The sequence below is a fragment of the Streptococcus sp. DTU_2020_1000888_1_SI_GRL_NUU_041A genome (genome assembly GCF_032387735.1).
In the GTDB taxonomy this organism is placed as follows: Bacteria; Bacillota; Bacilli; order Lactobacillales; family Streptococcaceae; genus Streptococcus; species Streptococcus sanguinis.
In genome coordinates this window covers 633967-749309 of sequence record NZ_CP135591.1, presented here as the reverse complement: position 1 = coordinate 749309, position 115343 = coordinate 633967, and the positions used below count along the sequence as shown (strand labels likewise).

Sequence of the window (115343 nt, the reverse complement as noted above, 5' to 3'; positions counted from 1 at the left end):
TTTCTAATATTTCCCGCCGAACTGGATCAGCTAGGGCTTTCATGGTTTCACTAATTCCCAATTTTGATACCTCTTAAAATTGATTTCTAGCTAAGGACAAACAAAGCAACTAGCTCTAGATAAGTCATGGCTCCTACAAATGTAAGCAAGGCGCTACTCAAACGGACAAGATTTTCTGCCAGCAATCCTCCTAAAACTATTTAGAGAACTTTCAAATTCTTTTCTCCATTATACTGTTTTTGAGGATAAAAGACAAGGAGGGCTTAGCTAAACACTTGCTTTTTCTTGGCTAGATAGGCGGTGAGAAGAGCAGCCAGCGCCATAACGATGACTGCTATCAGCCCGCCTGATAGAGGTTCGCTTGGCGTTCCTGCTAAGAAACTGTTGGCTTGACTGGTCAAAGTCGTCTGTAAGAAACTACCGTGCTGGAGATTGTTGCCCGTCCCAATCACTCCAAAGACACCTAGATAAATCATGTTATTAGCCGCATGCAGCGCTATGACCAGCCAGAGATTGTCCGTCAGTGCAAAAAGGAGGGAAAGGAAAATCCCGGTCAGAAAGACATTGAGGATATAAAGGACGGGCGTTCCACCTTTAAAAATGTGGATAACCGCAAAGAGCAGGGAGTTGAGCAGGACAGCCGGTAGCAAGTCCAGCTTGGTGCGGAGTTTGTTCATGACAAAGCCGCGGTAAATCATCTCTTCAGCCAGCGCCTGAAAGAAGAAATTGACCAGGAAAAAGAGCCAAATTCCTAGATTGAACTGCTTTTCGACTTGAATGTGGAGCTGTCCGCCGAGCAGATTGAAGCCCACAGCCAGAAGGACTAAGAAGAAACCCAGTGCTGTACCAAGCAGCAGATTGAACCCTAATTTTTCCTTCCAAAGTCCAAAACTGGCAAGGCTGCGCCGCTCCCAAAATTTAGCGACGAAGAGAATGATGAGTAAACTGCTACCTAAAAAGACGGATAAAGAAACGATGCCTATCAGTAAGCGATTGGCGTCCGTCATGCTCGGCAGCAAGAGCCATTGGGACAAAGCTCCGCTGATGAGGCTTCCCGCAGCAATCGCAAGAAAAGCCAGCGGCAGGCTCAGCCACCAATTTTTTGCCCCTGCTTCTTCTTGCAAGATTTCCAGACTAGAGCGATGGGCTGTCTTTTGATAAGTATGTGTCATGTGTGACCTCCTTAAGGTGTATTTTCCCCTACACCCTTATCCTAACAAAAGAAGTACACCAAATCTAGCTCTTTTTGGTAAGCGGTTAGATTGCGCTAGTAAGTGGTAGAAAAATCACCTAAAAAAGATTAAGAAATCCCCTGCTGACTTTCTCTCTCTTCGCGCTTGGTCAGCCAAACGGCAATGACAAGAGCAATGAGAGCGCTAAAAAGTCCAGTTGGACCAGGACCAAGGAATTTAAACGTTTCTACCCCACTAACAGTGAAAACGGTAGTTATCATGGCAACGGCATCAATGACCCCATGTCCAAAGGCTGGCAGCCAAATGGTTTTGCTACGTACATAGTAAATATCAAGGATAATCCCAAAAGAAATAGCCATGATATAATAGGGAATTAAATTTAAGAAACGCTCACCCAGCGTCCCTGCTCCAATCATATTGACAGGAAAATGCCAAATAGCCCAGATGAGACCACCAATGATGCGCCCCTTAGTCCGTCCGTAGCGCTCTTTCAAATAAGGATAGAGAATACCCCGCCAGCCAACTTCCTCGCCCAAGCCAGAAAGACTGATGGCTAGAGTTAAGACCGTAAGAATCATTAAAATTTGAAGGGCGACTTGTGGGTTCAGGGCAAAAGCCAAATGCTGCGGAAAGACAGCAAAATAGACAAGTGCGCCGCCAAGTACAATGCTACAAATGGCTAACCAGCAGGCTAGGTAATCGCGCCATTTACTGGCGAGCTTCAATTTCCAGCCGATAGACTTTACAGGAGCTTTAGCCAAAAAAGCAGCCACCATAGGGGCGAACATTACCACACTTGCGGATAAAATGTTACCGACAAGTTTCTGATTGATCGCATAAAAGTAAGCTATGACTAGCATACCTGGCCAAGCGAGCCCAAACTCCCATGCTAGAAACCTTTTAATGGTTGAAGTTGAAATTGTGTTTTGCATATAAAATGCTCCTTTCTGTCATTTGTAAAATTATAAAGTCCACCATTGGTATAGCGACCAATAGAAAATATTAAAAGCGATGATAAAAGCGACGGAGCTAGTTGCTAGCGTGAGGTACTTATTCCCTTGCTTCAACCTCGCTTTGAAGAAGGGCAGATAGGGAAGAAAAGCACTAATCAGCAAGACCACAGCAAGCAAGGCAAACAGTTGGAAATGCCCCGTCAAACCAGCGAGATCGAAAGAATTTTTCGCGAGAATAATTGAGAAAAATGAGAACAAATTACGAAAAGCCCAAAGAATAAGGAAGCCAGTCAGATAATGCCAACTAGACCAGACAACCGAACCTGTTCCCTTGTTTTTCCTAGTGAGCAAACGATACAATTTTGCCAAAATACCGCTGAGATAGCAAAGGGCGACATACAGTGCGGCAAGCCCAGCGAGTAATAAACTACCATAATCTTTGATAACATCCAACAAGGGCAGCTTTGTCCTATCTGAAATAGGCAGGTTCAGAATATAGTGCCCTCCTCTTTCTCCTGCCGTCCAAAAACCAAAATAGTCTTTGATAGCCGCATTTTCAGAAGGGTTAGTTAGATAGCTAGTCGACTTGAAAACCCTAAATATAGATAGGGGACCTCCACTATAAATACGCGCTTCGCGGTAAAAACCAGCTTGAAAGTCCTTTTGAGCTGCCTTTGAGGCTTCTTTTTTCTTACCGTAAATGAGGTCAGGCATGCTAAGAGCGAAATGAAACTCATTTCTTTGATTGACTGTAACGACTGAGCCAATCCCTGACTTCAAATCAAGCAAGAGGCTGGTCGTAAAGCCTGGTGAGTTTCCCCCGTGCCCAAAAGTTCTGGTGTTTTCAAACTCCGTCACCCAAAGTCCGTGAGCATTGACGGGAATATCTGTACCCGGATAAGTATGGCTAGCGCTGTAAAAATTCTCCCAAGTCTCTGCCCTTTTAAAGAGCTTCTCCTTTTGCAGGAGGGCTTGGGCAAATTTCTTGATGTCGGCAAATGTTCCTGTTGCCCGCCCCGCTGGATATTCTCCAAGAACAAAGGGTTGGTCGCCTTTTAGTAAGTCTCCATTTGTATCATAAGTTTTCTCCTTCTCCCGCTGTTTTTGTACAAATACATTATCTGATAAATCAGGTTTGAGTGCGGTGTGTTTCATACCCAAGGGCTGGAAAATATGCTCGTGGACATAGTCGGCAAAGGATTGCCCGCTAATGCGCTCCACGATATAGCCCGCCAGCGCTGTTCCATAGTTTGAATAGGATGTCACCGTCCCCGGCTCATAAATCTGAGACGGAGTTTTTTTCATCAATGCTCCTAAATCCTTGTCGGAGCCTATATACAAAGGGTAATCTTCAAAGCCCGCTTGGTGGTTCATGAGGTCCAGCATGGTAATGGGCTTGTCGTATTTGAGATTTTTTAGGAGATTTTGGGGCAGATACTCCCTGATGTCCGTTTTCAGGTCAATCTTGCCCTCCTCCCAAAGCTGCATGACGCTGACCCAGACGGTGATTTTGGTGGTTGAACCCCACTCGAAGACCGACTTGTCATCCACCGCTAGCTTCTTTTCCTTGTCCGTATAGCCGAAGTTCTTTTGATAGAGAGTATTGCCGTCTTTGTCAAAGACCGTTGTTGCCAGTCCTGCGCTGGTTTTTTCGTGTTCTTGGTAGTAATTTTCAATCTTCTGACCGATTTGGTCGTAAGACGTGCCTGACGGCAATTTTTGCTGGTCGGCGTAAGCGTGGGCTGCTCCAAAAGCTAGCAAGCCACACGTTACCAGCGCCACAGTACTTTTCAAAAATGATGATTTCATGATGATCTCCAATCATTATTTTCTATATTTCCTTCACTTAAAAAGGAAAAAGAAAGAGCAAACTGAGTAGACCGAGAAGGAGCCAGATCCAGCCAAAGATAAAGAATAAAAGCATTTTAACAAAAGTAAAAATATGAAACATGATTTTCTCCTTTCCTATCACATTACTATTTTAAAAGAGGAAGAGGCTGACCAGAAACAGGATTGAGCCAACTCCTCCGAGGATATAAGCTAAAACGCGTGGAGCCGGCTCTTGGTCTGCCACTATTTTTCTCGTGAGGAAGTAGCTGACAGCATTAAGGATGATTGCAGACATAATCCCATTGACCTTAAATACCGGAAAAGCCGGATTGAGCCCATAAAGAAGAACGCTGATATAAACTACGGCATTGATAAAGGGAACCAGCCAGTAAAGGAAATGGACAAATTGCTTGTCGATAATCTCTTTAATAGTCGTCGTGTAGCAAACAATCAGTTGAATTACACTCAAGAGAACTGGCAGAAACCAGATAAAGACTTGCTTGGGCATGCCTAGACCGCTATAGGGCAAATGCCCTCTGATTAGCTGAGATAGGTCTGCATAGATTGACAAAGCGTAGATAAGCGGTAGCCAAATAACGATTAGGCTTGCCACTAATTCTTTCCATTTTAATTTCATTTTCTTTCCTCCTTTTATAATTCCAGACAGTCATCAAAGCGGTCTAAGAGTGCCCTGCCTTGATTATGAGTAATAACGATAACAATGCGGTCCTTGATGGACAAGATATAGTCCATGACTTCCGCCGCCAAGCTCGGGTCAAGATTACTGGTCGGCTCATCAAAAATCAGCACATCATAATCCTTAACCAAGAAACGCGCCAAATCAATCCGCTGCTTTTCACCATAGGAAACTTCCTGCCGCTCCAAATCCAGCTTCTTGCTCAAGAAAGCCTCATTAAAATGCAGACTTTGGTACAAGAAAGTTTGGTCAGGTGCATTTATATCTCTGTATAGCGCGATATTGTCCGCCACACTTCCCTCGATAAAAAAGTCATTCTTTTGGATAAAGGCGATTTTCTGATAGAGACTGTCGCTTGCTAGCTGGCTGACCGCTTGACCATTGACCATGATTTGACCAGCGTAGTCCTTGCTATCAAAATAATTGAGCAAGAGCTTCATCAAGGTCGACTTGCCCCGACCAGACTCGCCGATAATAGCATAGTGCTTGTCCTTGGCAAACTGATAAGAAAAATCCTGAAAGAGAGCCTTGTCGCCCAACTCCAGACCGAGATGTTCAAAATCAATCCGATCAATCGTTTCGGTCAGATTTTGAGCGGGCTCCGCTTCTTTCTTAGCCAACTTAGCATCAAAATCATTCTCAATATCCTTGACCGTGCTCATGAGATTTTTGTTATTGATAAAAAGCTGCAAAGGAGTGAAGACAAAGTTCAAAAGCTGAACACTGGCAATCAAAGCCCCAATGGTCAGAGACCCTTGGCTGACAAACCAAATCCCCAGAGACATACAAAATATCTGAGACAGAAAGCTAAAGAACATCATCAGAGTCACAGCGCCCTCCTTAGCCGCATTATAGCTTTTTCTGGCTTGCTCAAAGTCGCTGTTGCTGCTAGACAGGTGCTCAACCACCCTTTTTTGGATTTGCAAAAGTTTGATTTGCTCAAAGCCTTCCAAAAAATTGGTGACTTGCTTCAAAAAGTAATTGCTTTTCTGAGTGAAATTCGCTGTCGCCTTGCGCATCAATATCCCTGGAATTTGTGACGCAGCCATGGTCAAAAAAGAAATGAGAATAAAGCCCAGAGCCATGCGCCATTCAATCCAAAAAATAGCCAGTGTACTGATAAAAACTGAAGAAAAGGCAGCCACAATATCACAGCGCGGGGTCAAGTAATTCTCTTGGTAAATATCCATATTCTTGGTCGTTGTGTTGAGATAGCTATTTTCCTGCTCGGAAGCCTTGTCATGCAAATTCTTGTCATAAAAAGAACGGAAAAGCCTCGTTTTGACTTCTTCCAAGACTTGCTTATTATGATTGTTCTTGAACCAAATAGCCAGCAAGCTGCAAAGAGACCAAGCACAAGTGCAAAAAAGGCAGATAAAGAATTGTCCAAGCAAGTTAGAATGAGCCTTCTGCGCACTGTCCACAACAACTCCCAGCTGCAAAGAAAACAAAGTGATAAAAATCGTTGCTCCAATGCTAAAGATAGTCGCACCCAGATAAGAAGCGCGGTATTTCCGTAAAATTTCTTTCAACATTTAATTTTTCCTTCCAATTTTCGTCTATTTTTGAAAACGATCCAAGACGGGATTGCCCAGCAGACGGATAAAACCGTGAGCAAGCCTATAAGCAATAAAAGTAATCCTCTTTTCATCTTTTCTCCTTTATCTATCTATTTAGAAAATTTTCTAAATAAAGAGTACGAAACGAAGCAATCTAATCCTTCTTAGGTATTTCGATTTGTTTCTAAATACTCTGGATTAAAAAATCTAGTCTAGAAAAACTAGATTGCCTATTTTGTATTTAAAAATGTTTTTGATTGGATATTTTTTGCAGGTCGTCCTTATTTTTATAGAGCACCCAGGAAAAAACAGCCAGCCAAATGGATAGACCTGTCACTAGACCTACTACGGTTAGTAGGATTGAGTTTCTTGCTTTCTTCATTTTTCCTCCTTTTTGAGTAGAGAAATTTAGAATTTTTTCTAAATAGCTTTTATAAAAAATTGCTCAGTGACTAATTAAACAGAGCAGAATGAAGTAATTAGAACATCTTCTAAATAGATTGTAACACTTCTCTTTCAAAAAAGCAAGAGGTATTTTGGTTTTTTTCTAAATAGCTATCAAAAAATCTAGCCTGTCTAGACTAGATTGCTCTTAGTTCATATTAACCCGATGCCATTCATTGATGACGTAGGCTAACTGACCAACTTGCTCAATTCCGACACCACTGATCTCATCACTGGCCTCGGTGCTACCACCTAAATAAGCCGTATAGAGAGCTATAATATAGGGCTTCTCTTCCATAACTAATGCATCCACATTGAGCGCCTCACGAACATATCCAGGCTTTTGATAGATGGTAATGTCACGCAGATAGCGCTTATAGTATTCACCTGGGAAGGATTCGCCTATATAATAAAGGATATCCTTGTACTTTTCCTGATTTTTAGACAAATACTCAAGGACCTGAATATAGTAGTCCGTCGTGGTCTTATTATTCTCACGGCTGATCGTCTTAATATCAGCCTTGGACTGACCGTAGCGACTAAACATATCATAGGCCTTTTCCATGCCGCCTAGACGCTCTGCTAAAGCGTAGGCTGGAGTATTTTCAGAATAAACCAAGGAATATTCCTGCATGTCTGATATTCTCATAGCACCGTTGAAAGCACCAACATAGTTATCATGCTCGCCCCTATATTCATAGTTTGTATTGGTAATATCAAACCGCTCGTCCATAGAAAGTTTGCCGGCAGCAACCTCATCTACTACCAGCATATTGAGAGGGAGCTTGTAGGTCGATCCCGCAGTCATAGGCTGGGTATCATTCATTGCAAAGGTCTTGCCAGTCGTCAAATCCTTATATGAAAATGCAACCTGGGAGGGTTCAATTCCCATTTCAGTCATATAAGCCTGAATGACCTGAGTCAAATCCAAATTTGCATAGTCAAATCGCAGCCCCAAAGCATCCATAGTCGGGCCGTCCGCCTCCATGACCTTCTGCTTCTCCTCTGGACTTTTCTCAACAGGCTTCGGCTTTTCTTCAACTAGTTTGGAATCAGGCTTGACTTTCTCTTCTTCCTGTTCTTGCTCGCCAGACTTTGCAAGTTGGGCAGCCTCTTGTGCTTTCTTTTCAATAGCCTTATTTCGTTGGGTTATAAAAAGGAAGATGAAGCCCAGCAGACAAATACAAGAAACTATAGCTACGATAATCGTTACAATTTTTTTACTCAAAACATTTCTCCTAGCATTTGTATTATAAAAAATTATGAGGAAAATAACAAGTGAAATCCAGAAAAAAGGTATTTTAAGCATTAAAAAAGGCAAATCTTTAAACGATTCACCTTTTTATATATTGAAACTGCCTGTTTATTTCGCAGCTGCGTAAAGTTGGTCAACCTTTTTCCAGTTAATAACTGAGAAGAAAGCTTGAATGTAATTCGGACGAAGATTGCGGTATTTCACATAGTAAGCATGTTCCCAAACATCCAGTCCTAAGATTGGAGTTTTACCTTCTGAAATAGGAGTATCCTGATTTGCTGTTGAGGTCACTTCCAACTTGCCTTCTTTATTGACAACCAACCAAGCCCAGCCAGAACCAAAACGAGTTGTAGCCGCTGCAGTGAAAGCCGCTTTAAAGTCTTCAAATGATCCAAAAGTAGCTTCAATATCTGCTGCCAATTCTGCAGATGGTGATGTTTCTGCTGGTGTCATCAATTCCCAGAAAAGAGCGTGGTTAAGATGACCACCACCGTTGTTGATGACTGCCTGACGGATATCAGCTGGGATAGACTCCACATCGGCCAATAATTTTTCCAAGTCTTCACCGATTTCAGGATGTTTTTCAAGCGCAGCATTAACATTCGTTACATAGGTATTGTGGTGCTTGTCATGATGCAAGTGCATTGTTTCTTCATCAATGTAAGGCTCCAAAGCATCGTAAGCGTAAGGAAGATCAGGTAAGATAATTGCCATTTGAAAGACCTCTTTTTCTATATGATTATAAAAATGATAACGCAATCATTAGAATTTTTCAACTATTTTGCTTGTAGTTCACCCGTCGCAATCTTGAGCAGAGCCAAATCAAACAGGTAATCTTTATCATACAGCCCCGACTTAATCTGATAATCTGTTTCGATTAGACAGGCCATAGTCTTTTTAAGAAAGGCTAAACTCAGTGAGCGAGCATCCTTTAAGGCAAACTTGACTTGATAAGGATTGACCTTGCGGCCTAAATAGTCGGACAAATCAGACACAATCTGACTCTCAGCTCTGCCATTTTCCGCTAAAACCTTAACCTGCGTAAAGATACGAAACTGCCCCAGCATAATAGCAATAAGCTTGATTTCATCCTCACCTTGAAGAGTCAAATCTCGTACCAAGCTTCTGGCCTCATCAATCTTCTGCTGCAAAATCAGCTGGGTCAGATCAAAAATATTGTCCTGAAGAGTCTTGGGAATGGCCTCGGCAATGTCTTCTAAACCAATCTGACCAGACTCTTTATATCCTTTCAGAAAGGCTAAATTTTTACTGACTTCACTGAACTGAAAACCTGATTTCAGCAGCAACTGATCGAAAGCTGTCGGAGCAAATTGTAATCCTTCTGCCTGCGCTTCCTTACTGAAATAAGCTCGTATATCTGCTTCCTTGAGTTCTGCAGCCTCAAATATTTTTCCGTCCCGTTTCAGCAGTTTGACCAGACGGCGCTTGCTATCCAATTTGCCTTCTGCAAAGATAACCAGACGAGTCGTATCTGCTGGATTTTCCAGATAATTTTCAAAAGATTTGAGTTCTTCATCAGTCAGATAGCGCTTCTTGGCTGTTGTCAAATCAGCAAAATGGTCCAAAATCACGATTTTTTCATCCGCAAAAAAAGGCAGACTGACCAAGTCCAATTCCACGTCCTGATAGTTTGCTTCTTTCATATCAAAAATAGCAGCGTTCAAATCGCCCGGTTGAAACTGAATCTGGCGGAGAAACTGCTCTTTCAACAACTCAAACTGCCCCAAGTCATCCCCAGCCAAAATGGTCAAAGCAGGAAGATTGCTTGGCGTGATTTTTTTAATTTCCTCAATAGCTAACACAGAAAGTCTCCCCTGCTTTATAGTTCTTGTCAATTTTTTTCATGTATTGATTGTAACAAAAAAGAGTCGGAAAGTCTGCTATTTTCTTTGCAAACAAAATCTAATTTTTGAGTATATCTGCTATATAAATATGAACTGTCAATGGCTTCATTTTTCTTTGTTATGAAAAGCAATCAATGCCTCGTTCTGTTAAAACTTTTCTACGAGCGATAGAACAAAAAGAGCTGGAAAAATTCCAACTCTTCTTTGTTTATTCTTGATTTTCAGTTGCATCATCTACACTGTTTTCAGCTGGTGTAGAAGCTTGCTCCTCTTGAACTGATGAAACAAAAGGATTATCTTGAACAGGTGCTTGAGTTCCAAAATCCTGAGGTGTTGACTGCTCAGGTGTTTCAGCAGTAAATGGATTTTGAACTGATTCTGCTTGCTCCACTGCCTGGCTTTGATTAGAAACAGGTTGTTGTGGCTGTTGGCCAAATGGTTGGCTTTGGACTGGTTGCTGTGGTTGTTGAGCAAACTGTTGTCCTTGGAAATCACCTTGTTGTGGTTGTTGACCAAATGATTGGTTTTGGACTGGTTGCTGTGGTTGTTGACCAAATGATTGGTTTTGAACAGGTTGCTGTGGTTGTTGACCAAATTGCTGACCTTGGAAACCACCTTGCTGTGGCTGTTGACCAAACTGTTGATTTTGAACAGGTTGTTGTGACTGACCAAACTGTTGGCCTTGGAAACCACCTTGCTGTGGCTGTTGACCAAACTGCTGACCTTGGAAACCACCTTGTTGTGGTTGTTTTTCATAGTTCAAACCTTGATTGTAAGGCTGTTGGCCAAACTGTTGACCTTGGAAGTTTTGCTGGCCATATTGCTGACCATATGAATTTCCAACCATTTCAGGCTTAGATCCTTGACAAAGCAAAACAATCAAAGCAATACTACATGGAAGAGATACTATTCCTGCAATAATATTTAGAACTGGAATAAATGATAGTAAAAAAGGACCAACATACAAGAAAAGGAAAGCCCAATGATAACCAGCATCACGTAAACGACGGACAATGATAGCCAAATTAGGTACAAAAGTTGCCAGAGCATATAGAATTAAGATGAAAATAAAGATTACAGCGAATCCTGCTCCAGCCAAGATTGCTGATGGATCTGATTCATATCCATATGTTGAGTCTTGAACTGCGGCTGAAAGAATACTTCCAAAAGCAGATGCCCAAAAAATGATAAACAATGGTACGATGATAATCATGTGACACAAAAACGCCCACCAATAGTCTGACCGACTTGAACGGCCTGAAAAATCAGCATAGTGTGTCCAGAATTTTTTATATGCAGCAAACATAAAATTCTCCTCTATAATTTTTTTATACCCATTATCTTATCACAAATGCATAAATAAATCAATATGACTTCCTGACTGGTATGTGGTAGAATTTTTTAGAAAGCCCATTTCTTGTAATATGAAAGGAGAACTTTGACCGAGGAGTGCAAAAAAAGACTGAACATTTTTCTTGCTCAGTCTTGACAGAATGGACTTTATCCTGTATCATTAGATGAAGACTGAGTAAGAAGGACGAGTTCTTACTCGGTAAGGCGGAAGGTGTTGACGCACCTTTCGTCTTTTTTTATTCGATTTATTTAATAAGTATTATAGCACACAAGTACCCACTATGCAAGTGTTTTCTGTAAAAAAACAGCAGAAAAAACACTTTTTTGAAAAAGCGACTATTATATAACTTATTATATACTTTATTGTATAACTTACTTTTTCCCAAGACGACGTTTAGAAGGATAACGAAAATTAGGCAAGCGATAGCAACGTTTTACCTTATTTTGTTTAACCTTGATTGTCCCTCCAGTTATATCATCAAGTTCTATCATTTCCTCATATTCCTCTCGCCAACAACCAAAGAAAAGCTCACGCAAGCCATCCTCATAATTCAGAATAATCATTTGGCTCATGGTCTGGGCGCCAAGTACCGTCCAGTACATACCACGCTTTTTCATGCGATAGGTGACTTTTCTGTGCTGGCTTTCCATAACCCCAATTCCTGAAGAACTAAGTCCTCTTAAATTAGCTGGTTTGGTGTATTGAAAATTTTGTAGGAGTTTATTTTTAAAGTGTTCAAACTCTTCTTCCTCCTCTTCTGTAGACAGTAAGCCCTCTGTCGTATCAAGGACAGTCCGCAGCTTTTCTTTGTCGTGCTGCTTGATCGCCTGGAAAGCTAAATCCAGGAGTTCTTCTGCATAAGGCCTAAAAGCAAGCTTCAGCTTCTGGTTGACATGGTAAGCGTCCCAGAAGTGCTCATGACGTTTTACCTTTAGGGCTTTGGCTATCTCTTTAAAGATATAGGGTGTATAACCATGACCGCCGTCCGAATTGGTAATCAGGATAGTTTCTTCCTTGATGTCAAAGTGGTTATAGAGGTAGTCTAGCACTTGATCTCTCGTCAATCGATTATCTAAGGAGATAAACTCTTTTTTCCCTTGAAGTTCAAAGCGGTTACTTCCTACCTTTTTGCTTCCCGTGTGAATGACAAAATGAGAGAGATCATAGTTTCGACTAGGATCTTCCTGATCACTCGCTTTCACCATCACCCCATCTCCTTCAATATAAATCACATCGACAGGCTGCTTTTCTTGAGCCTCTTCATCTCCATAAAAGCGATAAGTTGCTTTCTCCTTCAGAAGTTCATCGCAAAGTTTGACAGCCTTCACAACAATCGGCTTGGTGATACGGATATGATAAGTCAACTGAATAACCTGGATGACCTTATCATAAGGCATCATGGTAGAGAGGCAGGCCACCTGGTACATAAACTCCCAGGAGAAGCGAGTGTTCTTAGACAAGCCTAGCTTCTCATCGACAGGCACAACCCACTCACCCCCTTTCTTCCAACGGCGACGTCTGAAGGTTATTTCTCCAAAAGTAAAGGCAACCGTCCGCTCCATTGAGTGAATACAGGTATAACCTCTGGCTTTCATGATGGGAACCATCTCTTCATCGTACTGAACGATGCTCTCATAAACATCTTTCGCATTTTGCGCAAATAATTGATCCTTTAATTCTCTTTCATCAAAAACAGTCATTAACACTCTCCTTGAAAGTTAAATTAAAATCTATTTTAATCAATTTTTACCTCTTTTTTCAACTAATAGACCTTAAATAAAAAAGAGCCTCACTTTGGAATGAAGCTCATTTTCTTATTTTTTCTTCTGGATAGAGTTCACCAGACGTTCAAAGACTGGATAAGCAATCATTGAGCAGGGGATGACTAGGAAAATAGCTACAATGGAGTCTGCTATAAAGGAGAAGTCCCCTGTAAAATGAACCATTATAACAATAATGGCAATAGGAAGAACCAAGACTGGTACAAACTTCAGAGCCAGTAGCCCTACAACCAGCAAGAACAGCATGCTTAAGCCATAGGACTTATAAAAGACAAAGACAGCCACCGCTGCCAGAAAGATGAAGAACAGTCGAACTAAGTTTTTCATATTCAGGATAATCATAAGCTTATCTCCTTACTTTTTAAGCTTTCGCTGCATCCTTTCCCACTCCCGAATGATCAGATTTTCTAAATAATCTGAAGCTGATTTAGCTTGATGGTATTCCACCAACTCCTCCAGCTTGTCATAGCGGACATCATGGTGTAAGGAAAAAGGATAGCGGCCTTTCTTGTTATAGTTAGACGCAGCCTTTTTAGAGTTGCGGGTGCTCTTTTGGTGTGTTGCTCTCACTTTCTCAGGTGAGGGCTTAAAGGTTTCTTTTACCTGGGCAAAACGATTTTCTGTCATACGGTTTCTCCTTCTAATACTCTTAATATATTTTCATAGACATAATCCATATTATCATAAAACTTCCGATGAGCTTCTTTTTGACTTTCTGTCATCTTTTCACGTTGTTCAAAGACGCTTTGGCCAATGACCAAACTTTTAGCCATCAGTTCTTTCTCCTGGATAGAACCTAGGTAAGCCGGATCTTCTTCCACAACTTCTAAAAACTGCTTACAGGTATCTGTCACATTTTGGCCAACGTACTTAATTTTATTGCCAATCAGATAAGGTTCCGCTGTGACATAGCTCTTTTTAGAAATGACCTCGATTGCTTCATTCTTGATAAACTCGACAAATTTCTTCAGAGACAGCCAAGCCCGAAAACCGTTGAGAGAAGCATCGGATACTGCTAAGACCATATCCGAAACTGCAATAAAATTGGCCGTCACCAAACTTTCGTCATTATGGGTATCAATCAGGATCACATCAAACTGAGCGGCCAGCTCCTCATAGTGCTCACTAAACCACATAAAGAGTTGCAAGTATTTATTATTTCGACTGCCAAGATCCAGCTGCTCATCTGTTAGACGCTCATCTCCGCAGATTAAACTGAGATTTTCAGAAATTTGAACAATCTCATACTCTCCAGTCGTAAAAATATCATAAATGGTCTTTTCGCTGGTCACGTCAAAAGTGCGGGTTAGATTGCATTCCCAGGCGCCGTCAATTAGACAAACTCTCAATCCCTTTAGACGTGCCATCCAATCTCCCTCATTAAAAGTATCCGTGGTTTTCCCACCGCCGCCTTTTCCCAGATTTATTGTTTGTATCTTCATCTAAGACTCCTTTGCTTTTCATCATTTTTGATATTGTTCCATGCTTCTATTATACGACTACGGAAAAGATTTGTCAACAAAAAATACACAATAAGTTATATAACTTATTGTGTATTTTATTATATACTTAATTATTTATTTTGTTATCTATATTCTTACGTCAGAACTTAGCCAAATGTCGCTCCGATATTCCCGCCAATGTAGGCTTTCAATTGGATTTGATTGACTGTGGTATTGAAGTTTCCAATAAAATAACAATTTTCTTCATTCTCTTTAGTCAACACCACCAAGAATTGAACCACATCGTCACTCTCTGAAGTGCTGACTTCTAGTTTTGCCTTTTGATAGGTGTATTGATTGACTAAAATTGCCATCGCAAAGGTTTGTATCATAGCGTTATCGGTCATGGAGAGGTGATTTTCAATCGTCCCTTTTGCATCAGCAAGAGTTTTAGACTTTTGAATATCCATCACTGCCTCATCAAAAGCCGCAGCCACTGATTGCGTTTGGACATCATCTGCTTGGCTATAGGGATGTTCCAACTTCAATTTAGCCGTTCGATGGTTCTTTTCATCCACTGTCTCCTCGTCAGACGGAGAAATTGTTTCCTTCTTCTTTGAGGGCTCTGTCTGCTCTGTTTTAGGCTCCTCTTTTAATTTTTCTTTGGTCAAGTATCGGTAGATACCAACACCAGCTAAAGCGATTAAGAGAGCTATTGCAATGATAAATACCATGTTATCTTTAATCCTTTTCTTCATTCTTGTTTCCTTCTATTTTCCAAATTTTGGTGACTTATTATCTGGATAAGCAAAGGTGGTAATCTCTGCCTTTTGTTGGGCGGGACTCCAAATCCGATAATCCCATGTGTAGGGCTTTTGGAAATAGTCCCATCCACTGATTGGCGTGTTTTGTTCAACAATCAGGATAGAACCATCTTCAAAAACATGGCAGACGATACCTGTATGTCCATAGCCGCCTCCTCCGTTTTGAGTAGAGAAGATAGCGCCCTTCTTAGGGGTTGTTTTGACGCTATTTCCGAAGATAGAGGCCCAAGATGACGCCTGGTCTTTCCCGTTCCCTGAGACAGATCCAGAGTGACCCCAAAGATGATTTCCTAAGCTGATAGTTAAGTTTACACACTGGCCATCTAAGCTAGGCCCATAGCCTGTGACATACCAGCCTTGAGAAGAAGCATATTCCATCCCCAAACTCTTTGGATCGATGATGTATTGTTTCAGACTGGCTGGAAGATTATCAGGACTATAGCCCCAGGCTGTTGCATCCCCTGGAACAGTTCCTGTCCCATCAGATACTCCACCTGAACTGTCATCATCGCTGCAATCAGTGTCGCTATCGCTGGAGCTATCCTCAGCTGAAGAAGTGTTGGGAGCTTCTGAAGCAGCTGTCGTTGTACTGCCCTTATAGGGTTTAGTTCCGTGAGCAGCAATAGCTTTGTCATCCAGCCACTTGTACTTCGTACCCAGAGTATCATACATAGCAAGCAGTTTAGTCTTATAAGTGCCATCTGTTGCCCAGCCACCGTCCGCAATCGCAGTTAAGGTACTCTTTCCATCTGTATTATTGATAGCGGCTGTGTAGAGGGTCTGGTGAGCCATGAACTCTGCCTTCCCTACAATCCCTGCATCATAGCTGGAAAACCAAGTATAAGCTCCGCCAGTTCCATCTCCGACGTTGGCACCTGGCTTGGTACCGCTTAAGTCAACACTATCTTCCCCATAAGTCGCAAGCGTGACTGGGAAATTACTTTTACTAGAGGTTTTAACTCCGCCCATATTGTGAGCCATCCAAAAGGAGGTACCGTTTGGATTGGAGAAGTTAAAACCATTTTCTATCATCGTCTGAGTGATAGAAGCAGACGGTAGGAAACCACCTGCTTTCCAGGAGTTGATATAGGCTTCTTCATGCTTCTTAACAAAATCATCAATCGAGCCATCCCCTGAAGGGATTTCACCTGAAGAAGTAACCTGGGTATCAGAGCTAGAGCTACAATCTTTTGAGCTACTGCGAGACACGGCACCAAATACTCCAGCCAATATACTTGTCAGCATCATCACCAAGATGATAAAAGCTCCTAGCGTGAGTCCGATTTTCCATACAAAAAGTTTCTTCACAGACTCCCTCTCTTTCTACCAGAGACCCAGAACTGTTTTTAAAAGCACATAGAAAATTAAAAAGATAATAAAGCCAAGCGCAACCTTCTTGAGACTATTGACAAACTCCTGATCACGAGCTTTCTGAGCCTCTAACCGTTCAGGGTCTGATTCTCCTTCAGAAGCAAAATAATCCCGTTCAGTTTTCATTCTGGTTTTTCTGATCAGCACATACTCATCAAATGCTTTTTTCTTACGTCCAAAAAATCCTAATCCATCGTTTTTACGTGACATTCTTTCTTCCTTTCTGATTACTGAAGTCCACCATAGCGTTCTGTTTCAGGGGCTAACAGCTGCTGGTTAAAGACAATATTTCCTACGCTGGAAATATTCATGAACAGCTGACCTTTCGTCAGTCGTGGTAAAGTTTCCAATTCTGATTGGTTCATAGATCCCGATAGCGCATTGGCCAAAAGCGGTACGCTGGTATCATCCGTTTGAGCAAATACCCGATACTGCATCAAACCAAAAATCCGCTGAACAGCTGTCACGTAAGGATCCTTATATGTAGCACTTCCTGACTCAAAGAGGATGCCTCGAAGGGAATTTACCGACAAGACCACGCCAGCGAAGTTCTCACCCATGGAGTCAATAATATCTGCCAGCAGTTTTACGCTACTTTCATACTTAGGATTTATGAGCGTTTGTGCTTCAGAAATATTAACAATATAGTGAGGCATATCCATCTCGCTTTTCTCAGGTGAAGCCTTTAGGATCTGTTTGCATCGCTTCCCGTGGTTGACAATATCCGCCGAGACAAGAGACAAGACTGAGAAAATCTGCGCATTCAGCAAGTTTGGTATGGCTTTGAGCCCCGACAGGTCAAAGGTCACGACCTGCTCTGTTGAAATATCCTGAAATTCGGTTGTCCCTTCAAACATATCCGCATTGGTCGTCAGCAGCTCATTAAAGGTATTGTAGATACGATTAACAGAGCTCAATTCAATCTTATTGGTGTGCTTTTTACTCTGAAGCTTATCTTGATAGTCCTCTACGTACATCACAAAGTCAGACAAAATAGGGTATTCCTCCGCAACCAATTCGGTTGCCTTTAGCTTTTCAGGGTTCAACGTAGGATTACGAGCCCAAAGACCTTCCTCGATATAAAATTCGTTCAAAATCTGGCCAAGGCTAGTCAAGTCATCGCCAGTAGCTTCATCATTCAGCAATTTGAAGATATTCTTGAGCTTCTCAATATGCAGGTTGTACGATTTCTTCTTGTCTACCTCCGTTCCTTCTTCATTCGTTACAGTCGGAAAGACCTGAAAGATATTGATCCGATTGGCCTCACCTGAGAGATCTAAGATCAGTCCGTGTTGTTTACGGGTCTGATCCAGAAACGTGCCATTGGCATCAAAATTTCGGATGAAATTGCCTTTGGCATACAGGCCATCTGTATGTTTGAGAAGAAAGGAGCGCTGACCCATTTTAGGGTTGCCAGAGATAATCATGAAGGAACGGGTTCGACGTTCATCCCGTTCTAAGAAATTAAAGTTGACGGCTCCTCGGGTTGGCGTCCAACCCATATAGACGCCTCGCTGATCTTCCAATTTGGTATGATTGAAGAAATAGCCACCTGCCAGGTCATGTGCCTTAACAGGGATCCCACGGCGACGGTTAGGAAGGTCAATCTGATACTGAGCTGGTATAAACGGAGCATGGTATTCAAAGTCCAGTTCACCTGAGAGGATGGTTGATTTAAAGTTAGAGGTCTTGTCTTTTATCTCCTCCACCTTGCGGAAAAGCTCTTCCTTAGTCGAAGCGGAAACAAAGATTCTCACATACATTCCCAACATAGAGATGTTTTTCTTTGTTATTTCACGGTTCAGCTCCTGCAAGTCTTGGATTTCATCCAATTCTTGTTGGTTAGCCGTTAACTTACTATTTCCTGTGATACGGGTTGATTTTTCCTCAATGGAGTCTGTAATTTCTTGACGAAGTACCCTGTTGTTTTCTCGATAAGTAGAGAGAAAGGCCCGTGTTCCAGGGATGAGCATGAGATCGGATAACCAAAACTGGTCAAGATCTTCAGATGGATATTGATAAATGTGTAATACGGTATGATAGCCGTCCCCACTCGTCCAACAGCGGTCATTACTAGCAAAATCAATATTTCCTTGGGGTTGGATTTGGCTGAGAAAAACTAAGTCATAGCCATCCGCTTTCAGTTGGCGTTGGCGGCGTTTTGATAATTCTGGCATAAGAACCTCCTATACTTTTTCGTTCATGTTGTTAAATTGCTTTATAATCTGGATTTTCTTTGTCTTTGTCACTTCCTGCGGAACAAAGTCATTATTCCCGTAAGTTTTCGCTTTACGCACTAACTTATCCAGTTCTGATGTCGTTGGAGCAAAAAGCCAAAGTATAAATTCTGTATTATAGATTTCCTGTTGAATATTTTCCTCAGTTTGGATTTGAGAGATTAACCATTCTTCACGGTCTTTCAGCTGCAAATACCGTCTTTCTTCAGGAAGAAACTTCGCTTTCTCTTGGCGAACCAGGCTCAGATGATGCCTAAGATCCATAATCTGCGTATCCGTATTGGTGGGAAGCGTTGTGGTTTCGACCTGAATATCCGTATTAAAATCTGTCAGCCATTTTTCAAAATTATCCAAGGTACGGCGGATTTCATTATAAGAAAGGGAACCTAGGTCTTTACCTGGTATTTCCAGAAACTGTAAATAGCCAAAGTCCACAAGTTCAATATAGGCCTTCTGATTATTGATAATCTTTTTTGTATCCAGAAGCTCGACGCAGGAGTGGAGATCAAAGTATTCCTGTTTAAATTCTTTAGCTTGGCGGATTTGACGCCCCAAAGGGCGTTTCTCCTGAGGGGCTGATGAGTGATGTTTTAGTGCCATTGGTGGTTTTCCTCCTCTTTCTTAGATCGTTGGTAATTGATACTGATATAGCGTTTGCGACGGCGTCTGAAGAAAAGATACATACTCTGCCAGTTTTTCTTCCCGCCGTTGGTCGGCAAAACCAAATACAAGCACATGATAGGCGTTAGAATGATAAAAGCCAACAACTGAGGCCACTGGCTCGTCGGAAATATCTTCGTGCCAATAGAAAGAGCCGCAACCGCTGAACCGCCGACAAAAACAATATCTGCCATGAACAGCCCGATGATTTTAACTTTCGCATTGATGTCCCTAGGGACACCGTACTTTTCATTCATATTTTCTTCTCCTTTATCATTGATAATCCTAGTGTAAAGGATAATTCAAAAGCGTGCTCTAAGGGGACAAGTCACCGCAGCAACCCTTTTCCAGCTGGAAGATAACGGATCTATAATAGCTATAAAGTTATATATCTTTTTATACATTTAATTACACACTGTCTGACAAATAGAACGGCAAAAAAGAGCCTCACTCCTGAGACTCTTTCACGATAGTGAAGAAGGATTCTTCAGATAGAATGGTAATCTCCTGCCCTTCCTCTATTCGCTTCAAAACGGCTTCATATTTCTTAGAGCGGCGATCAGGTTTAAAGAGATCCAGTTGCTTATGTCCCGCTACTAAAATTTGTGTTTGAGCGGACACATACCCTTGAACGGTAGCTCCTCTCTCAGTGAGAAAGGCTACTGCTTCATTTCGGGTCAGTGGCCTCAAGCTTCCTGTGATGACCACCACTTTATCTTTGAGCTCAATCATAGTCACTTACTCCTCTGTTTCGTCAATCTCGGCCCCTCTGATATGACTTTGGCCTTGCATTCGTTGGCCTGCCTGCTGCATCTGTTGGCTCATATAGTTCATCTGGGACATAGACTGCTGGAAGTTGCTTTTCGCAGGTGAAGGGTTTGGAGGAGGTGTTGGATCACTCACTCCCTGAAATGATGCTTCTTCTGATGGAGTTGGAGGTACCGTCGGATCCGTCACTCCGCCACTTGGTGAAGGGGAACTTGCATCATCTGAGAAGAGCGGTTCTCCACCATATTGACCTGAAGGGTTCAAAGTGTAGTCACCATCTCGACTAAATCCTGGTTCAGGGACAACGGCATCATTTTTCAGCCCCTTATAGACTGCATTTTGAGCATTTAAGGCTTTCTGATCAAGATTATCCGTCACTTCTTTAAGCTTGCCAGCTCCCTGTTTGGCCATGGCATCCGCCAAATCTACCGCATTGCTTACACCGCCTTTGGCCGTGTTCCAAAGACCTTGGTCTTTGACGGCATTAGCCATACCTCTTAATCCGCCGCCAGTCGCTGCTAAGCTATTGCCAATCACTTTGCTTCCTGTCGCCACTGCACCTGGAACTTTCTTAGCCATATCTATACCGAATTGACCAGCACCAATGGCTCCATGAGCCAGAGAGCCTGCACCAGTCGCAAAGGCATTCCCCATCATCATGGCTCCGAGAAGCTGTTGGGCGGTATCACTATGACCTGTAGAGACTCCTAGCCAGCGTTCAATCATGCTCACACCTTGCATAGCCGCAAAGAATACTCCGATATAAACAAGACCCGCAGCCAAACACTGTTCCCACATATTCAGGCCGTCAAAAAAGCCGCCTGACAGCTTAGTAATCGCAGAAACAGATAAGGTAGGGAGGTCACGGCAGATCTCTAGCGTCACTCGCATGATAACCACCTCAAAGAAGATACCAGCAAAAGCTCCTCCTATTGTCCGAAGTAACTCTTTATACTTCTTAGAGTTTGAAAGGGATGAATAACCCTGAATTGGTGAAATCATCGCTTCAATAATGATGTCAAACACTGATTTTACAAATTTTATTGACATACTAACCAATAGAACAATCAGAATAATATATTGCATAAACATTCCAATCCAATTTACTTTATAGCGTAGATAAACTGACTCGAAAGCGCTCAGTTGACTGATAAATCTATGCTCAGTGATTGTTTCAACGCCGTTTTGACTGGAATCAAGTTTATGGAGGAGTAGACCTTTGATCCCTTTGTGCTTTTTTTCCATATCATCTAACAATTTAGTATTAGTGGTTCCAAATGTCGCTCCAAAATCAATTCGTGTCGCAAAGTCAGCAGTATCTCTTTTATCTGTACTATCAGTAATCTTATTTACAGGCTTAGAACCCTTCTTTATAGGTTTTATATAACCATACGAATCCATCGGAAATAATTCAGTTGAAAAATCATTATCTATCAACACTTTCAAATCTACCACATTATTTTTCATTGGTTGGATAGATAAAGAAGAGTATTTCTCACTTCCACTCGGAGCCTCACTAGACACAGTTTGAACTGACATAGCATCTTGCGCCACTACTGAAGCAATCGAGGTTAAAGCCATAGGCAAAACAGCCGTTACAAATGTCACCAAAAGAAAATTAGTAATGACTCCCTTATACTTAACGGGCTTTGTAAAGACACCTGTAATAGCCGAAACGACTAAAATTAAGCTGAATATAACGGTACCTAACAGTTGAAACCAATGAAAGAATTGTCCTATAACCGTATTAGTGTCTCCTAAATAACCAAATAATCCAAACAGTTTAAACATATTATTGAAAACATGTTCAAGACTAGCAGAAATCTGATAAAGAGCTTTAGCTATACCTCCTGGGAAATAAGCTAAGAAAGCCATGAAAGCAGGGGTTGGCTCTAAATAGTTACTCCAATAAGAATAAAATGTAGCTAGTTTCTCCGCTTTCTCACCACTCAAATCTCCGTTTATATCTCCGACTACATTCATGAAATCAGAAAAAGTTTTGTATTCCAATAAAAGCACCTACTTTCTTTTTGTTTCCTTTAGTCTAAAGGATAATCAAAAAACATGCTCTAAGAGGACAACTCAGTGTAAAAATAAAAAGCCTCAGAGCACCTGAGACCTTTTTAAAATTATTCAATTTGGCCTTTAAAATCATAATAACCATAATCACGTTGGCTTCTACTGAGCTCAAATATTCTGATCTTTTTCCCGCCATCCGATAAAGCGATTTGATATGCACCTTCTGAATCTTTGACAGTAGGTTTTGGTTTACGTCCAGTTATAATCGTAAAATTATCTGTATCTTTTAAATCACTTTCCAAACTGGTAATAACCCCTTTCATATCAGAAGGAATATCATTTTTTCCCAAAACTGAAAAATAGATCTTCTCACCATTAGAATTAGTAATACTGTTCTCTTTTTTGTTAAATTCTAATACGTCTCCTCCTTGAATAAACATCAAACCTTGATAACTTGAAGACTTAGAATATCCAGTATAACTATCCTTCAATTCTGTTTTCACAATATCTTCAGCAGATTTTTGGCCGCAGGCCACAAGGAGCACAGCCATGAAACCTAGCAACATAACACCAAATATCTTTTTCATTTTCATGAGTACTTCTCCTATCTTTTATTGAGTTTATTATAGCAGATATGTCTTGTTTATGCAAAAGGTATATAACTTATTATACAATTTATTGCACCTCATCTTACATCACATCATCTGCAAACAGATCCTCATATTCATCCATATCCTCATACTGATAGCCGTCATAGAGAATTTCTTCAGCTGCAGCCGCAATCATTTCAGCTGGAGAGGAGAATTGCTGGTTAGGAGACGGCTTCCCTTTTTGATAGCGAGTCGCTAATTTGGCTGTTTCTCCACTGTTTGAGCCAATCCGATTGCTTAGTGCTCTCCGCCAGTCAATGATATTATCAAAGCTCCTCTGAGCTCCTACAGCTATTTCTTGCAGGTCAAGATTGCGGTGCGGACTTTCCACTGGAATATCCGCAAAAGTCATAGACTGGTCAAATTCTTCCTGAAGGAACATGTATCGATACGGAAGACTGGTCTTTTCGTGCAAGAAGATTGGATCTGTTGTCACTTTACGGCCTACATTATCCCGTCCTTTGACTCCACGCAGAATGACCGCTTCTCCCTCTTGGAGTTTGGCTAGCTGGGTTGGCGTCAGCAATTCCTGACGTGGGTTTTCAATCGCCACATTTGGATTGGCTTCATCCAAAATATTGCTAGATCTGCGGCGTTTGGTAATTGTGCGATAGCCAAGCGCTTTACTAAAGGTTGAGTTCGTATCTTCAGACGTAGACTTGATATAAATCTGAAGCGAACAGTTATCCTTGATAGTTTTAGCTGTGTTCTCACCATATTTATCAGTCAGCTGTTCCAAGTTTTGGATCCACAAATAGTATAAAATATTCTGTCCCAAACAGATGGAGATTTTTGTATCCATGTGAGGGATGGCAGGGATATTGGTAAACTCATCCAGAATGTGAAGGATGCGGTTCACACATTTTCTCCCAGCGGACAAAGCCAGCTCATAATTAGCATTAAAGAGCTGGTCAAGAAAGAGCGACACAATACTGTTGTACTCGGTACGATTAGGCGGTGTCACCAGGTAAATGATGGTTGGATTATCAGAGTAAATCAACTCAACATCTTCTTCCTGAAGCAAGTGACCTGCTTGTTTATCAAGCACTGTTACTTTGATAGAGTCCAGAACTGGTTTCTTGGTGTACTCATCCAAATAGATGACATTGCTTTGGTTGCGATAGACCTTTTCAGCTGAGAAACGATAAATCTCCTTTTCAAAACCAAGGCCATTATTCGGATGGTTGAAGTCAATCGTAACGAGAAATTGATCTGGCAATTTAGGCTCAATAACATAGGTCAAATATCCTTCACCATCGACCAGAGCCGCCGCTTCCTTCACGTAGATGCCCTTACCATCCGCTGAAGAGATGGAGACCTTAGCCGTTTGATGCGCAAATTGATTAGAGATGGCGTTAGCTGTACTAGATCGAAACTTTACGGATAAGCGACGTGGGAAACCGATAGACTCCAAATCAATCGAGTTTTTGGAGGTGAGCTTGGCGATATTGTCTTGCAAGAATAGGTTAATCCCTGACATCATGCTTGAGTAAACATTGCCCTTGGTTTCTTCAGCCGCAAAATCGGACGACCTGAAGTTGAGGTCAGCCATTTCCCGAAACTTCGAGAATTGACGTTGATTGATACTTCTCAGATTATCGAAATAAACCGTAATTTTGGATTTTTTTGTCAACTGTTGGTCTTTCATCGGGTTCTCAACTACTTCTCCCATTTCATCCACCAAGACTTCTTCAGATCCTAAGTCCGTCAAAAATTTGGCGATATTTCTAACGGTCACAGTATCCCAGGCATCAGTCTCTCCATTTTTAAAAGTCTCATTAGCTCGATCAATCAAAGCCATCGCAATCGCATTGAAAAGAGAGATAGAAGTGTCTTCCCAATATTTAGCATTTCCGTTCCCCATACCTGGCTTAGTCTTACGGTAAATCGCTTCAGATACTGCATTGACACGAGTTTGAGTTTTTTCATAGTAGCCCTTTTTAGCGGCTGCAACCGCTAAAGCCAAAGGATTATAGGACATTGACCAATCCATGTTCTGAAAAGACAAGACATTGACATCATAGCCACGGCGGCGCATCGTCTTATACGAGGACTGATAGTGCTCTCCTTTTGGATCCCCAAGGATCATTGAGGGTGGAATGGCTGCTCTGCTGTTAATATCCGTAGTTGTTGTAATGGCACTTTCTCCTTTTCCAGAACGGGTTGACCCAATCCCCAATAAATTAATAGGCTTATCCTCGATGTAGTAGTCCCCAGAAGGAGTCGCAAGCATGCCTAACACTCGCTCAGATTTGAGTAAATAACGGCTAAATCTGCGATTTTGCCAAAGCATTTGGGCTCCTAGAGTAAGTCCTGATAAATTTTTTCTAGTTTCATGAAGAACGGGCGCACCACCTTCACCTGGGAAGATTTCTGTCTTGTTCGGCACTTTCTTATATTGTCCGTGGACCTCCTTAACCGTCGCAAAACGATCATCTCCTTCCTCGTTGTTATTGTAACTGCGATATTGCTCGAAATTAACCCAAGCCGATTTCCAGGCAATAATCAAGCCAACAATCAAAAGCGGAAAAGTAAGAATAGGCGCTAGGACAAAGACTCGGACGTTCAGGAGATTTTGGATTAAGAGGCTGTCCGTATCAAATTCAGCCATTTGACTATTGTCTTTTAAGGCCATCACTGCAAAATAAAGATAGCGAATAGCAGCACGCAAAACCGTCACTCCATAATTAGTAGTCATAAAAGCAATCAGACTGAAACCCAGCCCCATGAGGACTAAGCTACGGTAACTATTGAAATACAAGATTGGCTTCATCTCTTTATCAAATCGCTTTCGCTCTTGTTTAACAAAAGGCAAAAGATAGACTATCCGAAAAAGTAAATTTCCAAAGAATAAGAAAGTAAAAGCTGGGATGACCTCCACCAATCGCTTGATAAAAGTCAAGATACTGTTCAAGAACCCTCTCCAGTTAATTTTTTCTTTCCCTGTAACAATTGCTTTGACCTTATTCCATTTTTGGACAATTCTTATCTTGATAGTTGCTCTATTCTGATAGGCTTTTGTGAGTTGCTTCAAAACTCTCCTGATTGATGGTCGCTGCCATTTAAACACCTGGAAAAGAAGATAGCCTAAGAAAGCTACAATAATCAGCAAGTTGAAATAATTGACTTTGACCAGCTGGATGATGGTGTAATAAATCACCTCCAACCAATTATTATTCATTCACTTCACCCCTTTCTATATCATGAACAATCTTTCTGTCATAGAAACTGGAATAAAGAAAGATTTTGAAGCGTAGATCTGGACTGGCTTTTTGGTAGCGATACAAATAATGATGAAGCCAATCTTCCAATCCCAGCTGGATAGTTGCCAGAGAGCAAGTTCTCCCCTGCTTCAGATAATTTTCAGCCTGAAGAGAGTCAGCTATCAAATCATCTGCTATTGGTTCTGTCTGTTGTTTTGCCATAGGCAAAACTCCTTTCTTTTTGATTTACTCCTTTAGTGTAAGGGATAATGAAAAAGCCTGCTCTAACGGGACAAGTCAGAGGAAGCCCCTTCTCCAGGTGAAAAAGGAACGCCCATTAGTAAATAAGTTGTTATATAACTTTTTGTGCAACTTATTATTTAATTTTTTGTTCCATTCAATAAAAATAGCACCTGGCTTTTAAAGCCAAGTGCTGCACTGAACTTTAGAAAGGTTCATCAGCATCCATGGGGATAGGGTAAGCTGAACTTCCTTCAGCTTCTTGATGAGTTGGAGCTGGTTCAGACTGGAAAATATTAGTTCCTGGAACTTGAGCTTGACGACGCTTGACCGCTGCATCTTTACTTTCCAAGAAGGTGATCCCGTCAAACTGTGCAGGAGCAATATACTGATAAGAGCGGCGCTGACCGCCTTTACTGGTATAGCTCCGCTGGATAATTTCTCCCTTCAGCAAAATAGGAGAGCCTTTAGAGAGGCTTTTTGCCATCACTTCTGCTTGTTTTCCGTACATTTGAACGTGGAAGAAGCTAGGCGTTGGCTTGCGGTTCTCATCCAGGAGACTGGAGTCACACACAAAATCAAATTTGAAGCTGACATTCCCATTAGAAGTTTTACCAACTGCATCTTGAGGAATATCAGAGACACGGCCATCAGCTATAAATGTTTGCATAAGCAATTGTCCTTTCTAGGCTTCTTTAGCCTCACGGAGTTTCTTCAAGAAGAAAGTACCTACACCCAGCAACAAGCTTCCAAGGACAGTCAACAGACTTCCTTTATCACCTGTAGATGGAAGAGTGGTCATCTTTCCTGCTTGATCTGTAACTGAAATTGTTTTATCTGAATTAACTGTAGCCCCAACTACTTCAGGGGCCACCGTTTGAGTGGAACCATCCGCAGCCGCAATCACGACTTGGCTATTTTGTGTAGAGACAATTTGATAGCCCGTGTTCGTAAAAATTGGTTCAGCCAGAGACACGTTAGAAACAACTTGACCAGTCACCTGAGAAGTTGTTCCTACCTGATTAGCTCCCACGCTGGCAGCTGTTTGAGCAGAAATAGTAGGGGCATCCTGATTAGGAGGTGTCGCGGGATCTTTTGATTTAGGATCTTCAGCAGTCTGACCTTTTCCATCAGCTGGAAGCGTTTCTGAAGAAGAAGATGTTGTGTTGCCTCCTGGCTTAGTTGGTTTCTCCGTTGAAGTTGGAGGGATGTTCGGGTCACTTGGTGTTATTGTACTTGGAGGGGTACTTGGCTTTGACGGTTCAGATGGCAGCTGAGCTCCTGGGGTAGTCGTTCCATCAACGGGACTTGTTTGATCCGTTGAAGATGGGGTTTCTGTCGGCTGCGTCACACTGGTACCTGGTTCAGCTGAAGGGGCTGGAACTGTTACTGAAGGACTGGAACTGTTGTCTACTGGAGCGACATTCTCAGCAGCAAATACAGCACCTGCCTGACTCAAAATGATTGTAGAGATGGCTAGACTAGCTAAAAGTTGTTTCTTTTTCATAAGATATGTTCCTCTTTCATTTATTTTTTGGGCTTGAGATAATCTGTTTCTTTCGGTTCTGTTATGACCACAAAGCCGTAAGTACTAGATTTATCTTCTTTGACAGAAAAACTCAAGCGGTGATTTGAAGCTTCTTCACCTTGTTTAACAGATAAAACATAGGTTGCTTGATAGCTTTTCTTTTCAGCATCATACGTGATTTTTTCTAAGATGACAGACTGCAAAGTACCCTCTTTAGGAGTGGTGTACTTAGCATCTCCAGCATCTAGGAACGGGGCCAGAGCTTCCTTATTTCCTGAATAATAGTTTGGCAGGAAATAGCGATTGAATACATCTACCTGGTGTTCAGTAGCTACTAAGTGTTGTTCTTGCTTCAACTCCTGGTAAAGATACTGAAGCTGCTCGTTTTGTTTGGTTAGGCGGCTGATAGATAGCATTGACAAGCTCAAAGCTCCTACCGTCAACACCCCTATCACTCCCAGCAGGAAATAAACTTTTTTCAGATTTACGGGCTGAGGTGTCACCTGTTTTGAAGAAGCCATCGCTTGAGGCTCCCGTGGAGTTGTAAAATAGGAACTTTTTACAGGTTCCATCGCTTCACCTTCAGCTGGAAAGAGAGGGAGGGCCGACTCAGGAATACCTAAGCTTTGCCTATAAATAGGATACACTTGATTTTCAAAGTATTCCTTTTTATCTGAATGAGTATAATTTCTAAAAGCTTCATCTGTCATAATCGCCTGGATTAATGGGATAAGCAAATTTTGATAGGTTTTGCCAATCACAAAGGGACTGGCAAATACTTCTCCTTCGGAAACAGCTTCTTTCCCTTCCAGGTGACAAACGGCTACCTTCTGAAAAGCAAATTCTCCATAGGCTTTTTTCAGTTCCTGAAAGAGTAGCTCTGCCGTCAAAAAACTCACATAAGGAAGAGAGTCTTCAACCGAAATCTGTCCTTCTGGCAGATAGCTATTATCTAACCCTTCAATAATGCCAAGCAGCTCGTTGTCATCCTCAGGAGATTTACCTTCCTCCCAGGTAAGCTCTAAAAACAAGTCATCCGTCATCAAGCATTTTTTGTTTTTTTGAAACGGGCTAAATGCCATAGGTTCTGACTCCTTTCTTAGTTTTTCACAAAGTTAAAGCCCCACTCCACGATACTTGGGCCAGCAGCTACTGCGATAATACCAATGGCAATAGCCACCCAATGTTTTTTGATAGCAGCCTTCATTTCGCGACCGCCCAGACCATAGGCAAGCCCAGTCGCTACAATAGCCAGACCAAAGGTGATAATCCCAATTCCCTGGACCTTTGAAATTCCCTGTTGAGCGAGATTTTGAGTTTTTGCGAATGGATCATCTGCATAGACAGGAGAAGCCAACAGCCCAGTCAAGAAGAGAGATAAGGTCAGAAAAAAAGGTTTTGTTTTTTGCTTAACGGTTTGAAGAGTGTTTGTCAATTTTTGTTTCATGTGAAATCCTCCTTAAAATTATTGACATCTTTAGTGTAAGAGATAATGAAAGTTTTCGCTGTAAAGGGACAAGTCACTGTAAAAGAAGTATTTTTTTCAGCTGAAGAGAACTTCCAGGGGCTCTGTCACATCAAAATGAAGTTGGCGCTGATCGACACGGTGACTGCCATCTGGAGCCTCGCCCTCTACCCAAACATGGATATTGTAAGATTGAGTCGTTTTATTGAGGCCTAGGCTTTTAGCAGAAATAGGAGCCAAGACTTTCCGCTTAATCAAACGTTCCAGTGGACGGGCCCCATTTCTAACATCTGTTCCCACGTCAGATAAATAAGCAATCAAGCTAGAGTCATAGGATAGAGTGAGATTTTGGCGTTTCATCCGCAACGCAATCTCTGATAGATTTTTCTCCGCAATTTTTTCAATAACATCACTTTCCAGCAGATTGAAAATCAGTTTATTTTCAATACGATTTAGATATTCAGGTCGGAACTCTCTCTGGAGTACATTTTCCATACTGCGTTCAAACTGTTGGCGTTCCCGATCTGTCAGATTTTTAAAGTTGCCTTTCAGCTCCGCCTTATCAATGATTTTCTTCGCTCCAACGTTTGTCGTCATAATCACAATCGTATTTTTAAAACTCACAAGGCGGCCTGTGGCATCTGTCAGACGGCCATCATCTAAGACCTGCAAGAAGAGATCTAGCACCTCACCATCCGCCTTTTCAATTTCATCCAGCAATAGCACACAGTAAGGTTTCTGTTTGACTCCTTCAGTCAGCTGGCCCTTTGTCCTGGTTCCTCTATTACCAATCAGTTTGGCCACGTCTTCCTTTTGTTTGTATTCAGACATATCAAAGCGCAGCATGGCATCTTCATCATCAAAAAGTGCCTCCGCCACTGCTTTTGATAATTCAGTTTTTCCGACTCCTGTTGGGCCAAGAAAAAGGAAAGATGAAATTGGTTTATTTTCATCCTGAAGCCCTGCTTGAGCAATCGTAACAGCATCTACCACAGCGTCAATAGCTTCATCTTGGCCTTTGACCCGTTTCAATAGCTTTTCTTTAAAGCCAGCTAGGCGTTCATTATCACCTTTTAGAATGGTGGTAATCGGGATCCCCGTCTTATTTTTCAAGACCTGGGCAATTTCTTTTTCAGTGACCAGCTCTTTGTTTTCGGCTGAGGAAATAGTGGCAGCCTCGTCAATCAGATCAAAGGCCTTGTCAGGCAGGAAGCGGTCTGTAATATAACGAACTGAGAGCCTGACTGCCGTTTCTACGGCAGCTCGACTAATTTTGATGCGATGAAAGTCTTCATAGATTACCTTAGCTTGATCAATAATTGTGATCGCTTCAGGAATTGTCGGTTCTTCAACCATAACTTTTTGAACCCGCCGTTCCAAGGCTCGGTCTGTTTCCACGTAGTCGTGAAATTCGTCTAATGTGGTAGCCCCAATTAGCTGGAACTCCCCACGTGCTAGGGCTGGCTTGATAATATTTCCAGCGTCAAGAGACTCCCCGTTTTGGCTTCCCGCCCCAACAATGGTATGAAATTCATCAACGAAAAGAATATTTTGGCCCTTGGTAGCAATCATTTCTTGAATGATATTTTTAAATTTAGGAATAAAACCACCATCGTCATCGCTCATTAGACTGGAGAGCTCCAAAGAGCGGACTGTTAAGCCCTTCAGATCATCTGGCACCTGATCTCTTAAAATGGCTAAAGCAAGCCCTTCTACAATAGCAGTCTTCCCAACGCCCGCTTCTCCAACCAGAATTGGGTTATTTTTAGTGCGCCTGCGAAGAGAAGTAATGACGTTCTGGATTTCCTCATCTCGTCCGTAAACCTCATAATCTGCTTCTTTTTTAGCAATTTTAGCCGATAAGTTATCAGTGTATTTTTCCAAAAATGGAGTTTTCACCATGTATCAGCCCTCCCTTCTTTGGCCTGCTCAATTTGAATTGTTAATTTATCTTTAATTGCATTTACAAAATCACGGGGATTGATCGCTCCCTCGCCAATCTGGGAGAGAAAAAGTTCCCAGCCTCCTGTCGTTTCAGGATTGGAAAATTCATTATCCCATAGATAGTTAATCAGCAAGTACCCCTTATCTGTCGGAAAGAGCTGATCCGTTTTCTTATCCTTTTTCACGTAACCACGGGATTGAATTGTTTGAATAACTGCTCCACGTGTCGCTTGTGTTCCTAGACCATATTTAGGAAAGACTTGGCCAATCAGATGACTCTCCGTCAATCGTTTAGGCGGCTTTGTGACACCGTCTACAATCGTTATCTGGCAAGCTACTGAATCATCCACCCGATAATTTGGCAACTCTACATCTTTCTTGACAGGCAGATCACTCCATTCTATCCAGCCTGGATCTAAGGTTCGTTTGCCTTTTGTTTGAAAGACTTGCCCCTTATTTTCCAGCTGAACCGTTGTCGTTTGATACCGACAGTCAGCCGCAAACATCAAAATAGATCGTTTGACGACTGCCTCATAAATCAATCGTTCATCTGGAGAAAGGCTTAGGAGATTAGGGATATTCTCCGTTGGGATAAGGGCATAGTGGCTGCTTTTAGCCACTTTGGCAGGGTCTACATAAAAATCCCTAGGCTCTAAGAAAACAGGCTCAAAATGGCAATGAATAGTGTTCTGATAGCTGGATAGATACTGCCTTAAATAATTAAATTCATCTTCAGTAATAAACCGACAATCTGTCCGAGGATAGGACAAGTATTTTTTTAAGTACAGGCCTTCAACCAGCCTCTCCGTTTTCGTTGCTTCAAACTTCCAACGTCTAGCCGCATAGCTTTGTAAATCAGAAAGATTGAAGAGTGCTGGAGCAGGCTTTGCCTTCTCTTCCGCTTCAACTGAGGAAACGAAAGCTACATCAGCAAGGCTCCTGGAAAGCTCCAAAACTTCGTCGCTATCGGTAAATTTATCCTTATTAGTAAAGATTACCTCATTTTCTTTATCTTCAAGCTGAAGTTTCCAATAGGTTTGTTGGACAAAGTTTCGGATGGCCAGATCATTCTCGCAGATCAGACGAACGACTGGGGTTTGAACACGGCCAACTGATAAACTGTTTCCCTTTGCTTTAGGGAGCATTCCCTGTTTCTGAAGGTTTAGCGTGGCCATTGGAGATAAATTCATCCCTACCAGCCAATCACTTTGTGCTCTAGCTTCAGCTTCTAAATAGAAGCTGTAGGTTTCTTGAGGATCCCTCATATTCTGAAAGGCTCGCTGTAGAGCTCTTGTTGTCATGGAATTGACCCAGAGACGCTTTTTAATTTTCGCTTTACCTTCAGGAATATGAGATAAAATGGAATAAGCTATTCTCTCCCCTTCACGGTCAGCGTCCGTCCCTATAATCACTTCATCCGCAGCCGTCACCTCTTCATAAATCCGTTTAAACATTTCTTTAGAGGTAGGGTCTTTTTTGAGATATTGCTTGAAAGAGACATCGACCAAGGGGAGCTTGGCTAAATCCCAATTATCTTTTGGAAGGCCATATTCAAACAAGTGGCCTTCAGCGGATACAATATGCACTTCACCTAGAAGAAAGGGCGTTCGTTTGATAATATGCACTTTCTTTCTTGTTGTGAAGTTTCCTAACGCCTCCGCATAATCTAAGGCTTGACTTTCTTTTTCAGCCAGAATAACTGTCAGCATCTTTTTCTCCTTCCTTTGTTTTACTTCTTTAGTGTAAGGGATAATGAAAAAGCTTGCTCTAAGAGGACAAGTCGCTGCACTCAATCTTTTCCAGCTGAGAAAGTCACCTTTTTTATTGTTCACTAAGTTATATAACTTAGTGTGTATCTTCTTGAATAAGAAAAGGCGCTCCGCATAGGAAGCACCTTGACTGTTAAGGCTTCAGCCCTTTAGTTGGGCTTTTGGGAAAATTTGGCGATTGTCCTCTGTTTTTGGGAGGTTCATAAGGTTTTGTGTGGTGTTCAATATGCTTGACCATTTTTGAGACCGTCTGATGGATCCGTTTCATGGACTCTGCCAGCTGCTTATCATCCAACTGTGTTAGATTTTTTGTCCAGCCAGCCATGTAATCGATGGCTGCCTCACTCGTATCTAATCCAAAATGCTTCGATACCAGATGACTGGTCATTTCAGCTTCTAGCTCCTTGCGAGGAGTTGACACATCTTCCTTGTAATAAGCGGTAAATTTGGGATTATGGAGAGTAGCATGCGCCAACTCATGAATAGTTGTCGCAATTTGTTCTCCTGGTAAATTGTTAGGGTTCAGAAGAATTTTTTGTTGTCCTGGATAAAAGGCACCTTTAGCATTGCCTAGCTCATGAACCTCATCCCGTAACAGATGAACTCCTAAAGTCCCTGCATAATCACATAGACCATCTAATACCTCTTTCGTTTTTACCTGATCAGTATCAAACTGGTATTGACGGTTTGGCATAGCCTTTGGATAGCTCTCTGGTTTCAAGGTTGTTTGAGAAAGTTCAAACACCTTGTAAGTGGTGAACTTAGGCAGCCCTGTCTCTTGGTCTCTCTCCTGGAATTGAACCACCCTCAGTTTTCTTTCTTTTAGCAAAGCTTTCTCTTGTGGTGTCGCTTCTGAAATCTTCTTGAATTTCGGATTGCCTTTACTGTTCTTAACCTGGTTTCCCTGGTCATCCAGGACGGGGATCATTCTTGCCATGAGAGGACGGAACAGAGTAATCTGTGCCTTTTCACCCGATTTCACAGACAAGCCCTGGTGAACAACTTCTTTAGTCTCACCTGTCCGCTTATTGGTGTAGGTGTTTCTGGTCTCAATGACATCTTCAGGTCTAATTCCAAGCGTTTTTCCTAGCGCCTGCCACTGATTATAAGTCGCCACTGCATTGGCTCCTTGCCATTGGTCTTGGATTAGCGCTACGTTTCTTGGAGAGAGTTGAGGAAATTTACTCATAAAATCCATATACTCAGCCAAAGCTTCAGGAGAACGGGTAAACTCCCTGATTTTTTGAAAGGCTATTTCACTCAGTTCATGAGGTGTGACCTGGCTGTAATCAATTTCTCCTGGAGACTCTTTAGCTAGAGCCACTTCTTCAGCTTCTTTTTGATTATCTGCTAATATTTCATTCACCCGTTGATCCAGTTGACCCTTTGTTTCCTGCTTAGGAGAGCGAAATTCTCTTTCTTCAGAAAGGGAGGCTGTCAGATCTGTTTCTGGAGCAGTGAGTGAATTTTGAGGATTGTCAGCCTCTTGAGAAATTTCTTGATTAAGGGCCCGATTTTCCAGCTGAGAAAGGACATTCTCATCAATGTTAGCTAGTATCGGTTGACCTTTTAGACGACGATAGCCCAATCCTAACATTTGTGAAATTGGCTTAGTTTCATCACCAATATTATATCGAACCCCCTCTTTAATCACCTCACCCCCTGGAGCATAAATATCAAACTTGATTTTAGGAATATTAGTTTCATTATTGTTTGTGTTTTCTTGATTAGCCTTGTATAGCTCTCTAGAAAAGTCTTGATAAGAGACTAGGCTATGTTCTTCAAATGGTAAGTTAAGATTATTCACCTGTTCTTCTAACCACTGAAAACGTACATGATAATTATTATTATAAATATGTTCTAGGCGCCATTCTTGATAAAAACTAGAATTTTTATCAAGAAAACCTAATTCTTCTGCTTTGAGAACAATTGTATTAAAATCTCCTGAAGACATATCTGATAGCTCTATATATTTAGCCCAAGCTTCCTTAGCCTCTTCTGGTACAGTAACGCCGAGTTCTATAAAGTTGCCTATATTGCGTACGTCATCTAGTACTTGTGTGAAAATAGCTGCATCAATAGTTTTTTCAACTGGAGATAATGTGGGGGTTTGTTCTTGACTTGGTTCATTTAAAGAGGACAGTTGATTCTTTAGATTATCTAACATTTCTTTTCCACCATCAGCAATGAACTCTTCATTAATTGATAGCTGTTCAATTTGATTATCCCGCTCCCGATAAACACCAAGAATAACCTTTTCATCCAGCGATTTTACATTAGCTGCAAGCTCTCCCTTGAGTTTCATGAGAGAGGCAGGGATTTTTTCACCTTCAGCGCCTTTAAACAACAACAAGAAATCTTCATCTTTTGCTTTGATAGCTTCCCTCATGTTGAGATTGTGCAGTTTCTCAACACTGCTTAAATCATCCAAAACAAAGGACTGTGGCTCTAAAATATCCTGGAGCATCGGAAGCACCTGCAATTTATCTTTAATCGCATTACTGATCAGCATACTATCATAATGACCTTGACCAGCCGCAAAATCTTCTAAGAAGTCCGCTGCTCTCTTTCCTTCTTCAAATGGTCTAATACCTGAGAGATGAATAAAGTTTTCCTTTTGGAAACTCACCTGAAGAACATTTTCCTCTCCATGATCCGCATAAACAAAACTAATTCTACTTCCAGCTAGTTCATTTAAGTACCAGGATGCTGTACTTTGAATTGACGGCGCATATTGATTTATGCGCCTTAAATCAGCAGGTGTAATTGGGTGATAATTTCCTACTCGCCGTTGCACTTTATCATAATTTGTGCTAAAATGAAGGTAAGGATAGGATGATGTCGGGTGACTGGTAACAGTTTGCTCAAAGGTGCTTGTTTCAGGTACAGGTGTGGGACTGCCTTCAGCATTTAGCTGTAAAGACCCCGTGCCACCACTGGTCCTATCAATCAAGCGCTCCTGACTTTGTTCAGGGGCTTTTTTAACGTCTTTGACCGCCTCTTCTGAACTTCTGACATAAAGAACTGTTGCTTGTTCGTCAATATTATTAGGATAAACACTGATAATACTTTGACCGTTTACATATACATCAAAATCTCCGACCAAAGCACTGTCTATTGTCATCAATATATCAGTTGGGGTCCCTCTACCAACTTCAGCAAGTTCTTGTTCTAAAATCTTACGTTCAGTCTCTGATAGCTTTTGTTTTACAAAATCCAACAAACCCGAAACGCTATCAAAATCCTCTTGTAAATCTCCATTTTTTACTGAGTAGGTTTTGATTGGTTCTAAAACAGTAAGAGCTTGCCAAGGCTCAACAACTGGAACTTCATCTACTAATCCATTATTCTTAGCTAGAGTGATAAAAGAATCTACTGTTAAGTCTTTTCCTGCTCCATTTCTAAAGAAATTATTCCAAGCATCTGAAAAAACAGCAAACTCTTCATAATCTGAAAAAATAGCAAACTCTTCATAATCTAAGTCGTAATTTGGATCTATATACTGTCTGATAAAGTCATCCAACGGTTTATAATCAAATCCCTCAAGATCAATCTGTAAAGCTTCTAAACGCTGATCGTCACCCTGATAGATAGGCGGCCTACTAAGCACCTCTTCAACGCTGTATTTTTGCATAAGCTCCAATCCTTTGATGAAGTTTTCCTTATCAAAGGATTGATTAACACCTTCAGTCAAACGGCTATTCTCCGCCGTTTTCTCATTCTGGTTTTTCAAGGCATCATTCCAGTCAGCTTTATCTTGTCCTGACCTCAGTTCAGGCAAATCTACCGTAACTGCTGCTCCTTTAGCTTTCAGTTCCTCAATGAATGTTCTTCCTGCGGTGTCATTATCCACCGCAAGAGTAATCATATCAGAATGTTTCCCATCTGCAAAATACTGACTCTCAATCGCCGTTTGGAGACCCTTAGCTAGTTGTTCAGGCGTCCAATTTAGCGGACGGCCTGATAATTCTGATTGAAGCTGGGCCAGATGACGACCAATCGTAGCTTCTTTAAGACCATCCATAGATACAAGCCGAACGTCTTGTAAAGTATCCTTATTGATCTCATAATAGGACATTAAATCAATTGAGCTTTCAGTGAAGATGAGCCGATTAGGCTTTCCAATATCCACATGCAAGCCATCCATTCCATCAGAATTTCTGATAATATTTTTGGCAAAGCCACGACCCGGCCATTTATCCCGATTTTCTTCAATGCCTTGTAGGGTAGCTCCTGTAATTTCACCTGAAGAAGTCAAGGTTTTAAAAACAACCACAGGCTCCACGCTGTTATTCAGCATCGCATTAGCCTGGGCTAGAACACCTTTTTCTAAAAAGAAGTCAATCGTTTCATCAGAGAGACCACGATTTACTTTTAAATAATTTCTGGCTTCTACAAAGTCCTGCTCATACGGTTGAAGATGATAACGAAATGGCTCTTTTTCCCTCTCTACAGCGGTAAATTCTTTAAAGGTACCATCATTGAGATAGTCAATCGCTTGATTGAAATTGATCTCTCTAATAGTCTCTACAAGAGCAATCACATCCCCGCCTTGATGACGGGAAAACCAATTCCACTTGTTCTTATCAGGTGAAATCACCAGAGAGTCGTGTTCTTTCCAGCGATAGTCTTTCCCATCTCGTACCAATTCCATATTCAATTCATTAGCGACATCCAGAATATCTCTGGAACGAGCAATTTCTACCCTCTCTCGACGGCTGCGGCCACGATTTCCTTGAGGTTGATGTGTTTCTTCTGGCATAGTAGCTCCTTTCTTATATTAAAAAGGTTCACAAATTGGCTGGAAAGGTTCTTCTTCAGCCTCTAAAAACAGTTCTTTTGGCAGCTGAACAAGCTCCCCGATTGAAAGTTCTTCAAAATCCTTGGGATTGGCCTGATAATCAATCGTCATTTCAAGTTCGGCATTTTTACCTTGACCTTCAAAAAGGACTCGGTGAGTCTCACTATCCAGCGCTTTGACAAGCCAATCAGCTTCAAAGTCAAAGTCTTCTATTGTCACACTTGGAAAACATAACTTCATGATGTTTTCTCCTTTCTTTTGTTCTATTCTTTTAGTCTAAGTAATAATTTAAAAGCGTGCTCTAAATGGACAAGTCAATGTTAAAAAAGCCATTGGCACCCAATGACTTTTAACGACGATTTTCACGGCGTTCTTCCTGTTCTTCTCGCTCATCACTCCTAGCTCTTTCCATAAGGGCTTTTTGACTGCTCCTTTGAGCTTGTTTGAGAGAAGCTGTCAGATTTCTCATAAAGTTAGTATCAACCTTCAGGCTGCCCTGTGTTTGTTGGATGGTGCTGCGTCTGATTTGTTTTTGAGACTGGATTTGTTTTTGTACCGTCTGAAGAAGAGCCTCTTTTTGTCGCTCTTCTTCAGGTCGTAATTTACCATACAATTCTTTCAGTTTCGAAAACTCTTTTGCATTGAATTGTTTATAGGCTTTGATTTGAGCTTCATCCGTGGTTTGAGCTATCTTCTGATTGGTTTTATAAATCCCATGTTTCACCTGGAAAATGGAGATCTGTGTCTCCAACTCTTCCTTGTAATCCTGCTTGGAAATAGGATAACCTTTCAGCAACATTAGGATCCCCTCGTCCTGGAGTGGTTTCAACGATTCCAGCTCTGATTGTAGGTGTCGGATAGGAAGTTGGATAGTGCCCCTATCTGCTTTAGAAATAGGGAGATTGATGCTCTCTACAAACTGACGGCTCAGTGATTGTTTTAATTCCAATTCAGACTTAGACAAGCGATAGTTTGGTGTCAGCTGTAGTTCAACTAGCTTAAGTTCTGTAGCCAGCCTTTCTTGTTTTAACTTGAGAAACGGCTGGTCAGACCGTAAAGGCTGCACCTGGTGAAGCAATTTTTGACTGACTAGCAAGGCCTTTTGACGCTCTTCTAACTTACTTAATTTTAGAGCATAGCGAAAAGTTCCTAGCTCCTGCCTTTCTTTCTCCGTCTGATTTTCTTTCTTCTTGGCCGCATCAACAAGCTCCTGTAGTTCAGCTGAAGAAAAGAGAGACAATTCTTTCAAAGACAGCCTTTTAGTCAGGATATTTTCTTCCATCTGTTTGATGTCGTAAACATAACTCGTCTCAAAACTCATTTCTCCGATCCCGTTTCCGTTTTTATCATACTGTTCATAAACGGGCTTTATAATTTCAATCGGCTGCATCCCTTCCTTGGGACTGTAGCCTTTTTTCTCCCAGTCAGCTAAGGACTTTAAGTAGCTGGCTTCTGGAAACTGCTGGAGAATTCGATTTTGGTTGCCTTTGGAAAAATCTGGCAAATTTTTTTCCAGCTGAACGTCTTCAATCTGCAGGGCCACTTCTTTAAAAGAGCGTAGAATACGATTTCCTAGCCGTTCTCTTAATTCCAGTTCCCGTCGATGAAACATACCTTCTAAGTCATAGCCTTTGGCCTGCTTTTCTGATCGCACCGTTTGGCCATTTACCTTTCGGACACGTTCATACGTTTGTTTTTTTCCAGCTGAATAAGCACTATCATAAAGCCCCAAGAAGTTTCTGGTCTCTTCTACAAACTTCTGGTAAAGCTCTTTCCCTTCATTCTGCAAGTAAGAGTCAATATATTTATCCAGGAAAAATTTACTGACCGCAAAATCTTTAGCATTCGAGCCATAGCGCCAATTTTTTTGGAGCGGCAAATGATTATATGCCTGCTCCAGAAAATTTTTCTCAGCTGAAGAAGTTACCTGTTGATTATGAAAAACTTGGTCAACTAGATTGGCTTTTAGGTTCGCTAAAATCTGTTCTTTTCGGATGATACGGTTACGGGTCTGATCATTGAGCAACCCATGAAACACATCACTTTTCAGTTTTGAAATAGTCTTCTGCGAAAAGTTGCCTTTGTATTCCATCCGCCCTCTTGGTTGATAAAAGATTTTTTCACGGGCACTTTGAAGTTCAGACAAGCCAAAATGAACGTGAATATTCTCCGTATTCAAGTGAATGTTGGCCCACCAAAATGAAGAGTCTGACAAACCTTCTTTAGCAATCACTTTCGGCAAAGCATCTCTGATCACTGTTTTGATAGCTTGCTGGTCAACCTGCCCCGTCTCAATATCGTATAGGCCTTGTTGGGCCAAAAAGGCATTATCAAAAGAGATTACTCCCTGCCAAAGAAGGGAGCCGTTTTGATAAGCCGTTTCAAGATTTTCCTTTAGCTCATTGACCTTGCTTCTTTGAAGATAATTCGCATCTGCTGTAAAGATAGCAGTGAGCTCCTCTGTTTGATTTTCCGTCGCATAAGAACGATTCATATAACTCAGGTAGTCTCTAAAATTGAGATTGAGTTCAGGAACTGATGCCTGCATAGCCAAAACTTGTTCTTCAGTCAATCCTTCAATTTCTTGACGATGGGTTTCAAGTGCTAATTCTTGATCCTGTTTGACTGCTTCAGAACGGTTTGTGTAATCTACAAAACCACTATTGGCCTCCGTGTACTGCAACATAAATGTCACGGCTGGACTATTCATTTCCATAGGCATTTATAGCTCCTTAATGAGAATGTTTAATCGTTTGGCCCCTGGCCACATCTTCTTGAATGACATCATCAATTCTTGCCATTAGTTCATGCTGGTTAGGATCCATGCGTGAGTGAATAGACTCTAAATCTTGCACATCAAAATCTTGACCTTTCGTAACGGCATGAAAATTAGTCAGTTCCAAATACTGCAATCTATTGAGCTGATTTTTAACCACTTTCAAATCCTGCTCTATATTTTCCAGCTGGTTATTTTTGACCCCTTGAAGCTCAGCTAATCGTTGGATATAAGGTTGAGGACGGTCAATATCTAGGAACAGTTTATAGAAAGCATCCAAGGCTAATTGAATTGTTTCTGACTTATTCAATTCTGGCCCTTGTGGTGATCCCTGATCTTGTAAATAATCAATAATGGCTGTAAATTTTTCAGCGCCTTCATCTCCTAAGTAAAGGCTGAAACGACGGGTATTTGATTTTTTTCTTGGCATGAGTTCTCCTTTTTTGGTTCATCAAGAGGCAACTTTTTGAGAGTTTCCGGTTAAATAATTGAGTTCATATCCTGGCTGGATATTGAAAATATACACGTCAAAAGAGATGGTATCATCTTCTACACTTTGGGCCTCCAAGCGGATGCCCCGACACACCAATTCCACATTTTTAAAAATTGGTGTAACCCTGTAGCGGACATGATGACCTGTTTCTTTGATATAGTCTGAGATAAGATTTTCATAGTAGAGCATAGAAGATTTTTCATCTTCAAAGTTTGCATTCAGGGCCCGTGTCCCCGTGAATAGATTTTGCGGATTATCATTCTCACCACTCAACTGAAAAGCAATCAGGTGAGAACGATTATAGAGATAATCTGATTGGCCATTAAAATTGATTTTTTTATTTTTCCAACCTGTCGGTGTGACAGTTGAAATATCTTCTCTCTCTTTTTTAGGAAGTAGGTCTTGACCCAACATGGCTTCAGCCACTCCTACACGATTAAGAAAATCAAGATTGGAAAATTTTTTCCAGGTGCCCTGCTCTAAACTTAATTCTTCACTCGTAAATTGAGCTTTAGAATGCACTTCAATGACCTGACTTTTTCCATCATAGGTTCGTGATTTCAGTTCGCTATTTTTGGAGTGATAGGTGGATGAAATATCAGAATTTTTTTCTCCAGGTGAACCCGTGATATTGAGCTGACTTTTCAAATCATTTTGTGTAAAAGTTGAGACGACCGCTTGGAAATTTTGAGGCTGTACCAGAAGGATAGCTAAAAAAATTAGAGCGACAAAAGCAAATTTATTTTTCTTCATCAGTGATCACCTGCTCGTTCAGAAGTCACTGCTTTTTCATCATCCATAAAACGCAGCCAGTCAATCGTCAGCTGTTCCACCATTTCTTGTTTTGCACTATAGCCTGATAATTTGATTTCATTCTTCAGCAGCAACTCTAAAATCTGACTTTGTTGTTTTTTGATTTCAGCCAAAGTCTCCGCAAAACGATTCTCATATAAATCTAGTCCGTCGTTCATCACGACAGATTCACATTGAGAGAGCATAAATTCATTGAATGATGGATACTGATATTTGTCCGCTATCGTGTGCAGCTGCTCAAACGTATGATCTGGAATGTTTCTGATTTTGATTTCCTTAGTCATCTCTTTCCACCTCCCCCTCGTATTCCAACCAGCGAGAAATATGATCAGCGTAGCGGGCCATTTTCGTTTCAAAATCTCGTAAAATGTCGGACTGTTTTTCTGTCAAAAGCAAAACATGGTCAGACGTCAATTTGATATTTTCAAGATGGGCGACATACAAATCTTCTGCCCGATTAAATTTCCCTTTTTCGATTTTTTCATGGCACATCCTCAGCAAAAATTCATTAAATGATTTTGCCTTAGTATCTTTTGCAAGAGCTTTTAGATAATTCACCTCTTGTTGTGAAAGTCCTCGGATTTTAATTTCAACAGTTTGATTTTTGGTCGGCATTTCATTTCTCCTTTCTTCAAAAAAATGAGCGCCCTTCTTTTTTCTTTTTACGAGGAAAAAGCAAAAAGAAGCAAAAAAGAAAACCCAAACCTCGCAACGTCACGAACCGAAACGGTTCTACTTTTGCGGTTTTTCGGCACACCAGCACCCACCTGCAAGGCTAAGGCCTTTTAGGGTCTTGGTGCTTGAAAAGAGCATAAGGGAAACTGTCCCCACGTCCCGTGTGGAGTTGATAGTATCAACGTTTCCTTTGTCCCCAATTTTCTCGGCTACGCCTACCTAAGCACACTGCTCTAACACACCTATACTTACTCTTATTTCTAATCAGCATACTTTCAGCCACTGAACTTTTAAGAGCAAAATCAGGTTATTTAGTGCTCATTCAGCTGGAGAAAATCGGTCTGTTTTTTTAAGAAACCTGTTCACTTTCTTCAGTAGCTTTTTGAGCAGCCTGACGACGTTCTTTTTCTTCTTCTTTGAGAAGAGCGAGTTCTGTTTTTAGGTCATCATGAATTTGTTCATACGACAAATTTTTATCTTTTTTGAGCTGCACCTGGACGTACAATTTACCAATATTTTTTTGAAGCTTTTCTTCTGCTTCTTTACGAACTGACTCTAAAGCAGCAACTTTTTTCTTTGCTTCTTCCAATTCTAAATCAATTTTTTTAAGATCTTTTTTTGCCATCTTATAGCCTCCTTTTTAAAATTAAAATCAGTATAAGGGATAAAAATTTTTTGTGCTGTAAAGGGACAAGTCACCGCAAAAAGAAAACTCCCCAATCTATGATTAGGGAGAAAAAGTTCATGAAGGATTAGTTCATTTCGATGGTTTCAATCGGATTAGAAAATTCAAATGTCCCATCTTTCACGGCTGCTTTTTTCTTGTTCAAGGTCTCAATCTTACCTTTTAGTTTTTCGATATTCTCTGTAGCTGTTTCAATCGAACGGTTCTTTGTTTCGATGTTACTATCAATGACAGAAATATCTTTTTGGTTGGCTTCCAGGTCATCACCTGTAAGATATTTTGCTTCAGTATTCAATCCGTCTTTGCGAGACTCATCATCTTCAATAGAGGTTTTCAACTTAGAAATAGACTCATTCAATTTTTTGATTTGTCCTTCCTGATAGCTGATTTCAGCCTCGATTTCAGTCAGTGTAAACTCTTCACGAGACACCGCATCGATTGTCTTTTGTTTGAGATTTTTATTTTGAGTTGTTACAAAGAATTGGACTGTTCTTTCTGCTTCCTCCTCTTTCGGGGACAAGGATTTTGAAGTGGAACTATCGTCACTTGATGGCGATGTAATGTCAATATCAACTGAACTAGTTGAGACAGTTGTATTGATGACATCAATCGCAAAAGCGCCAAAATCTTCAGGTACTCCACGGATAATCACTGAGATTTTATTATCTACGATTGGAACAACTTCCATGCTCGTTTTAGCTGATTTATTTTGTGAATAAAGCTTCCATTTTAGACGCTTTGCATCAATTCCACGGTCAACGGATGAGGTCGCATCCCTGGTCTCAAACTGAAGAACAATGATGCCTGTTGTAGGAGAATAGGTCTGACTGGTCAGCTTAATTTCTCCCGTTCCATTGACAAATGTTTGCTTAGTTTTGAGCTGATCATCTGTGTAAATTTGACGTTCTGGAGAATAGAGTGCTCCTGCCAAAAGACTGATCCAGGCCACAAATAAAACGGAAAAAATGACTAATTTTCGTTTGATTACATTCTCCTGAAACCAATTTTTCACGGCCAGAAATGGTTTGACAACGGAGCTGGATTTTACTTTTTCCATCCAGCGTTTAAGTGTTTCTATCATGTCTAACAAATCCTTTCTAATTTTCTTTTCCCCACTTCACCTGACTATTAGGCCAGAACATTTTCAACAACATCATCAAGACGACAGACGCTCTCATTTGCTTTTTCTCATTCTCATATTTATCTCTGATTGTCACAGAACAAATAGGAAGAAACCAAGCGCATAGCAAGCCAGCCAAGATAATAAAATGACTGATAAAGTTCAATAAGCTATTCATGGAAAACCTCCTAGATACAAGACATTTTTTCCGGTGCAAGTTCGAGAGTCAGCCATAGGGCTTCACTCTCTGAGACATAAGTAAGACGCCCGCCATCGTCATGGAAACAGTGAAGATAGTAAGGCTTTTCTCCAATATGTCGGCCTAAAGCAACCATACCTTCAGGCGTCTTAGCACGCCACAATTCATTGTCAAAACGAAACAAAGCTTCCGTCTTTTTGCTTACCTTTTTAGTCATTTCATTGCCTCCTTAATAGCAGACTCATCAGCCTTGATTTTGCCTTTACTGTCCTTAGTCGCATAGAGAGAAAGCTGCTGTTTTCCATCTCTCAGTGTAACAATCGTCGCCGCTTTTTTTACCTGGTATTTCTTTACCAAGACCTGGCCTTTTTCCGACTCAACATTGATATAAAAAGTCGGATAAGCACTCTTTTCAGCAGCAGAAATAACCGCTTGTTTTCCTGCCTGGCAATAGGGACAGCCTGACTTGTAAAAGACCAGGTTTGCATTCTGATCAACTACCGCAGCCGTATATTCGTTTTGGGTCAGATGGCTGTCATAATCTTTGAAAACAACCTCTTGCCAAACTGTCTTTACTCCAATAGCAGCAAAACTCAAAAGCATGATAAAAAGAACAATGCCAAAACCCAATTTGATTGCTTTCAAATCTTTCATAGAGAGTCCTCCTTGTCCAGAAAATCAAAGAGATTGCCCTGGATCACTTGGAGTTTAGCCAGCCGTTTCATGTCTTGCTTTAGCTCCTGAAAGCTGGTCATAATCTTATTCAAAACAAGCGGATCAAAATCATCATAAATCGCCACAATCGGCAACATAGGCAGATGATCTTTTTTCTCACTTTGGAGAAATTCATTGACCTGTCTTTCAGCTACAATGACCCCATCAACTCGTACCAAAGCTGGTAAACTTGTGATAGTTTCTCCATTTTGATAAAAGGTCAGGGCTACATCTCCAGGAGCAATCGTTTCAAAGTCTGCATCACTGTCAGACACTTTGAAGTAATAAGCTGAGGGCTCTTGTCCTAGTCCTGTCAGATAAGTCCCTCGTACAATCTTAAACTTTTTTGTCATCTTCCCTCTCCTCCTCATCATCAAACCTAAATATCACCATTTTATTTCTTGATGACATCTCCATTGCAATTTCTTTCCATTCTCGCTTGGTCTTTGTCGTTTTCCATAATGGAATAATATCAAACAGATAAAGTCTTCCAGTATAAAAAACATCATCTTCATTTTTCACCATTAAAACCTCCCTTCTAACAAACCTTATGAAATCTAAATGGAGCCTGATAGTAATTCGGATACTGAATAATTCTCTTTGTCCTCGTTACTGGTACGGGCTTGTGATACCATTTTTGAAGATATTGAGAAGCCATCCCCTGAGTCTCAAAAACTAGAAGGTTCTTCTTCTCATCACGCAGATAATCTCCAATCTCAAAACTAAAAATAGCAATCATTTGACTTCCTCACTTTCTTGATCTTCCAAGTTCTTGACTAGCTAGTTTTTCCCCCGCCTCTGAATTGCCTCACAGTATCCTAGATATAATGTAAAGGCACTTGACGGGTTTTATTTTTTATCCAATGTCAAGCTCAAATAAAGAGAGTTGTGATACTTGTTTAAGGTCATTTTTAACTCCTTCTATCACTCGCCGAGTGAGACTCAAGCTTTCTTCAAAGAAAGCAGCAATATAACCAACATACGCTTCCTGGCGTTCCTTTTTCACCTGGAGAAGGGACAGGAAGATAGCCTTGACGGAAGCAATACGGATCCCGCCGCCACGGCCAGATTTAATCGTGAAGAAGATCTTCTGATCTGCCTTTAGTGCTTTCAGTACTCTGTCTAAAGAGCGTTCAGGGATACTGAGAGCTTCTCTCAGCGCCTTTTTCGTTGTCTGAATAAATGGATCTTCTGACTGGTAAAAGTCCTCTAAATAGGCCATCACATCGGCTTTCCATTCATACAGATGACTGTTCTTGCGATCAGCCCGCTTCTTCTTGAATTTGTACCACCGCTGCTTGGTAAAGAGATCCGCAGCCTTCAAATCCTTATTGACCCAGGCCCGACACAGCAGCATGATATAATCTCTGCTGGCTGCCTCATATTTGCCTGAATAAGCACTGGCAATAATCTTTAAGAGTTCGCTTGTAGTGACTGGTTCGTCCAGTCGTAGGCTAAATTCGTTTAACACGACCTCACAATCGCCTTGTGAGACACCGCTGGAGAAATTAGCCAAGGCTAAAGTGAACAATACAGAATTTCGACCCATTAAGTCCTTAGTACCTTTGATGTTTGACTCATTCATCAACATCTTATACCAGGGCTCATCGGTCTGTTTTGCCCCTTCTGTTCCTGAAATAACCGTTAGGTTCGGTTTCTTACTTGGGAAAGGCAAGTCTGATTGTTTCATCGACCAATTCAGCCACTCCTGGAAAGAATAGGTGTACTCTTCGTCAAAGAATTCGATATTATCTGTACGGGGTATTCTGCAAATACCAAAGTGATTACAGGTCATATCAACAGGTAAAGTCTGACCAAAGTAACTTCTCAAGTTTTGAGAGATCGCCTTGGCCACCTTTACCACCTTGAACTGTGAATGGGCGGTCACATAGGCTGGCTCAGACAGAACAAAGTAAGCCTGGTATCCTTTATCTGACTTTAGAATTAACGTTGGCATGAAGCCTAAATCAAGAGCAGCCGTCAGGATGTCTCCTGATGTCATTACATCATCTGAGGACAGGTCAAAATCAATCACAAAGGTATTGATCTGACGCAAGTTCTCTTCAGCATGGCCACGTGTAATTTGTCGTCGGCTGTCACTGTATGATCCGAAGCGATAAACGTTCGGCGTCCAGTGAGTGAAGCCATCTTGATTTTCTTTAATAGCTTCCATTGAGGTTAGAACAAGTCCACGGGCCTTGATCATGTGAGCTTTGGAACGGTAAGTGAATATAGCTCCTCGCTTACCTTCCTCAACTGAAGAAACAGGTTTCAAATGACTGTTTCTAAATTTATAATTCCTTAATCCATCTTTGAGAATTAAAGGATAGATTGTATTCAAATTCATATTGAAATATTCCTAATTTTTTCCATTACTGAGCTAGCTGTTTAACAATTCATCAGTCATTAGCTTTGTTTCTTTTGCATGTTCAAGTCCTACAGAATAAGCTTCCATGTCTACTTTTTGAATTGGAATTTTGGTAGATCTCTCATTGAGTTTTCCCATTCGTTTATACTGTTCTTCCAATACTTCAGCAGGAACTTGAACCATCAAAGCAAATTCTTCTGAGGATTGAGTTTGTTTCTCAAAACGCTCATTCAACCCTGTAAGAAATCCAAACAAGTAAGACTTCTTGTAGTCTTTCCAGCGAGCTTTTGTAATTGTAGGGAAGAGACGTTTTAATCGATATTCCAGATATAAAACAGCACCTTCATAAACTTTGGTGCAAAATTCAGCATCACTATCATAGCCAAAGAAAATCATTTTCGTAATTCCTTCATCAACTTTCCTTTGTCTAATGACTTTACACCTGAAGTTTGCACCAAGAATACCAGCCAATTTCTCTTTCCACCAAACCATTCTATATTCTGAGGCTGCAACAGTCTCTCCAATATTATTCTTGTGGATCTTTTGAATATCACTCATGGCTAAATTGTGTTTTACCATCAACTTCTGGGCCATGAGAAGCGCTGACTGCCCTTCTTCATCATTTGGAGCGTCATAGGCTAATTCAAGCAAATTTTGAACTTTTAGAATGATTTTATCACTCATTTTAAATTCCTCTGTACTTTCTAGGTAGATGACGGGCATAATGGTCAGCTTCATTTACCATAGCATTGTAGAAAATCATATTTTTAGAAATAATCTCTTGCCATTTTGGAATATCCTCTCGATAAATACGATCTAATCCATAAAAATGTTTAGCAAGAAATCTCACTGCACTGATATGGTTTCCTAATTTAACAACACAAAGAACATCATGCTTTGTATCCATAACCCAATGACTTTTAGGGTTGTTTAACACCTTTTTGGCGAACTCTTCATCACGTTCTAACCAGTCATGACCTGGTCTATAATAAACTTTCATCCTCTACCCCTCCATATCCAATTTCCAGAAACAATGGCTGCAAATTGTTTCTTCTTCATCTATCCACCAACAAGCCCCCTTGTCTGGAGTGTAGCAAGCATTGTTCCAAGTGCAGCCACAGATACAACATTTTCCCTGTTCTTTTGAACTCATGTCAACCTCTCTTAGTTCTCTTTCATACTCTTAGGAGGAGCAGCAACCGAAAAGAAGTAGCCGTCCTTTAACTCCTCTTTACTGTAAAACTCAGTCTCTGCGGTCGTTACATAATCGCACCGACTCCAGTCACTCCGTAGCTTTTTGTAGGACAGTGATACTCTTTTTTCAATTTCTCTAAAGCGAAAACCTAGCTTCAAATACGTGGTCACGATTTCTTTAATATGTTCTTGCGTTTCTGGAACCTTGACCCTGGTTTGGATATTCTCTTTCTTGTCTTCTTCACGTAGGCTTAGCTGATATTGAATATAGAGTAATCGCATTTCCTCAATTTTCTCTTGCCAGTAAGGATTATAAGGCTGACCTGAATACTTGTTCGTTAAGCTGCGGACAGGTTTTCTGAATTTCATCTGAACCTTGTCAAACTCTCCTAGATCTGTCAGCGGATCAATAAATCCTAACGGCTCACTATTGAGTAACTTTTCATATAAATTTAAACTGTTTGTCATCATCGTTTGTCTCCTCTGATACAGTTCTTTACAATCTCCCCTAGGATGTGTTCTGACAGCTCATGCTTTCAAATAAATCAAGTTGAAAGGCACCTGGAGAAGCTTCAGAATCTTCTAGCGGTAATTTCTCTGACTGATTTTCTTTATCGTGATCAATCACTTCATAAACTTCCAATGTGTCAATATTCATGACAATCTCCAATCCTCGCATGATGATCTCCTTTCTCTTTAAATTTAAAACGAACAAAAAAGGAGAACAGATTTCTCCGTTCTCCTTCCTATACAAGATATTCAATTTATACTTTTCTAAAAACTCTTACCACTTACTCCTGACTGAAGCTAAGCAGTCTACAAAGTATGAGTTGACATCTTTAGAGCGGCTATCAGTGAACCGTTTCAATCCTCCAGGAATTCCAACCAGTCAACCGAATGGCCCCCTGCTGGTCAGTTCGATAGATGGCTGTATTAAACTTCTCAAATCTTTGCAAAGTTTCCTGATGCGGATGTTGATAACGATTATTCTGACCGGCTGATATCAAGGCCAGTTTCGGCTGAATTTGCTCTAAAAACTCTGGACTGGAAGAGCCTTTAGAGCCATGATGCCCTGCTTTTAAGACATCTGCTTTCAGCTGAGGAAATCGCTGCAGCAGTTCAGTTTCTCCTTGCTTTTCCAAATCACCTGTAAACAAAAATTTTGTCTGAAAGAACTCCCCGTAGAGTACAATCGAATCATCATTTCCACCGTCGCCTGTTCCACTAGGATAGAGAACCTGCAAAGCTGAGTCAAATACCGGAATCTCATCTCCTACTTCTACGACATGGACAGAAGTTTCTATCTGCTCCAGCTTTTGAACAAAATCAGGCTGAGTCAGACTTCCTTTGGAAACGTAGATTTCCTTGATAGAAAAATGCTTGGCCACCTCTAGCATATCGCCCATGTGGTCGGTATCGGTATGAGTCAAGACCAATACATCCAGACTAGCAACACCACGACTTTTGAGATAGGGAATTACGGTCTTTTCTGCATTGGATGAAGTCTGTCGCTCCTGCCAAGCCTCTTTCTTTCCTATCTCGACTCGCCCTCCTACATCAATCAAAACCGTCCTGCCTCGCCAGTCCCTGAGAAAAATGCTATCACCTTGACCAATATCCACTACTGTAATCTCATTTTGCAGCGGATGCTTTGTTAGAAAAAATAAAAGAAGAATAAGCAAACTAAAAGATAAAAGCCAGCTTTTCTTTCTCCGAAAGTCATAGATTAAAGCCAAAACTAAAAGCAGAGCGAACAGTAACCAGAGGTTGGGCTTTCCAAAAATCAAAGGTCGCGGAGCAAAGTCAGCTACCCAGCGAATCACATCTTCAAGTAACTCAAAGAAAAAATTGACTTGAGTGATTTTTAAAAGTGGTGACAAAATAAAAATGAGGGTTAACCCTGGCAGCATCAGCAAGTCAAAGAGTAGTGAAAATAGAAAAGTTAAAATCACGGACCAGGGCTGAAATTCTGCAAAGTAGTAGATCAGTATAGGCAAAATCCCCAATGAAATAGTCAGACTTTCCGCTAAAAGCTTCCGAATCGGCGGCAACTTTTCAAAATCCATCATAGAAATCAAAAAGGCATAGGTGCAGGACAAGACACCGCCTGCTGTCAGAAGAAAATTGGGCATGATGATAAAGAGAATCATCAGTGTCAGAGCAAAATTATCTAATCTGGTCAATCCTTGCTGGGCCAACAACTTCTGAACTAAGCTTCTGACGACAGAAACAGAAAAGCCTGTCAGTCCAGCATAGATAAATGAAAAAGGCAGCTGCAAAGCATTTACTGTCTCCCTCTTCATCCCCAAACGTAGAAGAATCCTGCGAAAACCATCCAAAAAGAAACCTACCTGCATACCAGACAAGGCAAACAAATGGATGATACCCAAGCTAGAATAGAGATTGCTCATTTCCGCAAACTCCGTATCCAAGTCACCAAACAAGAGTCCAGTCATATAATGACTCATCGGGCTGGGAAAATTACTTCGAATATAGACCAGCGCTTTTCTCCGCCAAACAGACAGCCAATCCAGTGGATTCAGGCTGGAAATTGGTCTTAGTGACTGAATCTTATTGATTTTTAAGGTACGATAAATCCCCTGACTCTTTAAATAAGCCTGATAGTCAAAGCCCGAAAAATTTCGTTGTTGCTGGGCATGTTCAAACTCTCCTTCAAAATCAAGGACGACCAAATCTGTCAAATGCTGAAAAGCTTTCTTTTCACTGGCTGATTTGATCTTGTAGAAGACCTGATAAAGCCGACCGTCCGTTCGCCCTCGAAAGGATAGGGAATCTCCATTGACTTTGATCGTATCCGGCAAGACCTGAACCGAGCTAGCTGAAGGAGGTTCCTGCCTAAAGGCCTGCTCTGCCATTTCCCGACGAAGCAAGAAAAAGAGGACAAAAAGGGACAGGAATGCCAAGGCAGCTAGACTTTTTTTGGGGGGATAGCTGAAAAAGAGACGAAGCAGAAGGACACCCAGCCCTAAATAAGCCAAGGAACTGCCAGAATAGACTGCAAAATAGGCCCATACAAGTATGAAAGCCAGATAGATAGGGGCGAGGGGTAGCTTTTTAATCCACTGTGACATATTCTTTCAGCTTTTCTAAGGTCTTATCTCCAATCCCTGACACCTTTTTCAGATCATCTACTGACTTGAAGCGGCCGTTGCTTTCGCGGTAGGCTATGATGTCAGAAGCTCGCTTCTGTCCGATGCCTGAAATGGTCTGTAATTCAGCCTCTGTCGCCGTATTTAGATTGACCTTGTCCGACTGTCCACCACTGGAACCAGCAGAATCAGAAGCTCCTGCTTGATGCTGGCCAGTCTGTGTGACATCAGCTCCTTCTTCACCAATCTTTGCCACATAGATTACTGCTTCATCCGTTAATTTTTGCGCCTGATTGATGGACTTAGCTTCGGCATCTGCTGTCAATCCGCCAGCTTTTTGGATGGCTTCATGGACTCTCGCTCCCGCTCTCAGCTCATAGACACCAGGATTCTTAACTGCGCCTTTAATATCCACAGTGACCTGATCGCTTTCCTCTTCGTCCGCCTTAGCCTTAGAAAGAACTTTTTCACTCTCTTCATCAGCTGAGCTGGATGAGGAAGTTATTTCTTGACTCAAGGCGGCCACCTGATTTTGCGGTTGATGATTTCCTTTGATGAGGAAAAAACCACCTAGCACAGCGCCAACTACTGCCAGACCGACAAAGAGCTTGTATTCTTTTAGCTTTTCAATGATTTCTTCAAGCATATTTTTCTCCTTTGTCTTTTTATTCGTAAAATATTGCAAAAAAATAAAACAAGCCGAGAGAATTTTCAGCTTGTCATATTTTAAAATCTTTATTTTACAAGTAATCGTATAGATAGAAGGGGCATTGATGAAAATAGGAGCTATAATATCAATCTACTTTGCTTATCCTGTATATCCAAGCTTCTAACTTTTGAGCTCTGCTATGTAAAAAAGCCAGATTTGCCAAAAGAAAAGCCATGACTAACACGCTTAGAATCAGAAGCAGCGACCAAGAAACTGACTGCTGACATAGATAAAGGATGAAGACTAAGATGAGTATAGGAAAAGTCGTCAAAGCTGTGAAGCCGCCCGGTACCCAGCGACGAAAGCGAAACACTTGCATGATATGGCCCAGCAGATGGAGGGTATGACAGAAGCCAATAGCCAAAGCTAGCTCGGGAATGCGAAATAGAATGGCAAGCAACAAAAGGATAAAGGCCAGCAGAAATTCCTCCGCAATCATCAGAGCTATACTTTCAGCAGAAAGATAACTTCCTCTTCTGGCAATAAACATCTCCTTTTGATAGTCTTGATGTTCTTGATTCTGAGAAATCCAAGGCCGAATCAGGATAATCTCATCAAACTCGTGCAGCATAAACAGTGATAAGGTTACAAAAGATAAAAAAGTAAGAGACATAGCATCCTCCTTATAAAACATACAAACATTATAGCTCACTCGCTAAAAAAATCAGCTCCCAAGCAAGATTGCCCAGCAAGCTGATTAGTCTCTTATTTTCTGTGCTTATCTGGATCCCAGACAAAGCTAGCAAAAAAGCTGAAAATGATGGTCAAAATTCCAATCAAAATAGCAGGAATAAAGACAAAGGCACGTAAAATCCGTAAGAAGATATTGCCTTTCTTTTGTGTCTGGTAAGGGGCCACTTCAGCATCCAAACGGTCAAACTCCGCATGAATACGGCGAGCTACTTCCTCAACTCCTTCATCATTCATCTTCTTAATGTCTGAAATATCAATTGGATTACCAAAATTCATGTCCACGCGCTCTCCAGCTGCCAAGCCTTTGAGGCTCATGGGACCAGCATAGACTACTGGCATGATACGGACCTTAGCCATCTTAGCAATCACTGCTACTCCTCCCTTGACATCCGTAGAATGGCGGCTGCCGCTTGGGAACATAATCAGAGAACGATTGCTCTTTTTCAGCATATTGACAGGGTACTTGATAGCTGACGGGCCAGGATTTTCCCGGTCGATAGGAAAGGCGCCACACATGCGGATCCACCAACCAAACACCCGATTTTCAAAGAGTTGTTTCTTGGCCATGAAAATGAACTGCTTGGGCTTGGTCGCAAAAGCCATGTAAACTGGATCCCACCATGTCCGGTGAGGGGCAACCAAGATATAATTTTCATCTTTTGAAGGAATCTTTTCTTTATTGTGGTAATGCGCATTGCCGTTTAAGGTCCACAGGATAAAAATCACTAAACCTCGCAAATAAGTATAAAACATAAACTCTCCTTATTTCAAACTGTGATTGTACTTGAAATTGATTACATCCTTTCCCATTATACCCTATACCCTTATAGTCTGCAATATTTTTCCAAACTTTGGCTGTAACAGCTGATTCTGATAGCCATTTCCATAAAAAAATGGTATCATTAATCTCATGAACAAGAAAGAATTAATCGGTTTAAACCAAACCCAAGTAGATGAAAAGATTTCGCAGGGCTTGACCAACGATTTTACAAGTGACACCAGTACTAGTAACTGGCAAATCGTTAAGCGGAATGTTTTCACCCTTTTTAATGCCCTTAACTTTGTTATTGCTCTAGCCTTGGTCTCTGTCCAAGCCTGGAGCAATCTGGTCTTCTTCGCTGTAATCAGCTTTAACGCCGTTACTGGTATTATTACAGAGCTGCGAGCCAAACACATGATTGACAAGCTCAATCTAGTCAGCCGAGAGCTGGTCACAGTCATCCGCGACGGCCAGGAAGTCAAAATTCAGCCAGAAGAAATTGTACTGGGTGACCTGATCAAGCTGTCAGCTGGCGAGCAAATTCCCAGTGATGCCCGTGTAGTAGAGGGTGTTGCCGAGGCCAATGAAGCCATGCTGACAGGGGAGAGTGACTTGGTTCTCAAGGAAGAAGGCGCTGAGCTGCTGTCTGGTAGCTTTCTGGCCAGTGGGCAGATCTATGCTGAGGTGCACCATGTCGGCGCAGACAACTATGCTAACAAGCTCATGACTGAGGCTAAAACACTCAAGCCTATCAACTCGCGCATTCTATACAATCTTGCGAAAATTTCCCGCTTTACTGGAAAAATCATCATTCCTTTCGGATTGGCTCTCTTCTTTGAAGCCCTGATGATAAAAGGACTGCCTGTCAAAAACTCTGTCATTACCAGCTCGACAGCTCTTTTGGGTATGCTGCCTAAGGGAATCGCCCTGCTAACAGTCACATCACTCCTGACAGCTGTCATCAAGCTAGGCATGCGCAAGGTTCTTGTTCAGGAAATGTATTCTGTTGAAACTCTGGCTCGGGTGGATACTCTCTGCCTGGACAAGACCGGGACAATTACCCAAGGCAAGATGACAGTTGAAGCCTTGCATAGTCTGTCAGATAAGTTTTCTGATGAGACAGTCGGTCAAATCTTAGCAGCCTACATCCAAACCAGCGAGGATAATAACCCAACTGCTCAGGCTATCCGCAAGGGATACGGCCACCTAGAGCACACCTATACTAGCGACAATGTCATCCCATTTTCTAGTGACCGAAAATGGGGCGCTATGCATTTATCCAGTATCGGAACCATTTTTCTAGGAGCGCCCGAAATGCTGCTGGACAGCAATCCTGTAGCGGTTGGAGAAGCCCAAAAACGCGGTTCACGGGTTTTAGTACTAGCCCACAGCGACCAAGTGCTAGACAAACACAGCATCCAACTGCCTGAAGATATGACTGCTCTGGCTGTTCTGGAAATCACTGATCCTATTCGTGAGGGAGCGGCTGAGACCTTGGACTACCTACGCTCTCAGGATGTTGATCTGAAAATCATCTCTGGTGACAATCCTGTGACCGTTTCCCATATTGCGAGCCAGGCTGGATTTGCCAACTACGACAGCTACATCGACTGCTCTAAAATCAGCGATCAAGAACTAGTTGAGCAAGCTGAAGAAACAGCTATCTTCGGCCGTGTTTCTCCCCATCAGAAGAAGCTACTCATCCAGACTCTTAAAGCCGCTGGTCGGACAACAGCTATGACCGGAGATGGGGTTAATGATATCTTGGCCTTGCGTGAAGCTGACTGCTCCATCGTTATGGCGGAGGGCGACCCCGCAACTCGGCAAATTGCCAACTTGGTTCTTCTTAACTCCGACTTTAACGATGTCCCTGAGATTCTTTTTGAAGGCCGCCGAGTCGTTAACAATATCGGCCGGATTGCTCCGATTTTCTTCATCAAGACCATTTATTCCTTTATCCTGGCTATTATCTGTATCGCCAGTATTCTGCTCGGAAAACCTGAATACCTCTTGATTTTCCCATTCATACCGATTCAGATCACCTTGATTGACCAGTTTGTCGAAGGTTTCCCACCCTTTGTCCTCACCTTTGAGCGCAATATTAAGCCGGTTGAAAAGCACTTCCTCAAACGCTCTCTGCAGCTAGCTCTGCCAAGCTCCCTCATGATTGTCTTCAGCGTGCTATTTGTTCGCATCTGGGGCAGCAGCCATGGCTGGAGTGACATAGAAATGTCCACCCTGACCTACTACTTGCTAGGCAGCATCAGCTTCCTGTCCGTCATTAGGGCCTGTCTGCCACTCAACATCTGGCGCAGCCTGCTCATTATCTTTTCTGTCTTTGGCTTCTATCTATCAGCCTTTGTCCTGCAGCACCTTTTGGAAATTGCAACGCTGACAGCCGCAACTTTGCCAGTCTATCTGATTCTCATGGTCATTTTCGGACTTGTCTTTGTTGCCTGCACCATCAAGCAGAAATACAGATTTGATTAAGGGCTAGCTAAAATAGAATCAGCATTTAAGCTCATGGAAACATGCGAGAATCCTCGCATGTTTTTTTGATTGTGCAAAAACTTCCCATATCCCTTTGGAATCCTTGCTAAATCATGCTATAATTGACTTATGAACGAAGCAAAACTAAAAGACGGAGAACGAGTCAACCAGCTCTTTTCGACGGATGTCAAGATTATTCAAAATAGTGAGGTCTTCAGCTATTCGGTAGACAGCGTGCTGCTTTCCCGCTTTCCCAAGCTGCCCCAGCGGGGTCTAATCGTTGATCTCTGTGCTGGAAATGGCGCTGTTGGACTTTTTGCCAGCACTCGCACCAAGGCCAAGATTCTAGCAGTCGAGATCCAAGAACGTCTGGCTGATATGGCCGAGCGCTCCATTGAGCTCAATGATTTGACTCAGCAAATGCAGGTCATTCAGGACGATCTGAAAAACCTAGGCCAATATATCACTGGCAGCAAGGTTGATATGATTCTCTGCAATCCGCCATATTTCAAGGTTGATAAGCAATCCAATCTAAACGAAAGCCAGCACTACCTTTTAGCCCGCCATGAAATTTCAACCAATCTGGAAGAGATTTGCAAGATTGCCCAGCGAGTCCTCAAATCCAACGGTCGTCTTGCTATGGTCCATCGACCAGAACGCTTTTTAGATATTTTAGATACCATGCAAGCCCATAACCTGGCTCCCAAGCGCATCCAGTTTGTCTATCCAAAGCTGGGCAAAGAGGCCAATATGCTGCTTATCGAAGCAATTAAAGATGGTTCCAGCGACGGTCTAAAAATCCTGCCCCCTCTCTTTATTCACAATCAGGACGGCAGCTACACTCCGGAGATTCACGAGATTTACTATGGAAAATAAAGCATATATGTACGTGCTTGAATGCGGGGACGGCTCCCTCTACACCGGCTACACAACGGATGTCCAAGCCCGACTCAAAAAACATCAAGCTGGCAAAGGAGCCAAGTACACCCGTGCTCGCCTGCCAGTTGCCTTACTTTACCAAGAGGAACACCCTAATAAGCCGGCTGCCATGTCGGCTGAAGCCCTCTTTAAAAAGAAAACTAGACAAGCCAAACTGGCTTACATCAAAGAAAGGACTCAAAATGCCTGAAATCCAGTTTAAAGGCGACTTTCATCATATCGAAATTTCCCCAGACAGCCAGCTTGATATCGGTCAAGATGTCATTTTCCAATCTTTTACCAGCCTCAATGTAGCCAGCGGCGCACAACTCAAGCTAGGAACCCGGGCTTTCTTTAACGACCATTGTACTGTCCGCTGTCAGCACTCTATCGAAATCGGCAAGGACACCATGTTTGGTGATGGGGTCCGCATTTTTGACCATAATCATCAGTATTCTAATTATCACATTGAGAAGATTGATTTTACTGTTGCGCCAGTCAAGATTGGAGCTAACTGCTGGATTGGGGCCAATACTGTGATTCTCAAAGGTGTGACCATTGGCGATAATGTCATCATTGGAGCCAACAGCTTGATTTTCCAGGATATTCCCAGCAACTCTATCGCTATGAGCAAGGAAGAACTTATCATTAAGGAGCGTCCACAGGGCAATTTCCATGCCTTTACGCTGACAGCTTCTGATACCTTGGAACAATTGGCTTATTTAGCAGAAAATCTGCCAGAATTAGAATTTCACATAGCTGCTAAGACCAATATTTCTCCTTACTTAGCCAGCTTTAATGACTATCCCAATATCAACCTCTACACCAATATCCACCAGGATGACTTTATAGAAGATTTGCTTGATAGGGCGGATATTTACTTGGATATCAATCACTGGGGAGAGGTCGACCAAATTGTCCAAAGGGCTATCAGCAAGGGGAAACCAGTTTTAGCTTTCAGCCAAACTGCCCACCAGCCTGAAGCAAATTCTTTACTTTTCGAAGCGGACCAACACCAGCAAATGGCTGATGAAATACGAAAATTAATGCAAGAAAAGGCTAGGACATAAACATCCTAGCCTTTCTTTTGCAGTCGATATGCATTTTATTAACTTTATTCACCAGCAATGCCATTTGGAATGATAACTTCCTTGAGCAACTGCTCTTCTTCCTTGATACGGACATAGAGGGTGATACAGTAAATCGGGAAGAGGATGAAAAGAGCAAAGTAGGCATGACTGAGCAGGGCCAAGCCCACCAATTCTGGTACAACATTCAGGAAATAATTAGGATGTTTGACATTGCGAAAGAGCCAGTGGTCAACAAACTTATGATCCTTAACCAGCATTAGCTTGATGGTCCAAACTGGTCCCAAGAGCTTAGCAACAAGGTAGAGCATAAACATAGAAAAGAGCAACAAGACAGCGCCCAATAGACTCACAAAGTCAAAAGCTGGCTTTTTCAGCAGCAATTCCAGAAAGCAGACCGCATAAAAAAGCATGTGCAGGTACTTCATGATATTTGAATTTTTCACCCCATACTCCATGCCACCCTTGGCCAGAATATCCTGCTCATTCTGAGAGGATTTCCTCAAAAACACCAAACGAAAAAGCGACACAGCTGCAAAAATCACTATAATGATTGTCATAAGACCTCCTAAAATTTAGTAATACATTTTATTATATAAGGAATTCTGCAGCAAAGTCAAGACTGTTGTTTACAAAAATCGACCAAGATATAAAAAAGCTGCGACTAGAATTTCTAGACAAAATCCCAGTCACAACCTCTATAAAATATTTATTTGAAGCAAGTTTCTCTCACCGGTCAGACATCACAAAATTTCAATATAGGTGCTGTATTTTTCCTTGACTTTCGGAGCGATATTGTCGTCCGTCACAACTGCACTGAGGCTGTCCAGCCGGTAAAAAGAATAGAAAGAATAGCTGTCAAACTTGCTGTTATCGGCTACAATATATTTGCTGATGGCATTGTTAAGGATAATCGCGTCGCCGTTGCCTTCCTCTTCATTGCTGGTCGTAACATTATGACCGTCAATGCCATTCGCTCCAATAAAGGCCTTAGAAACCTTGATTTCTTTCAAAAGATTATTGGCAAACTGACCGACAAAGGTTTGAGTCTTAGCACGATAACGTCCTCCAATCAGAATTAAATCTAAATTGGACCTTTCTTTTAACTTTTCAAAAATCGGCAGCGAATTGGTGACAATGCTGATATTTTTGCCATCCAAATAGTCTCCTATAAAATCGGTTGTGGTGCCTGACCCAATAAAGACCGTATCCCCGTCAGCAATCAAATCCACACATTTACGGGCAATCTGCTTCTTCTCCTCAACATTCAGCATTTGCTTTTCTGAGTGGGAAATCTCATTGAGAGCATTTTTTACCTTCTTATGGGCTCCGCCATGAACACGGGTCAGCATGCCCTGCTTCTCCAAATCAATCAAATCTCGACGGATAGTCATATCCGTAACGCCCAGCATTTCTTTGAGATTTTTAACAGCAACCACACCTGTTTGATCCAGTTCTTGCAGAATGATTCTATGTCTACTTTCTTTCATTTTACATTCTCCTTTTGCTCCTGAATTTCTTACAGACTCACCTTCACCTTATTATACAACAGTTCCAGCATATAAACAAAGATTTGTGAATTTTTTTATTTTAAATAGCTGATATGTTGAATTTAATTATGTAAATTAGTGCTATTTAATCTGTTCTATAACAAGAAAACTAGACTTTATCTATATCAGCCTAGTTTTCTTCGCTTTACTATTTGTTTTTATGGCTTACTTTATACCTCATTCTAGCAACAAGCTTTTATTTTTCCTTTGCAGCGTAGGCTTCGTTACGTTTGATCATTTGTTTTCTGTACCAAGCAAAGATTCCTACATAAGCTCCCAAGAAGATAACTGCGCCGATGATTGCTTTGATATCACCAGTTGTAGTATTACCGATAGTCCAGCCCAGTAGCTTCTCAATCGGTCCTTCTAGCGTAGAGTGAGTGATTAATTGCGATTTGCTGACTCCTTCAGGGAAGGCACCAACACCTTTAGCAAGTTCTGTTGCGAATGGTGCAATCAGAGTCCCTGACAACAGGAAGAGCGGAAGCAAAAGACTTCCAAACACAATCATACGTAAAAGTTTGCCACGTGTAACTACCAAGAGCGCTGGAGTTACACCCATTGCAATGATCCCAGCCAGCGGTAGGATACCATTCCCTACTTTAGAAAGAAGAACTGCTTCAATCAGCATAATTGGTGCAAGTACGTTGGCACAAGCCCAGATTTCAGCACGACCTGCAATAAAAGGCCAGTCCAAACCGATATTGAATTTACGTCCTTGCAAACGTTTTGTAGCAACGTTTGTAATACCTTGTGAAAGTGGTTCTACAGCTGCAATGAACCATGAACCAATCAATGAGAATAATTCCAAGCAGACACCAGCAGTCAAACCTAGAGTCAGCCAACCTTTAATGACTAATTGCCAAGTATTTGCATCTTCTGCACCTGCTACAGGGTGTGGAGTTCCCATAAAACCAATGACCACCCCGAGAAGGAAACCGATAAAGAACTTAGAGCCCCAGAAACCAATCTTTTTATTTAGTGCCGCAGCATCAAAGTCATACTTATCTAGCCAAGGGAAAAACTTATCAAAAATCTTATCCAAAACCATGATGACAGGATTCATCATATAGTTCATGTGAGTAGATGTCATCGGAGATGAACTTGGCGCATTCAAAAGATCATCAAATGTTGGCTTCATCAAGTCTGAGTTGATGATTTTCAAAACACCAACTAGGACAACTGCTGCAGTCGCAATCAGTAGTGATACAGCCGGACTCACATGATTGTTATCCGCATACCACTTAATTAGTAGTCCAGTGATGGATAAGTGCCAAATATCAAAGATGTCAACATCCAGTGTATCGGTCTTTTTCATAACCAGCATAACGACATTGACAATCAGCATGATAAGCAAGAAGTACAAGGTCCATGGAGAACCCCAAGTAATCGTTGCTAAAGGAGCCCAGCCGACATCTGTGATGTTAAGCTGAATGCCTGTATTTTCAACGAATTTTGCAAGTGAAGCTGAGAACGCTCCATTCAGCATACCGATGATGGCCCCGATACCCGTCAAAGCGATGGCTAGCTTAATACCACCCTCCAAAGCTTTGGAAAATTTTACACCAAACAACAGAGCCAAGACAGTCAAGATAATCAGCATGACTATCGGGCCGCCCATTTTTATAATGGGATCAAAGAACTTATTCGCTATATCAATAATAGCATTCATAACAAAACCTCCTGGTTTAACCTTTTATAACCTAACTTAGACCATGCTCTTTAATGGCCGCTTCAATATTGTCATACACCGGAGCACTCATAGCTGGGATACGGAAGAGAATCGGTCCTGCTTCAATAACAGGAATTTCTGGTGTGAAGCCCAAATCTGTTGCTGCAATCGGTGTAAAGATATCGTATCCTTGAATTAAATCTTCATTGACATCCTTGACCATTACTGCATCACAATGAACATCATAACCACGGTTTGACAATTCTTCCTCAAGGGCACTTTTGATTTGGTGACTGGAATTCACACCAGCTCCACAGGCTGCTAAAATTTTAATCATGGTAAAATCCTCCATTTAATTTATTTGATGACTGTTGAAATATAGTGAAACAAATCTTCATCAGTGTTGCACTTAGCTAACTCAGCTAAATTGCCTTGGCTAGTGAAGAAGTCCATAAGCTGCGCCAAAATGTTAGTTTGACTTGAGCTAGAATGGTTAATAATAAAGAATAAAAGAGAGACTGAAACTGTCTGTGCAGGTGCAATCATATTGTGGAAAGTCACAGGCTGTTCCAACTTAACCACAACCACATTCTCTGTTAAGTTGTGCTCAATGTCTGTATGGGGAATGGCTACATTTGGCAAGTCTTTGCCTAAAAACTCCATATCCAATCCAGTTGGAAAAGATTGCTCTCTTTTTATCAGAGCCTCTTTATAAGAAGGATTGACAATTTTTCTCTCTTCCAGTAAGTCAGCTACCTGATAAAATAACTCTTCTTGACTTTTTGCAGTTAGACAAAAAACTAACTCTTTATCAAACAATTTAGAAAGCTCCATTATTACCTCACCTTGTTTCTTTTTGTTTGTAAATTCATTATATCATTATGATATAATATAGTCAATAGCTTATTATATCTTTTTTATAAATTGTTTGTTTACAATAATTAATAAATCGTGTACTATTTTGTTTGATTTGATAACCAAGTAGCTAAATTACACTTTATATACTTTTTGCTTATAAGATTTCTCACAAAAAAACGCCACAAGATTGTAGCGCCCTTTATCATAAAATACTTTAATATTCCGTTCAATTTTTTACAAAAGATTAGTATAGAGACTATATTTCTCTCGAACTTTATTAGAAAGATTTTCATCGGTTATCACCGCAATAATATTGTCCAAGCTATAGAAAGTATAAAAAGAATAGCTATCAAACTTACTGTTATCAGCAACGGTATATTTCTCAATTGCGTTATCGAGTATAGTAGCATTAATATCTCATCAAAAGAAAAAACTCCGATACATATTTGATGTATCAGAGTTCTTGTTTTTTATTTATCACCCTTGTTACGGATAACAAAGCCGGTTTTCTTCTCGCTAGAAGTATTGCGAGGTTTCTTGTGGTCCTTGCGGTAGCGATTTTCTTTGTCAAAACGCTCGTCTTTGCGACCTTTCTTAAATTGATCGCGACGGCCACCTCGGTCACGGCGGTTATCATTATTGCGACGGTTGCTATTTCCGCCACGACTGCCCTTGCCTTTTCCGCCAAAGCCACCGCCAGACGGTTTAAATGGCAGTGGTTTTTCACGGGCAATTTCTACTTCAGGAAGGGCATCTGGATCCTGCACCGTCAAACTGAGGATATACATAGCCAGCTCTTCTGGGCTGAATTCTGCTGCCAGCTTGCGGGCATCCTTGCCAAATTTCTCAAAGTTAGAGCGGATGCTTTCGTCAGCAAAATCGCGTTCAATCTTCTTAAGGGCAACTTTTTTCTTAGCTTGGAAAGCTTCTTCTGCAGTAGCAGGCTTGAGGCCTTTCATGCGCTTCTTGGTCAGATTTTCGATAATCTGCAAATAGCCCATTTCATTTGGCGCTACGAAAGTAATAGACTGACCTGACTTACCAGCACGACCAGTCCGACCAATCCGGTGAACATAGCTTTCTGGATCCTGCGGAATGTCATAGTTGTAGACGTGGGTCACACCAGAAATGTCCAATCCACGCGCAGCCACATCTGTCGCCACCAAAACATCCAAATTGCCGTTTTTAAAGTCGCGCAGAACGCGAAGACGCTTGCCTTGATCCAAATCACCATGGATACCCTCTGCTCGGAAACCGCGGATTTTCAGGCCACGAGTCAGCTCATCCACCCGGCGCTTGGTCCGGCCAAAGACGATAGACAGCTCAGGCTGCTCCACATCCATCAGGCGGGTCATGGTATCAAATTTTTCATTTTCTTTGACACGGATATAATACTGGTCTACAAGCTCCGTCGTCAGCTCTTTAGCAGCAATCTTGACATGCTCAGGCTCCTTCATAAACTTGACACCGATGCGCTTGATAGCATCCGGCATGGTCGCTGAAAAGAGCAAGGTCTGACGCTCTTCTGGCACACGGGAAATGATAGACTCAATGTCTTCCAAAAAGCCCATGTTAAGCATTTCGTCCGCTTCGTCCAAGATTAAGGTTTCAATCTGATTCAGCTTAAGAGCCTTGCGTTTGATTAAATCCAAGAGACGACCAGGTGTTCCTACGACGATATGAGCACCAGACTTGAGAGCCTTGATTTGCTTTTCGATGCTGGAGCCACCGTAGACAGAACGCACCTTGACACCCTTGCTGCGGCCAAAACGGAAAAGCTCTTCCTGACTCTGCACAGCCAATTCACGGGTTGGAGCAATAATCAAAGCCTGCACAGCAGGATTATCTGTATCAATCTTCTCCAGAGTTGGGAAGCCAAAGGCCGCTGTCTTTCCTGTCCCTGTCTGGGCCTGACCAATGACATCCTTACCTGCCATAGCAAGTGGAATTGTCTGCTCTTGAATAGGGCTTGCTTCTACAAAGCCAGCTTTTTCAATCTCTGCTAGTAATTCAGTAGATAAATGTAATTCATTAAATTTCAATGTTCTTCTTCTTTCTAAAGGCGGTGCGAAGCCACCTTATAAGGCTTTTGATACTCAACTATCGAAACATAGCAAGTGCTTTTCCCTTGCTAAATCTCGATTTTCTGAGAGTATTCGCTCTTCTCTTCATAAATATGGTCTCTCAAGTCTAGGCACTAAAAAAGCGCCGACTCGGTCGCTAGTTCCCACTGAATAGAAAAACTGTATTTCTGCAACTAATCTAGTATACCACAAAAGTACCTAAAAAGATAGGACTTGCCTGTAAAATATTTTATTAGAGATTTCTTTTGTAAAAAATGAAAACTTGAAAATCATTTTCAAAAACATTATAATCTACAAAGAAGAAAGGAGACAGGTATGAATAAATTTTTACGAGTGATTTTCATTTTACTAATCTTAGCTATGCTGGGCGCAGCTACAATCCAGATTTTCCAGCCCCAGCTCTTGGGCAATGAGTCCATCTATGGTCTAGCTCCCTACTGGCAGCGGGAAATTGGTTTCTGGAATCTGGCTATTCTGCCTTTAGTCATTGCCGCCAACATAAAGTATGATTGGTTCTATCTGCGTATGACCTTGCTAGCACTGATTCTGGGTGGGCTGGGCTTTGGCACCAACCATCTGCTAGGCTATCTGGAAAAGGCGAATCAAGCCAACCTACTGGGATGGATTGAAAATTATCTGCTAGTCTTCTGCTGGATCATCGGCTGGGGACTGGAATATCGAAAAAGACAAAAAAGTGATGAAGAGACCGTCTAGATAGGCAGTTTCCTCATCGCTTTTTTCTTCATTATGGACACTTTTCTATATTAGCTACTAGCTCCTCAGCAAATTGACTAGTGGTCAAGGCTGGCACTCCTTCCAGCTGACTGGCAAAATCGCCTGTCACTTTTTGCTCAAAGAGAGCCTTCTCAATAGCCTTAGTCAGGAGATGAGATGCCTCCGACCAACCAATGTAATCAAAGAGCATGACCCCTGATAAGATAAGAGAACATGGATTAGCCTTATTTTGACCCGCTATATCTGGCGCCGTTCCATGAGTTGCTTCAAACATAGCATGACCAGTCTCGTAATTGATATTGGCTCCTGGCGCAATACCGATTCCGCCCACCTGAGCAGCCAAGGCATCGCTGGCATAGTCACCATTTAGATTGGTCAAAGCGACAACGTCGAATTTCTCTGGATAGAGCAGAATCTGCTGCAGAAAATTATCCGCTATGACGTCCTGAATGACTAATTTTCCAGCAGCAAGCTCGTTCGCATACTCTCTTTGAGCTAGTTCATAGCCCCATTTCCGAAAACCGCCCTCTGTAAATTTCTGGATATTGCCCTTGTGAACCAGAGTGACACGCCTTAGTCCTTTGGCTAGTGCATAGTCAATAGCTGCCCGTATCAGCCGCTCACTGCCCTGCTTAGAGATAGGCTTGATCCCAATAGCAGAGCTTTCTGGGAAGCGAATCTTGTCAACCTGCATATCCTTCTGCAGGAAATCGATAACCTTTTTGACGGCAACCGTTCCACTCTCCCACTCGATCCCCGCATAGATGTCTTCTGTATTCTCCCGAAAAATCGTGATATCAGTCTTCTCTGGGTGCTTGAGCGGACTGGGAACTCCCTTGAAATAACGAACCGGTCGCAGGCAGGCGTAAAGGTCTAATTCTTGTCTCAGTGCCACATTCAAGGAACGAATCCCTTCTCCGACTGGAGTTTCTAAGGGCCCCTTTATAGCTACCAGACAATCCTTAATCGTTGCCAGCGTTTCATCCGGCAGCCAGTCACCCGTCAGGTCTGCTGCTTTTTTCCCAGCCAGAACTTCCTTCCAAACAACCTTTCTCTGTCCGCCATAAGCCTTTTCCACTGCCTTATCAAAGACCAGCTGGGCATTTTCCCAGATATCCACTCCAATCCCGTCACCTTGGATGTAAGGAATAATAGGAGCATCCGGCACCTGCAACCGCCCTTTCTCAAACAAAATCTTATCTGCCATTTTATCTCCTTCCAATGGGAAGATACTCCAAATCTTGAGCACCAATATAGTTAGAACGCGGCCGAATCAACTTATTGTTCTTGCGCTGTTCCTGAATATGGGCAATCCAACCAGCCACCCGACTCATGGCAAAAATCAGGGTGTAGATACTGCTGTCAATGCCCAGTACATGGTAAACCGTAGCCGAATAAAAATCGACATTCGGTATCAGGTGCTTGGTATGCTTCATATAAGCTTCAATCTCCTCTGAAAGCTGGTACCAGACCTCGTCCTTGGTTCCCTGTGTCAAGTCCTTGGCCATTTGACGCAGGTATTTTTCACGTGGATCCTGTGTCTTGTAAACTCGATGACCAAAGCCCATAATCTTCTCGTGAGAGGCCAGCTTGCGGTCTAGGTAGGCCTGACAATCTCCTTCCTCTCTGATCTCTTTCAGCATATCAAAGACACATTCATTAGCGCCGCCATGAAGAGAACCCTTGAGCGCTCCGACAGCTGCTGTCACACAGGAATAAATATCGGTCAAGGTTGAGGCGCAGACTCGAGCTGCAAAAGTTGAAGCATTGAGCTCATGGTCGGCATGGAGCACTAAGGCACAGTTAAAGGCTTTGACTTCAAGCTCACTCGCCTCTTGTCCTTTGAGCATATAAAGGAAATTAGCCGCAAATCCCAAATCCTCCCGCGGCTCTATCGGGGTCTGGCCCAACCTCAGTCTGGCAAAAGCCGCAATAATGGTCGGCATCTTTGCCATAAGTTGGATGCTCTGCTCATAGGTTGCTTCAAGAGACGCTTCCTCAGCATGGACATTATAAACGCCCAAAAGACTGACTGTTGAGCGCAAGACACTCATGGGATGAAGGTGCTTGCGGGACTGGATAAGGATGCACTGCTCCACCGCATCACTAATAGCATAATTAGCTCGCAGATCTTCCTCAAAATGCTTGAGCTCAATCTGAGTCGGTAAATGCAAATGCCACAGCAGATAAATCACCTCTTCAAAACTCGCATGGTGCTCTACCAATTCAGAAATATTGTAGCCTGCATAAGACAAGGAATCATCCACAATCTGGCTAATCCTGGTATCACAGGCAATGGTATCTTTCAAACCGTCCGTCTGACTCATGCTCACACCTCCTCTAATTTCTTTCTAACGACCATGGGCAAAATTCCTCCGTTTTCATAGTAACGGATATCCGCTTCTGCATCAAAGCGCAGCCGAGCTTGAAAAGCTATTTCTTCAGTACCCTTACGAGCTACCACGTCAACTAGCTGGCCAACTTGCGGGTTCTGTGGCAGATTGATGTCGAAAGTCTCCTTACCTGTTAAGCCCAGACTAGCCGCACTCTCTCCCTCTAGATACTGCAAAGGAAGAATCCCCATCATGACCAGATTAGACCGGTGGATACGCTCAAAACTCTCTGCCAGCACCACCTTGACACCCAAAAGATTAGCCCCCTTGGCTGCCCAATCACGACTGGAACCCATACCATAGTCTTTACCAGCTAGGACAATGGTGTCAATTTGCTCTTTTTTGTAGCGCATGGCCGCCTCATAAATGGATAGCAACTCTCCTCTATAATCTGTGTAACCACCAATTTTCCCATCCGCCAGTTCATTTTTTATCCGAATATTAGCAAAAGTCCCCCGCATCATGACCTCATGATTGCCCCGACGGCTGCCATAGGAATTAAACTCTTGGTAATCCACTCCGTGCTCCATCAAATAGGAAGCTGCAGGGCTGTTTCTGGCAATATTTCCTGCTGGGGAGATATGGTCTGTCGTCACCGTATCCCCAAATTTTGCCAGCACTGCAAGATTTTTCAGAGGCTGAATGGCTAAATCATCAGCCAAGCTATCAAAGTAAGGTGGATTTTGAATATAGGTCGAAGCCTGATTCCACTGATAATTTTGAGAAGAGGATGTCGGAATCTGATTCCATTTTTCATTGTCATCAAACACATGGGCATATTCTTTTTCAAAAAGCTGGCGTGTCACATATTTTTGAACATAGTCAGCAATCAAGTCGTGCTCCGGCATCAAATCCATCAAATAAACTGGCTGCCCTTTTTGATCATAGCCCAACGGCTCGCTGGTCAGATCGATATTGGTATTTCCAGCCAGAGCATAGGCAACTACCAAGGGCGGACTAGCTAAGAAATTGGCCTTAACCAGTGGATTGATCCGTCCTTCAAAATTCCGATTTCCTGAAAGAACAGCACTAGCCAGCAAGTCAGTATCCGTAATTGCCTGAGCCACTTCCGGTCGGAGATTTCCTGAATTTCCAATACAAGTGGTGCAGCCATAGCCGACAAGATTGAAACCAAGCTGATCCAGATAAGTTTGCAGACCACTCTTCTTGAGATAGCCTGTGACCACCTTGCTGCCAGGAGCCAAAGAAGTCTTGACAGCCTTTGAAACCCGTAAGCCTTTTTCTACTGCTTTCTTGGCCAAAAGCCCTGCCGCCATCAGCACATAGGGATTGGATGTATTGGTACAGCTTGTAATGGCTGCGATAGCCACATGGCCTGTCTTAATCGTCTCCTCATGGTCAGAAAATTGAACCACTGCTGACTTTTCCAGCTCGCTCTCATCTAGCCCAAAGCCTCGGACCCCCGCTTCTCTGACTAGACTAGCTTGAAACTCTTTTTTAGCAGCTGTTAATTCAATCAAATCTTGGGGCCGCTTGGGGCCTGAAATACTCGGAACAATGCTGGACAAATCAATTTCGACTACCTTGGTATAGTTCGGCTCAACCTTTTCATCATAGAAGAGGTGATTTTTTTGAGCATAGAGACGGGTCAGCTCGATATGATCTTCTGACCGATTGGTCAGACGCATGTAATTGAGCGTTTCCTCATCTATCGGAAAATACCCACAGGTAGCCCCGTATTCCGGCGCCATATTGGCCACTGTTGCCCGATCAGCCAGACTTAGGTTAGACAAGCCAGGTCCAAAGAGCTCGACAAATTTACCAACAACATTTTCCTGTCGCAAGATTTGCGTGACCTTTAAAGCCAAATCCGTCGCTGTCGCAATCTTAGGCAACTTGCCCAAGAGACGAACACCAATCACCTCAGGTACTGGGAAATAAGAAGCCTCACCTAACATAGCGGCCTCGGCCTCAATCCCACCAACACCCCAGCCCAGAACACCGATCCCATTAATCATGGTCGTATGACTGTCCGTCCCAAACATACTATCTGGATAGAGTAGGCCATCCTTTTCAATGATGACATCACTGAGAAACTCGATATTGACCTGATGGATAATCCCCGTAGCAGGGGGAACTGCTCGATAATTATCAAATGATTTTTCTGCCCACTTGAGAAATTCGTAGCGCTCATTGTTGCGGACAAATTCCTGGGTCATATTGGCCTCCAGAGCTGTATCACAGCCATAAAAGTCCACCTGAACACTGTGGTCAATAACTAAATCAACCGGAATCTCTGGATTAATCTGATCGGCTTGACCTCCCTGCCCGACAATAGCATCGCGCATACTAGCCAAATCCACCACAACAGGAACACCTGTAAAATCCTGGAGAATGACTCGACTAGGCTTAAAAGGAACTTCTCCGCTTGGTGATTTAGCTTGATAATGCATCAAAGAGCTAATGTTATCTTTTGTTACGTCAACCCCATCTTCCTTACGAAGAACACTTTCTAATAATATTCGTATAGAATAAGGAAGTCCTTCTATATCCCCTCCTAGTAGAGCTGAGGCTTTTCCAAGGTCTGTATATTGGTATGATTTGCCTTTATAATTTAAATTGCTTAGGTATTCTGCCATATTTCTACCCCTCACTTATTTTAAATTGTTTTATATTATACTTTATTATGAAAATTTATGCAATAAAAATTATAATTTTTATGTTATATTTTCTAACACAAAATAACAGTTTTTTTAATATAGACCAACTGTACTAATCATTTTCTTTCCAAAGCAAAAAAACAAGCACCATCTCGGTGCTTGTTTTAGGGAAAATAATTTCAAATGCTTACTTCTTATTGGCCAGCCATTTAAGAAGCTTGGTCAGAAGTCCCCAGATAATCAGACTAATGACAACAATATAAATCCAGGCATTTTTATCATTAGACAAGGGCAGAGGAACATTCATACCAAAGAAACCCGTGATAACTGCAAGTACTGCCAGAAGGACCGAAATAATGGTCAAGACCGTCAAATTGTCATTCAGATTGTTATTCAGGATATTATTGTAGGAGCCAGAGAGCTGGCTGAGAACTTGAGCAATCAGATCAGTCATCGAAACGAGCTGACGAGCCTCAATCATAGCATCCTCAAACTGCTCGGTTTCTAATTCATCAAAACGTCGGTAAATGCCATGACTTTTGATATGCTCTAGGAGCATGCGATTCTGCTTAGCTGCAGCAACTAGATAGACCATAGAAGTTTCCAAGTCTGACAGGGCAAATAGGTGTTTTTTGGTAGTGGTCTGACGCAGGAGAGCATTAATCTCATCCTTGCGCTTGTCCATCCGCTCAACAACCGGATAGTAAGAATTGGAAATTAACTCTAGACTAGCAAAGAGAAACTTATAGACCGATACTGGCTCATGACGCTCAGTATAAGCCTTCATCATATCCACAACATAGGCATTGTCCTGGTTGCTGATCGTAATGAGCCGCCCCTGCTGCACCACAAAGGTCATAGGAATCGTCTCATAATATTCCTTGTCTGTCGCTAGATTAAGGACATTGTAGATAAAGACAACCGTTCCATTCTCACGATTGTAGTCCATGTGAGCCCGCTCGTTCTTATCCAGTGCATACTCGATGGTCTCTTTATCAATTTCATAATCCTGATAAATCCTGGCATTCTTTTTGAAGCTATCTGAGTCAATGTTGATCCAGACAGACTGATCTTTTAGTTTTCTTTCCAGAAACATGGAGCTCCTTTCTATGAGGTAGAATGATTCTCTAATAAACTAGCGCTCAACTTCATAAACTCTTCCTGCAAGCAAATATGCAATGTCAAAGCACAAAACCAAGCAAATCAACTTTAATGCCTGATGAGATTAGTCAAGTGGTTAGCAAGGGGCCAACTGAACTCGACCTTAGTAACTTTAGTTTGTTATACAATCATAACAATCCCATTCACTACGACACGGAGTTTGGCAAATCGATTTTATTTGCCAAACGCAGTTAGTAAGGTACTTAGCCATGGTCCCATAGGACATGGCGTAGATTGCTTAGACTACTATGTAGCAAAGCAATCTTAGTACGTTACATCTTCTCTTCCAGTTTAACATCTGGATACTTGTCAGCGAACCAGCGCAAGGCAAAGTCGTTTTCAAAGAGGAAGACTGGCTGGTCAAAGCGGTCTTTGGCTAGAATGTTACGGCTAGAAGACATGCGCTCGTCCAAGTCATCTGGTGAAATCCAGCGGACAGTCTTTTTACCCATAGGATTCATAACTACTTCAGCATTGTATTCATTTTCCATGCGGTGCTTGAAGACTTCAAACTGAAGCTGACCGACAGCGCCTAGCATGTACTCGCCCGTCTGGTAGTTGGTATAAAGCTGGATGGCTCCCTCTTGCACCAGCTGCTCAATCCCCTTATGGAAGGATTTTTGCTTCATGACATTCTTAGCCGAAACCTTCATAAAGATCTCTGGAGTAAAGGTTGGCAGAGGCTCAAATTCAAATTTATTTTTTCCAACGGTCAGGGTATCACCAACCTGATAAGTCCCTGTATCGTAAACCCCGATAATATCTCCAGCTACGGCATTGGTCACATTCTCCCGACTCTCAGCCATAAACTGGGTGACATTAGACAGTTTAGCAGACTTGCCAGTGCGAGGCAAATTGACACTCATACCGCGCTCGAACTCGCCAGAAACGATACGGACAAAGGCGATACGGTCGCGGTGGCGCGGATCCATATTGGCCTGAATTTTAAAAACAAAACCAGAAAAATCTGGACTAAGCGGCTCAACTACCTCGCCATCTGTCTTCTTGTGGCCATGCGGTTCCGGAGCAAACTTGAGGAAGGTTTCCAGGAAAGTCTGGACGCCAAAGTTGGTCAGGGCTGAGCCGAAGAAAACAGGTGTCAGCTTGCCAGCCAAAATTGCTTCTTCTGAGAATTCATTTCCAGCTTCGCTCAAGAGCTCAATATCTTCTTTGACCTGCTCATAAAAAGGATTGGAGGCAAACAGTTGGTCGCCTTCTGTCAGAGTCGCAAAGCGCTCCTCACCCTTATAAAGCTCCAGCCGCTCATTGTAGAGATCATAAAGGCCTTCAAAACTCTTCCCCATGCCAATTGGCCAATTCATCGGGTAGCTGGCAATACCCAAAATCTCTTCCAATTCTTCCAACAAGTCCAAGGGCTCGCGACCGTCACGATCCAGCTTGTTCATAAAGGTAAAGACTGGAATACCACGATGCTTAACAACCTCAAAGAGCTTCTTGGTCTGGGCCTCAATACCCTTAGCCGAGTCAATAACCATGACCGCAGCATCCACCGCCATCAAGGTCCGATAAGTATCTTCTGAGAAGTCCTCATGCCCCGGCGTATCCAGGATATTGACCCGCTTGCCATCGTAGTCAAACTGCATGACAGAGGAAGTCACTGAAATCCCCCGCTGTTTCTCGATATCCATCCAGTCAGACTTGGCAAAATTACCCGTCTTTTTCCCCTTGACTGTCCCAGCTTCACGAATCTCACCCCCGAAGTAGAGCAACTGCTCCGTGATGGTCGTTTTCCCCGCGTCCGGGTGGGAGATAATGGCAAAGGTCCGGCGTTTCTTAATTTCTTCTTGTAAAGTCATCTTCTTCTCTTTCTTTTATTTAGGATAATGGTGAATCTTAGTATTTTTTATTTTACATCGGAATAGTCTAATCCTTTCAACCTACCTATTATAGCGGATTTAGCGTTTTTTTTCAATTATCTAAAGAAGATAAAAATCGCTCTTTCGAGCGATTCTATTCTCCTAAGTCTAAGTCAATGAAATTTCCTTTAAAATCTTACAATGACACTGTTAAAGAGGAAAATTGTAAAGATGAAGATTAAACCCAGTAAATAGAGCAGGCGTTTTTCTGATTTCCAGCTCTTCCTTTTCTTCAGCTGTCACAGAAGCGTCTAGCTCGACCAGCTTAAAGAGTTGATAGACAAACAGTCCATTTGTTACTAGAAGCAAAGCAAGTCATGATAAAACTATCTAATTAAGAAAATTCCTGCGACATTAACTTGACAGGAGCTATAAATTTAAAGTGAATTAACTTTGGACCAGACTTAACTGCTTTTTCCACCGTATCTTAAACAATATATCAAAGAGAACCAGAGCCAGAGAAAGAATGACTGACACAAGAAGGTATTTTATCCATAAGGGAGCGTTAGGGATAAAAGGCGGACTTTTTAGCAGACCGTAATTACCTCCGGTCACTTGATTAACGCCGACTAGGAAAAGATTGAGTCCAAAGGTGTAAGCTACAATCATGTATTTCTTGAGCAGGGTCTTGTCGTAGTGATTCATCAGATAAATCAAGGAATTAACCAAGAGAGCATAGTGACCAATCAGGAAAGAGAAGCTGGTAATATGCGGGAAATCATAGGGGTCAAAGACTGGGTAGCCCAAGGCAAAGACCGCTCCGCTGGCTCCTAATAGAGCAAAATACTGCTTGCTGCGCCATTTATCTGGCAGAAAGACCACCGCAAACATAGCCAGACGGCAATGATAAAAGGGTAGACTATTGGTAAAGGGAATCCGAAAAACAAAATACCAGCTATAAAGCATCAGCAGTTGAGCAATCTGAATCCACTTAAAAGCCTTGACAAAACGCGGATTATCATGGTATTTGAGCGAGCTCCAAATAGACAGCAAAACCAGAGCAATCATCACAGCATACCATAAAATCGAGATAGGCGGTGCTACCGTTTTTGTCGTAGTTAAAAAATCTTTCATAAATCCTCCGTTAGATGATTAGGTTAGGGTGACTGTCTTGGTCTGCTCCACGCGCTTAAAAATTTCAGAAACCAAGCAGACTGCTGCACTTAAGACGATTGAGACAAGCAGATAATTGAGCAGGAGTCCGTGATTGCCAACAAGCGGCGGATCTGTGAGAAATCCATAAGAACCCTTTGTCAACATATTGATAACAAGCAAAAACGCATTCATCAGAAAGGTCGTCCACACCACTCGCTGCCAGCTCATAGAGAAAGTATGATAATATCTGAAAAGATAAATCAAACAATTTCCCAAGAGCGCTAGATGACCGATGATAAAGGACAAAATAGTGATATGGGGAAAAGGGTAAGGATCAAAAATCGGATAAATAAAGGCTACAATCGATCCAAAAGTCCCCAAAAGTGCAAAATAATATTTATACACTGAGCGATTAGGCAGAAACATCAAGGCAAACATGGCCATCCTGCAATGATAAAAAGGCAGACTTTCAGACAGTGGGGCAGCAGTCAGCATATACCAAGAGTAGAGGCCTATCAGCTGGCAAGCTTGCATCCCGACAAATAGCTGCTGGTAAGGCTTCCGATTGTAGTAGCGATAGGAAAGCCAGATAATCGCAAAGACCAGCCCCAAAAGAACAAAATACCAAAGTCCCAGTTGAGGCGGTTCGGTTTTATAGGTTGTAAACATATCTCTTATTCCCATCTCCTAGGTTTCCATTCTAATATAAGGTTTGAACAAGGTTGAGTTTGCCTGTTGTTGCAATAATTTCTAGCTTTTTCAGACAAAAAGCATTCCAGAAACTTACTTAACTAATCCAAATACTGTTCTCTATCTCCTTGATAAATCTCCCAAAGGATTTCCAACTGTTCTTTTGTCGTCCGCTTAGAAGATAATTCTGGTAAAGATTGGATATCAAAGAAAGCTAAGTCTTCTATTTCTGTATTAGGCTGAAAATCTCCATCCTCTATCTGACACTCAAAGACCAGTTTAGCATATTGCTTACTCTGAAATTGAAATTTATTAGTATCAAATATTGCAAGCAGACGCGAAACTGAAACATTAAATCCCGTTTCTTCTTGGACTTCCTTGACGATATTTTCCTTAGGAGATAGTCCGACTTCACAAAAGCCGCCAGGTAAAGCCCAAGTTTTCTCATTTTTACCCTTGACTAAACAGACTTTTCCGTCTCGAACCAGTAAGGCGCGGACATCAATCAAGGGAGTGGCATAAAAATCCGTTGGGCGCAACAACTCTGCCAATTCTTTCCCATCCAAATCTGACCAATCAGCCAGGAGGTGTCCCAAAAGCTGACGGAGTTCTAAGTAACGCTCTCGATCAAATTCATCACGACTAAATGCCAATCCTGTCTCTGTAATAGAAAGGAGACGTTGAATGGTTTTTGCAGTTTCTTTAGTTTCCATCTTCCAAGTCCTCTACCAGCTTAGCCAGATTCATGGAATTGCTGCCTTTTAGAAGAATTTGGTCGGCAGGAGTCAGCTTCTCTCTGACAGCTTTGGTCAGCTGTTCAAACTGGTCTTTCTCGTCATTTTTGATAAAGTAATGGACCTTGCCTGGCGGGTAAATCTCCTTGGCATAGTCATAGAGGGCTTCCATGTCCTGTCCATAGAGGAAAAGGTCGGTCACAATTTCTGGATTGAGACTGGTAATCATTGAGCCATGCATGGACTTAGCGTCCGCTCCCAGCTCTTTCATATCCGCTAGCACTGCCAATTTTCTTCCGCCTGGATTGGCCGGAATGGTCGAGAAGGTCTCAAGAATCAAGCGCATGGCTGTTGGATTTGCATTGTAGACATCCGATAGGATATCTGCGCCATTACCAGCTTTCTTCCACTCCGTTCGATTGCGGGTCAGCTCTAGCTCAGAAAAGGCTTGAGCAATATCCGCCTCAGATACACCCTCTTGCAAAGCTGCATAGGCTGCAATCATGGCGTTGGTCGCATTGTACTTACCGGTCACAGGCAGGTCAATCTTTTGCTCTAAAAAGTTGCAGTCAAAGCTCAAGCTGTCCTTGCGCTCTTCCAGACGCGTCAGGAAGATATCCGCATCAGGACCAAAGCGAACCAGTTTGCAGTCTGCTGGCAGAAATTCATTGACAATCTTATCCGCCGGAACGATCAAGAGACCATCTTTTCTCAAACCGTCCGCAATCTGCATCTTGCCTTGGGCAATTTCAGTTCGGCTGCCGAAAAATTCCAGATGGGCTTCTCCGACCAGAGTTACAATGCCCGTCTTAGGTTTGGCAAGTTCAGACAGGAGATGGATATCGCCCAAGTGGTCCTGTCCCATTTCTAAGACAAGTTTCTCTGTATCCTCAGGCATGTGAAGAACCGTGTAAGGCAGGCCGATTTCATTGTTGTAATTGCCCTGTGTCTTATAGGTCTTGTAAGTGGTTGCTAGTAGCTGAGCCAGCATATCCTTGGTCGTCGTTTTACCATTGGAACCTGTCACCGCCAGCACATCCACCTGCATCTTTTCCAGATAATACTGGGCCAAGCGCTGGAAGGCCGTCAGCACATCATCGACCAAGATATAAGCCCCCTCTGCCACTGGACGCTCAGATAGGGTGGCAGCAGCTCCCTGAGTAAAGGCTGTCGCAATAAAGTCATGGCCATCACGCGCTCCCTTAAGCGGCACAAAAAGGCCACCCGGCTCAATCAAGCGGCTGTCAAACTCAGCATTTCTAAGAGGGACGTTTTCAAACTGAGTCACATCATTTTTCGCAGATAGGACTTCTGCGATTTCATATAAATATAATTTCATACTTCTTCCTCGTTTTTCGGTTTGCTCGCAAAAAGAAAGGACCGAAAATTTTCAGCCCCTCTATTATATCATATTTTAGAGAAGATGCGCCTCTCTCTTGGCAAATGCCTCTTCAGCTAGGCCAACTAGTTTCTCAATCAAGTCAGGATAGGCCAGCCCCATATTTTCCCAAAGCAATGGATACATAGACCACTGGGTAAAACCTGGCATGGTATTGAGTTCATTAAGGAAGACCTGACCATCTTCTGCATAGAAGAAATCACAGCGGGACAGCCCCAGACCACCCAGAGCACGAAAAGCTGTCTCGGCATTTTGACGCATAGTATTCACAACACCTTCAGGAAGCTGAGCTGGGATTGCCATGGTGATTTTATTGTCAATGTATTTGGCTTGATAGTCATAGAAAGCCACGTCCTTAACAACTTCCCCTGGAAGACTACTTTTGACATCCACATTGCCCAGAAGCCCAACCTCAATCTCCCGAGCTGTCACTCCCTGCTCAACCAGTACCCGGCTGTCATATTTGAAAGCCAGGTCCAGAGAAGCACGCAGTTCTGCTTGGTTCTCCGATTTAGAAATGCCGACACTGGAGCCCATATTAGAAGGTTTGGTGAAGACGGGATAGGACAATTTCTCTTCGATTTCCTGGATTTTTTGCTCTAGATCCTCACCATCAACCACCGCTACATAAGGTACTTGAGCAATACCTGCTGATTCCAGAACTCGCTTGGTCGTGATTTTATCCATGGCCAGGCTAGAAGATAGAATATTACAGCCGACATAAGGCATTTTGAGTACTTCTAGGAAGCCTTGAATTGAGCCATCTTCGCCCATGGGACCATGCAGGACTGGAAAGACCACTGCTCCAGCTTCGTAAATATCGCTAGGCTTAATCTTCCGAGACATGTCCACTGTGGCATTGGTCATCAGCTTTTCATCAGCTACTGGCTTTGCTTCAAATTCCTGAGTCTTGATAAAGTCGCCCTCTTTCGTGATGAAGTATGTTTTTACAGAAAATAGATCATAATTGATAGCCCGCATAACGCTTTCTGCCGACAAGACTGATACTTCCCGCTCTGCACTACGACCACCGTACAACAAAATTAAACTTTTCTTTGCCATCTCGTCTATCCTATTCTTTAAAGATTTTATACTTGAGATTGATTCTCTTTAGACCGTTTTAGTATATCATAATTCCGATTTTTTTTGAATAGAAAAAAGATTCTTCAAGAATAGAAGAATCCTTATTTTTATAATTCTGTACGATTTTCGATAGCGCGAATCAGCGTAACCTCATCCGCATACTCAATGTCGGAGCCAACTGCTAAACCACGCGCTAGTCGAGTCACCTTAATACCAGCAGGTTTCAAGACCCTTGAGATATACATAGAGGTTGCCTCTCCGTCTGCTGTCGCATTGGTCGCAACAATAACTTCTGTCACCTCACTATCCATCAGACGAGTAATCAAGCTTTTAAGATTGATATCATCCGGTCCAATACCGTTCATAGGTGAAATCAAGCCATGCAGGACATGATAAAGTCCGTGGTATTCTTGAATATTTTCCATGGCTGAGACATCTCTACTATCCTCAACAATTAAGATTGTAGATTGATCACGCGATTCGTCTCGACAAATAGCGCAGGGATCTTCATCCGTCAGATTACCACAAATTGAGCAGTAACTTAGTTCACGCTTAGCTGCCAAAAGATTTTTAGCAAATTCGTTGACATCATCATCACTCATTCCAATGGTGTAAAAGGCTAAACGTGTAGCTGTCTTGATACCGATACCAGGCAGTTTTGAGAAACTATCAATCAGCTTGGCAATAGGGGTTGGGTAAAGCATAAAATCCTTTCTCTATTCTCAAAAAATCTCCTCAAACCAGATTGCTCTACTTGAGCACTGACTGCATTAGCTTTCTATGTTTGCTGATGATTTTCATTGAGCACTAATTCATAGGGTGTTGTTGATTGTATAGATTGATAATATCACGAGTGATACTGTGGCTGACAGTAGAAGATAGGTCCGTATTGTGAGGGAACACCACCGCCACCGCAATCTGCGGTTTCTCACTTGGTGCATAGGACACGACATTGGTATTGATGGCTTCTTTCTTGCCCTTGTCCACAAAGGTCTCAGCCGTACCAGTCTTGGCACTGATTGGCACGCTCTCTCCCTGGGAAATGGTTCGACCAGTCGTAAAGCCACTGCTGCCATGAACCACTTGATAGAAGCCTTGCTTGATAATGCTCATATCCTCGTCAGAGATATTGACCTGGTTCAGCTCCTTGGTATCAATTTTCTGCACCAAATCACCGAGTCCTCCTTGGTCACTGTTGCCGTAAATGCCTTCAACGATATGCGGAGCCACACGCTTGCCATTATTAGCTACTGTTGAGGCATACTGGGCCAGCTGAAGCGTTGTATAGTTGTCAAACTGGCCGAAAGAATTGGTCAGATAGTTGGCAAAGGTAAACTTATCTGGAAGATAACCTGTGGACTCATTTGGCAAATCAATCCCTGTCGAAGTGCCCAGACCATACTCCGCAAAAGTCGACCGCAGCTTTTTCATGGACGGATCCAGCTCATCAAAATCCAGCTTCATATCCGCTGAGTAAGGCGTCCCCATCATCTTCAGCGCTACCTGCACCATATAGGTATTGGAAGAGTATTCCAAGGCCTCTTGGGCTGTGATAGCACGTGAACCATACTGGGTAAACCAAGAAGTGATACTGTCCGTACCGCCAAAGCTAATCGGCTGGTCTGTCAGGACTTGGTTGCCGCTAATGGCATTATTCTCCCAGCCCGAGGTCAGAGTTGCAGCCTTGACAACAGATCCCGGAACAAAGACATTAGTCATGGTCCCCAGAGCATCGACCGAGCTTTCTCCCGTTTCCAGATCGTGCCGGATGCCTGCCATAGCTAAAACGGCGCCGGTATTTGGATCCATAGCTACGGCGTAGACACCCTCAGAGTAAGTCGCATTGCCACTAGCCAACTCTGCATTAAAGGCATTTTTGAGAATGTCCTCCACTCCCTGCTGGAAGTTCAAGTCCACCGTCAGCTTGAGATTGTCTCCCTTGCTGCCGTCAGAGATATTTTCCACACTCTCCATATTACCATTTTTGTCCAGATGAATCTCCTTCTCAGCTCGCTTGCCTTGCAAGACTGACTCATACTGCTTTTCTAGATAGGAGGTCCCCACCCGGTCATTGAGGGAGTAGCCTTTTTTCAGGTAATCATCCACTTCTTCAGCCGGAAGTCCAGTCTTTTCCGTCGAGATATTACCCACGATGGAAGCCAGCGAGGTATCCAAGACCTTACGGTCCCAGCCCGTTGAGACACTGATACCTGGCAGCTCCTTGCTGCTAGAAGCCAGTACAGCTACCTGCTCTGTTGTCAGCGGATCTGTCTGGATGGTCCCCGTCGCAAAGTTGGAAATGGCATTCATCTGACTAAAGAGAACAATGGCCTTCTTTTCCTCATCCGTATAGCCCAGCTGCTTAGGATCAATGCTCTCAGCTGCCGCCTTATAGATTTTGGACTCAGGCAAACGGTTGCCGTCAGTATCAAATTTCTTGTCCTTGGGCAGCTTTTCCACCACTTCCTGATAGACTGCGCTGTCCGCCAAATAATAATCCACCTCTTGGCGGTCTGTCACCTCTGTATCGCTGACACTGACATAGGTCAAAAGCTTTTGAGCTGTCGCCCGAATCTCCCCAGCAGTCAGCCGGTTATCCCGTGTATAGGTCACCACCTGCTTGGTCGTATTTTCCACCAAGGGCTTGCCAGTAGCATCATAAATCTGCCCACGCACTGAGCTAGTGGTAATCTTGGTCTTGCTGGCCTTAGCTAACTTATCCGTGTAAAAGTCCTGATTGACCACCTGCATATAGCCCAGACGAGCAATCAAGGCTAAAAACAAAAGCATCACGATTCCAAACAGCAGATAAAGCCTTCTGGTGATGGAATGACTGTCAAATTTTCTCTTCTTCCTTGCCATCTTCTCTCTCATTCTAGTAAAAGTTCTGACCTTTATTTTACCATAAATCCAGCTCGATGAATGTTTCAAAACTGATAGAAAATCTGAAAATGTGGACGAGTTAAGAGGAAGTCCGTCAAACCACTGAACAGACAAGACTTGCTAGCTAGGCTTCTAACAATCCTTGTCCTTCCTCTCTGGAAAAGCAAAGAACCTGAGAATAATCTCAGATTCCTTTAAGCTTATTTTCCAAGGTAGTATTCTTTTACTACATTCAATTTTTCGTCAAATTCGAATACCAATGGTGGGAAGTTTGGAATTTCCACATCCATGATTTCATCGTCAGACAATTGTTTGATGTGCTTCACAAGAGCACGGATAGAGTTACCGTGTGCACCTACAAAGACATTTTTGCCATCTTTCAAAGCTGGAGCAATCTTGTCTTCCCAGAATGGAAGGGCACGCTCAAGTGTCACTTTCAAGTTTTCAGCATCTGGAATTACTGAGTCGTCAAGTGAAGCATAACGACGGTCAGTGTGTGCTGAGTACTCATCATCACGTGGCATTGCTGGAGGCAATACATCGTATGAACGACGCCAGATATGCACTTGTTCATCACCAAATTGCTCAGCTGCTTCTGCCTTGTTTTTACCAGTCAGACCGCCATAGTGACGCTCATTCAAGCGCCATGATTTTTCAACTGGTACCCAAAGCTGATCAGCCGCTTCCAAAGCAAGGTTAGTTGTCTTAATCGCACGCTTCAAAACTGAAGTGTAAGCTTGGTCAAACTCGATACCAGCTTCTTTAATCAGTTTACCAGCGTCGATTGCTTGCTGTGTACCTTTGTCAGACAAGTCAACATCAGCCCAACCAGTGAAAAGGTTAGCTTTGTTCCATTCAGACTCACCGTGGCGAGCAAAAACTAATTTTACCATTAGATGGATTCTCCTTTTATTTTCCGAGGCAGTCCCCGTTTATCTATTCTATTTTACAAAATTTTCGCCTAAAAAGCTAGCCTATTTCGTCAAATCAGACGTTTTTCAGCAAGAAAGCGCTTTTGTATTTCCTAGCAGAAACCTTTGCCTTAACACCCGCCAGACAGATAAACCTCGTTGGCTTCCTTGAGCCACCAAGTCCGCCGCCTGTCTATCAGTTGATGAATGGCCAACAAGCCTGCTACTATCCAGTTACAAAGCATATTGACAAAGACAAAGAGCTCTACTCCCTTAGTCTGCTGAGCGGGAGTTAGCTGAATTTGCTTGACAATCAACGATTCTCCTTCCATTTCATAAAACTTAGGCATATAAGCACTTAATAAGATGATAACAAAGATAAAGAGAGTAAGCTGAACAGGCCAAGAATAAAGAATTTTATGAAAATGCTCAATCCTCAAAGAGAAGGTGAAAAATCGCTTAACACGCTCTCTTGCTACAAAAAGGATAAATAAGGGAATGTAGCCAAAAAGTGTCACACTAAATAAGGTGGGATTATGAGAACTAGAAGGAATAAATCTACTAAATCCATAGTCGCCTGTCCATAGAAACCAGCCACCTATAACCTGTGGCAACCAATAAGATAGAATGATAATAAGCAGTGTTGAAGTAATCCCAATTTTGACACTCCATACTCGCTTCACTTTTTGATAAATCAGAAAAAGACGTGAGCGATCCACACTGTTTTGAGGAAGATTTTCCTTTATTAGCTTGCCACAGGAAGGACAAATAGGATAGTCCGATTCCCCTTCAAAAAGAAGATGACGGCATTCCAAAAAAGGCGATTCTCTGCTTCCTGATATCTCTTCCTCCCAATCTCTTCTCCAGAACATAAAGCCTCCTAAAAATCTAACCCACCCACAAAGTAATACCCCTTAAAGATTTCGATACTACAGACTTATGACGAATTTACCTATATTGTAAATCCTTCAGAACTCTTTGAATCTCTTTGTACAAGGCTTTATTCTGCTTTCATTATATCAAAAGAGAATTGGCCTGTAAAATAATAGCATAAGTATATAAGGGGTTGTCCTTAAAATATCTGATCTTGCTAAGTGCTGTACTTGACTAGGTACCAACGTCTCTAAGCTCAGATGATATCCTGCGAACATGCCTTGCTAAAACACATAGAAAAAGGCTAAGAGACATAAGTTCTAGCCTTGCTTTTTATTAGAAATAGAATCTTGGCGCAATAGCTGATTGCTCAAGTACTGATTTGAAGTTGAAAATTGAATTTGCGAAGCTAGTCAGAACTTTGTTCGTCTTTAGGCTCCAAAAAGCTCCTAATCACCCTCGCTGTCACACCGCCTCCTGCTGGCATTGGGGGCATAGGCCATAGACAGTCGTTTGGCTTTGGGTGATGTGGTAGCCAGTCTGCACTTCAGCCTCATGCTTCACATCCGGAAGTTCCAGCTCCATATCAGCGATACGGCCGCATTTTTCACAGATAACATTGAGATGTTGATGACCCATAAAGTCAAAGTAGGTTGTCGTATCATTGCGAACCTTGAGCTCAGCGACAAAGCCCTCATCAATCAGAACCTTGAGATTATTATAGACTGTTGCCAGACTCATATTAGGGAAATTGGGCTTCAAGTCCTGATATATCATTTCAGCGCTAGGATGGTCGTGACTTTGGATAATATAGTCAATTACCGCCTTCCGCGTTTCTGTAATACGCACGCCCTTGGCGCGTAAATGGCCAATTACTTGGTCAAAGTCATGCTGATGTTCTTGTTTCATTATTTACTCCGTTATAGCCTCTCATCTAAGTCATTACCATTATACCATGACTAGGCTTACTTGGCTATTAAGAATGATTGTAAATAAGCTAAAAAGAAAAAAGCAGGACAGAACTAACCAAAGTTCATCATCCTGCTTCTGCATGATTGCTTATCCATTTAAGGCAATGCAAGCTTTAAACTAGTATTTTTTCAATCCTCGCTCTATGCTTGGAATCTCTTCAAGCTTGCTAAATAAAGGGAACCGCCTATGATAGAAAGAATAGCACCAATCCAGCCCAAGAAGTTATTAAAGGTAAAAATTCCACCTACAATCATCAAGATAGAGCCTGCTGGTCCCACACGATTGTCATCCTTATAGTAGACAATACCAGCAATTCCCAAAGCTAGGATTGCAATTTTCAGGATGTCAAATACACCTAGCATAAAATAAATAACCCAAATGAAGAATGGCCACAAAAGTAGAATAATACCACCAATAAGTCCAACAAGTCCATTTACGATTGCTAATGTTTTTGTCTTCATCAACAGTCTCCTTTGTATAATTTTTTACTAAAATAATTTACCATACTTACTAGAAAAATACAAGCTTATTTTTAATTTTATGAAAAATTCAAGCATTTGACTGCTTATAATGCTTATCTTTCCCTGAAAAATAAAAAGCCTGTTATTCCCAACAAAAGTTGAGACAACAGACTTTTCATATATTCTAGATTTTCAAAGCTTTTTACTGAAGCTTAATCTTAGTCACGCTGACGTTTGGTCAAGCCAACTGCTCCTCCAAAAGTCAAGAATCCAAGAATCAGCATCCAGACAGATGTATCTTGGCCGGTCTTAGGCAGAATTCGTTTCTTGCCAATCTCTTTAACTTGAGCATCTACAAGCAAGCGATTGGTTACATTCATACCTTCAGCTTGATTGCTGTAGCCTTCCACTTCGTCCTCGCGGACACTATAGACGATTTCTTTTCCATCCTTGAAGCGAGGCAGGTTTTCAAAGCTGTATTTCCAGCCCATCGCCTCATCAACAGTTACGCTGATGCCTGTATCATGTCCATCTGCAAGTAAGTGAACAAGGACACTCTGTGGTCGGAGACCTGCACCGTTATCATTGTCAATCCAGATCACACTGCCAGTAAGCGTAGTCGAGTCAGCTGCAAAAGTCCAAGTACCGACAAAGTGAACATCTGCACCATTAATAGTTGCTTCGTTCTTGTCATATGACTGGAAGCTCCAGCTGCCATCTGCTGTCTTCACTTCCGTCTTGACTGGTTGTGTTGGAGTGGTCTTAGTGCCGTCTGACAAATCAGATTTATCTCTTGGAAGCAAAGCTTTCACTTCTTGTGGAAGTTCCTTACCTGCTGTGCCACTGACAAATTCATGTGTAGCCTTGTAAGTTGGTGCTGGGCTAGGCTTCGCTGCAAACGTCCAAGTTCCAACAAATTTAGCGTCTGCACCATTAATGGTTGCTTCGTTCTTGTCATATGACTGGAAGCTCCAGGTGCCATCAGATGTTTCAACTTCTGTCTTGACTGGCTGGGTTGGAGTGGTCTTGCTACCGTCTTCCAAATCAGATTTATCTCTTGGAAGCAAAGCTTTCACTTCTTGTGGCAATTCTTTACCTGCTGTGCCACTGACGAACTCATGAGTAGCTTTGTAGGTTAGTGCTGGACTAGGCTTCGCCACAAATGTCCAAGTTCCAACAAATTTAGCATCTGCTCCATTAATAGTTGCTTCGTTCTTGTCATATGACTGGAAGCTCCAGGTGCCATCAGATGTTTCAACTTCTGCCTTCACTGGCTGCGTTGGAGTGGTCTTAGTGCCGTCTGCCAAATCAGATTTATCAGTTGGAAGGAAAGCTTTCACTTCTTGCGGTAATTCCTTACCTGCTGTGCCGCTGACAAATTCATATGTAGCCTTGTAAGTTGATGACGGAGTTGCTGTGAATTCCCATGTACCAACAAAGTGAGCGTCCGCTCCGTTGATAGTCTCTTCTGTCTTGTCGTAAGACTTAAAGGTCCATGTACCGTCGGCGGTTTTCACTTCTGTACTAGATGGCTGGGTTGGAGTTGCCTTAGTGCCATTTGCCAAATCAGGCTTATCGGCTGGAAGTAAATCCCTCACTGCTTGTGGCAGTTCTTTACCTGCTGTGCCACTAACGAATTCGTGAGTAGCCTTATAGGTTGGCGCTGGAGTAAAGTCCCAAGTGCCGACGAACTCCACATCTGCTCCATTGATGGTCTCTTCCGCTTTATCGTAAGACTTAAAGGTCCAAGTGCCATCAGCGGTCTTCACTTCTGTCTTCACTGGCTGCGTTGAAGTAGCTCTCGTACCGTCGGCCAAATCAGGCTTGTCGGATGGAAGCAAATCCTTCACTGCTTGTGGTAAGTCTTTACCAGCTGTACCGCTAACAAACTCATGCACAGCTTTATAAGTTGATGATGGAGTCACTGTGAATTCCCAGGTACCAACAAAATGCGCATCTGCTCCATTAATGGTCTCTTCTGTCTTATCATACGACTTAAAGGTCCAAGTGCCGTCGGCGGTTTTCACTTCTGTACTAGATGGCTGGGTTGGAGTTGCCTTAGTGCCATCTGCCAAGTCAGGCTTGTCGGCTGGAAGCAAGTCTTTCACTGCTTGTGGAAGTTCTTTACCTGCTGTGCCACTAACGAACTCGTGAGTTGCCTTATAGGTTGGCGCTGGAGTAAAGTCCCAAGTGCCAACAAAGTGCGCATCTGCTCCGGTGATAGTCTCTTCTGCCTTGTCGTAAGACTTGAAGGTCCAAGTGCCATCAGCGGTCTGCACTTCCGTTTTAGCCGGTTGTGTCGGGGTGGTCTTAGTACCATTCTCCAGATTCTTTTCTGTTTCTGGTGTTAGGTCTTTGATTTCCTGCGGGAGTTCCTTACCAGCAGTGCCACTGACAAATTCATGTTTCTTTTCATAGAGCAAGTCAGTAGTAACTTGATTAGATGGTGCTGAAAGATTATCTACTTTTAAAGTCACGGTATTTGCAATCGTTGCAGCACCCTTTTCTGCTACCTTTTGATTGGTTGCAGTCTTGTAGGTAATGACTATATCCTGAGAAGAATTTGCTTTAATATACTCCGGTATCATCTTGACCGTAACGGTCTGGCCTTTCTTTTCAATCGTGTAATCACGACCTTCCTGCAAGGCATTACCGCCAGCCTCAACCTTGAGCTCTTTGTAATCCAGACGCTCATCAAAGGTTTCAGTCATTTCAATAGTAGTCGGGGTAGCCAAAATATCCTTACCAGGAACTGGAATCTTGAAGGTTCCCTTATAAGTCACATCTTGACCTTCCTTAGCTGGAATCTTAACTGGATCCACTTCTAAGACTGGCTTGGGATCAACTTTTTCAATATAAAGACCAAAGACTGCCGAGCAAGCTTCTGTTGATAAATAACCGAAATTCAATGTGTTATCTGCAGAACGAACGGCCAAACCAGAGATGTTGTTTTCATTAGCAGCACCGCTAGTTGAAGTCGTCGCTTCCCAAATTGTCCGACCGCTCTGATCTGTTTGATTCAAAGCATTGGCATTGTTCATCAAGCGCTTATCAACAGCATTTTTATAATCATTAATATAGAAAGACTCTTTTAGACCAAAGCCGTCAACTACATCAATGTCTGTCGGTTTCATAACCAACTTCAAATCTGTATCCGAACCATCCGCATAGCGTAGCTCTGCTGTAACATCAGCCTCCACCCAGAAAGCTTTGTTCATAATGTTATTATGGGCAGCATCCACATATGGGATATTCCCAATCTCAAAAGCGCTTCTTTCCCACAACTCTGAAATAGAGAAAAATTCAACTGCATTTTTTTGAGCATCATTCATCTGAGCTTCTGCTGTAGATGAGTTCAGATAGTGGAGTGTTACCTTATTAAAAGTCAGATAGGCATCTACTTGTTTTCCATAAGCCGTTCCAACATTAGAGAACTTAAGAGAAAGCGGCTTATTAAAGACCTGATCTGCTTTCTGAGACTTGTCTACCTTGATGGTAAAATTTTCCATTTCTCCAGGATAAACCGCTCCCAGATACTCATAGTTTGGATTAGTCAGATGAACCTGTTCAATCGCCTCTGACTTAGAAAGAACACTGACATTGTTAACATTCAAGTCAAACTTATGAATATTCAACTTGGACAAATCCGTTCCATCCTTCAGCTCCTCCAAGGCAGACAAGGTCTGAATGGGGAGTAGAAAGATTGAAAAAAGCACGACAAACAATCCCATCAGCAGGCGAAATTTGCTGCCAAAAGGATTAACAGGGCGCAGTGAGCCCTGAAGTGGTTTCCATTTCATTTCTTACCTCCTAAACTTTTTCAATGATCTCACAATCATTACACAAAAAGAAATGCTCCCTTCATTTTATCATAAACACCTATGATTTAAAAGCACTTTTGCTAAAATTTTAAACTTTTTATTTTAAGTCTTTAAAAATGTTTGTCTCTTATCATTTTCTTTTGTATAGAGACAAATTTCTTCACTTTACTGCAAAATAAAAACTCCAAGAAAATTCATCAATCAACTTTCTCGAAGCACCTAAATCTTTTATTGAGCTCAAGAACTGAAAGCAAAAAGAAAAACCTGACATACTCGCCAGAGGCAAGTGTATCAGGCCTTTATTAACCAAAATTATTTTACAGCGTCTTTAAGAGCTTTACCTGCTTTGAAAGCTGGTACTTTAGAAGCTGCGATTTTGATTTCTTTACCAGTTTGTGGGTTGCGGCCTTTACGTGCTGCACGCTCACGAACTTCAAAGTTACCAAAACCGATAAGTTGAACTTTTTCACCTTTTGAAAGGTACTCAGTTACAGCTGCGAATACAGCGTCAACTGCTGCTGCTGAATCTTTTTTAGTCAATTCTGTAGCTTCTGCTACTTTTGCGATCAAATCTTGTTTGTTAGCCATTTAACAAATCCTCCAAATTTTTTCTGGGTTAATAACCCTAACAAATATTATCATATCTAAAAAAAGCATTCAGGTCAAGTACTAAGCCGCTATTTTCTAAATTATTATGGTTTTATTCGTAACGAATCAGCACAGCCCAAGCATTTTCCCCAGTATGTGTCTGAATAATGGACCCTGTTTCCAGCACTGAAATAGGTTTCTTGACATACGGCTGTAAACTTTCCTTCATTTCTAGTGCCAATTCTGGACTGCCTGCATAGGAAATTCCAATTTCAGCCACTTGTTTGTTTTGCAGACTTACTGTCAAATCATCCAGCCATTTCTTAAAGGTCTTAGCGCCCCTTCCCTTGACAATGGGCTCCAGCTGATGGTCCTTCATTTGCATGATGACACGGATATTGAGCAGGGAGCTAATCAGACCAGAAACTCGGCCTATGCGGCCTCCTTTAACCAGATTTTCTAAGGTAGAGAGACCGATATAGAGTTCTGTCTTTTCCTTTACTTCTTCAATTTTAGCTATAATCTCCTCTAGGTCAGCCCCTTCTTTGGCCAGTTTAGCTGCTTCAGTGACTTGGAACTTCATAGCCTGATCAATAAAAGAGCTGTCAACAACCGTCACATCAGCATTAGCCAAAGTCGCTCCCTGACGGGCGGCTTCGACAGTCCCTGACAAGGCATGAGACATGTGAATAGAGATAATCTGTGCTCCATCCTCTGCCAAGCGATCAAAAACATCAGCAAAAACTCCGACAGGCGGCTGGCTGGTTTTAGGAAGATTGCGACTAGACTGCATAAGACGAAGGAACTCACCTTCCTCTAGGTCTGCATCCGAATAGACCACCCCGTCCACCATAACAGAGAGAGGCACAATTGTAATGTCTAATTCCTTAGCAACCTCCGGTTCAATGGTTACGGATGAGTCAGTTACGATTTTTATTTTTGTCATAGATTTCCTACTCTGTATCTAAAATTTAACTTGTTATTACACTACATTATACCAAATTTTTATGGTTTTGTGGGGGAATATTCGCTAAAATCACAGCTCAGGCCAAGCGTTTCCTAAATTTAATCTGCTTGTTTTAGTTTTTTAATCTTTTTGCGCTTCTTTAAAATTAGATGAAAAAGTGTTTACATGCAGCATTTTTAGCTTTGTTGGGGAAAATTTTGGGAAAAAGCTGGTTTTCAGAGAGAAACTCAGCAAAAAAAGATTGGATTTTCCCGATCTTTTTCAGTCTTCGGCTACCAAACCCTCATTTTTTATGGCATACCGCTCTATGATGCCATTATGACCGAAGAGAACTCCGTGGAGTACTCCGCCATAGACAGCTCCGCCATCCATGCCAATCTTGCCATCCTCAGTCATCCATAGCTGATCAGTTCCCGGTGCCTTATGCAAGAGGTAAAATGTCGGTGTATGACCAAAGACAATCGTTTTGCCAGTCTGATTACTGCCTTCGTGAAAAGGAGCGCGAATCCAAACTTTTTGATAATCACTGGTTTCTCGCCAGTCTTTCAGCTCCAAATCTAGACCAGCATGAACAAAAATGTACTGTTCCGTCTCCAATAGGAAAGGCATCTGGCGAATAAAATCTACTAAATTGGCCGCCTCCGTCTTGACACGTTCCGCGTCTGCTACTCCATCTACAGGAGCATTGAGAGGTCGACCTAAAAGCGAATTAATCGTCGTATCTCCGCCATTACGCCGGTAGTGGTCATAAGACTTTTCAGGATTGTCCAGCCAGGTCAGAAACATATACTCATGATTGCCAGACAGACAAACAGCTCCTTTCTGATCTACTAAATTCTTGACCCGCTCCAAAACTGCTCGGCTGTCCTCGCCTCGATCGATCAAGTCGCCTAGAAAGACTAGTTGGCTGCAACCGTCCCAGTGCTGGAGCAGCTCATCTAGCATACTAGCCTTACCATGGACATCACCGATTGTAAAATATTCTGTCATATGCGCCACCTCCTAAAGGAGACCGAAACACTAGTGTCTCAGCCTCGCTTGTTTATTTTTTTAATAATTCTCTGGCTTGAGTCAAAGCAGCCTCCGTCACATCTTCACCAGCCAGCATCTTAGCGACTTCCTGAACACGCTCGTCAGCCGTCAGCAGGCGAACCGTTGAGACGGTCGAATTCTCATCCGAAATCTTCTCAATAAAGAACTGATAATCGGCAATCGCAATGACCTGCGGCAGATGGGAAATGGCCAAGACTTGGCCATTGGAGCCAATCTTGTGAATCTTCTGAGCAATAGCCTGGGCCACTCGGCCAGAAACGCCCGTATCCACTTCGTCAAAGACAATGCTGGTTTTGCCTTCCTTACGAGAAAAGGCAGACTTGATAGCCAACATGAGACGGGAGAGCTCCCCGCCAGACGCAACCTTCACCAAAGGTTTGAAATCCTCGCCTGGATTGGTTGAGATGTAAAACTCTACTTGTTCATTGCCTTCACGGTTAAACTTGCCCTTACTGAACTGCACTTTAAAGCGCGCCTTTTCCATATAGAGGTCCTGCAGCTCTTGCTTGATTTCCGCTTCCAGCTGGGCTGCTAGTCCGTGACGAGCCTGACTAAGCTCTTGGGCCAGCTCTACCAGCTCTCTCTCCAAGGCCTTCAGCTCTCGGTCCATATCCTCTGAGGACAAGTTACTTCCAGTTAAAAGGCTGTATTCTTTGGAAATCTGAGCAAAGTAATCCAGCACATCATCTACTTGGCCGCCGTATTTACGTGTGATGCTGTTAATCAAGTCTAAGCGACTCTCCACCTGCAGCAGCCGATCTCCGTCAAAGTCCAGTCCATCTAAAATGTCCTCTAAGCGCTTGCTGACATCTTCCAAGACATAATAAGTCTCTGACAAGCTGCCTGAAAGCTCCTTGTAGGCTGGATCGTAATCCTCGATAGACTCAAGGTCATTCATAGCTGAGCGGACATTGGTCAAACTGGAAAAATCTTCATTATCCAGCATAGTATAGGCATTCGTCAGCGTATCGGCAATGAACTTGTGGTTGAGCAGGCGGTCTCGTTCCTGATGCAGGGCAGTATCTTCACCGCTTTTGAGGGCTGCGCTCTCAATCTCCGCCATCTGAAACTCCAGCATCTCAATCCTGGCCTTATGCTCCTGCTGATTTTTCTGCAAAATCAGGACTTGCTTGCGCAGGCTTCGATAGCGGTCAAAGGTCTCCTGATATCGGCCTTTGAGATTTAAAAAGTCTGCTGAGCCAAACTCATCTAGCATGGCAATATGAACCTGGGGTCTCATCAGCTCTTCCTGATCATGCTGACCATGGATATCCACCAAGTGCTGGCCGACAGCCTTTAGAACAGACAGATTAACCATCTGACCGTTGATACGGCTGACACTACGGCCGTTTTGCAGAATTTCCCGACGGATAATCAGCTCATCGGTCAGTTCCCAGCCCTGCTCCTCAAAAATCTCTCGCAAAGCTCTGCTATTTTCCAGAGAAAAAAGTCCCTCTATCTCAGCTTTGGGCGCCCCATGACGAATAACATCCGTCGTAGCACGGCTGCCCAGCATCATGTTCATCGCATCAATAATAATAGACTTACCAGCTCCGGTTTCCCCGGTCAACACCGTCATACCTTGCTCAAAATTAAGGGATATCTCCTCAATAATGGCAAAATTTTTAATCGAAATTTCTAATAACATAGGCTTTCCTACCAATGGTGAATGATGGTTGCAACCCTTGCGGCTGCTTCCTCTGTCATCATAACCATCAAAATACTGTCGTTGTCTGCCAAGATACTGAAAATATCCTCAGCAAATTCATTTCTAAGATGGCGCTTGACCAGTGCTGTGCTCCCCGGAACCAGACTGAGATTGATCATATTTCTCAAGACCTGACAGGACAGGATGTTATTTTCGGCCAAGCCCAGACTGCTGGTCATGGTCTTAGGCAGCTCGTAGATATAGGTGTTATCCTTGAGCGGTATCTTGACAATGCCCAGCTCTTTGATATCCCTAGAGACCGTAGCCTGCGTCGCTGTAATCCCAGACTCCCTGAGATGTTCTACAATTTCCTCCTGTGTGCCAATGTCATAGTCACTGACAAAGCGTCTAATCTTTTCTAATCTATCCTTCTTATTCATCCTTAAATTCCTTGTGTGCTGCCTCTACGACAGCTGTCATCATAGCTGAATCAAGAGGTTGCGGCTCTGTGCTCTTTTCTAAATAGGCCAGAAATTCTACATTGCCCTGACCGCCCTGAATAGGCGAAAAATCCAGTCCCCTAACAGAAAATCCAGCCTCCAGCATAAATGCTGTGACCTTTTCCAGAACTGCCAAATGGACCTTTTTATCCTTGACAATCCCTTTTTTACCAATCTGCTCGCGACCTGCTTCAAACTGGGGCTTGATTAAGGCAACCACTTGGCCATCCCGAGCCAAAATCTCATGCAGAGCCGGCAAAATCAAACTCAGCGATATAAAGCTGACGTCAATACTGGCAAAGCTCGGCTCCTGCTCAAAGTCAGTCCTTTGGGCATAGCGAAAATTATACTGCTCCATGCTGACAACCCGCTCATCCTGTCTGAGCTTCCAAGCCAGTTGATTGGTGCCGACATCTACCGCATAGACCAGCTTAGCTCCGTATTGCAGCATGACATCTGTAAAACCGCCGGTTGAAGCTCCGATATCCAAGGTCACTCGGTCAGTGACCGAAATATCAAAGACTTGCAAAGCCTTTTCTAGCTTGAGGCCGCCTCGGCTGACATATCTGAGTTTCTCACCTTTTAAGCGCAGCTCTGTGGCCGTGTCAATCTTTTCACCCGGCTTGTCAAAGCGCTGGCCATTGGCCGCAGCAATGACCAGTCCAGCCATTACACCACGCTTAGCCTGCTCTCTGGTCTCAAAGAGCCCTTGTCTGTAGGCCAGCACATCTACTCTTTCCTTAGTCATTCAATCTCAAACTTTCTATTATCTTTTGAATTTCTCCGCCTGAAAATTCTGTCTTCTCTTCCAAGTCTGTCAGAATGTCCACAGCTTCATTAAGGGTCTGATTGAAAAAGTTCTTAGATCCATCCAGTCCCAGAAAGGCTGGATAAGTCGACTTGGCCGCAGCTAAATCTTTCTGCGGGGTTTTACCCAGCTCTTCAAAGCTGGCTGTCACATCCAAAATATCATCCCGCACTTGAAAGGCCAAGCCCAAGAGCTCTCCAATCCTACGAAGCTTGTCTTGAACAGACTGCTCGACCTGAACAATCAAACCAGCTGCGACAAAAGGATAGGTCAGTAGCTTACCCGTCTTATTGGCATGGATGATTTTTAAATCTTCTAAACTAATTGCTTGGCCTTCGCCTTGCATGTCCAGAACTTGACCAGCAACCATACCAAAGCTCCCTGCTGCCAGAGACAACTCAGAAATCAAGTCCACCTTGACCTGACTAGGCAGCTCGGCCCTTGCCAATAGTCCATAGGGGTCCAAAAAGAGAGAATCGCCCGCTAAAATAGCCATATCCTCTCCAAACTTCTTATGGCTAGTCAAGCGACCGCGACGATAGTCGTCATCATCCATAGCCGGCAAATCATCATGGATAAGGCTGCCAGTGTGAATCATCTCAAGAGCCGCCGCGACCTGATAGTGGGCCTCAGCCAGCTCTAGGCCAAAAGCTTGAATCAACTCCAATAGCAGTAAGGGACGAATCCGCTTGCCGCCAGCCTGGACCGAGTACAAAATAACTTCTGATAAATCCGACGACACTTGCTGAGACCTATAAAAACCTTCAATCGTCAGACCAATTTTTTCCAGTTTCTCGTTTCTTGTCATTCCATTTCCGTTTCTGTGCCGTCTGCCTGCATGACCTTAACTAAGGTCTTTTCTGCCTTGTCCAGACTAGCCTGGAGTTCCTTTGAAAGCTTCATCCCCTTTTGAAATTCCGCAATCGCCTCTTCCAGCGCTACATCACCATTTTCCAGCTTTTGGACAATGACTTCCAAGTCTGCTAAGTTTTCTTCAAATTTCTTTTCTTTGGACATGTTTTACCTCTACTTCCAGCTGCCCATCCCGCATGAGCAGGGTCAGCTCATCTTTTTCTTCAATGCCAGCACTTGACTCGACAACCTTTTGATTCTTTTGGACAATAGCATAGCCACGCGCCACGATTCGACTGGTATCCAGCATAAGCAAGGCCTCGGACAATCTCCTGACTTGAGCTACCTTGTTATCGTAAATGACTGCCATATTGCTACGCAGCAAACGCTCCAGCTGGGCAGTCTGCTCTTGAAGACGCTGAACGCGACTGAACGGATTCAATGCCTCCAAACGATGCTGTATGATTTTGACCCGCTGTTGCTCTTCACTATAATATTCGCGAATTTTTTGCTTCAGTCGCAGGTTGAGCTGGTCTAACTTCTGCAGATGACCATCGTAAAGCCGTTCTGGCTGTCGGAAGATAACTGACTGGGTCAGTTTATTCAGTCTCTCTCGATAATAGGTCAGGCGATTGGAAATCGCTCGTGACATACGGTTTTCCTGCTGCTGCAAATGTCCCAGCAGGTCCAGCTTCGTGACCGGGGTGGCCAGTTCAGCCGCAGCCGTTGGAGTGGCAGCCCTTCGATCTGCTACAAAGTCCGCCAAAGTCGTATCTGTCTCATGGCCAACACTAGAAATAACAGGAATCCGTGACTCAAAAATAGCCCGAACTGTTTCCTCTTCGTTGAAAGACCAGAGATCTTCGATAGAACCACCACCTCGACCAATAATCAGCACATCCAAATCCGACCGCTCATTGGCCAGTCTGATGTGGTCAGCAAGCTGAGCTGCAGCCCCATCTCCCTGCACTTTTGTCGGATAAAGGACAATATCCACTCCCGGAAAGCGACGGCTGACCGTCGTGATAATATCTCGGATGACCGCTCCGCTGGGACTGGTTACGACGCCGATTTTCTTAGGAAATTGGGGCAAGGCTTGCTTGAATTTATCTTGAAAAAGCCCTTCTTCTCCCAGTTTTTTCTTGAGCTGTTCAAACTGGATAGCCAAGGCTCCGATACCATCCGGTTCTGCCTTTTCAATGATGATAGAATAGGAACCGCTCGGCTCATAGAGCTGTACCCTGCCAATGACATTTATTTTCATGCCTTCTTCCAGCTCAAAGCCCAACTTCTGGTAAACACCAGACCAAATCGTGACCTGAATGACAGCCTTCTCATCCTTCAATGAGAAATACTGATGATTGGGACGCCGGCGGAAATTGGACACCTGGCCAGTCAGATAGACCCGCTCCAAATAAGGATCCCGTTCAAACTTCATCTTCAGATACTTGGTCAAGGTCGAAACCGACAAATACTCTGGCATGTCCTTTTCCTTTCTTTTCTAGTTTTTCCGTAACTTTTATTATAACAAAAAACTGCATAAAAAACCGATTACAAAGTCTAAAAATCCCCTAAAAAGCAAGAAAAAACTGGGCTTCCACAAAAGAAACCCAGCTGACTTAAAACCCAAGAAAATGTCTACTGACTCATCTCTTTCATCCACCTTGGAATGGCTTTGCTGATAGCCGTCGGCAGGACGACATAAGCTTCATGACTCAGTTCATCAGCGATAAGGGAATGAAGAAGGGTTGCAGCCGCCACTCGCTCAAAGAGGCTGCTTGACTTGAACTGACCCGCAAATGCGGCAATCATACCAGCCAGCGTATCCCCCATTCCACCAGTTGCCTGATAAGGTCCGCCCACTGTCAGCTCAAAGACCTGCTCTTGACCACTTTGATAGATGGCCGTTCCATGCTTTTTCTGCACAACAATACTGCCCAGAGGCAGTTGATTGACCGCTGCCTGATTGGCTGCCGCTGTCTGATCTGACAAGCTCAAACCCGCTAAGCCTTCCCATTCCTTTTGGTGAGGGGTAAAAACTGTCTGAGCTTTTGGAAATGGCAAAGCTGCTTTGCTAAAAAGTGAGATGGCTCCACCATCCATGATAAGTATCTGCTGTTCTGACACAGTCTGGATTACCTTTTGTAGGATATCTAGACCTAGTTGATTCTCTGCTAGGCCTGGACCAATCAAAACTAAATCTGATTTAGCCAGCTGCTCTGTCAATCGGTCTTGCTCCTCTAAGTCAAAGGCCATGGCCTCCGGTAAATGACTGTGCAGAGGGGCGACATTGTCTCTATCTGTAGCAACAGTCACCAAACCTGCTCCGCTATTGACTGCCGCTAAAGCTGCCATGATAATGGCGCCCCCATAAGGATAGGTCCCCCCAATCAATAAGAGACGGCCGTAATCGCCCTTGTGACTTTCTAGGGGGCGTTCTCTAATGACTTTTTTTAAAATATTTTCAGCATTTTTTACCATGATATTCTCCTAGACCAACTTCATCTTGCCCCTGTCTCAAGATGACCAAACCTATCTTCATTATACACCAAAAGGCACCTAAACAGGTGCCTCGTATCGCAAGAAAGTTATTTTCTTCGGAAATCTGCAAATTTTTGTAAGATTCTTGCTGCGACTGCCTTAGGTAAGTTTTCCTGAAAGGCAACCTGCTCATCCGCATAATCGCTCAAGCCTGGGAAATCCCCAACCTGCACAGCGTAGAGAGAATTCTTAAAGAGCTGGATATCATTTTGATCATTACCAAAAGCCACATAATCCGAACCGCATAATTCCTTTACAGTTGAAGCTTTATTGGTTTCAGCCGGATTGATATAAAAACATTTCTCATGTTCATGATAGTCTAGACTTAGATTAGGCAAGCTTGCAAAACGAGCCTGTACATCATCTAAGAGTTGCTCATGATTCCCCATGTAAATAACGACCTTAATAGGATGCTGGAGTTCAGTCAGTTCCAGCCGTCTTGCCCGCTTGAGAGGATCTACACTGGCAATAAAAGGGATTTTTTCTAAAATCTGGCAAAGGTATTATCAACGAAAAAAGGCAAATTATAGGTCAAACAAGTATCTAAAATGGCTTGATAATTCGACTGATGCAGCTGACGCTCAAACATCAGCTGTCCATTCTGATAAGCTACTCCGCCGTTCAGGCCAATCACTATCTGCTGGCTCAATTCCGGACCTAATAGCCCCAGACAATCCCGATAGGAGCGCGCCGAAGCAAACAGAACTTCATGCCCAAACTGAGGAGACGTCAGCAGAACCTGCTTAATCTCTTCATCAATCGTCATATAATCAAAGGACAAGGTCCCATCCAGATCAAAAACAAATTTCATGATTCAAGACTCCGTTTAAAGGCTTGGTAGGTCTGCTCCATCAGCATGGTAATGGTCATAGGCCCAACACCTCCAGGTACAGGGGTAATCAGGCTGGCAATTTCAGCCACTTCATCAAACTTAACATCGCCAATCAGCTTGCCATTTTCATCTCGATTCATACCGACATCAATGACAACAGCCCCTTCCTTGACAAAGTTCTTGGTCACAAAATGTCCACGTCCGATAGCGACCACCAAAATATCTGCCCGCTTAGCAGTCTTGGCTAGATTGTGGGTCCGTGAATGTGTTAGAGTAACCGTCGCATTCTTAGCCAAAAGCAGCTGAGCCATGGGCTTACCAACAATATTACTCCGCCCGATGACAACCGCTCGCTTGCCTTCCAGTTCAATGCCATATTCATGGAACATTGCCATAATTCCCGCAGGAGTAGCTGGAATCATAACAGGATGGCCGCTCCATAGTTTGCCCATATTAAGCGGATGAAAGCCATCAACATCCTTGTCTGGATCAATGGCCAGCAGCACAGCTTCATCATCGATATGCTCAGGCAAGGGCAGCTGGACCAAAATCCCATGCCAGTCAGGATTTTGATTATAGGTTTCAATCAAGCTCAAGAGCTCTTCTTGGCTAGTCTCTTCTGGCAGACGTTCTACCTTACTCCGAAAGCCAGCAGCCAAGGCTGAGCGCTCTTTATTACGTACGTAGATTTGACTGGCTGGATTATTTCCCACCACAATCACTACCAAGCCCGGTACCTGACCTGTCTTTTCTTTGAGGCGAGCCGTTTTTTCAGCTAATTTTTTCTGAAGCTTCTCTGCCAAACCTCTACCATCAATAATCTGGGCCATGTCATTCTCATTTCTTTTTCATTATCTTTTTCATTATACCAAAAAAATCTGTGCCCAGCCTATAACTTTTTCTTATACAAGGTTATAAGACGAGGATTCATTGGCAGCTAGTGGTAAAATTTTCAGACCTACTAAATCTTTTTCAAAACAAGATAAAAAGGGTAAAAATAAAAAGCAACGACGTGCTTTTTAGTAGAGTAATTCATAAATTTCCATTGCAATCAAATCAATGCTGTCGAAAGTATAGGTCTCACGCGCTGCAACATCACGCAAGGTGAAGACAGAGCCGTTTTCTTCGTCGTAACTGTAAGCTACTTCTGCTACAACCACTCCTTCACGCTCAAAATTACGTTTCAAATTTCCGCCATCCTTAGCCATAGCTTCTAAGCGGTTAATAATTCTAACTAAATGTGATTCCATTTTGTTTCTCCTATTTACTTAGTTCCCTCTTATTTTACCATAAATAGCTGCTGAAATACCACTAAAAGCCAATTTTTTGTAATTTTTCAAGAATTTGTTTTCATTCTGCTCGGTCTAAGGGAGGATTTTGTAGTAAATTCTTGCAAAGTTCGAGAATACTGATATAATGAAACTATAAAACTTTGACTATTTTTGACCTTTAATCATTTCTATAAATAGCTTGCACACTAAAAGAAAAGAGGTATCTGCATGCTTTGCCAAAATTGTAAAATCAATGAATCTACGATTCACCTTTATACCAACGTAAATGGCCATAAACAGCAGGTGGATTTGTGCCAAAACTGCTACCAAATCATGAAAACAGATCCTGAACATTCCTTGTTCGGCGGAATCGCTAATGCCAACAATCACGGAACAGACCCTATCGATGACTTCTTCAACAGCCTCAGCAATTTCCAACAGCCTCAGGAACCGCCTACTCCTCCTACCCAATCTGGCGGAGCCTATGGAGGCGGTGGCGGCTACGGTTCCAATCCTAGCAAGGGTGGTCAGCCTCAGCCAAGTCCGCAAAAGCCAAAAGGCCTGCTGGAAGAGTTTGGTATCAACGTGACTGAGTTGGCTCGCCGAGGCGAGATTGACCCTGTTATTGGCCGTGATGAAGAAATCGTCCGTGTCATTGAAATCCTCAACCGCCGCACCAAAAACAATCCTGTTCTTATCGGAGAGCCAGGAGTCGGAAAAACTGCCGTGGTGGAAGGCTTGTCCCAAAAAATTGTTGATGGTGATGTGCCTCATAAACTCCAAGGCAAGGAAGTTATCCGCCTAGACGTTGTCAGCTTAGTGCAGGGAACTGGTATCCGTGGCCAATTTGAGGAACGGATGCAGAAGCTCATTGATGAGATTCGTTCTCGTCAGGATGTCATTCTCTTTATTGATGAAATCCATGAAATTGTCGGAGCAGGCTCTGCTGGCGATGGCAATATGGACGCTGGGAACATCCTCAAACCAGCTCTGGCTCGCGGAGAACTCCAGATGGTTGGAGCAACCACCCTTAATGAATACCGTATCATCGAGAAGGATGCTGCACTGGAGCGCCGGATGCAGCCCGTTAAGGTAGACGAGCCGACGGTAGAGGAAACGATTACCATCCTCAAAGGGATTCAGAAAAAATACGAAGACTACCATCACGTCAAGTACACGGATGCGGCCATTGAAGCGGCTGCCCTTCTCTCCAACCGCTACATTCAAGATCGCTTCCTGCCAGACAAGGCTATTGACCTCTTGGATGAGGCTGGATCCAAGATGAATCTGACCCTCAACTTCGTTGATCCCAAAGTCATTGACCAACGTCTGATTGAGGCTGAAAACCTCAAGGCTCAGGCAACCCGTGACGAAGATTTCGAGAAAGCAGCTTACTTCCGTGACCAGATTGCCAAGTACAAGGAACTCCAGCAGACAAGTGTACTAGACAAGGATACTCCGATTATCAGCGAGAAAACGATTGAGCACATTGTAGAGCAAAAAACCAATATCCCAGTTGGCGACCTCAAAGAAAAGGAACAGTCTCAGCTGGTCAATCTTGCCAGTGACTTAAAGGCCCATGTCATCGGCCAAGACGATGCTGTGGATAAGATTGCCAAGGCCATCCGCCGCAACCGGGTCGGACTGGGAAGTCCTAATCGCCCAATCGGCAGCTTCCTCTTTGTCGGACCTACTGGTGTCGGTAAGACTGAGCTGTCTAAGCAACTAGCCATTGAGCTATTTGGCTCGGCTGACAGTATGATTCGCTTTGATATGAGTGAATACATGGAGAAACACAGCGTGGCCAAGCTGGTCGGTGCCCCTCCGGGCTATGTTGGCTATGATGAAGCTGGTCAATTGACTGAGCGCGTCCGCCGCAATCCCTACTCACTCATTCTGCTGGATGAGGTAGAAAAGGCCCATCCCGATGTTATGCACATGTTCCTACAGGTTCTAGATGATGGCCGCCTGACCGATGGTCAAGGCCGGACTGTTAGCTTCAAGGACACCATTATCATCATGACATCCAATGCCGGAACCGGCAAAGCTGAAGCCAGTGTCGGCTTTGGGGCAGCGCGTGAAGGCCGCACCAACTCCGTTTTGGGTGAATTAGGGAACTTCTTCAGTCCTGAGTTTATGAACCGCTTTGACGGCATTATCGAATTCCAGGCGCTCAGCAAGGACAATCTGCTGCAAATCGTCAACCTGATGCTGGACGATGTCAATCAACGTTTGGCAACCAACGACATTCATCTGGATGTTACGGAGAAGGTCAAGGAAAAATTGGTCGATCTGGGCTACGATCCAAAAATGGGCGCTCGCCCATTGCGCCGTACCATTCAGGACCATATCGAAGATGCTATTACTGACTTCTATCTGGAAAATCCAAGCGAAAAAGGTCTCAAAGCTATCATGACCAGCAATGGCAAGATTCTCATCAAGTCAGCAAAGAAAACTGAAAGTACAGAGTCAGTTAATTCATCACAAGAAGAAAAATAATTGTCGACAAAATAGAGCAGAAAACAGTTGGTTTTCCGCTCTATTTATTTATTGATTTTTCTGAACCCTATAGCGCAGAATTGTTTTCAGCTTGCTAGGGTCTGTCCGATTTAGATTATTGAGATAGATTTCTCTATGAGTGTGTGAAATCCGTTTCAGCTGGTGAATCTCGCAAAAGGTATCCATTTTAGTGAAGGATTGAGGTTCTTCGTCAAAAGGACCCAGATGCAGCATGGCGACACACTCTCCTTCCGTCATTTCTTCAAAACGAATCTCGTCATAGAGAGGATTAGGCTTTTTGACACGGACTTGTTCCAGAGCCTTTTTCACCATCTCTTCAGTGATAAAGTCCGGCTGCCCAATCATAATGGTATAAATCAATTCTTCTTTAATCAGTTCTCCTGCTTGCTCTTGCTGCCAAAGTCCTTCCAAGGGATAAACTGTAAAATCAGTAAATTCTTGATCGGCCGCTGTCTTTTTGTAGTTCATCTTGATAGCATAGGCTAAGCTGTACAGAGCACCAACTCGTTCCGAAAAGTCTGCAGCATTAGGATTGCCCTTGCCGTCAATCATGATAAAAGACTGGGCAGGAACATCTATGAGACAGGGTGCAGACTTGATTTGATAGAATTCTCGATTGGCTTTTCTCCATTCATATTTCATGAGAGAGCCCTCCTTTCTTTACTACAAACAGTATAGCAAAGAAAAGCTGACAACCTCTGTCAGCTTTTATAAATATCGGCAATAGCTTTTAACTTTTCTTTGAATTCTTCCCGTAACCGAGACGGCTCCATGATTTCAACTCCATCCAAAAAGGATAGCAAGTAGGTATAAAGACTATCGTGACTCGGCAAATGCGTTTGGACATAAAGGCTCCCATCAGTCTCCTCTATCTCTGCTTCTGAAAACTCCTCGTACACCCGAAAGGCATGCTTCCGGTCAAATTTCAAGAGGACTTTTACAGTATCTCCTAGCCACTCCTCGGGGCTAAATTTCTCATCCAAGACTCTCTGCTTAAATCGTTCCTCTAACATCTGACAGTCTCTCATTCTGCTGAGTTTAAAAAAGCGCAGAGCTTGTCTTAAACGACAAAAGCCAGCAACATACCAATTTTGGCTTTTAAATACTAACTTCAGCGCCTCTATCTTGCGCTGCTCTCTTTCTCCATGCCCATTCAAGTAAGAAAAAGACAAGACTCTTCTTTGCAAGATCGCTTGCTTAATGGTATCAAACAGTTCTTTCTGATCTGCTTTCTTGCGCCAGTCAGTGAAATCCACCTCCAGCCAGGAAGTTGCCTGAACTTGAAACAAGGACTGTAGCTTAGACAGGGTCTCTACTTGCTCGCCATCTGTTAAAATCTGCAGGCCTTGAAGAACAGCTAATAGCTCATCCCTCTCAGACTCTGAAAACAAGGCCTTGTCTAAGACAAAATCCTTCATCAGAAAAATACCCCCACCCTTGCCTGGGCTGCAATAAATGGGGATTCCTGCCAAACTCAGCTTGTCCACATCTCGATAGATGGTCCGAATGGATACTTCAAATAGTGAGGCCAATTCGGGAGCTGTTGTGCGGCCCTGCTCTAAAAGAAGATATAGGATTTTAAAAAGTCTGCTTTCTGTCATAAAACCACCTCGCTCCTATTATAACAATTTCTTCTAAAAATGTTTTACCATTCCTATAAAGAAGAGTTTTCTAAACGGTCAGAGGAAGGAATTTATTATTTGAAGGGGATTTCTTTCAAGGACTATCATTCTTTTTCTGTCCAATAAACCGAGTAAATTCTTGACAGCTGGTCCTTAGTCCATTATGATAGATAGTAAACTGACTAGAGATTGAGGATATTAGAATGACAAATCCAACCTTTGGTGAAAAGGAAGCAAATGTAGAATATGTGACCCGCTACGGAGTCTATGCCGTTATCCCAGACGAAAAGAAAGAAAAGATTATTTTGGTTCAGGCACCTAACGGGGCTTGGTTTCTGCCCGGTGGAGAGATTGAAGAGGGGGAAAACCATCAGACTGCGCTTGAACGCGAGCTGATGGAAGAACTTGGATTCACGGCCCAGCTTGGACGCTATCTTGGACAAGCTGATGAATATTTTTACTCCCGCCATCGCGACACCCATTTCTACAACCCGGCCTACCTGTATGAGGTCACCTCTTTCCAAGAAGTCCAAAAACCGCTGGAAGATTTCAACCAGCTTGCCTGGTTCCCAGTCGAAGAAGCTATTGAAACACTAAAACGCGGCAGCCATAAATGGGGTATCCAAGCCTGGAAAAATACACTTAAAGCTTAAAGAAATCATTCACAATTTATAGCAAACATGTTATAATAATAGCAGGTATAAAGCAGGAGGAAATCGTATGAAGCTTATTAATACAACAAACAGTCATGCTGACCTTGTCAAAAGCCAATTGGAAAGCACCGATGCGATATTAGTCGAAGTTTATTCTGCTGGAAACAGCGATGTTGTTTTTACACAAGCTCCTCTTCACTATGAAATTTTGATTTCAAACATGCACCGTGCTGTACGCGAACAGGAAATCGAAAAAATCAGAGAATTTTTCTTGAAGAGAAAAATTGATGCAAATGCTATTGATAGAGCTGCTATCCGCACGATTTACGCTAATAATCTAATCGAAATTTCCATTCCTGTGAAACAGTAAAAACTAAGGCAATCGCCTTAGTTTTTTATTGTTTATAGATCATGGTAATGTGAGGTGTCGATTCAAAAATAAAGGATTGGCCAACTGATTTGAAGCCATACTTTTCATAAAGAGCAGACACCTGAACCTGAGCCTCTATTTCAATTTCCTTTCCTGGCCATTTCTCAGCACATAATTGCAAGATTTCCCTGATAAGCTGTCCTCCTAAGCCCTGTCCTCGTGCAGACTGAGCTGTGACTACTCGACCAAAGACTAAATGCTCTCCCTCTTCAAAGACACGGGCATAAGCATCAATTTCCCCTTGTTCATTAGCATGGTAAACATGCACTGCTTCTAGGTCTTTCTCATCCAGTTCATGATAGATGAGTTCCTGCTCCACCACAAAGATGTCAATGCGCAATTTTAAGATCTGATAAAATTCTATCGGGTTCAGCTCTGTTAATTTTTTCCTAGACCACATACTTGTTTCCTCTATCTTTTTAATGTATAATAAGTGCAAATGCAACTATCAAGGAGTTCCTATGGATTACCGTCAACTTTTCCGTCAAATGGGCTTTATTTCTAGACAAGCTATGATGAAAATGAATCAGAAAGCCAGTAACTACGGCCTAGATAATAATTTGTTTCTACTGCTCATTCGCATCGTTGAAAATGAAGGCCTCAGCCAATCACAACTGGCAGAGATGGTGCAGATTGACAAGACTACGCTCAGCCGATCTCTAGGAAAGCTGGAAGATAGAGGCTTGATTATCAAAAAGACCAAAGCTCAAAATAAGAAGTTCAAAGAGCTCTATCCTAGCAGTCAGGCTCTCAAACTCTACGACCAACTGATTGGTTTTGAAAATACCTACGCCAGTCAGGCTCTGCAGCAACTGACTTCCTCTGAGCTCTTTCAGCTCCAAAACATTTTGGCTAAAATAAGCACTCCTAAGTTATGACTAGTATAACAGAAAACAGTTGCAAACGCAACTGTTTGTTTCTTCTACTCCGCCTACAAATCAAAACATCCTCAAATCTATCTAAAAAATGGCTTACCTCTAAAGGGCAAAGCCATTTTTTATTTTGGAACTTACTTGCTCTCAAAGCCTTCTACGACAGCTTGAGCAAAGTTTTCTTCTAAAATTTCTGCACAGTGGTCACAGACAAGAGCTTGATAACTGCGCTCTTTAACTGTTATATCAATGCGACGGCAGCGATCACAGACTTGTCCCTGCGCATGCTCTACGACAAAAGCTACATCTTCAAAGACTAGAGCGCCTTCTGGAGCAGGTCCTTCAGCAATCGTCAATTGAGAAACAATGAGAAGCTGGGCCACATCGCTGTTAACTGCTTCCAGCAAGGTCTTGATGACTTCATTCGGATAGACAGTCAGATGTGCTTCCAACGATTTCCCAATAACCTTTTCATTGCGGGCTTCTTCTAAGGCTTTCTGAGCTTGACTGCGGAAGTCCATAAAGGCAGACCAAGTATCCAAGATTTCTTCTTGATTTGGGAAAATCTGAGCTTCTGGCAATTCGGATAACTGAACAAATTCTTCCTCTTCATGCTCTAGGTAAGACCAAATCTCTTCTGCTGTGTGTGGCAGAATTGGTGTTAACAGCTTGGTAATCTTGACCAAAATATCATAGAAAACAGTCTGCATCTGACGACGTTCTAATGATTTAGCTGCTTCGATATAGACGACATCTTTGGCAAAGTCCAGATAGAAAGCAGACAAGTCAACGGTTACAAAGTTGACAATCGCTTTATAAATAGTCAGAAACTCAAAGTCCGCATAAGCCTTACGAATAGTTTCTACTAATTGATTAAAGCGGATAGTCATGTATTTATCAACAGAGCGAAGTTCTTCGTAAGCTACGGCATCCTCAGCTGGATTAAAGTCAGAGGTATTGGCAATCAAGAAACGCAAGGTATTTCGAATCTTACGGTAGGTTTCAGAAACTTGACCCAAGATATCCATAGAGATGCGAACGTCGTTGCTAGAGTCAACACTGGTTACCCAGAGACGCAAGATTTCCGCACCAAATTGTTTTTCTACATCGCTTGGAGCAATCGTATTTCCAAGGGATTTAGACATCTTTTCACCCTTACCATCTAAGGCAAAGCCTTGTGACAAGATTTGTTTGTAAGGGGCTACGCCATGATTAGCAACTGATGTGATAAGGGATGAATTGAACCAACCACGGTATTGGTCTGAACCTTCTAGATAAAGATCAGCCGGGTAAGTTAACTCAGGACGGTTGACCACTACACCATTCCATGATGAACCTGAGTCAAACCAAACGTCCATGATGTCCGTTTCCTTGGTAAATTCACCATTTGGAGAACCTGGATGAGTAAAGCCTTCTGGTAAGAGGTCTTTGGCTTCACGCTTCCACCAGACGATAGAGCCGTGCTCCTCAAAGAGCTGAGCTACGTGTTCAATGGTTTCAGCCGTCATGATTGGTGTTCCGTCTTCGGCATAGAAGATTGGCAACGGCACACCCCAAGCCCGCTGACGAGAGATAACCCAGTCACCACGGTCACGAATCATATTGTAGAGGCGTACTTTCCCCCATTCAGAATGGAATTTAACCTTGTCAATTTCATCTAAAATTTCTTGACGGAATTTAGAAACAGATGCAAACCACTGTGGTACTGCCCGCCAGATGATTGGCTTCTTAGTACGCCAGTCAAATGGATAAGAGTGAGAAATTTCTTCCTGAGCAAGGAGCAAATCACCAAGCTTTTCAATAACCGTCGGCACAACCTTATCATAGAACTGGCCTTCAAAGTCAGGACCAGCATTTTCCATCATGATACCGCGCTCATTGACTGTCACAGCAACTTCCAGTCCATTGGCTACACCGACATGGTAGTCGTCCTCACCAAAACCAGGCGCTGTATGAACGATACCGGTACCAGAGTCAGTTGTAACGTGGTCACCCAGGATAACAAGTTCATCTACAGCAGTATCCCATGGGTGAACTGTCACGATGTGGTTTAATTCTTGACCACGGTAGGTCTCCAAAACTTGAACATCGGCCCAGCTAAATTTCTCAGATAGGCTATTCAACAATTCAGACGCTACAATAAACTTGCGACTTTCACCCGCAGGCTGGACCAAAACATAGTCAATATCTGCTCCAACTGTCAAACCACGGGAAGCTGTAATGGTAAATGGAGTTGTTGTCCATACGACGATGTAAGTATCTGTGTCCAATACTCCTTTACCATCTTTGACGCGGTTAGCATAGTAAAGAGAGGTGGAAACCAAATCATGGTATTCAATTTCCGCTTCAGCCAAAGCTGACTCAGAAGACCAAGACCAGTAAACGGGCTTAGCACCACGGTAGATATAGCCTTTCTTAGCCATTTCACCAAAGACACGGATCTGAGCGGCTTCATAGTCAGATGTCAAGGTTACATAAGGATTTTCCCAATCACCAGAAACTCCCAAACGCTTGAAATCTTCTTTTTGCTTTTCGACTTGGCTAAGCGCATAGTCCCTACACATATTGAGGTAGTCTACCAAGTCTAGCTCTTTGCGCTTAATGCCTTGCTTTGCCAACACCTGCTCAATCGGAAGACCATGCGTATCCCATCCTGGAATGTAAGGTGCATAGTAGCCAGCCATAGACTTTGAGCGAACAATGATATCTTTGGAAATTTTATTCATGGCATGGCCGACGTGAATATTACCGTTAGCATAGGGAGGCCCATCATGCAAGATAAAGTGCGGCTTGCCTTCGTTCAGTTCCTGACGACGCTGATAAAGCTTAGCTTCATCCCATTCCTTCTGCCAGATTGGCTCCTTATTTGGAAGACCGGCCCGCATAGGAAAAGCAGTTTTTCCAAGATTGAGTGTTTCTTTCAGTTTCATTCTATTCCTCTTTATTTTTAAAATTACAAATTAAAAACCGCAAACTTCTCCAAAAAGGACGAAAATTCGCGGTACCACCTTTGTTTAGGCAAGACAATAGCATGATGCTCCTCTTGCCCCTCTTTGTCCGTAACGTGGACTGACGTCTCATCCTACTGATTTCAGAAGAAAGTTCTGTAAAATGATAGCCCAAGCAAGATGGACTGCAGATCTTTCACCATCATCTGCTCGCTGAAAGTATTTTGCTTGGTCTGTGTTTTTACAATCTTATCTTTTTTAAAATTATAAAATATTTACTGGAACTTTTTGTTCCCCATTTGTGTCATCATCGTGATGGTCAGCTTCTGAGTTTTCCTCAGCTGCGTGAGCTTCTATATCTTCATCGCTGAGCGGAGAAAAAGCTTGGGTCGCAGCTAATTCACGGTTAGCAGCTTCAATGCGCTCTTGCAACTCAGCCATTTCCTCTGGAGAAAATTGACGTGTAACATCCACTTCTTCCTCGCGGACAACTGCTTCTTCTCCCAGAACCTCCGATACAACCTCCTTGAAGGCCTCATCGCTGGTCTGCAAGTAAGTAGCTGTCGGACGCAGGATTTCTTCCCATTCAGATGAATTCACAATACTGAGCTGGCTCTCAATGGTTGATTTCAAGCGTTGGTGGAAGACACGTGTTTTGTTTTTCAGTTCTTCTGTTTCAATGGCTACTTTCTTAGCATTGTCCGCTGCCTGACGCAAAATTTCATCAGCTTTGTACTTAGCTCCATCCAACAAATGCTGCGCATCCTGCTCTGCCTGACGGACAATATTTGTAGATCGCTCATTGGCAGCAACTTTAACACGCTCAGCCGTATCCTGAGCAATCAAGACAGACTGGCTGAGAGAGTCTTTCATCTCATCAAAATATGTCAGACGTTCTTCCAGATTACGAATTTTTGCTTCTTTTTCGTGATTTTCACGAACCAAGTCCTCATAATCACGGACAACGATGTCCAGGAATTCATCTACCTCTTCAACATCATAGCCTCTAAACTTGGTTCCAAAGGATTTATCTTTAATTTCTAATGCTGTAAGTGTCATAGTTCCTCCTCATTTACTAGCTAATAATTCAACAGTTAACTTATGTTTTCCATTCTTGGAAAGGCCATTTTCTCTTAAAACCTTAAATCTTCCAAATCGTCTAACGCTAATCAAGTCTTCAAGCCCGACCTGCTGGCTGGGATTGTCATTAACAGCATAGTTCATTTTCACATGCTTGCCAGAAATTAGCTGAGCAGCCTGGCTTCTTGATAACTTAAAGGTGCTGGCTACCAACTTGTCCAATCGAAGACTAGATGCTAAAATTTCTCTGGTGACAGCCTGCTTTTGCTCTTTCAGCTGCTCTGCAAGGGAAACTTCCTTTAGTCTGACAGGCATCTTTGCAATTTTAGAGACATGATCTATAAAATACTGGGATAGTCTCTTATCTACAAAGAGCTGAGCACGGTCTCCAACTACAAGAATATCACCAAAGGTCCGTCTTTCAATCCCCAATTGATTGAGCAAGGTCCCCATAATCTGCGAATGACTGATTTTATAAAATTTGCTTGCATAGTAAATTTCCAGCAAGCTCAATTCAAAATCATCCATATTCAGTTGGTAATAGGAAGGCGCCACAAGAACTCTTGCCAGTTCACTTGGAAAATAATCTGAACTAGCAAAGACTTGCACATCATATTGCTTGCCAATATTCTTCAGGATTGAGACCTGATGGGGATTCAAAAAAGAAGTTGTTTCAAAGGCATAGGTATCTTGAACCCGCTGAAGCAGCTCCAGACTCCTATCAATAAACTCTCGATCCTCATGCGAAAAGTGTTGATATAAATCTTTCATCATAATAACATTAGTAAGACGCTTATTAAATAAAAGACCACACGATTTAAAAGGTTTAAAGCCAGAATTGCAACCCAAACGGTAAAGTCCAACCCTGCAAATTGCAAGGGAAGACGGCGGAAAAGTTTTAAATACGGTTCTACAATTCGTGTTAGAAACTCTCCGAATTTGGTTTGATAGGCTCCTGGAAACCAAGACAGAAGTGCATAGACAATCAAGGCAATGCTATAAAGATCGAAAAGATTAGAGATGGCACGAATTACAAAATATAACATATCTCTTATCTACTGCGCTTCATATCAAAGTCGAATTCGCTGATTTCAACATCGTTTGGCAGGCGGATGTCTTCCACATTTACCACTACATTAATCGGAGTCAGCAAATACATAGTGCTTGCAACTTTTTTCAAATTTCCAGCCAAGACATAACGCGCACCGTCTAGGTAGTCTAAACAGCGACGAGCCTGTACCTCAGTCATATACTGGAAGTCAATCAGGATGCTTTCATTGGCTAAAAGCAGGTCAACAATTTCAGTCGCTTCCTCATATCTCCTCGGATAACGAACATCAATCGTAATCTTCTCATCCGCATTTGCACGGTGCTGAGCTAATTCCTGCTGACGTGCATGCAGTCTGGTAATATTCTCTGTCGAAGATTTCTGTTGTGGCTGTTGTTTAGGCTGTGGCTTGGCCGCAGCAGCCGGACGAGGAGCTGGCTTGCTCTCTCTGACTGGTTTAGGCTGAACCAATTCAGGCTTCTGCTTAACAGGCGCTGCAGGTCTGCTGACAGTCTGCTCCTGAACCTCAGTCTCATCTCCATCTTCTGTAAAATAATCTATAAATTTATCAAATCTATCTTTTAATGACATATTTCTTTCCTATTTAAAAAATGCTGTACCGATTCTGACATAGGTCGAGCCATGGGCAATTGCTTCTGGATAATCACGACTCATTCCCATGCTTAATTCAGAAAAGGGCATATTATTTAACTGTTTCTTTTTTAATTCTTTTTGTAGTTGATGAGCCTTTTCAAAAATTTGGTTCAGCTCCTCATGACTAGCTTCAAACGGAGCCATTGTCATCAATCCCACAATTTGAACATTTTCTAATTTTTCAAGTTCAGGCAGGACGACTTCAAGTTCTTCAATCAAAAAGCCATGCTTGCTCTCTTCTTTAGAAATATTCACCTGCAGGAAACATTTAATCACATGTTCAGCCCGTTTGTCAATCTCCTTGGCCAATTTTACAGAATCTAAAGCGTGAAAGTAATCAACATAGTTAATCACATCCTTGACTTTTCTCCTCTGCAAACTGCCGATCAGGTGCCAGGTCAGATTCTCATCTTTCAGAGCATGGTATTTATCTAGAAATTTATCTACCCGATTTTCTCCGATATGCTGAATACCTGTACGAACAAGCTCCTGAGTAGTTTCGCAGTCAACATATTTGGTAACTGCGATGATATTCACTGAATCTTTCAAACGCTGGGCTTGCTCCGCCGCCTGAGCGACGGACTGAAAGACCAACTCTTTATTATTCTGCAAATTCATGATTTAGATTAACGATTTCTGAAGAATGGAGGTGTTTCCAACTCATCATCATCTTCATTAGTTTCTGCATAGCGCTCCACGCGGGCTGAGGAACTTGGTTCTGCCTGACGAACAATCGCTTCGCGACGAAGATCCCAATCACCAAAGGCTGAACCTTTAGGTGTATCCGTTCTTTGACGGCTTGGAGCAGGAATATCAACCGTTTCGGTCATATCAAAGTTTCGTTCAAACTGTCCTGAGCGAACTTCGCGATTTGGCTCAACTTGCTGCGGACGGCTTGGACTAGTAGGTTGTGGAGTCTGACGAATGCCGCTGACCTTTTCAACCTTGTCCTGACGGACACCAGTAGCTACAACAGTCACGCGGATTTCATCCTTCATAGACTCATCAATAGCAGTACCGAGCCAGATGTTCACCCCATGACCTGCTGCTTGGTTGACAATTTCTGAAGCTTCTTCAGCTTCAATCAAAGTCATATCTAAGCCACCAGTAACATTGACAATTACGTCCTCTGCACCATCAATGGTTGTTTCCAAAAGAGGTGAGTAGATAGCTTTGCGAGCAGCTTCGATGACGCGTTCTTCACCGCTACCAACACCAATTCCCATCAAAGCATTACCCTTGTCTGCCATAACTGTTTTCACGTCGGCAAAGTCAAGGTTAATCAGTCCTGGGCTGGTAATCAAGTCGGTAATCCCTTGGACACCTTGGCGAAGAACATTATCAGCTTCACTGAGTGCTTCAAGGAGCGGAGTCTTCTTGTCTACAATTTCAAGTAGGTTGTTATTTGAGATAATCAAGAGTGTGTCTACATGCTCGCGAAGTTCGTTGATTCCCTCTACCGCAAAAGTTCCACGCTTGCTTCCTTCAAAACCGAAAGGACGTGTAACTACAGCGACAGTCAGAGCACCAACATTTTTTGCGATACGAGCAATCACTGGAGCAGCTCCTGTCCCAGATCCACCACCCATACCAGCAGTGATGAAGACCATATCTGCTCCTTGCAGAGCTTCTGTCAGGACTTCTTCGCTTTCTTCAGCTGCCTTACGGCCTACTTCAGGCTGACCTCCGGCACCAAGTCCGCGAGTCAGCTTTGGACCGAGCTGAATCACTGTTTCAGCCTTGGCACTGCTAAGAGCTTGAACATCTGTATTTGCTGCGATGAATTCAACACCAGCAACACCTTCATCAATCATTCGGTTGATGGCATTACCGCCACCTCCACCGACACCAATAACTTTAATTACTGCGCCTTGTGCAGCAGCAGCGTCAAATGAAAATGTCATATTCTCTGTATTCTCCTTAATCAAACATTTTGCCAATTAGGTTGCGCATCCGATCTGTAATACCTGTTTTTGGTTCTTGGTTTGACACATCAGAACTTGCAACTGGAACTTCTTGGACCGGCTCCTCAGGAATCTCATCAGCTGGCTGAGGTTCAAAGCGTGGTACTGACTGAACAGGACGTTCAAAGGATACAGGTCGATGGCGCAGTTGCTCATCACCATGAACAGCAACCTGAGCCAGCATATCCACATCTGTTAAGTTTCCAGCGTACTCTGACAGGCTGATAACATGTGCAAAGGCTGGATTGCGAATGCCGATTTGATTTGGCACATAAAGCTTGACATTCACGCCAAACACTTCCTGAGCAAGCTCAACCACTCCTGGAAGAATAGCTGCTCCACCAATAATCACAATACCACCTGGCAACTCGAGAAGATGCCTTTTATCCAAATCACGTTTGATTTGCTCAAAAATGTGTTGGATACGAGCAGAAATAATTTCAGCCAGATACTTTTCAGTTACTTCAACCGGCTCAATCTCTCCAATCACTTCTACTTGGAAGGACTCTGTACCAGCTTCAGGAACATAAGCAGATCCATAGTTAAACTTGAGACTTTCAGCCAACTTTTGCGAAGTCTTCAAAACCTTGGAGATGTCCTTGGTTACGTAGTCGCCGCCTTCTTGGTATATATTCGTATATTGAAGCTCTTGACCTCTAACAGAAGCCACTGTAGTTTGGCCGCCGCCCATATCAATAACAGTTGCGCCAAACTCACGTTCCCCTTCGTTCAAGATTGACTTAGTCATAGCCAATGGGGAGATAATAACGTTCTCAAGCTGAACTCCCGCGCGCTCCACTGTCTTGCGGAGATTGTGGAGAATAGTCCGTGGTCCAGTGTAGAGAAGACCACGCATTTCTAAGCGAATCCCCATCATACCGCGTGGGTCACGAATCCCTTGGAAACCATCCACTACAAACTCTTCTGGAATGAAAGTAATCACTTCACGATCAGGAGTCATGCTCTTAGTCAGAGCAGATCTAACAACATTCTCTACATCTGTATCTGTGATTTCCTTAGAATCACTAGTCACAGGAATCATGCCCTGAGTTGGCTCAATCTGTAAGAGATTAGCCGGAAGTCCGACATTAACTAAACCAATTGAAATGCCTGCCTTTTCTTCTGCTTGAGAAATAGCTGTCTTAATGGCAGCAGCAGCAGCCTCAATATCAACAATAATTCCATCTTTAACGCCAGCGCTTTTTGCGTTGCTGACCCCAATAACATTCATTTCATCGTTGATGTGCTCTGCCACCAACACTTTAATTGAGCTAGTTCCTATATCTAATCCAGTAAAAAAGCCGTCTCTAGCCATTACACCAGTCCTCTCTATCTTCCATGTTTCCGGTCTATACTAATAACGCTAAAAATTAGAGTTACCCAAGCTTTATTATAACATAAAGAAACTGAAAATGTGCAGTTTTTCTACATATAATTTAGCGATTTTCAGCAGTTCCCGGGTTTTCTGTCGAATTTTGCGGCTCTGCAGGTTCTTGTTCCTGACTTTCTGTCACCTGCTCAGCCGCTTGTTCTGTTGGCTGTCCCGTCGCTTCCTCTTCTGCTTTCTGCTTTTCTTCGTCAGAAGAAGACGACTCGTTTTGAGCCCCTTCAACATAACTAAAAATCCCTGCTTCCATATCTACAACACTAGGCACATCCTCTTCCAACTGTGATTGGATTCCCTTGTAATATGGCAGTTTTTTAGCAATATGTGAAATTGGTACCAAGATTTTATTGCCGTCATGCATGGTCAGCGTTACCAAATCCGGTGTCACCTTGCTCGGGGTCAGCTGAACTGTCTTAATATTTTTCTTAACCGAAGCCGGTACCTTTTCAATTTGAAGGGCAAATTCCTTAATCAATTTTTTATCTGAAAACTCTATCGAAATATGGGTTTCCGGCATAGAATCTGCAGCAGTTGGTTCCGAAATAATCTCCCCATTTGTCAGAATAGGATAGTAC

The 115343-nt window shown here is 42.7% G+C and carries 113 protein-coding genes and 3 pseudogenes (2 of these 116 only partly in view); 9 read left to right on the top strand and 107 right to left on the bottom strand.

Annotation, left to right across the window (positions count from 1 at the left end; genetic code table 11):
• The 57 genes from RSK81_RS03815 to RSK81_RS03535 all read right to left on the bottom strand — a co-directional run.
• Positions 1-61, bottom strand: partial view of an autorepressor SdpR family transcription factor gene (locus tag RSK81_RS03815; RefSeq protein ID WP_002897962.1) — the 5' end (the start) only. The gene continues 227 nt to the left of window position 1, outside the view; only the first 61 of its 288 coding nucleotides appear in the window; it begins with the start codon at positions 59-61; the stop codon falls past the left edge of the window.
• A gap of 202 nt (positions 62-263) precedes the next feature.
• The gene (locus RSK81_RS03810) at positions 264-1172 is read right to left on the bottom strand and encodes a CPBP family intramembrane glutamic endopeptidase (protein ID WP_002897963.1); all 909 of its coding nucleotides are present in this window, start codon (positions 1170-1172) and stop codon (positions 264-266) included.
• A gap of 128 nt (positions 1173-1300) precedes the next feature.
• Positions 1301-2125 (bottom strand): CPBP family intramembrane glutamic endopeptidase, encoded by an 825-nt coding sequence (locus RSK81_RS03805; RefSeq protein WP_315687489.1) that lies wholly within the window; start codon positions 2123-2125, stop codon positions 1301-1303.
• A gap of 30 nt (positions 2126-2155) precedes the next feature.
• A complete protein-coding gene (locus RSK81_RS03800; protein ID WP_002915643.1) occupies positions 2156-3955 on the bottom strand; it encodes a serine hydrolase domain-containing protein in 1800 nt (599 codons plus the stop codon).
• 172 nt (positions 3956-4127) lie between these two features.
• Positions 4128-4613, bottom strand: a complete 486-nt coding sequence (locus RSK81_RS03795; protein WP_315687487.1) for a hypothetical protein — start codon at positions 4611-4613, stop codon at positions 4128-4130.
• A gap of 14 nt (positions 4614-4627) precedes the next feature.
• The gene (locus RSK81_RS03790) at positions 4628-6208 is read right to left on the bottom strand and encodes an ABC transporter ATP-binding protein (RefSeq protein ID WP_315687486.1); all 1581 of its coding nucleotides are present in this window, start codon (positions 6206-6208) and stop codon (positions 4628-4630) included.
• Positions 6209-6473: 265 nt separating this feature from the next.
• Positions 6474-6614 (bottom strand): hypothetical protein, encoded by a 141-nt coding sequence (locus RSK81_RS03785; RefSeq protein ID WP_002897970.1) that lies wholly within the window; start codon positions 6612-6614, stop codon positions 6474-6476.
• A gap of 210 nt (positions 6615-6824) precedes the next feature.
• Positions 6825-7904 carry a serine hydrolase gene (locus tag RSK81_RS03780; RefSeq protein WP_315687484.1) on the bottom strand — a complete coding sequence of 360 codons (1080 nt, stop codon included), beginning with the start codon at positions 7902-7904 and terminating at the stop codon, positions 6825-6827.
• Between the two features lie 135 nt (positions 7905-8039).
• Positions 8040-8645, bottom strand: a complete 606-nt coding sequence (sodA, locus tag RSK81_RS03775) for a superoxide dismutase SodA (RefSeq protein WP_002906995.1) — start codon at positions 8643-8645, stop codon at positions 8040-8042.
• 62 nt (positions 8646-8707) lie between these two features.
• Positions 8708-9754: a DNA polymerase III subunit delta gene (gene holA / locus RSK81_RS03770; RefSeq protein WP_049547457.1), complete on the bottom strand. Its 1047-nt coding sequence runs from the start codon at positions 9752-9754 to the stop codon at positions 8708-8710.
• A gap of 250 nt (positions 9755-10004) precedes the next feature.
• A complete protein-coding gene (locus tag RSK81_RS03765) occupies positions 10005-11102 on the bottom strand; it encodes a DUF805 domain-containing protein (protein ID WP_049547456.1) in 1098 nt (365 codons plus the stop codon).
• A gap of 419 nt (positions 11103-11521) precedes the next feature.
• Complete coding sequence (locus RSK81_RS03760; protein WP_315686374.1) at positions 11522-12850, bottom strand: ISLre2 family transposase; 1329 nt, start codon at positions 12848-12850, stop codon at positions 11522-11524.
• 114 nt (positions 12851-12964) lie between these two features.
• On the bottom strand, positions 12965-13273 hold the full coding sequence (locus tag RSK81_RS03755) for a hypothetical protein (RefSeq protein WP_315686376.1): 309 nt from the start codon (positions 13271-13273) through the stop codon (positions 12965-12967).
• Between the two features lie 12 nt (positions 13274-13285).
• Complete coding sequence (locus tag RSK81_RS03750; protein ID WP_168955483.1) at positions 13286-13558, bottom strand: hypothetical protein; 273 nt, start codon at positions 13556-13558, stop codon at positions 13286-13288.
• Positions 13555-14373, bottom strand: coding sequence for a ParA family protein (locus RSK81_RS03745; RefSeq protein ID WP_315687483.1), 819 nt, complete (start codon positions 14371-14373; stop codon positions 13555-13557). Before RSK81_RS03745 ends, RSK81_RS03750 begins: the two co-directional genes overlap by 4 nt.
• Positions 14374-14540: 167 nt before the next feature.
• A complete protein-coding gene (locus RSK81_RS03740) occupies positions 14541-15131 on the bottom strand; it encodes a hypothetical protein (RefSeq protein WP_315687482.1) in 591 nt (196 codons plus the stop codon).
• A 12-nt stretch (positions 15132-15143) separates the two neighbouring features.
• Positions 15144-16445 carry a CHAP domain-containing protein gene (locus RSK81_RS03735; protein ID WP_410530917.1) on the bottom strand — a complete coding sequence of 434 codons (1302 nt, stop codon included), beginning with the start codon at positions 16443-16445 and terminating at the stop codon, positions 15144-15146.
• A 75-nt stretch (positions 16446-16520) separates the two neighbouring features.
• Positions 16521-16778, bottom strand: a complete 258-nt coding sequence (locus tag RSK81_RS03730; RefSeq protein WP_168955487.1) for a hypothetical protein — start codon at positions 16776-16778, stop codon at positions 16521-16523.
• Positions 16779-16795: 17 nt separating this feature from the next.
• Complete coding sequence (locus tag RSK81_RS03725; RefSeq protein ID WP_168955488.1) at positions 16796-18745, bottom strand: virulence factor; 1950 nt, start codon at positions 18743-18745, stop codon at positions 16796-16798.
• 9 nt (positions 18746-18754) lie between these two features.
• On the bottom strand, positions 18755-19405 hold the full coding sequence (locus RSK81_RS03720; RefSeq protein WP_168955489.1) for a hypothetical protein: 651 nt from the start codon (positions 19403-19405) through the stop codon (positions 18755-18757).
• A complete protein-coding gene (locus RSK81_RS03715) occupies positions 19396-19722 on the bottom strand; it encodes a DUF5592 family protein (protein ID WP_168955490.1) in 327 nt (108 codons plus the stop codon). The genes RSK81_RS03720 and RSK81_RS03715 overlap by 10 nt, the downstream gene beginning before the upstream one ends.
• A 190-nt stretch (positions 19723-19912) precedes the next feature.
• On the bottom strand, positions 19913-20197 hold the full coding sequence (locus tag RSK81_RS03710; protein WP_168955491.1) for a BRCT domain-containing protein: 285 nt from the start codon (positions 20195-20197) through the stop codon (positions 19913-19915).
• 6 nt (positions 20198-20203) lie between these two features.
• Positions 20204-22243, bottom strand: coding sequence for a pLS20_p028 family conjugation system transmembrane protein (locus RSK81_RS03705; RefSeq protein ID WP_410530912.1), 2040 nt, complete (start codon positions 22241-22243; stop codon positions 20204-20206).
• Positions 22244-22362: 119 nt separating this feature from the next.
• Entirely contained in the window at positions 22363-22845 is a 483-nt protein-coding gene (locus tag RSK81_RS03700) for a lipoprotein (RefSeq protein WP_168955492.1), read from the bottom strand.
• A 97-nt stretch (positions 22846-22942) separates the two neighbouring features.
• On the bottom strand, positions 22943-26083 hold the full coding sequence (locus RSK81_RS03695; protein ID WP_315687478.1) for a VirD4-like conjugal transfer protein, CD1115 family: 3141 nt from the start codon (positions 26081-26083) through the stop codon (positions 22943-22945).
• On the bottom strand, positions 26076-26327 hold the full coding sequence (locus RSK81_RS03690; RefSeq protein ID WP_315687476.1) for a hypothetical protein: 252 nt from the start codon (positions 26325-26327) through the stop codon (positions 26076-26078). Before RSK81_RS03690 ends, RSK81_RS03695 begins: the two co-directional genes overlap by 8 nt.
• Before the next feature lie 223 nt (positions 26328-26550).
• A complete protein-coding gene (locus RSK81_RS03685; RefSeq protein WP_105025989.1) occupies positions 26551-27015 on the bottom strand; it encodes a single-stranded DNA-binding protein in 465 nt (154 codons plus the stop codon).
• A gap of 15 nt (positions 27016-27030) precedes the next feature.
• Positions 27031-27852, bottom strand: a complete 822-nt coding sequence (locus RSK81_RS03680; RefSeq protein ID WP_315687474.1) for an LPXTG cell wall anchor domain-containing protein — start codon at positions 27850-27852, stop codon at positions 27031-27033.
• Between the two features lie 20 nt (positions 27853-27872).
• Positions 27873-28955: a hypothetical protein gene (locus tag RSK81_RS03675; protein WP_315686389.1), complete on the bottom strand. Its 1083-nt coding sequence runs from the start codon at positions 28953-28955 to the stop codon at positions 27873-27875.
• Positions 28956-28972: 17 nt separating this feature from the next.
• Positions 28973-29320 carry a TrbC/VirB2 family protein gene (locus RSK81_RS03670; RefSeq protein ID WP_315686390.1) on the bottom strand — a complete coding sequence of 116 codons (348 nt, stop codon included), beginning with the start codon at positions 29318-29320 and terminating at the stop codon, positions 28973-28975.
• Positions 29321-29416: 96 nt separating this feature from the next.
• Entirely contained in the window at positions 29417-31240 is a 1824-nt protein-coding gene (locus RSK81_RS03665) for an ATP-dependent Clp protease ATP-binding subunit (RefSeq protein WP_315686392.1), read from the bottom strand.
• Entirely contained in the window at positions 31234-32991 is a 1758-nt protein-coding gene (locus tag RSK81_RS03660; protein WP_315687473.1) for a type IA DNA topoisomerase, read from the bottom strand. Before RSK81_RS03660 ends, RSK81_RS03665 begins: the two co-directional genes overlap by 7 nt.
• A gap of 193 nt (positions 32992-33184) precedes the next feature.
• Complete coding sequence (locus RSK81_RS03655; protein WP_315687472.1) at positions 33185-37813, bottom strand: PBECR4 domain-containing protein; 4629 nt, start codon at positions 37811-37813, stop codon at positions 33185-33187.
• Between the two features lie 18 nt (positions 37814-37831).
• Complete coding sequence (locus RSK81_RS03650) at positions 37832-38092, bottom strand: hypothetical protein (protein WP_136115662.1); 261 nt, start codon at positions 38090-38092, stop codon at positions 37832-37834.
• A gap of 109 nt (positions 38093-38201) precedes the next feature.
• Entirely contained in the window at positions 38202-40568 is a 2367-nt protein-coding gene (gene mobP2 / locus RSK81_RS03645; RefSeq protein WP_410530916.1) for a MobP2 family relaxase, read from the bottom strand.
• A 16-nt stretch (positions 40569-40584) separates the two neighbouring features.
• Positions 40585-41058 (bottom strand): hypothetical protein, encoded by a 474-nt coding sequence (locus RSK81_RS03640; RefSeq protein WP_315686400.1) that lies wholly within the window; start codon positions 41056-41058, stop codon positions 40585-40587.
• A gap of 21 nt (positions 41059-41079) precedes the next feature.
• The gene (locus RSK81_RS03635; protein WP_315687468.1) at positions 41080-41874 is read right to left on the bottom strand and encodes a DNA/RNA non-specific endonuclease; all 795 of its coding nucleotides are present in this window, start codon (positions 41872-41874) and stop codon (positions 41080-41082) included.
• Entirely contained in the window at positions 41874-42218 is a 345-nt protein-coding gene (locus RSK81_RS03630; RefSeq protein ID WP_168955502.1) for a hypothetical protein, read from the bottom strand. Before RSK81_RS03630 ends, RSK81_RS03635 begins: the two co-directional genes overlap by 1 nt.
• On the bottom strand, positions 42211-42549 hold the full coding sequence (locus RSK81_RS03625) for a hypothetical protein (RefSeq protein WP_315687466.1): 339 nt from the start codon (positions 42547-42549) through the stop codon (positions 42211-42213). Before RSK81_RS03625 ends, RSK81_RS03630 begins: the two co-directional genes overlap by 8 nt.
• A 409-nt stretch (positions 42550-42958) precedes the next feature.
• Positions 42959-43234, bottom strand: a complete 276-nt coding sequence (locus RSK81_RS03620) for a hypothetical protein (protein ID WP_168955504.1) — start codon at positions 43232-43234, stop codon at positions 42959-42961.
• Between the two features lie 127 nt (positions 43235-43361).
• A complete protein-coding gene (locus RSK81_RS03615) occupies positions 43362-44375 on the bottom strand; it encodes a hypothetical protein (protein ID WP_315687464.1) in 1014 nt (337 codons plus the stop codon).
• Between the two features lie 16 nt (positions 44376-44391).
• Complete coding sequence (locus RSK81_RS03610; RefSeq protein WP_315687463.1) at positions 44392-44592, bottom strand: hypothetical protein; 201 nt, start codon at positions 44590-44592, stop codon at positions 44392-44394.
• A 10-nt stretch (positions 44593-44602) separates the two neighbouring features.
• A complete protein-coding gene (locus RSK81_RS03605) occupies positions 44603-44830 on the bottom strand; it encodes a hypothetical protein (protein ID WP_023916842.1) in 228 nt (75 codons plus the stop codon).
• Positions 44827-45267 (bottom strand): thioredoxin domain-containing protein, encoded by a 441-nt coding sequence (locus RSK81_RS03600; protein WP_060971013.1) that lies wholly within the window; start codon positions 45265-45267, stop codon positions 44827-44829. The genes RSK81_RS03605 and RSK81_RS03600 overlap by 4 nt, the downstream gene beginning before the upstream one ends.
• On the bottom strand, positions 45264-45680 hold the full coding sequence (locus RSK81_RS03595) for a hypothetical protein (RefSeq protein ID WP_315686409.1): 417 nt from the start codon (positions 45678-45680) through the stop codon (positions 45264-45266). Before RSK81_RS03595 ends, RSK81_RS03600 begins: the two co-directional genes overlap by 4 nt.
• Positions 45664-45852 (bottom strand): hypothetical protein, encoded by a 189-nt coding sequence (locus tag RSK81_RS03590; protein ID WP_315686410.1) that lies wholly within the window; start codon positions 45850-45852, stop codon positions 45664-45666. Before RSK81_RS03590 ends, RSK81_RS03595 begins: the two co-directional genes overlap by 17 nt.
• 13 nt (positions 45853-45865) lie before the next feature.
• Positions 45866-46066: a hypothetical protein gene (locus RSK81_RS03585; RefSeq protein ID WP_008809739.1), complete on the bottom strand. Its 201-nt coding sequence runs from the start codon at positions 46064-46066 to the stop codon at positions 45866-45868.
• 117 nt (positions 46067-46183) lie between these two features.
• On the bottom strand, positions 46184-47674 hold the full coding sequence (locus RSK81_RS03580) for a primase C-terminal domain-containing protein (RefSeq protein ID WP_105025994.1): 1491 nt from the start codon (positions 47672-47674) through the stop codon (positions 46184-46186).
• A 33-nt stretch (positions 47675-47707) separates the two neighbouring features.
• A complete protein-coding gene (locus RSK81_RS03575) occupies positions 47708-48379 on the bottom strand; it encodes a DUF2786 domain-containing protein (RefSeq protein WP_315687460.1) in 672 nt (223 codons plus the stop codon).
• Between the two features lies 1 nt (position 48380).
• Positions 48381-48695, bottom strand: a complete 315-nt coding sequence (locus tag RSK81_RS03570) for a hypothetical protein (RefSeq protein WP_314580282.1) — start codon at positions 48693-48695, stop codon at positions 48381-48383.
• A 3-nt stretch (positions 48696-48698) separates the two neighbouring features.
• Positions 48699-48848 carry a hypothetical protein gene (locus RSK81_RS03565; RefSeq protein ID WP_268715203.1) on the bottom strand — a complete coding sequence of 50 codons (150 nt, stop codon included), beginning with the start codon at positions 48846-48848 and terminating at the stop codon, positions 48699-48701.
• Between the two features lie 11 nt (positions 48849-48859).
• Positions 48860-49360, bottom strand: coding sequence for a modification methylase Sau96I (locus tag RSK81_RS03560; protein WP_315687457.1), 501 nt, complete (start codon positions 49358-49360; stop codon positions 48860-48862).
• Between the two features lie 37 nt (positions 49361-49397).
• Positions 49398-49547: a hypothetical protein gene (locus RSK81_RS03555; RefSeq protein ID WP_314580277.1), complete on the bottom strand. Its 150-nt coding sequence runs from the start codon at positions 49545-49547 to the stop codon at positions 49398-49400.
• Between the two features lie 193 nt (positions 49548-49740).
• Entirely contained in the window at positions 49741-51981 is a 2241-nt protein-coding gene (locus RSK81_RS03550) for a DNA internalization-related competence protein ComEC/Rec2 (RefSeq protein WP_315687455.1), read from the bottom strand.
• Positions 51965-52645: a helix-hairpin-helix domain-containing protein gene (locus RSK81_RS03545; protein WP_315687453.1), complete on the bottom strand. Its 681-nt coding sequence runs from the start codon at positions 52643-52645 to the stop codon at positions 51965-51967. The genes RSK81_RS03550 and RSK81_RS03545 overlap by 17 nt, the downstream gene beginning before the upstream one ends.
• Positions 52646-52793: 148 nt before the next feature.
• Complete coding sequence (locus tag RSK81_RS03540) at positions 52794-53342, bottom strand: HXXEE domain-containing protein (RefSeq protein WP_315687451.1); 549 nt, start codon at positions 53340-53342, stop codon at positions 52794-52796.
• 71 nt (positions 53343-53413) lie between these two features.
• A complete protein-coding gene (locus RSK81_RS03535; RefSeq protein WP_002897977.1) occupies positions 53414-54154 on the bottom strand; it encodes a lysophospholipid acyltransferase family protein in 741 nt (246 codons plus the stop codon).
• Between the two features lie 157 nt (positions 54155-54311).
• Between RSK81_RS03535 and RSK81_RS03530 the strand changes: the two genes are divergently transcribed.
• The 4 genes from RSK81_RS03530 (at position 54312) to RSK81_RS03515 (ending at position 58639) form a co-directional block, all read left to right on the top strand.
• The gene (locus tag RSK81_RS03530; protein ID WP_315687448.1) at positions 54312-56651 is read left to right on the top strand and encodes a cation-translocating P-type ATPase; all 2340 of its coding nucleotides are present in this window, start codon (positions 54312-54314) and stop codon (positions 56649-56651) included.
• A gap of 129 nt (positions 56652-56780) precedes the next feature.
• A complete protein-coding gene (locus tag RSK81_RS03525) occupies positions 56781-57527 on the top strand; it encodes a tRNA1(Val) (adenine(37)-N6)-methyltransferase (protein ID WP_315687446.1) in 747 nt (248 codons plus the stop codon).
• A complete protein-coding gene (locus RSK81_RS03520; protein WP_315687445.1) occupies positions 57517-57780 on the top strand; it encodes a GIY-YIG nuclease family protein in 264 nt (87 codons plus the stop codon). The genes RSK81_RS03525 and RSK81_RS03520 overlap by 11 nt, the downstream gene beginning before the upstream one ends.
• Positions 57773-58639, top strand: coding sequence for a DapH/DapD/GlmU-related protein (locus tag RSK81_RS03515; protein ID WP_315687443.1), 867 nt, complete (start codon positions 57773-57775; stop codon positions 58637-58639). The genes RSK81_RS03520 and RSK81_RS03515 overlap by 8 nt, the downstream gene beginning before the upstream one ends.
• Before the next feature lie 44 nt (positions 58640-58683).
• On the opposite strand, the gene RSK81_RS03510 is transcribed toward RSK81_RS03515, so the two are convergent.
• The 7 genes and pseudogenes from RSK81_RS03510 to RSK81_RS03480 form a co-directional block, all read right to left on the bottom strand.
• Complete coding sequence (locus tag RSK81_RS03510; RefSeq protein WP_009659954.1) at positions 58684-59217, bottom strand: isoprenylcysteine carboxyl methyltransferase family protein; 534 nt, start codon at positions 59215-59217, stop codon at positions 58684-58686.
• Positions 59218-59400: 183 nt separating this feature from the next.
• The gene (locus tag RSK81_RS03505) at positions 59401-60147 is read right to left on the bottom strand and encodes a DeoR/GlpR family DNA-binding transcription regulator (protein ID WP_002902642.1); all 747 of its coding nucleotides are present in this window, start codon (positions 60145-60147) and stop codon (positions 59401-59403) included.
• 256 nt (positions 60148-60403) lie between these two features.
• The gene (locus RSK81_RS03500; RefSeq protein WP_002910271.1) at positions 60404-61879 is read right to left on the bottom strand and encodes a PTS galactitol transporter subunit IIC; all 1476 of its coding nucleotides are present in this window, start codon (positions 61877-61879) and stop codon (positions 60404-60406) included.
• A 31-nt stretch (positions 61880-61910) separates the two neighbouring features.
• Positions 61911-62216 carry a PTS sugar transporter subunit IIB gene (locus tag RSK81_RS03495; RefSeq protein ID WP_009659841.1) on the bottom strand — a complete coding sequence of 102 codons (306 nt, stop codon included), beginning with the start codon at positions 62214-62216 and terminating at the stop codon, positions 61911-61913.
• Between the two features lie 20 nt (positions 62217-62236).
• On the bottom strand, positions 62237-62713 hold the full coding sequence (locus tag RSK81_RS03490) for a PTS sugar transporter subunit IIA (RefSeq protein WP_002913777.1): 477 nt from the start codon (positions 62711-62713) through the stop codon (positions 62237-62239).
• A gap of 258 nt (positions 62714-62971) precedes the next feature.
• A pseudogene (locus RSK81_RS03485) lies at positions 62972-63148 on the bottom strand (DeoR family transcriptional regulator); the annotation flags it as partial.
• Between the two features lie 59 nt (positions 63149-63207).
• Positions 63208-64779, bottom strand: coding sequence for a DEAD/DEAH box helicase (locus tag RSK81_RS03480; RefSeq protein ID WP_061602927.1), 1572 nt, complete (start codon positions 64777-64779; stop codon positions 63208-63210).
• Positions 64780-65136: 357 nt separating this feature from the next.
• Between RSK81_RS03480 and RSK81_RS03475 the strand changes: the two genes are divergently transcribed.
• Complete coding sequence (locus tag RSK81_RS03475; protein WP_061589218.1) at positions 65137-65535, top strand: hypothetical protein; 399 nt, start codon at positions 65137-65139, stop codon at positions 65533-65535.
• A gap of 31 nt (positions 65536-65566) precedes the next feature.
• Here the strand turns inward: RSK81_RS03475 and icd are convergent, their stop codons facing one another.
• The 31 genes and pseudogenes from icd to RSK81_RS03320 all read right to left on the bottom strand — a co-directional run bounded on the left by icd (position 65567) and on the right by RSK81_RS03320 (position 99569).
• Entirely contained in the window at positions 65567-66778 is a 1212-nt protein-coding gene (gene icd, locus RSK81_RS03470; RefSeq protein WP_061602926.1) for an NADP-dependent isocitrate dehydrogenase, read from the bottom strand.
• Positions 66765-67883 (bottom strand): citrate synthase, encoded by a 1119-nt coding sequence (locus RSK81_RS03465; protein WP_002913782.1) that lies wholly within the window; start codon positions 67881-67883, stop codon positions 66765-66767. The genes icd and RSK81_RS03465 overlap by 14 nt, the downstream gene beginning before the upstream one ends.
• 2 nt (positions 67884-67885) lie before the next feature.
• Complete coding sequence (acnA, locus tag RSK81_RS03460; RefSeq protein WP_315687439.1) at positions 67886-70549, bottom strand: aconitate hydratase AcnA; 2664 nt, start codon at positions 70547-70549, stop codon at positions 67886-67888.
• Positions 70550-70757: 208 nt separating this feature from the next.
• Positions 70758-71666 (bottom strand): magnesium transporter CorA family protein, encoded by a 909-nt coding sequence (locus RSK81_RS03455; RefSeq protein ID WP_002900856.1) that lies wholly within the window; start codon positions 71664-71666, stop codon positions 70758-70760.
• Between the two features lie 337 nt (positions 71667-72003).
• Positions 72004-73548, bottom strand: a complete 1545-nt coding sequence (locus RSK81_RS03450) for a peptide chain release factor 3 (protein ID WP_002913784.1) — start codon at positions 73546-73548, stop codon at positions 72004-72006.
• A 447-nt stretch (positions 73549-73995) separates the two neighbouring features.
• Positions 73996-74682 (bottom strand): TIGR02206 family membrane protein, encoded by a 687-nt coding sequence (locus tag RSK81_RS03445; protein ID WP_002917525.1) that lies wholly within the window; start codon positions 74680-74682, stop codon positions 73996-73998.
• 18 nt (positions 74683-74700) lie between these two features.
• Positions 74701-75387 carry a TIGR02206 family membrane protein gene (locus RSK81_RS03440; protein ID WP_002913787.1) on the bottom strand — a complete coding sequence of 229 codons (687 nt, stop codon included), beginning with the start codon at positions 75385-75387 and terminating at the stop codon, positions 74701-74703.
• A 107-nt stretch (positions 75388-75494) separates the two neighbouring features.
• Positions 75495-76106: an NUDIX hydrolase N-terminal domain-containing protein gene (locus RSK81_RS03435; RefSeq protein ID WP_002902622.1), complete on the bottom strand. Its 612-nt coding sequence runs from the start codon at positions 76104-76106 to the stop codon at positions 75495-75497.
• Positions 76096-77466, bottom strand: a complete 1371-nt coding sequence (locus RSK81_RS03430) for a UDP-N-acetylmuramoyl-tripeptide--D-alanyl-D-alanine ligase (RefSeq protein WP_002917526.1) — start codon at positions 77464-77466, stop codon at positions 76096-76098. Before RSK81_RS03430 ends, RSK81_RS03435 begins: the two co-directional genes overlap by 11 nt.
• Before the next feature lie 75 nt (positions 77467-77541).
• Complete coding sequence (locus RSK81_RS03425; protein ID WP_315687435.1) at positions 77542-78588, bottom strand: D-alanine--D-alanine ligase; 1047 nt, start codon at positions 78586-78588, stop codon at positions 77542-77544.
• Between the two features lie 128 nt (positions 78589-78716).
• On the bottom strand, positions 78717-79313 hold the full coding sequence (gene recR, locus RSK81_RS03420) for a recombination mediator RecR (protein WP_008809387.1): 597 nt from the start codon (positions 79311-79313) through the stop codon (positions 78717-78719).
• 103 nt (positions 79314-79416) lie between these two features.
• Positions 79417-81483: a penicillin-binding protein PBP2B gene (gene pbp2b, locus RSK81_RS03415; RefSeq protein ID WP_315687432.1), complete on the bottom strand. Its 2067-nt coding sequence runs from the start codon at positions 81481-81483 to the stop codon at positions 79417-79419.
• 209 nt (positions 81484-81692) lie between these two features.
• Positions 81693-82385, bottom strand: coding sequence for a phosphoglycerate mutase (locus RSK81_RS03410; protein WP_268681739.1), 693 nt, complete (start codon positions 82383-82385; stop codon positions 81693-81695).
• Positions 82386-82534: 149 nt separating this feature from the next.
• A complete protein-coding gene (locus RSK81_RS03405; RefSeq protein WP_002896116.1) occupies positions 82535-83275 on the bottom strand; it encodes a hypothetical protein in 741 nt (246 codons plus the stop codon).
• Positions 83276-83741: 466 nt separating this feature from the next.
• On the bottom strand, positions 83742-84185 hold the full coding sequence (locus RSK81_RS03400) for a Fur family transcriptional regulator (protein WP_002896119.1): 444 nt from the start codon (positions 84183-84185) through the stop codon (positions 83742-83744).
• A gap of 203 nt (positions 84186-84388) precedes the next feature.
• Positions 84389-84709 (bottom strand): hypothetical protein, encoded by a 321-nt coding sequence (locus RSK81_RS03395; protein WP_149566221.1) that lies wholly within the window; start codon positions 84707-84709, stop codon positions 84389-84391.
• A gap of 218 nt (positions 84710-84927) precedes the next feature.
• Positions 84928-88509, bottom strand: a complete 3582-nt coding sequence (locus RSK81_RS03390) for an LPXTG-anchored SHIRT domain periscope protein (protein WP_315687427.1) — start codon at positions 88507-88509, stop codon at positions 84928-84930.
• 333 nt (positions 88510-88842) lie between these two features.
• On the bottom strand, positions 88843-89118 hold the full coding sequence (locus RSK81_RS03385) for an HU family DNA-binding protein (protein WP_002896125.1): 276 nt from the start codon (positions 89116-89118) through the stop codon (positions 88843-88845).
• Positions 89119-89230: 112 nt separating this feature from the next.
• Positions 89231-90064, bottom strand: coding sequence for a DegV family protein (locus RSK81_RS03380; RefSeq protein ID WP_315687425.1), 834 nt, complete (start codon positions 90062-90064; stop codon positions 89231-89233).
• 282 nt (positions 90065-90346) lie between these two features.
• A complete protein-coding gene (locus tag RSK81_RS03375; RefSeq protein ID WP_315687424.1) occupies positions 90347-91075 on the bottom strand; it encodes a metallophosphoesterase in 729 nt (242 codons plus the stop codon).
• A 52-nt stretch (positions 91076-91127) separates the two neighbouring features.
• Entirely contained in the window at positions 91128-92786 is a 1659-nt protein-coding gene (gene recN, locus RSK81_RS03370) for a DNA repair protein RecN (RefSeq protein ID WP_002917530.1), read from the bottom strand.
• An 8-nt stretch (positions 92787-92794) separates the two neighbouring features.
• On the bottom strand, positions 92795-93226 hold the full coding sequence (locus RSK81_RS03365; protein ID WP_011836656.1) for an arginine repressor: 432 nt from the start codon (positions 93224-93226) through the stop codon (positions 92795-92797).
• Positions 93219-94034 (bottom strand): TlyA family RNA methyltransferase, encoded by an 816-nt coding sequence (locus RSK81_RS03360; protein ID WP_315687422.1) that lies wholly within the window; start codon positions 94032-94034, stop codon positions 93219-93221. The genes RSK81_RS03365 and RSK81_RS03360 overlap by 8 nt, the downstream gene beginning before the upstream one ends.
• On the bottom strand, positions 94027-94902 hold the full coding sequence (locus tag RSK81_RS03355) for a polyprenyl synthetase family protein (protein WP_268697762.1): 876 nt from the start codon (positions 94900-94902) through the stop codon (positions 94027-94029). Before RSK81_RS03355 ends, RSK81_RS03360 begins: the two co-directional genes overlap by 8 nt.
• Positions 94899-95111: an exodeoxyribonuclease VII small subunit gene (locus tag RSK81_RS03350; protein ID WP_002896137.1), complete on the bottom strand. Its 213-nt coding sequence runs from the start codon at positions 95109-95111 to the stop codon at positions 94899-94901. The genes RSK81_RS03355 and RSK81_RS03350 overlap by 4 nt, the downstream gene beginning before the upstream one ends.
• A complete protein-coding gene (gene xseA / locus RSK81_RS03345; protein ID WP_268697763.1) occupies positions 95089-96429 on the bottom strand; it encodes an exodeoxyribonuclease VII large subunit in 1341 nt (446 codons plus the stop codon). The genes RSK81_RS03350 and xseA overlap by 23 nt, the downstream gene beginning before the upstream one ends.
• Positions 96374-96609: pseudogene (locus tag RSK81_RS03340) on the bottom strand (initiator RepB protein). The gene xseA and the pseudogene RSK81_RS03340 overlap by 56 nt, the downstream one beginning before the upstream one ends.
• Complete coding sequence (locus RSK81_RS03335) at positions 96585-97427, bottom strand: NAD(P)H-hydrate dehydratase (protein WP_268697764.1); 843 nt, start codon at positions 97425-97427, stop codon at positions 96585-96587. Before RSK81_RS03335 ends, RSK81_RS03340 begins: the two are co-directional and overlap by 25 nt.
• Before the next feature lie 107 nt (positions 97428-97534).
• Positions 97535-98298, bottom strand: a pseudogene (locus tag RSK81_RS03330) (HAD hydrolase family protein).
• Positions 98295-99149, bottom strand: coding sequence for a bifunctional methylenetetrahydrofolate dehydrogenase/methenyltetrahydrofolate cyclohydrolase (locus RSK81_RS03325; protein ID WP_002902603.1), 855 nt, complete (start codon positions 99147-99149; stop codon positions 98295-98297). Before RSK81_RS03325 ends, RSK81_RS03330 begins: the two are co-directional and overlap by 4 nt.
• Before the next feature lie 189 nt (positions 99150-99338).
• Positions 99339-99569 (bottom strand): DUF1797 family protein, encoded by a 231-nt coding sequence (locus RSK81_RS03320; RefSeq protein ID WP_002896146.1) that lies wholly within the window; start codon positions 99567-99569, stop codon positions 99339-99341.
• A gap of 249 nt (positions 99570-99818) precedes the next feature.
• Here RSK81_RS03320 and RSK81_RS03315 point away from each other — a divergent pair, with 249 nt between their 5' ends.
• Entirely contained in the window at positions 99819-102089 is a 2271-nt protein-coding gene (locus RSK81_RS03315; protein WP_315687419.1) for an ATP-dependent Clp protease ATP-binding subunit, read from the top strand.
• Between the two features lie 48 nt (positions 102090-102137).
• Here the strand turns inward: RSK81_RS03315 and RSK81_RS03310 are convergent, their stop codons facing one another.
• Positions 102138-102752: a GyrI-like domain-containing protein gene (locus RSK81_RS03310; RefSeq protein WP_315687417.1), complete on the bottom strand. Its 615-nt coding sequence runs from the start codon at positions 102750-102752 to the stop codon at positions 102138-102140.
• A gap of 59 nt (positions 102753-102811) precedes the next feature.
• Positions 102812-103711 carry a YafY family protein gene (locus RSK81_RS03305; RefSeq protein ID WP_315687416.1) on the bottom strand — a complete coding sequence of 300 codons (900 nt, stop codon included), beginning with the start codon at positions 103709-103711 and terminating at the stop codon, positions 102812-102814.
• Between the two features lie 224 nt (positions 103712-103935).
• Between RSK81_RS03305 and RSK81_RS03300 the strand changes: the two genes are divergently transcribed.
• Positions 103936-104385: an NUDIX hydrolase gene (locus tag RSK81_RS03300; RefSeq protein ID WP_002896150.1), complete on the top strand. Its 450-nt coding sequence runs from the start codon at positions 103936-103938 to the stop codon at positions 104383-104385.
• 67 nt (positions 104386-104452) lie between these two features.
• Positions 104453-104755, top strand: a complete 303-nt coding sequence (locus RSK81_RS03295; protein WP_002896152.1) for a DUF1827 family protein — start codon at positions 104453-104455, stop codon at positions 104753-104755.
• A gap of 25 nt (positions 104756-104780) precedes the next feature.
• On the opposite strand, the gene RSK81_RS03290 is transcribed toward RSK81_RS03295, so the two are convergent.
• Positions 104781-105215, bottom strand: a complete 435-nt coding sequence (locus tag RSK81_RS03290; RefSeq protein ID WP_315687414.1) for a GNAT family N-acetyltransferase — start codon at positions 105213-105215, stop codon at positions 104781-104783.
• Positions 105216-105237: 22 nt separating this feature from the next.
• Here RSK81_RS03290 and RSK81_RS03285 point away from each other — a divergent pair, with 22 nt between their 5' ends.
• On the top strand, positions 105238-105693 hold the full coding sequence (locus RSK81_RS03285; protein ID WP_223312271.1) for a MarR family winged helix-turn-helix transcriptional regulator: 456 nt from the start codon (positions 105238-105240) through the stop codon (positions 105691-105693).
• Positions 105694-105824: 131 nt separating this feature from the next.
• Here RSK81_RS03285 and ileS read toward each other — a convergent pair whose 3' ends face one another.
• From ileS to RSK81_RS03240, 9 genes are all read right to left on the bottom strand, one after another.
• Positions 105825-108617 (bottom strand): isoleucine--tRNA ligase, encoded by a 2793-nt coding sequence (gene ileS / locus RSK81_RS03280; RefSeq protein WP_315687412.1) that lies wholly within the window; start codon positions 108615-108617, stop codon positions 105825-105827.
• A 282-nt stretch (positions 108618-108899) separates the two neighbouring features.
• Positions 108900-109694 carry a DivIVA domain-containing protein gene (locus RSK81_RS03275; RefSeq protein ID WP_002898030.1) on the bottom strand — a complete coding sequence of 265 codons (795 nt, stop codon included), beginning with the start codon at positions 109692-109694 and terminating at the stop codon, positions 108900-108902.
• Between the two features lie 9 nt (positions 109695-109703).
• Positions 109704-110489, bottom strand: coding sequence for an RNA-binding protein (locus tag RSK81_RS03270; RefSeq protein ID WP_002925564.1), 786 nt, complete (start codon positions 110487-110489; stop codon positions 109704-109706).
• Complete coding sequence (locus RSK81_RS03265) at positions 110486-110761, bottom strand: YggT family protein (RefSeq protein WP_002896162.1); 276 nt, start codon at positions 110759-110761, stop codon at positions 110486-110488. The genes RSK81_RS03270 and RSK81_RS03265 overlap by 4 nt, the downstream gene beginning before the upstream one ends.
• Before the next feature lie 5 nt (positions 110762-110766).
• On the bottom strand, positions 110767-111354 hold the full coding sequence (locus tag RSK81_RS03260) for a cell division protein SepF (protein WP_002925565.1): 588 nt from the start codon (positions 111352-111354) through the stop codon (positions 110767-110769).
• A 9-nt stretch (positions 111355-111363) separates the two neighbouring features.
• A complete protein-coding gene (locus RSK81_RS03255; protein ID WP_002900917.1) occupies positions 111364-112035 on the bottom strand; it encodes a YggS family pyridoxal phosphate-dependent enzyme in 672 nt (223 codons plus the stop codon).
• 8 nt (positions 112036-112043) lie between these two features.
• Positions 112044-113321, bottom strand: a complete 1278-nt coding sequence (ftsZ, locus tag RSK81_RS03250; RefSeq protein ID WP_032908216.1) for a cell division protein FtsZ — start codon at positions 113319-113321, stop codon at positions 112044-112046.
• 16 nt (positions 113322-113337) lie between these two features.
• Entirely contained in the window at positions 113338-114696 is a 1359-nt protein-coding gene (ftsA, locus tag RSK81_RS03245; RefSeq protein ID WP_315687410.1) for a cell division protein FtsA, read from the bottom strand.
• Between the two features lie 121 nt (positions 114697-114817).
• Positions 114818-115343, bottom strand: partial view of a cell division protein FtsQ/DivIB gene (locus tag RSK81_RS03240; protein ID WP_315687409.1) — the 3' portion only. Its footprint extends 686 nt past the window's final position; the window shows 526 of its 1212 coding nt (coding positions 687-1212); its start codon lies beyond the right edge, outside the window — the gene reads right to left on this strand; its stop codon occupies positions 114818-114820.

What these genes read in the sequence shown, in the direction of transcription:
- RSK81_RS03680 (WP_315687474.1), bottom strand. Translation starts at nt 27,852, where the DNA reads ATGAAAAAGAAACAACTTTTAGCTAGTCTAGCCATCTCTACAATCATT.
- RSK81_RS03755 (WP_315686376.1), bottom strand. Translation starts at nt 13,273, where the DNA reads ATGATTATCCTGAATATGAAAAACTTAGTTCGACTGTTCTTCATCTTT.
- RSK81_RS03505 (WP_002902642.1), bottom strand. Translation starts at nt 60,147, where the DNA reads ATGAAAGAAAGTAGACATAGAATCATTCTGCAAGAACTGGATCAAACA.
- sodA (WP_002906995.1), bottom strand. Translation starts at nt 8,645, where the DNA reads ATGGCAATTATCTTACCTGATCTTCCTTACGCTTACGATGCTTTGGAG.
- RSK81_RS03455 (WP_002900856.1), bottom strand. Translation starts at nt 71,666, where the DNA reads ATGTTTCTGGAAAGAAAACTAAAAGATCAGTCTGTCTGGATCAACATT.
- RSK81_RS03725 (WP_168955488.1), bottom strand. Translation starts at nt 18,745, where the DNA reads ATGCCAGAATTATCAAAACGCCGCCAACGCCAACTGAAAGCGGATGGC.
- RSK81_RS03380 (WP_315687425.1), bottom strand. Translation starts at nt 90,064, where the DNA reads ATGACAAAAATAAAAATCGTAACTGACTCATCCGTAACCATTGAACCG.
- RSK81_RS03625 (WP_315687466.1), bottom strand. Translation starts at nt 42,549, where the DNA reads ATGCCGACCAAAAATCAAACTGTTGAAATTAAAATCCGAGGACTTTCA.
- RSK81_RS03600 (WP_060971013.1), bottom strand. Translation starts at nt 45,267, where the DNA reads ATGAAAGATTTGAAAGCAATCAAATTGGGTTTTGGCATTGTTCTTTTT.
- RSK81_RS03405 (WP_002896116.1), bottom strand. Translation starts at nt 83,275, where the DNA reads ATGTTCTGGAGAAGAGATTGGGAGGAAGAGATATCAGGAAGCAGAGAA.
- RSK81_RS03590 (WP_315686410.1), bottom strand. Translation starts at nt 45,852, where the DNA reads ATGGTGAAAAATGAAGATGATGTTTTTTATACTGGAAGACTTTATCTG.
- ftsZ (WP_032908216.1), bottom strand. Translation starts at nt 113,321, where the DNA reads ATGACATTTTCATTTGACGCTGCTGCTGCACAAGGCGCAGTAATTAAA.
- RSK81_RS03570 (WP_314580282.1), bottom strand. Translation starts at nt 48,695, where the DNA reads ATGAAAGTTTATTATAGACCAGGTCATGACTGGTTAGAACGTGATGAA.
- RSK81_RS03785 (WP_002897970.1), bottom strand. Translation starts at nt 6,614, where the DNA reads ATGAAGAAAGCAAGAAACTCAATCCTACTAACCGTAGTAGGTCTAGTG.
- RSK81_RS03700 (WP_168955492.1), bottom strand. Translation starts at nt 22,845, where the DNA reads ATGAAAATGAAAAAGATATTTGGTGTTATGTTGCTAGGTTTCATGGCT.
- RSK81_RS03575 (WP_315687460.1), bottom strand. Translation starts at nt 48,379, where the DNA reads ATGAGTGATAAAATCATTCTAAAAGTTCAAAATTTGCTTGAATTAGCC.
- RSK81_RS03745 (WP_315687483.1), bottom strand. Translation starts at nt 14,373, where the DNA reads ATGAAGATACAAACAATAAATCTGGGAAAAGGCGGCGGTGGGAAAACC.
- RSK81_RS03635 (WP_315687468.1), bottom strand. Translation starts at nt 41,874, where the DNA reads ATGAAGAAAAATAAATTTGCTTTTGTCGCTCTAATTTTTTTAGCTATC.
- RSK81_RS03735 (WP_410530917.1), bottom strand. Translation starts at nt 16,445, where the DNA reads ATGATGCTGACAAGTATATTGGCTGGAGTATTTGGTGCCGTGTCTCGC.
- RSK81_RS03325 (WP_002902603.1), bottom strand. Translation starts at nt 99,149, where the DNA reads ATGGCCCAGATTATTGATGGTAGAGGTTTGGCAGAGAAGCTTCAGAAA.
- RSK81_RS03520 (WP_315687445.1), top strand. Translation starts at nt 57,517, where the DNA reads ATGGAAAATAAAGCATATATGTACGTGCTTGAATGCGGGGACGGCTCC.
- RSK81_RS03565 (WP_268715203.1), bottom strand. Translation starts at nt 48,848, where the DNA reads ATGAGTTCAAAAGAACAGGGAAAATGTTGTATCTGTGGCTGCACTTGG.
- RSK81_RS03255 (WP_002900917.1), bottom strand. Translation starts at nt 112,035, where the DNA reads ATGAATTTGCAGAATAATAAAGAGTTGGTCTTTCAGTCCGTCGCTCAG.
- RSK81_RS03425 (WP_315687435.1), bottom strand. Translation starts at nt 78,588, where the DNA reads ATGGCAAAGAAAAGTTTAATTTTGTTGTACGGTGGTCGTAGTGCAGAG.
- RSK81_RS03475 (WP_061589218.1), top strand. Translation starts at nt 65,137, where the DNA reads ATGAATAAATTTTTACGAGTGATTTTCATTTTACTAATCTTAGCTATG.
- RSK81_RS03275 (WP_002898030.1), bottom strand. Translation starts at nt 109,694, where the DNA reads ATGACACTTACAGCATTAGAAATTAAAGATAAATCCTTTGGAACCAAG.
- RSK81_RS03540 (WP_315687451.1), bottom strand. Translation starts at nt 53,342, where the DNA reads ATGTTTTATAAGGAGGATGCTATGTCTCTTACTTTTTTATCTTTTGTA.
- RSK81_RS03605 (WP_023916842.1), bottom strand. Translation starts at nt 44,830, where the DNA reads ATGACTAAAAAGGTAAGCAAAAAGACGGAAGCTTTGTTTCGTTTTGAC.
- RSK81_RS03800 (WP_002915643.1), bottom strand. Translation starts at nt 3,955, where the DNA reads ATGAAATCATCATTTTTGAAAAGTACTGTGGCGCTGGTAACGTGTGGC.
- RSK81_RS03315 (WP_315687419.1), top strand. Translation starts at nt 99,819, where the DNA reads ATGCTTTGCCAAAATTGTAAAATCAATGAATCTACGATTCACCTTTAT.
- RSK81_RS03805 (WP_315687489.1), bottom strand. Translation starts at nt 2,125, where the DNA reads ATGCAAAACACAATTTCAACTTCAACCATTAAAAGGTTTCTAGCATGG.
- RSK81_RS03710 (WP_168955491.1), bottom strand. Translation starts at nt 20,197, where the DNA reads ATGATTGAGCTCAAAGATAAAGTGGTGGTCATCACAGGAAGCTTGAGG.
- RSK81_RS03550 (WP_315687455.1), bottom strand. Translation starts at nt 51,981, where the DNA reads ATGTCACAGTGGATTAAAAAGCTACCCCTCGCCCCTATCTATCTGGCT.
- RSK81_RS03530 (WP_315687448.1), top strand. Translation starts at nt 54,312, where the DNA reads ATGAACAAGAAAGAATTAATCGGTTTAAACCAAACCCAAGTAGATGAA.
- RSK81_RS03435 (WP_002902622.1), bottom strand. Translation starts at nt 76,106, where the DNA reads ATGGAAACTAAAGAAACTGCAAAAACCATTCAACGTCTCCTTTCTATT.
- RSK81_RS03795 (WP_315687487.1), bottom strand. Translation starts at nt 4,613, where the DNA reads ATGAAATTAAAATGGAAAGAATTAGTGGCAAGCCTAATCGTTATTTGG.
- RSK81_RS03730 (WP_168955487.1), bottom strand. Translation starts at nt 16,778, where the DNA reads ATGTCACGTAAAAACGATGGATTAGGATTTTTTGGACGTAAGAAAAAA.
- RSK81_RS03355 (WP_268697762.1), bottom strand. Translation starts at nt 94,902, where the DNA reads ATGACAAGAAACGAGAAACTGGAAAAAATTGGTCTGACGATTGAAGGT.
- RSK81_RS03375 (WP_315687424.1), bottom strand. Translation starts at nt 91,075, where the DNA reads ATGACAGAATATTTTACAATCGGTGATGTCCATGGTAAGGCTAGTATG.
- RSK81_RS03300 (WP_002896150.1), top strand. Translation starts at nt 103,936, where the DNA reads ATGACAAATCCAACCTTTGGTGAAAAGGAAGCAAATGTAGAATATGTG.
- RSK81_RS03360 (WP_315687422.1), bottom strand. Translation starts at nt 94,034, where the DNA reads ATGACTAAGGAAAGAGTAGATGTGCTGGCCTACAGACAAGGGCTCTTT.
- RSK81_RS03365 (WP_011836656.1), bottom strand. Translation starts at nt 93,226, where the DNA reads ATGAATAAGAAGGATAGATTAGAAAAGATTAGACGCTTTGTCAGTGAC.
- RSK81_RS03740 (WP_315687482.1), bottom strand. Translation starts at nt 15,131, where the DNA reads ATGAAGAAAAGGATTAAAGATAACATGGTATTTATCATTGCAATAGCT.
- RSK81_RS03270 (WP_002925564.1), bottom strand. Translation starts at nt 110,489, where the DNA reads ATGATGAAAGATTTATATCAACACTTTTCGCATGAGGATCGAGAGTTT.
- RSK81_RS03350 (WP_002896137.1), bottom strand. Translation starts at nt 95,111, where the DNA reads ATGTCCAAAGAAAAGAAATTTGAAGAAAACTTAGCAGACTTGGAAGTC.
- RSK81_RS03650 (WP_136115662.1), bottom strand. Translation starts at nt 38,092, where the DNA reads ATGAAGTTATGTTTTCCAAGTGTGACAATAGAAGACTTTGACTTTGAA.
- RSK81_RS03655 (WP_315687472.1), bottom strand. Translation starts at nt 37,813, where the DNA reads ATGCCAGAAGAAACACATCAACCTCAAGGAAATCGTGGCCGCAGCCGT.
- RSK81_RS03760 (WP_315686374.1), bottom strand. Translation starts at nt 12,850, where the DNA reads ATGACTGTTTTTGATGAAAGAGAATTAAAGGATCAATTATTTGCGCAA.
- RSK81_RS03305 (WP_315687416.1), bottom strand. Translation starts at nt 103,711, where the DNA reads ATGACAGAAAGCAGACTTTTTAAAATCCTATATCTTCTTTTAGAGCAG.
- RSK81_RS03310 (WP_315687417.1), bottom strand. Translation starts at nt 102,752, where the DNA reads ATGAAATATGAATGGAGAAAAGCCAATCGAGAATTCTATCAAATCAAG.
- RSK81_RS03665 (WP_315686392.1), bottom strand. Translation starts at nt 31,240, where the DNA reads ATGGTGAAAACTCCATTTTTGGAAAAATACACTGATAACTTATCGGCT.
- acnA (WP_315687439.1), bottom strand. Translation starts at nt 70,549, where the DNA reads ATGGCAGAATACCTAAGCAATTTAAATTATAAAGGCAAATCATACCAA.
- RSK81_RS03660 (WP_315687473.1), bottom strand. Translation starts at nt 32,991, where the DNA reads ATGCTGACAGTTATTCTGGCTGAAAAAGAAAGTCAAGCCTTAGATTAT.
- RSK81_RS03440 (WP_002913787.1), bottom strand. Translation starts at nt 75,387, where the DNA reads ATGGGAATAAGAGATATGTTTACAACCTATAAAACCGAACCGCCTCAA.
- RSK81_RS03640 (WP_315686400.1), bottom strand. Translation starts at nt 41,058, where the DNA reads ATGCCAAGAAAAAAATCAAATACCCGTCGTTTCAGCCTTTACTTAGGA.
- RSK81_RS03790 (WP_315687486.1), bottom strand. Translation starts at nt 6,208, where the DNA reads ATGTTGAAAGAAATTTTACGGAAATACCGCGCTTCTTATCTGGGTGCG.
- RSK81_RS03445 (WP_002917525.1), bottom strand. Translation starts at nt 74,682, where the DNA reads ATGAAAGATTTTTTAACTACGACAAAAACGGTAGCACCGCCTATCTCG.
- RSK81_RS03535 (WP_002897977.1), bottom strand. Translation starts at nt 54,154, where the DNA reads ATGTTTTATACTTATTTGCGAGGTTTAGTGATTTTTATCCTGTGGACC.
- RSK81_RS03545 (WP_315687453.1), bottom strand. Translation starts at nt 52,645, where the DNA reads ATGCTTGAAGAAATCATTGAAAAGCTAAAAGAATACAAGCTCTTTGTC.
- RSK81_RS03410 (WP_268681739.1), bottom strand. Translation starts at nt 82,385, where the DNA reads ATGGTAAAATTAGTTTTTGCTCGCCACGGTGAGTCTGAATGGAACAAA.
- recN (WP_002917530.1), bottom strand. Translation starts at nt 92,786, where the DNA reads ATGTTATTAGAAATTTCGATTAAAAATTTTGCCATTATTGAGGAGATA.
- RSK81_RS03690 (WP_315687476.1), bottom strand. Translation starts at nt 26,327, where the DNA reads ATGGCAAAACAACAGACAGAACCAATAGCAGATGATTTGATAGCTGAC.
- RSK81_RS03335 (WP_268697764.1), bottom strand. Translation starts at nt 97,427, where the DNA reads ATGGTAAAAAATGCTGAAAATATTTTAAAAAAAGTCATTAGAGAACGC.
- RSK81_RS03260 (WP_002925565.1), bottom strand. Translation starts at nt 111,354, where the DNA reads ATGTCATTAAAAGATAGATTTGATAAATTTATAGATTATTTTACAGAA.
- RSK81_RS03495 (WP_009659841.1), bottom strand. Translation starts at nt 62,216, where the DNA reads ATGATTAAAATTTTAGCAGCCTGTGGAGCTGGTGTGAATTCCAGTCAC.
- RSK81_RS03685 (WP_105025989.1), bottom strand. Translation starts at nt 27,015, where the DNA reads ATGCAAACATTTATAGCTGATGGCCGTGTCTCTGATATTCCTCAAGAT.
- RSK81_RS03320 (WP_002896146.1), bottom strand. Translation starts at nt 99,569, where the DNA reads ATGGAATCACATTTAGTTAGAATTATTAACCGCTTAGAAGCTATGGCT.
- RSK81_RS03560 (WP_315687457.1), bottom strand. Translation starts at nt 49,360, where the DNA reads ATGATGACAAACAGTTTAAATTTATATGAAAAGTTACTCAATAGTGAG.
- RSK81_RS03395 (WP_149566221.1), bottom strand. Translation starts at nt 84,709, where the DNA reads ATGAAGACAAAAACATTAGCAATCGTAAATGGACTTGTTGGACTTATT.
- RSK81_RS03615 (WP_315687464.1), bottom strand. Translation starts at nt 44,375, where the DNA reads ATGATAGAAACACTTAAACGCTGGATGGAAAAAGTAAAATCCAGCTCC.
- RSK81_RS03765 (WP_049547456.1), bottom strand. Translation starts at nt 11,102, where the DNA reads ATGTTTGCTGCATATAAAAAATTCTGGACACACTATGCTGATTTTTCA.
- RSK81_RS03670 (WP_315686390.1), bottom strand. Translation starts at nt 29,320, where the DNA reads ATGAAACAAAAATTGACAAACACTCTTCAAACCGTTAAGCAAAAAACA.
- RSK81_RS03450 (WP_002913784.1), bottom strand. Translation starts at nt 73,548, where the DNA reads ATGACTTTACAAGAAGAAATTAAGAAACGCCGGACCTTTGCCATTATC.
- RSK81_RS03430 (WP_002917526.1), bottom strand. Translation starts at nt 77,466, where the DNA reads ATGAAATTATATTTATATGAAATCGCAGAAGTCCTATCTGCGAAAAAT.
- pbp2b (WP_315687432.1), bottom strand. Translation starts at nt 81,483, where the DNA reads ATGAGAGAGAAGATGGCAAGGAAGAAGAGAAAATTTGACAGTCATTCC.
- RSK81_RS03555 (WP_314580277.1), bottom strand. Translation starts at nt 49,547, where the DNA reads ATGAATATTGACACATTGGAAGTTTATGAAGTGATTGATCACGATAAA.
- RSK81_RS03295 (WP_002896152.1), top strand. Translation starts at nt 104,453, where the DNA reads ATGAAGCTTATTAATACAACAAACAGTCATGCTGACCTTGTCAAAAGC.
- RSK81_RS03595 (WP_315686409.1), bottom strand. Translation starts at nt 45,680, where the DNA reads ATGACAAAAAAGTTTAAGATTGTACGAGGGACTTATCTGACAGGACTA.
- RSK81_RS03290 (WP_315687414.1), bottom strand. Translation starts at nt 105,215, where the DNA reads ATGTGGTCTAGGAAAAAATTAACAGAGCTGAACCCGATAGAATTTTAT.
- RSK81_RS03695 (WP_315687478.1), bottom strand. Translation starts at nt 26,083, where the DNA reads ATGAATAATAATTGGTTGGAGGTGATTTATTACACCATCATCCAGCTG.
- RSK81_RS03610 (WP_315687463.1), bottom strand. Translation starts at nt 44,592, where the DNA reads ATGAATAGCTTATTGAACTTTATCAGTCATTTTATTATCTTGGCTGGC.
- xseA (WP_268697763.1), bottom strand. Translation starts at nt 96,429, where the DNA reads ATGCCAGAGTATTTGTCGGTTTCGACCTTGACCAAGTATCTGAAGATG.
- RSK81_RS03490 (WP_002913777.1), bottom strand. Translation starts at nt 62,713, where the DNA reads ATGGAGCTTTCTAAATTGTTTGATAAAGAGTTAGTTTTTTGTCTAACT.
- mobP2 (WP_410530916.1), bottom strand. Translation starts at nt 40,568, where the DNA reads ATGGAAATGAATAGTCCAGCCGTGACATTTATGTTGCAGTACACGGAG.
- RSK81_RS03525 (WP_315687446.1), top strand. Translation starts at nt 56,781, where the DNA reads ATGAACGAAGCAAAACTAAAAGACGGAGAACGAGTCAACCAGCTCTTT.
- recR (WP_008809387.1), bottom strand. Translation starts at nt 79,313, where the DNA reads ATGCTTTACCCAACCCCTATTGCCAAGCTGATTGATAGTTTCTCAAAA.
- RSK81_RS03500 (WP_002910271.1), bottom strand. Translation starts at nt 61,879, where the DNA reads ATGAATGCTATTATTGATATAGCGAATAAGTTCTTTGATCCCATTATA.
- ftsA (WP_315687410.1), bottom strand. Translation starts at nt 114,696, where the DNA reads ATGGCTAGAGACGGCTTTTTTACTGGATTAGATATAGGAACTAGCTCA.
- RSK81_RS03400 (WP_002896119.1), bottom strand. Translation starts at nt 84,185, where the DNA reads ATGAAACAAGAACATCAGCATGACTTTGACCAAGTAATTGGCCATTTA.
- RSK81_RS03810 (WP_002897963.1), bottom strand. Translation starts at nt 1,172, where the DNA reads ATGACACATACTTATCAAAAGACAGCCCATCGCTCTAGTCTGGAAATC.
- RSK81_RS03265 (WP_002896162.1), bottom strand. Translation starts at nt 110,761, where the DNA reads ATGTTATATTTTGTAATTCGTGCCATCTCTAATCTTTTCGATCTTTAT.
- RSK81_RS03510 (WP_009659954.1), bottom strand. Translation starts at nt 59,217, where the DNA reads ATGACAATCATTATAGTGATTTTTGCAGCTGTGTCGCTTTTTCGTTTG.
- ileS (WP_315687412.1), bottom strand. Translation starts at nt 108,617, where the DNA reads ATGAAACTGAAAGAAACACTCAATCTTGGAAAAACTGCTTTTCCTATG.
- RSK81_RS03385 (WP_002896125.1), bottom strand. Translation starts at nt 89,118, where the DNA reads ATGGCTAACAAACAAGATTTGATCGCAAAAGTAGCAGAAGCTACAGAA.
- RSK81_RS03585 (WP_008809739.1), bottom strand. Translation starts at nt 46,066, where the DNA reads ATGATTGCTATTTTTAGTTTTGAGATTGGAGATTATCTGCGTGATGAG.
- RSK81_RS03465 (WP_002913782.1), bottom strand. Translation starts at nt 67,883, where the DNA reads ATGAGTCAGACGGACGGTTTGAAAGATACCATTGCCTGTGATACCAGG.
- RSK81_RS03620 (WP_168955504.1), bottom strand. Translation starts at nt 43,234, where the DNA reads ATGGCAAAAAAAGATCTTAAAAAAATTGATTTAGAATTGGAAGAAGCA.
- RSK81_RS03715 (WP_168955490.1), bottom strand. Translation starts at nt 19,722, where the DNA reads ATGAATGAAAAGTACGGTGTCCCTAGGGACATCAATGCGAAAGTTAAA.
- RSK81_RS03750 (WP_168955483.1), bottom strand. Translation starts at nt 13,558, where the DNA reads ATGACAGAAAATCGTTTTGCCCAGGTAAAAGAAACCTTTAAGCCCTCA.
- RSK81_RS03720 (WP_168955489.1), bottom strand. Translation starts at nt 19,405, where the DNA reads ATGGCACTAAAACATCACTCATCAGCCCCTCAGGAGAAACGCCCTTTG.
- RSK81_RS03630 (WP_168955502.1), bottom strand. Translation starts at nt 42,218, where the DNA reads ATGACTAAGGAAATCAAAATCAGAAACATTCCAGATCATACGTTTGAG.
- RSK81_RS03580 (WP_105025994.1), bottom strand. Translation starts at nt 47,674, where the DNA reads ATGAATTTGAATACAATCTATCCTTTAATTCTCAAAGATGGATTAAGG.
- RSK81_RS03285 (WP_223312271.1), top strand. Translation starts at nt 105,238, where the DNA reads ATGTATAATAAGTGCAAATGCAACTATCAAGGAGTTCCTATGGATTAC.
- RSK81_RS03515 (WP_315687443.1), top strand. Translation starts at nt 57,773, where the DNA reads ATGCCTGAAATCCAGTTTAAAGGCGACTTTCATCATATCGAAATTTCC.
- RSK81_RS03390 (WP_315687427.1), bottom strand. Translation starts at nt 88,509, where the DNA reads ATGAAATGGAAACCACTTCAGGGCTCACTGCGCCCTGTTAATCCTTTT.
- RSK81_RS03675 (WP_315686389.1), bottom strand. Translation starts at nt 28,955, where the DNA reads ATGGCATTTAGCCCGTTTCAAAAAAACAAAAAATGCTTGATGACGGAT.